A 114,582-nucleotide genomic window follows, 5' to 3' on the forward strand; every position below is an offset into this window, starting at 1 on the left:
ACGATATCGTTCGAAGCGACTCCCTACTGGAAGCCGATCCGGCTGCCGCGACGACCCGTCGGGTCCGGGCCGCTCGTCCCGCCCTGGAACTCCTCTTCGATCCGTTCGTAGTAGTCGAGGATGTCGTCGGTGATCGTCGGCCGGACGTTCTCCATGGCCTTGCGGAAGTGGCGCATCTCGACGACGTCGGCGTCGTGGTCCTCGCGCAGGGCCTCGATGGCCGCCTCGCGGGCGATCGACTCGAGGTCGCTGCCGACGTAGCCGTCGGTGATCTCGGCGATCTCGGTCAGGTTGACGTCGGCCGCCAGCGGCGTCTCCTCGGTGTGGATGTCGAGGATGCGTTCCCGACCGTCCATGTCCGGTTCCCCGATCATGACGAGGCGATCGAACCGGCCCGAGCGCAGGAGCGCTGGGTCGATCATGTCCGGGCGGTTCGTCGCGCCGATGACCATCACGTTCTCCATCTCCTCTAAGCCGTCGAGTTCCGTCAGCAACTGGTTGACGACCCGCTCGGAGACGTTCGATCCGGTGTCACCGCCGCGGCCGGGCGCGAGCGCGTCGAGTTCGTCGAAGAAGATCACCGTCGGGGAGACCTGCCGCGCCTTGCGGAAGGTCTGACGGATCGCTTTCTCCGACTCGCCGACCCACTTCGAGAGCAGTTGCGGGCCGCGGACCGAGATGAAGTTGGCGTTGGTCTCGTTGGCGACCGCCTTGGCCATCAGGGTCTTCCCGGTCCCCGGCGGCCCGTACAGCAGGACGCCCGCCGGCGGATCGATCCCGAGCCGATCGAACCGCTCGGGGTTGTTCAGCGGCCACTCGACCGACTCCTTGACCTTGTCCTTGGCCGTGTGGAGGCCGCCGACGTCGTCCCAGGAGATCTTGGGCAACTCGACCAGGACCTCCCGCATCGCGGAGGGTTCGACCTCGTTCAGCGCGCCGCGGAAGTCCTCCCGCTTGACGATCATCCGATCGATCAGGCTCGGCGGGATGTCCTCCTCGTCCAGGTCGATCTCCGGCAGGTAGCGCCGGAGGGCCTTCATCGCCGCTTCCTTGGTCAGGCTCTCGATGTCAGCCCCGACGAAGCCGTGGGTCTCGTCGGCGAGGTGGCCGAGGTCGACGTCGTCCGAGAGGGGCATGCCGCGGGTGTGGATCTGGAGGATCTCCTCGCGACCGACCTCGTCCGGGACGCCGATCTCGATCTCGCGATCGAACCGGCCCGGGCGACGCAGTGCGGGGTCGACGCTGTCGACGCGGTTCGTCGCCGCGATGACGATCACCTGGCCGCGGGCCTCGAGGCCGTCCATCATGGTGAGCAACTGGGCGACGACGCGGCGCTCGACCTCCCCGGTGACGTCCTCCCGTTTGGGGGCGATCGAGTCGAGTTCGTCGATGAAGATGATCGACGGCGACTCCTCGCTCGCGTCCTCGAAGATCTCCCTGAGTTGCTGTTCGGACTCGCCGTAGTACTTCGAGATGATCTCCGGGCCCGCGATGGAGAAGAAACTCGCGGAGGTCTCGTTGGCGACCGCCTTCGCGAGCAGGGTCTTCCCGGTCCCCGGCGGGCCGTGGAGCAGGACGCCCTGTGGCGGCTCGATCCCCAGTTTCTTGAAGATCTGCGGGTGTTTCATCGGGAGCTCGACCATCTCCCGGACCCGTTGGATCTCGCCCTGGAGGCCGCCGATGTCCTCGTAGGTGATCCCGCCGCCGGTCTTCTCGAAGCCGGAGATCGGCTCCTCGCGGAGTTCGACGTCTGTATCCTCGGTGATGAGGACGACGCCCTCCGGTTCCGTCTCGACGGCGATCAGCGGGATGGCCTGCCCCGGCGATCGCATGAACGGGTGGTTCGTCGAACTCATGACGGGGACGATGTCTCGCCCCACGACCGGTCGTTTGAGGATCTGTCGTTTGACCATGCCGGCGGCGTCGGAGCCGAACTGGACCGACGCCTCCTCCGGCGGTGCGAGGGTCAGCTTGTTGGCTTTCGTCGCCTCCGCCTTGCGGATCGTCACCCGCTCACCGATGCCGACGTCGGCGTTCTGCCGGGTGAAGCCGTCGATGCGAACGGTGTCGGTGTTCCAGTCTTGCCGATCCGCGCGCCACACTTTGGCGGCGGTGGTGTCTGCACCTTCGATCTCGATGATGTCGCCCGGACTCAGCTTCAGATGCAACAGCGTGTCCGGGTCGAGTCGGGCGATACCACGACCCGAGTCGTTCGGGTATGCCTTCGCTACCTCCAGTTGGACTTCGTTCATGATTCGGGATGGACGGCGATGTCAATGACTCCGATTCGGTGGCGGATAGGTTTTTTGCTACCACAGGATATTCCCGTGTTACTTGCTACCACGTCAAACTCCGAGAGGAGGATACATAGATGTACCGGCCTCGGTTGGTTTTGATGATTCTCTACGTTACGAGGGGATGGGTTTTTCACTTCACCCGTCCGCCTGCTATTTATGAGAACGATCGCGTTCGACGGGCGGATGGGGGCGAGCGGCGATATGATCCTCGCGGCGCTGGTGGACGCCGGCGCGGATCCGGACGTGCTGGAGTCCGTGACCAACGTGCTCGACCTCGAGTACCGAACCAGCGAGACGGAAAAGAGCGGGATCGCCGCGACCGCAGTCGACGTCGTCCTGACGGACGTCGATCGGGCAGGCCACGATCACGACGGTGACGGCTCCGATCACGGTCACCAGCACGACGATCACGGCCACGAGAGCGACCATCATCACGGCGACCACGGTCACGCGCACGACCACGGCGGCCACGACCACACGCACGACCACGGACATTCGCACGCGGAACACGATCACGAACACGCTGACGGTCACGAACACGCTGATGATCACGAACACGCTGACGGTCACGATCACTCCAAAGGCCACGACGAAGCCCACGTCCACGCCGAGGGCCACGGCCCCCACCGGAGCTACCTCGAGGTCTGCGGGATCGTCGAGGACATGGGCCTCTCCACGGCGGTGGAACGGGACGCGCTCGCGATCTTCGAACTGCTCGGCGAGGCCGAAGCGGGCGTCCACGGCGAGTCCCTCGAAGAGATTCACTTCCACGAGGTGGGTGCCGACGACGCGATCGCCGACGTCGTCGGGGCCGCCCTGCTGATCGACGATCTCGACCCCGATCGGATCGTCACGACGCCGATCGCGACCGGCGGCGGGACGGTCTCGATGAGCCACGGCGAGTACCCCGTTCCCTCGCCCGCGGTGGTCGAGATCGCGACCCGATCGGACTGGTCGCTCCGCGGCGGCCCCGTCGACGCGGAGTTACTTACACCGACGGGGGCCGCGATTCTAGGCCACTACGCCGACGAGGTCGATTCGTTGCCCGCGATCGATCTCGAGTCGTCCGGGTACGGCGCCGGCGGGTACGATCTCGATCCTCACCCGAACGTGCTGCGGGTACTGGTAGGCGATGGCGGCAGTGAACTCGTCAAAGACGACATCGCCGTGCTCGAGACCAACCTCGACGACGCGACCCCGGAGGTGCTCGGTGGACTGCAAGAGACGCTGTCAGACGTCGGTGCGAGGGACGTCTCGATCGTGCCCGTGACGATGAAGAAGTCACGCCCAGGTCACCTCGTGAAGGTCGTCTGCAAACCCGAAGATCGGGAGCGGGTGGCCCGGCGGCTGGCCGAGGAGACCGGGACGCTGGGTGTTCGTGATGCGGGCGTTACGCATCGGTGGATCGCAAATCGGGAGTTCGAAACGGCCGAGATCGCGATCGACGGCGAAACGTACGAGGTGACGGTGAAGATCGCCAGCGATGCAGGGGGAAACGTCTACGACGTGAGCGCAGAATACGACGACGCGGCGGCGATCGCGGCCGAAACAGGTGTTCCCGTCAGAGAGGTACTTCGGCGGACTGAGGCCGCGTACACCGACGAGTAGCGGTGGATCTAGACGTGGCGCCCTGGAATCGGCGGCTACCCAGACCGCCATTTGTTCCGTTTGTACTCGCGCTTTTCGCTCTCGTACGTTCGTTCTTTTCGTGCGTCTTCTCGTCGACGTGCCCTTTCTCATACCTCGGCTGGAATGCCGATGAACGACGTAAACGGCGAGTTTGCCAGTGCGGCCTCGATTCGCGTCACCAATCCGACGTTCAGCCAGCGCTCCGCCGATAGCATCCTTCACCTCTCTGCGCTCGCGAGTACGGGCCTCGTTCACCAGGAGTTCGCCTGCCGCAGGCCCGATTATTGGCTTCCACCGTAGCCGGTAGCGCCGTATCCGGCTTCGCCGTAGCCATTCGAACTCGAGGCCCGCACTTCGCGGGCGGCCAGCGGGAAACTAGCCGCGCCGAACAATCCGATCATCGACCGACGACTGAGGTGTCCATCTTCGTCCGTCGTCTTCGGTTCGGACGATCGATCCGTCGAACCGCTGTCCGTCTGATAGTTTCGTTCGGAAGTCACGGCACTCACGTATCACTCACTCTCTCGGGCGGAACCGTAGGTGACCGGCTGTATTTAACGCCATTTGATAAGGGGCCGCGATTCGACTTGACCCAGCGATATCACGCGACAAAGCTATGATCGATACGGCAGTCCGATTTCTGTGACCCGAAACAGGATCCTCGTTACAGGAGGCGCGGGCTTTATTGGCTCGCACCTCGCCGAGCGGCTACTCGACCGGGAGAACGACGTCGTGGTCGTCGACGACTGCACGAACGGGCACGAGGAGTGGATTCCGGATGGTGCGACGTTCGTCGAGGCCGACCTCACGAACAGCGACGCGCTCGAGGGCGTACTCACCGCGAACGTCGACCGTGTGTTCCATCTCGCAGCGTCGAAGGCGGTCGACGTCGAGAATCCGCACAGACAGTTCCGAGAGAACACCCAGATGACGCTCAATGTGTTGGATGCCATGCGAGCTAGTGACGTGACCGAGTTGGCGTATACGTCTTCGTCGACCGTCTTTGGAGAGGCGCCACGACCGACGCCCGAGGATTACGCGCCGCTCGAACCGATCAGCGTCTACGGGACCAGCAAACTGGCCGACGAAGGGTTGCTGTCCACGTACGCCCACTCGAACGGGTTGACCGTGTGGAATTTCCGGTTCGCAAACATCGCCGGACCACGGTTGCGCGACGCCGTCATCCCCGATTTCGTCGAGAAGTTACGAGCGGGGCCAGAATCGCTGACGATCCTCGGAAACGGGCGACAGGAGAAATCGTTCATGCATATCTCCGACTGTATCGACGCGATGCTGACCGTGACGAATCGGACGGATCGACCGATGAACACGTACAACCTCGGGACGCGAACGACGACGTCGGTGACCCGAATCGCCGATATCGTCTCGGCGGAACTCGGCTTAAACCCCGACTACGAGTACACCGGCAACGACCGAGGGTGGGTCGGCAACGTCCCCAAGATGCGATTATCGATCGAAAAACTCGACGCGCTGGGCTGGGAACCGGAGTACGAGAGCGACGCCGCGGTCCGAACCGCGACTCGCGAGATCGCCGGGGAGTTAGGGATAGCCACTTCGGTGGTGGAGTAAGCAGGAGATCGTATGGTCCCGATCACCGTTCATTTCCGAAAGGCGTGCTCGACCGAGCAGCACCGCCCACCCGTCTTTCTTAAAAACCAGATCAGTATCCCTCTTCTCAAAGTCATTATATCGGTTCATTTCCAGACCTATCGGGATTTCCATCTCGAATTTCCTCGCGAAACCACCGCTCCGTTTTCTACCCGCTTCGGTAGGTATTGTTTTCCGACGATGGTACCGATCCGACGCCCCAGCCGCGTCTCGCTTTGCTCCAGTGGAGTCGCATCTGTATCGAAATCCGGCATCATACCGTCCGATTCGCGAGGACGCCGGATCCGGTACGCGACCGATTCTGTGTTCATAGACGATTGTAACGCTGCCAGCGCAGACGACCGGAGCCCGTTGTGCAGTCACAGGAACGTTCTAGGCCGTTCTGATCGCGTAGTTGACTTCGCCGGGGCAACTAATTGATGATCGTCGAACTCTGGATCGTCGTCCGGTGGTTCGCTGTCCTGCTCGTCCTCTTTGGACTCGGGTTGCCGATCGCGAGCGCGCTGTTCGCGTCGGTTCCCGGCCGCGGTGCCGGCTTCGCGCTCTCGGTGTCCCTGACCGTCATCGGGTTTCTGTCGTTTTGGCTCGGCCATCTTCGGTTCGACATCTGGATGATTCTACTCGCCGTTGTGCTTCTTGCCTCGGTGACGACGGTCGTTTCATATCGTGGTGTCCGGATCGATTTCGGAGCGGCTTTGGAGACGCTACTCGTGTTTACCGCTGCGTTCACCTTTTTAACCGGACTGCTTTCGCTGAATCCACATATTATGCCGATCCACGAGCACTTTCTCGACTACGCGATCCTCCAGTCCCTTCTCGAAGGGGGGACACTGCCACCGGAAGATCCGTGGTTCGCCGGCGAGTCGGTTCGCTACCACTACGGCGGCCAACTCTTGGCGACGTCACTGATAGAACTAACCAGAACTCCCCCGAATTACGGCTATAATCTCGCCGTCGCCACGTTCTACGCACTCCTCGTGGTTTGCTCGTACGAGCTCGCTGGCTCGCTGGCAGCCACGCTCGGACGATCGCGCCGATACGGCGGCCTCCTCGGGGCGTTCTTTGTCGGATTCGCGAGTAACCTTTTTTTACCGATCGCCCTGGCCACGACCCGTCTTCCGGACCGCATTGCGTCGCCTCTCATCGACGTGTTCGCTCCGGAAATGACGGACGAACGAGCCAAAATCCTGATTGACGGTTTCTCACAATTCCGGTACGACGATCCGGTCTTCATCTTAAAGGAGGGGTTGACGTCCTTTCCGTTTCTCGCAGCGGTTCATAGCGAACTCCACGCCCACCTAGTGAGCGCTCCGTTTCTCGTATTCGCGATCGGCCTATTGTACGCCTACCACGCGACACCTGCGACCGATCGATATCGGCGCATTCTGCTGCTCTTCGTCGCTACTCCGCTCGTCGTTGGAACAACTGCGTTTATCGACATCTGGACGCTCCCGACCTTGATCGGATTCGTCTGGCTCACTGTCACCTTCACTCCCGCTGCAGATACGTTCGCGAGTCCCGTTCATCGCAGGACGGAACTCGTCACGACGGATTGGGTGGCGACCGAGTTTTCCACGATTCTGCGCGGGACGGTTCTCGCAGGCATCGTCGGTCTCCTGTCTGTGGTCGCCGTTACGCCGTTTTTCACTTCGATAGGGGGCGGAAACGAAGCCGTTTCACTGGTCAGTGCCGAGCAACGGACTACCGGGCCACAACTCGTGATCCTCTACGGCACGTTCGCATCGCTCACGATCGGTTATTTCCTCCTGAGCACGGTTTCGGATCGCCTCTCGATTGAGGAGACGCCGCCAGGAAATACCGGTGGGAAGAGACAGGTTACTGAACGAGGGGGCGTTCGTTCGACTTTGCATAGACGCGTAGGTCGATGGCACCTCGGGCTCGTCGGAACGATCGCGTTTGCCATTGTGCTCTGGGTTGCCGCCGATCTTACAGCAGCGATTCTATTCGGACCGTTACTGTACGTCGCCTGGAAGCGGGCCAGAGTGACCGGTGAGTTTTCGTTCGTACTCCTCGTTGGTGTTCTGGGCCTCCTATTAATTATCGAGTTAGTTCATCTAGATGATATGGAGACGGTTCTCGTCGGACGGACAAACACGGTGTTTCGGACGTATTTCCAGACGTGGGCGATCTGGGGCGTCGTCGGGGGGGTGCTGTCACTGCGCCTACTCCCTCGGGGAAATCTCTTCTCACGCGATGCTCGACAGTACGTAGGCACCGTACTCATCGGAATACTGATCGTTACGACGTCGCTCTACGGCGTAATCGTCATCGGTCAGTTTATTGATGGAGCGAGAGGTCCACCAGATACGACAGGATATTATCACACTGACCACCCGGGCTTGGCGGTTAGCGACGGCCAAGAGCCAAAAACGTACGTCAGTACCGATTTTAACGCTCTGAACGATACCGTCGTCGATGACGGAGAAGTGATCGCTTCCGGCGAGGAAGGATTGGTCTGGACTGGACCGTACTCCTGGCTGTATCCGGGCGTTTACGAAGTGCAAGCCGTCGTGAACGCAACTGGAGACGACGATCAAGTCGGAACGATCACGATCGAGGGGCAGGACCAGCAGGAACACGAATACGAGATGATAAATAGCTCAGCGATCGGTGAGACAGACGGCTACGAGACAGTGACGATGACCGTGCGAATCGAGCGAACTAAAGATAACGTCGTATTCCGCGGCTATCTCGAGGAAGGGGACGCGACGATGCGTCTCGAGTCGGTGACGGTCACGCACCTCGAAACGCTCGACGGCCGTTCGAACGTTGACGTCGACGACGAGCATCCGACGCTCGATGGCCACCTCTACGCGGATGCGATACATCCGAGCGAGAGCGACGCGATCTCTTGGATGGACGAACACGTCGACGGTCGACCGACGATGGTCTCTGCCCCAGGCGGTCGATGGCGGTGGGATAGCGCCGCCTCGACTTTTACAGGAATTCCCACCGTCGTCGGCTGGGAACACCAAGAACTGTATCGTGACTCGGACAAATACCACCAACGCGTTCACGATGTCGACGCACTCTATCAAGGTACTCCCGCCGAACGTCTCGATATCATCCAAAAATATGATATCAAGTACATATATACAGGTCCGCTTGAGCGGGATCGATACGGAGTGATCCGCTCGATGGAAGAACTCGATGGAGTCTCTTCCGTCTACGAAAACGACGCCGTTGCGATCTACGAGGTGGATCACGACGAACTCGAATACACCGGCACCTACGACGTCGAAACGGCCCGCCACTACCATCCAGAAGACGTGTGGTTACACGAATCGACCGCCGAAGTCGAGAATGATAGTCTGGTCGCGACTGGCGAGCGCGACTTCGGGTGGTATGGGCCGGAAGAGCGCTTCCATCCGGGCACCTACGAGGTGACGTACTACCTCAACGTTACCGGAGAGGAGGGTGACGAGGGTCCGGCGGTTGCGGTCGATACGGTCGTCGGAATGCGCGAGACACAGACCGAACAGCAGATTCTCGCAAACGAAACGGTCGCGGAAACCAACGGAACGGTGGCCGTGACCCAGGAGTTCGAACTCGAGCAGACCCGCGGCGACGTCGAGTTCCGTGGCCACCTGCTCGATCCGAACGCCACCGTCGAACTGGCGGGCATCGACGTCGTTCGTCAGAACCGCCTCGAAGAGGACGGACCGTGGCAGTACGGTCACGATTCGTTCATCCACAACGGCGAGGTTGCAGAGAACACTGGCGACGAAATCGTCGCCGAGGGCAACGAGTCGAGTCATGAACCGGAACTCGCCTGGTCCGGCCCGTACGAGGCGTTTGGACCAGGGACGTACGAGGCGACGTTCGAAATCGAAACAGACGCTGACGGCGTCAGGCCGCTCGGCCAGGTCGAAGTCGCTGCAGGGTGGAAGACGCCGACGTCGGACTTCGAGAGGCTCGAGACAGCCGAGGTCGAATCGGAGGACGGTGCCCAGAACGTCACCGTCGAATTCGAGTTGGACGAAACGACGAAGGACGTCGAGTTCAAGGGGTACGTCGGCCCTGAAGAGGGAACGATCGCGCTCGAGTCGGTCGCCGTCGAGCGCACCGGACCGCCGTCGAACTCGACGTCCCAGACGGAAAACGAGTCGACTCGAGTCCGCGATCCCGAAGTGGCGACCCAACGGACGAAGGAAACGACGCCGGTACCTAGCAGAGTTGGTCCGCGGTGATCGGCGAACTCTGGATTGTCGCCCGGTGGTTCGTCGTCCTGCTCGTTCTTTTCGGGCTCGGGTTGCCGATCGCGAGCGTGCTGTTCGCCTCGCTTCCCGGGCGCGGTGCCGGGTTCGCGCTGCCGGCGTCGCTGACCGTCGTTGGTTTCGTCGTCTTCTGGATCGGCCAGGTGCGGTTCGGCTACGTGACCCTGCTGATCGCCGTCGCGATACTCGCGATCGCATCGGTTTCTCTCGGATATAAAGACATTCCGATCGACCGTCGCGCAACATCGGAGGCGCTGGTCGTGTTCACGGTGGCGTTCGTCTTCGTCGTCAGTCTCCTTTCGTTGAACCCGAGCATCGCGCCCCAGCACGAACACTTTCTGAATCACTCGATACTGCAGTCGATCCTCAGAGGGGGATCGCTCCCGCCGAAAGACCCGTGGTTCGCCGGTGAAACGCTCCGGTACCACTACGGTGGACAGCTCCTCACTGCGATCGTAGTCAAACTGTCCGGCGTCGCTCCACGCTACGGGCATAACCTCGCCGTCACCACGTTCTTCGCGCTGCTTGTCACCGGGACGTACGAACTCGCGGGGTCGATCGCGACTGCCAGAGGTCGATCGCGTCGGCTGGGGGGACTCCTCGGAGCGTTCTTCGTCGGGTTCGCGAGCAACCTCTACGTTCCGCTCGTCCTGGTGACGACTCGTTTCCCGGACTGGATCGCAGAACCGCTGATCGTCACGTTCGGTCCTCATCTGACGTGGGTCAGAACCCAACTGCTCCGGGACGGCTTTTCGCAGTTTCGGTACGACGATCCGAAGTTTCTGATCGAAGAGGGTCTGACCCCTTTCCCGCTACTTGAGGCGCTACACAGCGAACTCCACGCCCACATGATGGGTGCTCCGTTTTTCGTATTTACGGTCGGTCTCTTGTACGCCTATTACACGACGCCCCTTGAGGATCGACGACGCCGATGGCTGCTCCTCATCGCGATCCCGATCACCATCGGAACGATGTCCCTCGTCGACGCGTGGACGCTCCCGATGGCGATCGGATTGTGCTGGCTTACCGTTACGTTCGCGCCCTCCACAACCGATGTTGATATCGCCGCCCGAATCCGCCGCGCAGGTCGTTCGCGGACGGAAGATCAACTGGTGGCCGAACTGTCGTCGGTCTTCCACGGAGCCGTCGTCGTGGTCGCCGTCTCTACCCTGACTGTGCTCAGCGTGGCCCCGTTTTTCGCCACCATTGTCGGCGGGACGGGAACGGTGTCAGTAGCCAGCGCCGACCAGCGCACCTCCAGTCCACAACTGGTTCTTCTCTACGGTGCGTTCGCAGCTGTGACAATCGGCTACTTTCTTGCGTCAACCCGGGTACTTCCCGCTCTCGACGGGACTCTACCGACGGATGGTGGAACGGAACCTATTCGGATCGACGAAGGGAACGTCACGATTCCGGTTTTCGAACGGGAGACGAGTCCGCTGTGGATCGGACTGGTGACGGTTTTCGTACTCGCCGTACTCCTGTGGATAACGATCGATCTCGTAGCTGCAGTTCTGTTCGGACCGCTCCTCTATCTCGCCTGGTGGCGGGCCCGATCGAGTACCGACTTCGGGATGGTACTTCTCGTCGGCATCTGTGGAATCTTGATGCTGATAGAGTTCGTCTATCTGGACGACACGGACCCCCTCGTATTCGGGCGAACGAACACCGTTTTCAGGACATACTTCCAGACGTGGGTTCTCTGGGGCGTTGTCGCGGGTGTTCTATCACTTCGGCTACTCCCTCGCGATCGACTTCTGGCGCGGGAATCGTGGCGAAACGCGGGCGTCGCCTTCGTCGCGGTACTGGTCGTCACGACGTCGCTCTACGGCGTAATCGCAGTCGGGCAGTTCGCCCAGGGGGCGACGTCCCCTCCCGACGATACCGGCTACTACACGCACGAGCCACCCGGACTGGGGGTAAGCGGTGTCCACGACAGTAGAACCTACAGTGGTACAGACTTCGATACCACGGCCAGGGGAACTGTTATCGACAGCGAGATCACCGCTGCTGGCAGTGAGGGAAAGGTGTGGTCCGGCCCGTACACGTGGCTCTATCCGGGCGTCTACAAAGTAAGCGCAGTCGTGAATGCGACCGGCGGGAACGGTCAACTCGGCGCGATCAATATCGAAGGGCAGAACAGACATGAACACGAATTTGAGCGGTTTGGGACTGTTCCCATCAACGAAACAGATGGTTACGAAACTGTTTCGTTCACCGTCCGGATCGATCGCACGCAGGAGAACGTCGTCTTCGACGGGTACCTCGACGACGAGAACGCCACACTGCGACTTAATTCGGTGACCGTCCACCATCTCGAGACGCTCGACGGCCGATCGAACGTCGATGTCGACGACGACCGACCGACGCTGAACGGTCACCTCTACGCTGAGGCGCTGCACCCGGCAGAGATGGACGCCGTCACCTGGATGGACGAGAACATAGACGACCAGCCGACGATGGTCTCGGCACCCGGCGGACGGTGGCGGTGGGACAGTGCCGTCTCGAGTCTGACCGGCATTCCGACCGTCGTCGGCTGGGAACACCAGGTAGTGTATCGCGACCTGAACGACTACCACGAGCGCGTCCACGACGTCGATGCACTCTACCAGGGGACGCCCGCCGAGCGGATCGACGTCCTCGAAAAGTACGACGTCCGATACGTCTACGACGGCCCACTCGAACGGGATAGATACGGCGACGTTCGCTCGTTCGATGAACTCGATGGCGTCGCACCCGTCTACGAGAACGACGCCGTCACCGTCTACGAGGTCGATCACGACAAACTCTCGTACAACGATACCTACGAAATTGACGAGCAGTATCGCATCGAACCAGCGGAGTTACAGCCGCAGCCTCCCTCCGCCGAACTCGAGAACGGCAGTCTCGTTGCGACCGGCCATCGGGACTTCGCGTGGTACGGGCCAGGGGACCGGCTTCACCCTGGGAGGTACGAGGTAACGTACCATCTCAATGTCACCGATGCCAACGAGAGTCCAGCCGTCGCCGTCGATACCATCGTCGGAATGATACAGGGACAGAACGAGGGGAGGGTCCTCGCCAACGAGACGGTTACCGAAACCAACGGGACGGCTGCGGTAACCCAGGAGTTCGAACTCGAACAGACTCGCGGTGACGTCGAGTTCCGCGGCCACCTGCTCGATCCGAACGCCACGGTTGAACTGGAACGAATCGAGGTCGTCCGCGAGAGTGAACCGGACAACGAATCCAGTTCGACCAATCGGATCGCCGGGATGCCGTGAGACGACTGGAGTGCGAACATCTCCCCGCATTTCTATCTTTTCGGCAGCAAGATCGATCCGCTATCGACGTTTCCTCATCGAATGCTGAGGGCTGGTCACGTCCGGATGCGGAGAGGTTGTCACGGCAACCCTGATTATCACTTCCATCATAATTAGATGTATTGAACGGAATGATTGTACAGTGCTCGCCGGGGTAAGTTAAAGTCGCAAGCCATCCAGCCGGGCATCCATGCTGTTCGTGTCGAAACGGAAGGTCGTGCCCACCTTCACTGACAACCACGGCTTTCAACTGTTCGACGACGGCGAACCGTGGGAGCACCGGACCGACTTCGAAAAACTCGATCGAGTCCTCAAGGGCTTCGACGAGGATGGGAATAGACTCGAACTCGAGTCCCTCGTCGTCGATAACGATCATCCGACTCTGGGGAGCAAGGTCGTACACGCGACCCGGTTTGGCGGTGACATCGGGGGTGAGCAGATTCAGAACGCGCTCGACGATGCGGCAAACGCAACGGGTGGTACCGTCGTTGTCGTTCCCGGATCGGGACCCGACGATCTCGAGGATTACGAGAACGCCACGCGAGATAGTGGCTGGTTACTCGACGAATCGGTCCGGATTCCATCACGGACCACGTTGCTACTCGACGGCGCCTATCTGTTTCTCGACGATGGTGCCTACGAGACGATGCTCGTGAACGAACACGCGGCCGACGGGACGGACGATCGCGACGAGCACATTACCGTCGTCGGACGGGCAGGTGCGCAACTCGACGGGAATCCGACGGGACAGTATCCGTTCACGCGCGACGATGCAGACGAGCCCGACGCGCTGGAAAACTACGGGATCGTCTTCCACAAGGTCGACCACGCGTCGGTGCGTAACCTGACGATCGGACCGACGAGCGGGTGGGGTGGACTGATTCAGGACTTTACGTACGTGTTCGCCCACAATCTCGACTTCGTTCAGGATGCGACCACGTCCCACCAGGACGGCTTCTCGTTCGGCGGTCCGGGGCGTTTCGGCGTCATGGACGGGCTACGGGGAACCGTCGGCGACGACTGTATGACAGTCTACGCAGGACAGGCGAACCTACCACACACCCTCGTCGACGGTGACGGTGGAGACGTTCGTGATATCGTTCTCTCGAACGCTTCTTTCGAAACGCCCTTTTCCTCGGGTCCGGGTCAGGCGTCGGCGTCGATTCGTCTCTACACAGCGGGCAACGCGATTTCAGGAGTCAACATCTCGAACGTCTCGATGCGTGCGGGAAACCTTCGCCTTCAGGAGTCCTCGTACGAGGACGACGGGTTTGGTGACCTTCGGAACGTCAATATTACGAACGTCGTCGCGGAGAATCCCGATGCGTTCCTCCATATCTGGGGGTGGGTCGAGAACGTAAACGTTGCCAACGTCACGGTCCACGACGCTCACGGCGACTTCCTGTACTTTGCCGACGACCACGAGGGGGTCTCCCCGAACCTGCGGAATCTTACCGTCCAGAACGTTGACGTTCGATCCGGTCACAAACTCCTGTACGCCGGTCCCGAGGGGGGGCGACTGGAGAACGTCACGTTTCAGAACGTTAATTACCGCTCCCCAGGAGACGAAGTCAGCGGGGCGAAGATACACCTCGCAACAGATGATGAGGTTCGGGACGTAACCTTCGACAAGTTGCGGATCGAAGGCGATGGCCAGTACGACGCCGTCTGGATCGACGGAGGTGTCGATCTTGGTCACATATCGTTCCGGGACGTCCACGTCGCGGATTTCGAAGAAGGTATCAACGTCGCCGGGACGACAGGGGACACCGCGCCGCCCGTCGAATTTTGGAACGTGACGTTCGACCGCGTCGACAGACGATGGTGGATCGATCGCGACTGCGTAACTCGAAACGGTATTGGGGTGGCCTCGGGTACCGCCGAGCGACCGGCGACCGACGATTGGCAACCGGGCCAGATCGTCCAGTACACAGATACCGACGACGGTTCGGCTGACGGGATCTACATGCGATTACCGGACAGAAACTGGTGCAGTCTCACTACGGACCTCGACAGATAGAATAGTCGGATGGCGACGGGTAGAACAGTTACGTCTCTCGACGGATATCTGGAGCCCGACGATCCGCCAGTTCGCCCCTATCGATCCTGTCTGCACAGGCGTAACCTGCCTTGATACCGCCGTTTAGGCTCCGTTCCGGATACTGTGCGCGGCTCGCCATACCGGCGTAATAGACTCCATCAGCAACCTCGTCGGAGAGGTCGTACGGGACGACCATGTCGAGATATCCTTGTTCGTATATCGGTGCAGTTCTCGGATTGCGAGCGACCGACATCCAGTTGACGGTGCTCGGATCGAAGTACGGAAACAGGTCGCTGACTCCTTCGAGCCAGTAGTCCCGTACCTCGTCGTTAGTCATCTGCCAGAGCGGTTCGCCAGGGTCCTGCACGTAGCTCGCGAGGTAGAGGAGGTGTTCGCCGTCGTACCGTTCTTCGGGAACGAAATTTGTATGCTCGATGAGGACACCGAACGGCGCATCGTCGACGAGATTGAGCCAGTACGTGTCGGTCAACTGCTCGGGGACGCTCACGACGGCACAGACCGTCCCCTGGAAGTCTATCTGACAGTCGTACTCGGTCAGCGTTTCCAGCACGTTCGGCATCGTCGCGATCACCGCGGCGTCGACGTCGTGTGTTTCCGTGCCGCCGTCCGTCTCAACGGACAGCGACGTGATCGTATCACTGGCGTACTGCAGGCCGGATACGCGCGCACCGGCGACGATATTTTCTCGCCCGACAGCGTCGACGAGGGCGTTCACGAGACGAGCGAAACTCCCCTCGAAGTATCCGAGTTGCTCGCCACGGAGCAGGTCGCGCTCGCCCCGGAACTTGATCCGGCCGAGGAGCCACGCTGCGCTGACGTCCCCCTTTCGAGACCCGAACTTCGCGTCGAGCAACGGCTCCCAGAATGTTTCGTAGACGTTCTCCGTCGTGTGTTCGAGCAGAAAATCCGTAACGGGAACGTCTTCGAAATCTGTAAAATCATCGTACGTGTCAAACGATGGGGTCCCGTTACGGACGTCGACCTCCATCGTCAACATTCCTAGACGGAACTTGTCGTAGAAGGAGAGGTGTGGAAACGTGGCGATCTCCCAGATCGTATCCATCGGGTAGACGGTTCCGTCGACATAGAACGCGTCGGATTTGTACCGCCACTCGACGGCATCTTCAAGACCTAGTTCTTCGGCCAGCTCGATGATCGTCTCCTCCGACTGCGAGAGGTGGTGGTAGAATTTCTCGATCGGATCCCCTCTCGTCTCGTACGTCGCCGCGAGGCCACCGAGATCTTCCGATGCTTCGAAAACCAGGACGTCGTTCCCGTTACGCTGGAGACGATACGCGGCCGAGAGGCCTGCGATACCGCCACCGACGATTCCGATCATGCATCGGAGTCACGATGAAACTCGGTTTATAACCCAATATATGTAAGCGGATACATAAGTATTCGCGATATATTACTCGAACATTACTCTTGGGCACAACTAGTGGCTACCAAACCGATTCCGGTATGAAAATTAATTCTGGCTCAATCCTGAGGGGATAAGCGTGATTATTTCATCGTTCCAGTGTATAACTCTCTCTTGGGAGAATTGACTAACTGGTTCGCTTATTAAATACCCAGTTCGGGACCCGCTATGGGTTCTGCCCCGAAAAACGAATTACGGACGCCAGCGGGTACTGAATCGTCGCTCCGAACAGCGTCGGGACCGCCGGAAGTGAGCGTCGTCCTCCCGGCGTACAACGAAGCGGAGACGATCGGGCAGACGATCTCGACAACTAGAGAGACGCTCGCATCGTTTTTGCCCGAGAACGCCTTCGAGATCATCGTCGCGGAGGACGGGTGTGACGACCGGACACCTGAAATCGCAACCCAGATCGCAAACAAGGATCGTCGCGTCCGTCACTTCCACAGCGACGAACGGCTGGGACGTGGTGGTGCGCTCAAACGAGCGTTCCAAGAGAGCAACGGAGATGTCCTCGTCTACTTCGACACGGACCTCGCGACAGATATGTGCCACCTCGAGGAACTGATAGAAAGCGTTCGAACGGGCGAGTACGACGTCGCGACAGGGTCCCGGCTATTGCCGAAGAACGTAGCGGACCGTCCACTGAAGCGTCGGTTCTTCTCGGAAAGCTTCAACGGACTCGTCCGCCTGTTCCTCCGATCGAATGTCCGTGACCACCAGTGCGGGTTCAAAGCTTTCGATAGGGAGGTGTTGTTGACGTTACTAGGCGACGTCGAAGACGAACACTGGTTCTGGGACACCGAGGTCCTCGTAAGGGCCCAGCAGCACGGATACGATGTGACGGAGTTCGCTGTCGACTGGGAACCGAAAGGCGATTCGAAGGTCAATATCGTTCGTGACGTGTTCGGAATGGGAAGCCAGATACTCAGGATGTGGTGGGAAGTTTCGGTCGCACCACGGATTACTCGTCGAAACAAGTCGGCCGCTGGAGGGGTCGTCGCGGTCACCATCTTCACGTTGATCGCCACGTATTTCGATCCGACCGAGATAATTGACGCAACGCGATCTGCGAATTCCAAACTCGTCGTTCTCGGGACAGGGATCTACTTTTTGTCGTGGCCGATCCGTGGTTGGCGCTATCGTGACATCCTCGCCGAACTTGGATTCCACGAACGTGCTGGATTTCTTACCGGTGCAATATTCATAAGTCAGACGGGGAACCTCGCGTTCCCGGCACGGGCTGGCGACGGCGTGCGCGCGTACATGATCAACGCGCGTCGAAACGTTCCGTATCCATCGGGCTTTGCTTCGCTCGCAGTCGAACGCGTATTCGACCTCCTCGTAATCACGGTGATGGCGGGCGTGATGTTCCTCTTTCTTGTACTGGCTGGTGTGGACGTATCGGTGTTCTGGACTGGAACGTCGGTGACCGGCACCGAAGGAGAAGGCGGTCGAACGGCGATTCTCGCAGCTACGACAGTCGGACTCGGGACAGTCGCCGCCGTCGTCGGCCTCTTCGCCACTGCACACTCCGATCGCAACTACGTCCGTCGGTGGATCGGACAGATAAGTGATGGGGCGTACTTCGTCGCAGTGATCGGTGCGATCGAACAGTTCGTGAGCGATATCCAGTTGATCGCGCGAAACAAGCGTGCGTTCGCGAGTATCGGATTTACGAGTACCGTGATCTGGGGAATTGATATCGTGACGGCGTTGCTCGTGTTCGCTGCGTTCGGAGTGAATCTCCCGCTCTGGCTGCTTCTTGCTGCTGGATTTTTCGCGGTATCCGTCGGGAATCTCGCGAAAGTATTGCCGTTAACGCCCGGGGGAATCGGCCTTTACGAGGGCGCGTTCGCATTCGTTATTGTCGCACTGACGCCGATCGGATGGGAAGTCGCACTCGCTGCTGCGATCGTCGATCACGCGGTGAAAAATCTCGTTACTCTCGCCGGTGGCATCGGGTCGACGGTTTTGTTCAACGTCTCGCTTGTGACTGCAGTCAAGGAAGGGCGACAACTCGGTCCTATCGAAACGGACGGCGGACAGACGGATAGCGACGAAGTGAAATCGACTACGTCTGGAGAATAACGTTCGAATCGCTACGGTCACGGGATCGAAGCGTCTAGAACAGCCCGTCTATCCGATTCATTGAATCGAAACGATGTTCCGTCGTTGATTACCCAACGAAACCGTCCGGCCCTTTTGTTTGCGTGATCCCGTTTCCATGTTCAGAGCCTCGGCTTACTGGTGATTCCCTCATGAAACGAGAACTACTTACGATCGCGGTATCCGTGCTCGTCCTCGGAACACTCTTCGCATTCGCACAACCCGCATCAGCGGTCACCGTCACAGTAGACGGTCCATCGAAAGTGACGGAATCCGATCTCGCTTCGTTCGACGCGACCGTGGATCTGGAAGACGATACGGTCGACATCGATAGTTTGAACCTCGTCATTACGACCGAAGACGGGGAATCAATGACGGTCATCTTCGCACGTGACGGATCTGTCCTTGACATCCAGACCACTGAGGGAGTCGAAAACTCCATCGACGTAGACGAGTTCGAGAAGTCGCTCGAAATCGTCCCTGACTCGGAAGGTGACGACGTCGGATACGGCGCTCCTGGTGAAGGGGAGCTCAAGTACACCATTCAGTTTGACTCGTCGGCACTCGTGGACGGAGAATACGATCTGTCGGTCGGCATCAATACGCCGGAAGAACGCAACCAGTTCTCGTCAGAAGAGACGCAGTTCACGGTAACTTCGTCAGCGAATGATGCCAAATAGCACCGATCGCCTGCGTACACGCGTATCCGTCGCGAACCTCACGACAGTCGATCGGCAAGTCGGTCGGTGGTTGATCGGTGGAAGTAGCACTGCTATCCGCGCTGAGGCGTCCAGTACGCGGGAGTCGGCGCTCGGACGACGAGACGTGGACGAAATCGAACGATACGAGCGCGTCCGATCGCCCGGAAACGCCGACGCCCTCTCGGATTCGATCGGTGGATCCGGACGCCGCATACATTTCGAGACGGCTTCGAACATCGACCGATAGTTCCTATTTTTGCACCGAATGCGAATCAAAACCGCAGGTACCCCGGCCGGTCGATTCGCCACAGTGGTCCTTGCTGTGGTAATCATTTCGGCTTCAGCGCCGTTTCTCCGGGGGAAATACGTCTTTGCGCTAGATTTCGTCGTCGGCCCGGCGTGGGATCCCCTCGGCACCCAGCCGTACGGTTTCCCGATTCACGCGTACGTCGGCGGGTTTCACACACCGGAGTACGGTGGATCACTTCCGCTATTATTCCTCCTGGACGCTCTCACGTCACTGACCAACCCCGCCGTCGTACAGAAGGTCCTGCTGATAGCGATCCTGTGTCTGGTGGCGACGGCTGGATACACTGCGATCCCGGGCTCGCGAATGGGGCGACTCTACGCCGCGATACTGTTACTCGTAAATCCTTTCGTGTATGCTCGGCTCTTAGCCGGCCAGTGGGCCGTCGTCTGGGGCCTGGCGATGCTTCCGATCGTCGTCTGGGCATACACAGCGTTCCTCGAGTCTGGGGGCTACCGAAAATTGTTACTCGCGGTGGGTTCGATTACGCTTCTCGGGTTCAACGCACATCTCCTCTACGCGGCACTCGTCTTGTATGGGTTTCTAACACTGTTCACGGCGATTGATCGGGACGGGTTCACCACCGTTCGTCGCGCATTGACGATCGGTCTCGTCGCTGTTCCGGTCAACGCCTACTGGCTTGGGCCCGTATTATTTTCACAGAGGCGGTCGTTCGACCCAGTCGACGGTTCGGACGTGTTTACGTACGCTCCTCCAGGAGAGACGTACGACGTCCTCTATTCGACCGCGACGATGCACGGCTTCTGGCGAGAGGGATACGTATATCCGAAAGACATCATTCCAGAAGTACAGGCACTGTACGCCGTGATCCTTCTGTTATCTGTTTACGGCTTTGTGACCAGTTTCGACGACGATACGCGGGGTCACGTCGTGAAAGCGATTGGAACGACTGGCTTCGTCGGATTTCTCCTCGCCACCGGAGCGAGTGGTCCTATCGCTCCAGGTTTCGTCTGGGCGTTCGAGAACATCCCCTACTTCGACGGAATGCGAGACTCGAACAAGTTCGTCGCGCTTCTCGTAGTATCGTACGCGTACCTCGGTTCGCTCGGCGTCTCGGAGGCACTCACGACGGTTCGTAATATGGAGCGAGCGCAACTGGTGTCGATCTTGCTTGTCGGACTCGTCCTGTTCACCCCGCTCGCGTACACGTTTCCGATGGTGACGGGATACCACGGGCAGGTCCAGACTGGAGAGTATCCCGAAGAGTGGTACGAGGTCGATCGGCACCTCGAGTCGGACCCTGCCGACGGGAACGTACTGTTCCTCCCGTGGCATCGATACATGGATTACTCGTGGCTCGACGAGGGGACCCAGCGGATCGAGACACCTGCCCGCCATGTATACTCGAAGCCCGTGATTCAAGGGGACAACGACGAGGTCGGGCCTGTTTACTCGGCATCCAGGAACCCTGTTTCCGACTACGTCGAGTTTCTGTTCGGTCTCGGGCCGGAAACCGATCGGCCCGGAATGGTCGATCCACCAGCGAACATTACCAACATGGGCGAACTCCTCACCCACGCGAACGTAGAGTACGTTCTTGTTACGAAAGAGGCGGATTGGCACGACTACGACGACGTACTGGCTGTACAGCAGGACGTCAGCCTCGTTCTCGAGAACGACCACTTTCGACTCTACCAGAACGATCACGCGACTGCCCAGAGCTACGCCGTTTCTCAGGTCCGGTACGTCGAGGATCGTTCCGAGTTCGTTACACGAAGCCAGAAAGAAAACACGACAGCGGCGGTGTACGCCATCGATCCGGATCGAGCCGGGCAAGTAGAATCGATCAGCCACGCGGATCGCGAGCGGCTCGTGACGTCCGAATCGTCGCCCGCGGTCTCTCGGATCGAGGGGACGACTCGGCCGCTAACCGTACACACACAGCAGCAACAGGCCACGGGAGAGGAATGGCGGTACGACGGCATTACGCCGACGCATCTCCATCTCGGCTTTCAGCCTGTGTTCGATTCCTCTCCCGAGGGTGGAGCCGTCGAATACGCCCCGTACACCGCGACGGTCGTCCCCAGCTATCTCGTTTCCGCGGTCACTGTCGCGATTTTGCTCGGCTACGGAATACTGATTCGTCGCCGTTCACGTTCGCTACGCGAACTACTGAGACGGTACCGCAATGGCGTCAGCGAACTCGCTCGCTCGAACCGGGACGATTGATCGGCCGCCATCGGTCATGAGCGTCCGGACGGAACCGTCGCTGAATCGAAATCCCGCCTGGGACGCAATCCATGTTCTCTCCAAAGCGGTTGAAACCGACAGGCGATCGATCAATCGTCCCCATCACCACCCCGGATCTCGACCACGGTATCGGTGAAGACGTTCGTCGACTGAGAGACGTTCGACTACGATACGCTCACGTTCGACTCAAGAACACCTTGGCTCTCCCGCCTGGCCAGCACCGCCCGCTTCGTCCGGTTCGCCGTCCTCGCCCGCAGAGGTAACGATCGTCGACTCGTTTTTCACACGGCAACTCCTGGAGACGGCGTCACCATGAGACAGTACCGCACTGAAGAGGCTCCGAATGCACCGAAGACGACGGATAGTCAGTCGCCCGTCTCCGACTCCTCTCGATCCTCGCTCTCGCCGCGGTGTTCGGCCAGCGCCTCCTCAATCGTCAACTCTCCCGCTGCGACCCGCCGCGCGAGCAGTTCGTCGATCGCCCGGTTCGTCTCGCTCTGCTCGCGTGATCGGTCCCTGATGACCTGGAGTTCGCCCTCGGTAGGTTCGATCGATCGGACGTCGACGACCTCGCCCTCGAGTCGCGCGATGTTGACTGCCGCGAGGACGTCGCCCATTCCCCGGGATCCGGTGCCGAGATAGGGCGTGGTTCCGGTTTCGTCGACGAGTTCGACCCGGACGTCCTCGAGGTCGTTGACCAGCCGCGCTCCCTCGAGCCGGGAGCCGTCGCCGACCCGGACGATCGGAGAGGGTGCGTCGCTCGCCTCCCGCTGGATGACGTCGACCGCGTCCGACAGCGGGACCTGGAACGCGGCGACGACCATTTCGCCCGCCAGCACGGCGATGCCGGGTTTTCGACCGGGATCGACGCCGATGATCGTCCGCCCGCCGTCGCCTCGCACCGCGGTCAGGGCCTGGTCGACCGCCCGGCGGGGCGCGTCCGGATCGGCGACGATCGTCGTCACGTCCGCGAAGTCGTCGGCGTGGGCCGCACCGGTCACGACGACCGACGTCTCCGCCGGGAGCCCCTCGTCGGGTTCGACGGTCGTAAACGCGGTCCCGCGGTCGCGGAGTTCGTTGACCACGCCGTGGTACACTTCGAAGTCCTCGGTGGCGACGACGATCACGACTGGCTCTTCGAGACCGGATCGAATAAACGTACACGACCCGCCGCGGACCGTCCGGTGCGGTGATCGATTCGAGGCCCCTTCCGTTCTCGGCGGGCCGATCGCACCGCTCGCGATCCGCTTCCGGGGCCTTTTTGCACGCCACCCACCAACTCGAACCGTGACCGACGAGGCGATCCAGACCGGCTGTCGTCCGGTCGACGAGTTGCTGGGCGGGGGGTTCGAACGCGGGACCGTCACGCAGTTGTACGGCCCGCCAGCGGCGGGAAAGACGAACATCGCGCTCTCGGCCGCAGTCGAGACCGCCGCCGACGGCGGCACCGCCGTCTTCATCGACACCGAGGGAGTCTCGGTCGATCGCTTCGAGCAATTGCTCTCGGGCCGCGTCGGCGACGACGCGCCAGCCGATCCGATCGGTGGACGCGACGCGACCGGCGACGAGGGCACGGGAGAGGACGTCGAGGCGGTCGCCTCCCGCATCGTCATCGAGGAGGCGCTCGACTTCGAGGAACAGGCCGAGGCCGTCCGGGACGCCGAGGAGTTCGCCGATCGCGCCGACCTGATCGTTCTCGACAGCGCAACCGGCTTCTACCGCCTCGAACGTACCGGTGGGGGCGACGACGGCGAGGCCCTCCGTCGCGTCGCGCGGCAGGTGACCCACCTCCTCTCGCTCGCGCGCAAACACGACCTCGCGGTCGTAGTGACGAACCAGGTGTTTTCGGATCCCGACGCCGATCGGACCCGCCCGCTCGGCGGGAACACGCTCGAACACTGGACCGGGGCCGTGGTCCGCGTCGAGCGCTTCCGCGGCGGGAACCGGCGGGCGACGCTCGAGAAGCACCGATCGAAGGCGGCCGGCGAGTCGGCCCAGTTCCGGATCACCGAGTCCGGGATCGAAGGCAACGAGGACGGTACGCGTCTGTAGTCGAACGACGATCGAAAAATCCGCTATCCCCTCGGTCGGGCGACCGCGACTAGAGTTCGTTGAGTTTCCGCAGGAGTTGGCCGCGGTACTCCTCGTCGCTCGTGACGCCTTTCACTTCGAGGACGTTCCGCTCGAGTTTGTCGAGCGCCACCCGGAACGAGTTCTCCGCGCCGTAGCCTTCGCCGGTGCCGGCGACCTGGCCCTTGTTGGTCCGCAGGCGAATCTGGCAGTAGATCAGCGGCGTGCCGCGGAGTTTCTCCTGGTGTTCCTTGAACCGGACGTGTGCGTGCATCACCTGCATGTCCTGGTACTTGTCGGCGACGTCCTGGATGCTCTCGACGATCGACTCGCGGGTGATCGTATCGAGCAGCGAGATGTTCGTGATCTGGACGTCCATGTGATCCTCCTCGGTGTAGGTCAGGGCTCGCAGAACGTCCGTCTTGGTGAGGACGCCGATGACAATCCGATCGTCGTCCTGCGGGGTGACCATCAGCCCGGCGAAATCCTGCTTGAGCATCGTCTCGACGGCCGCCTTCACGCTGGTGCCGAGCGTGGTCGTCTCGACGGGGCTGTTCATGATGTCGTAGACGGGCACGTCGAGCAGTCGCTGGGAGTCACCGACGCGATCGCCGGTCGTCGTCGAGTGGTTCTCGCGGATGACGAAGTCGGCGATGTCGTGGGTCGTCACGACGCCGGTGAGGTAGCCGTTCTCGTTCAGCACCGGGAGTCGGGAGATGCCGTGTTCCCGGAGGTGGTTGATCGCCTTCCCGACCCCGTCGTCCTCCTGGAGGGTCACCGGATCGTCGGTGTAGATGTCTTCGACGTCGAGCGTGTCCAAGTTGTCGAGTACCGCCTCGAGAATCGCGTCGTCGGTGATGACGCCCCAGAGGTCGCCGTGTTCGAACACCGGCGCGACCTTCGCGTTGGACTCGATCAGGACCCGCGCCGTCTCCCTGACGTCTTCCTGTCGATCGACCTTGGGGGCCGGCGAGTTCCGACTGGGTTTGATCAGCGCCGCCACCTTGGCGTCGTCCTCGACGTGAGACTGGAGGACCTCTCGTTCGCTGATGACGCCCTCGTACTCCCCATCGTCGGTGACGATGATTCCTTTGGGGTTGCCGTTCTCGAAGGTCGAACGGACCTTCCCCATGCGCGTTCCGACGTCGACTTCGATGTAATCCTGGGTGGCGATATCAGCGATATTCATCCTTCTGTCGGGATGTTTGCCCGCGGAGGTATTTAACCTTGGCAAGCACGGGCCGCCAGCGCGTGCCCACCTGAACGCACCGCGCCGGGGACGGTCCCACGGGCCCGGCGGTGAACGCCCCCAGTGAACGCAGCCGCAACCGTGGCCCCACGGACCGACGGCGCGTCGTCCGTTGAATCGATCGCGACCGACGGAGCGCTTTTGCATCGTGTCACCGTACCGGACGTATGGCACCGGACATCAGCGTTCTCGGCCGGTACACGTACCTCGCTACCGAACTGTTCTGGGGCGCCGTCGCCGCCCTCCTGCTGTGGCGCGCCGACGCCCTCCGAAAGGCGGCCGTCACGATCGCCGCGCTGTACCCGATCGCCTACGTCTGGGACCGGTACACGCTCGCCGTCGGCGTGTTCGATATCAAGCTTCGGACTGGGATCGACGTCGCCGGCATTCCGCTGGAGGAACACCTCTTCATGGCCGTCGTCCCCGGACTCGTCATCGGCATCCACGAGACGATCTTCGGATCCGATCCGGCGTAATTGCGATCGGTCGAACGTTCACAGGAACGCGTCATTTCAGCGCCGACGGCTGTGTCAGCGCCTGCGAGCCAACGCGGCACCCTTATTCGATCACCCCGAAACGGTAGCACGATGGCTGGCCGTGACACCGCTCCGTCCGACGGCGACGATCGCGACCGTGCCCTCCTGGGATCGGTGGTCCGGTTTCTCGTCGCGGTCCTGCTCCTGTGTGCGATCGTCCTCGGATCGCTCCTGATCGCCCCCCAGTTCGTCGACGACGTCGAGATCGGTGACGTCGAGATCGACTCCCGATCGACTCCCAGTTCGGAGCCACCGCCGGCCGGCGAGCGCAACCCCGACGTCACGGATCCCGGTGATCCCGGCGTCTCCACGTACGAGACCGACGTTGAAACCGTCTCCTCGGACACCGTCGAGGACTTCGTCCACGCCGAAGTGAACGAGCGTCGCGCCGAACACGGCCTTGACCCCCTCGCGTGGGACGGCACCGTCGCCTCCGTCTCGCGCGCCCACAGCGGCGACATGGCCGAGCGCGAGTACTTCTCGCACACGAACTCGGACGGGGAGGGGCCCTACGATCGGTTCACCGCCGTCGACGACTACTGCCAGGGCTACGGCGAGAACATCGCCCTGACGTGGCTCGATCGGCCCGTCGAACGACCCGGCGACGAAGACGACGTCACGGAGTACCAGACCGCGGAAGCCGTGGCGACCGGACTGGTCAACCAGTGGATGAACTCCACGGACCACCGGGCGGCGATCCTCGAAGAACACGACTCTTACGGCTGGGATCGCGCCGGCGTCGGGGTCTACGTCGCGGACGACGGGGCCGTCTACGCGAGCCAGAACTTCTGTCACGAGTGGTAGCCTTGCCCGGCGACCGACACTGCGACGCTCGTGGCGTCGCCGTTCCCACGCGGTGCGACGATGTTTCAGGTTCTTGGCGATGGAGGCCGTAGCGTACCCATGGAGGTTCCGGAGACGCTCACCGCGATTTACAGGACGGCGAGCGATCGCGACGTGACGTTCCTGGCGGCCGGGTTCGCCTACTACGCGTTCGTCTCGTTGATCCCGATGGTGCTCCTCGCGCTCGTCGTCGGCTCTCTGCTCGGCGGCGAAGCGGCCGCCGAACGACTCGTCGTGGTCGCCGGCGACTTCCTCCCGCCGGCAGGGCAAGAACTCGTCACCGACGCGCTCACGACGGAATCCGGGCGCACCGAGGCGACCGTCGTCGCACTGCTCGTCGCCTCGTGGGGTGCGCTGAAGGTCTTTCGCGGGCTCAGCCTCGCGTTCGACAAGGTCTACGACGAAGTCGCCGAGGATTCGCTGGTCGACGAGATCCGCGACGGACTCGCGGTCATCGTCGCGGGTGCCGGCGCGCTCGTGCTGATGGTCGTCCTCGGCACGATCATCGGCTTCGCCGCCGACACGATTCCCTTCGCGGGTGCGCTGAGCTGGCTCACGCTGCTCGTCGGCCTCGTGCTCGTTTTTCTGCCGATCTACTACGTGCTCCCGCCGATCCCGGTCGCGGTGAGCGAGATCGTCCCCGGTGCGGTCTTCGCCGCCGTCGGCTGGACGATCCTCCAGGCCGGATTCCAGCTCTACGCGGCCAACGCAGGCCAGTACGCGGCCTACGGGGCCGTCGGCGTCGTCCTCCTCTTCGTCACCTGGCTCTACTTCGCCGGCATCCTCATCCTCCTCGGCGCGGTGATCAACGTCGTCCTCTCGCGGCCCGGACTCGCCGAGGAACGGACCGCAGACTCCGTCGCTGGCGATTGATCGCCACCTCGCAGGGATCGTCCCTGTCGACCCCGGTCCGCCGCCGATCGCTGGATCCCGCGACTGTCTCTCGGACGGTCCCGCCTGCTCGCGATCGGGCCGGGCCGTATCACATTCGGTAATTGAACTGACTCCGCAGGGGAAACGTTATGATCACGCGGTCGACACACCACGACAATGAGCGACGGACGATCATCCGCGCCCGATTCCGGATCCGAGTCGGAGTCCTCGGCTGACGAGGGGGACAGTCCAGAACCGGGCGGGGGACCGCAGCGCGTGGTCTCCGAGAAGAGCGTCGACGACATCCTCGACTCGCTGAACGAGACCGAAGCGGCGACCGCGGAAGACCCCACCGAGAGCGACGATGCGCCCACCAGGACGCGACTGGAGGGCGACTACGTCGAGTCCGCGCTCGAAGACGCCACTGCCGCCGAGGACGACGCGGCAGAGACGGGCGACGCGAGTGACGACCGGACCGACGCTCCGATCGACGAAGCCGACGACCCGGCCGCAGACGCCGCCGAGGACCCGCTAGCAGACCTCGCCGATCGAGTCGAGCGCGGGACCGTCACCGGGGCGGACGTCCGCGCCGCCGAGGCGGGCGAGGGTCGCGAGTCGACGCCGGCGATCGGCGACGTGGAACTCACGATGGACGACCTCGAGCAGACGGCGATCGGGTCCGGCGGTGGGGCCGACCACGGAGGCGACGCCGGCCCGCTCGCGGGATCGATCGATCCCGGCGGCGATTCGGACGCGCCCGACGCGGCCGCCGACGACCCGTCCGGCGAGGACGAGTCTTCCGGGTTCCTGAGCCGACTCCTCGGCCTCTTCTCGCGGTAGGTCGCCGGATCCGGGCGGTTCGACCGGTCGCGATCACGGTCGTCGTTCGCCGACGGGAGAGTCACGAACGTCGGCCTCGTCGCCGCGCTCGCCCGTCGACTCCGATTCGACTGCGGGCAACGTAAACGAGAAGGTCGCCCCATCGCCGGGGTCGGAGTCGACCCAGATCTCCCCGCCGTGGCGTTCGACGATCCGTTCACAGAGTGCGAGCCCGATGCCGGTGCCGGCGTGGGTCTCGCGACTGTGGAGTCGCTGGAACACCTCGAAGATGCGCTCCTGGTCGGCCGGGTCGATGCCGATCCCCTCGTCGGCGACGGAGACGGCCCACTCCGTCCCGTTTCGTTCGGCGCCGACGTGTATTCGCGGCCGCTCCGGACCGCTGTACTCGATCGCGTTGGACAGGAGGTTCTGGAGCACCTGCTGTAGCTGTCCCTGGTCGCCCTCGACCCGCGGGAGCGACTCGGCCGTGATCTCGGCGTCAGTCCGACCGATTTTCACCTGGAGGTTCTCGCGAACGGCTTCGAGGACGGCGTCCAGGTCGACGGCCTCGAATTCGTCGCCTCGGGTCTCGACGCGCGAGTACTGGAGCAACCCCTCGATCATCTCGCGCATGCGATCGGCCCCGTCGACGGCGAACCCGAGGAACTCCTCGCCCTCGTCGTCGAGGTCGTCACCGTACCGGCGTTCGATCAGTTGGAGGTAGGTCGACACCATTCGAAGCGGCTCCTGCAGGTCGTGCGAGGCCGCGTAGGCGAACTGCTCCAAGCGCTCGTTGGACACCTCGAGGTCGGTAATCAGTTCCTCGAGTTCCGTCCGGTACTGCTGGCGCTCGATCGCCTCGGCGAGGACGTTGGCGACGCTCTGGACGAACGTGACGTCCTCGTCGGTGAACGATCGGCGATCGGTGTCATGCACACCCAGGATTCCCCACGGCTCGTCGAACGGGCCGATGATGGTACTGATACCGCTGCAGACGTCGTGATTCGTCAGCAGTTCGGGACCGCTGAACCGCGTCTCTGTCTCGAGGTCCTCGACCACGATCGGATGGTCGTTCGCCAGGGTGTAGGCGGCCTGGGAGTCGGCTTCGACGGCGGACACCGTCTCCGTCCCGACGAGCCCGTCCTGCCACCCGACACCCTGGCGAAGCAGGAGGGCGTCGCCGTCGTCGTCGAGGTCGAGCACCTTGCAGTAGTCGGTGCCGAGAACGGCCGCCACCTGCCGCGTCGCTTCGCGCATGAGTTCGTCGATGTCGTCGGTCTCGAGGGCGAACTGCCCGAGGTCGGCGACGACCTGTTGCTGGCTGGCCCGGTGTTCGAGCACCCGTTCGCGCTCCTTTCGATCGGAGATGTCGCGGCCGACGCCCGCCAGCACCCGATCGCCGTCGGGTGTCTCGAGCGTCGACGCGGCGAACTCGTAGGGAACGCGGTCGCCCTCCTTCGTGAGCAGGGACGCCTCGACCTGGACGCTCCCGGTTTCGAACCCCGCCGCGATCGCGTTCGCGATCGTGTCCCGATCGCCCTCTGCGATGAATTCAACCGCGTTCATCGTCGCCACGTCCGCGTCCGAGTAACCGGTCACCTCGCAGAGACTCCGGTTCCACCGCTCGAGGGAGCCGTCCGCGTCGAGCACGTAGAAGACGTCGTGGATGGCATCGAGCACGTGATCGGTGTACTGGCGGTAGCGATCGAGGCGTTCGTTCGACTCCCCGAGCATGGTGTTGGCCTCCTCGAGTCGCTGGACCGTCTCTTCGAGTTCCATCCGGGTTCGTTCGAGCTGTCGGTTTCGGCGTTCGAGTTCCCCCGTTCGAGTTTTGGCCCGGGCGTCGTAGACCCCCACGGCGAAGCCTGCGGCGGTGCTGAGCGCGGTCAGGATCGGCGGTGCCGTCCCCGGGTTTGTCACGCTGCCGTCCGGTTGCAGGTGATAGAGGAGGAGGATCCCGGCCATCGCGCCGAACCCGGCAAGACACCAGCGAACGATGTCCGGATAAAATTCGGCGTCGATATCGGACCGCGATACCCAGTAGCCGCCGTAGACGAGCACGAACCCGGGGCCGGCGATCAGGAGCGTGACGATGAGCACGTTCCCGATCGGAACGCCCTGATCGAGCCGTACGAGCGCTCGAGCGGCGGCTATCACGACGTACAGCCAACCGAGCGCTTCGATGCCCCGCCTCGCGCCGTTCGCGGACAGGTGGCGGTTCTCGCGCACTATACACTGGTATGGCGAGTCGAACTAATGGGAGTTACGTTGCATCCTCCTCGATCGTTTTCGCGACGGCTGGACGATCGATCGCGTCCGGTGACAGTCGGACTCCGACGCATCGGTGCGAGACGCGAAGCGATCGGGATGCGGAACCGATCGTTGGGTTGGGGCGGATTTGAACTACGCCGAGACATGCTCGCTTCGCTGCGCGTGACTCGTCTGGTTCAAATCTCCCATAACAATTTCTGACGAACGCACTCCTCACTGCGTTCGTCGTATTAGTTCGTCAGAAATGGGTTGGGGCAGATTTGAACTGCCGGCCTCCTCCATGTCAAGGAGGTGTCATAACCAGACTAGACCACCAACCCGCCTGGTTTCGCTTCCGTGGCGTTCGTCGCCACCTTGCCTGCACTCGTTCGTTGCCCGCCGCCGTAATTGAAGGTTTCGAATCGATCGCCGTGCGCGAGTAGGACCCACGACCCTCCGACAGGCTTAAGATGATGTACTGATTTGGACATTGTAAGACAACTACGTACATTGGTGTTCACTATGCAGGAGTACGTCAAACGGGTGACCGACGGCGAGGATCTCTCACAGGCAGACGCTCGCGCGGCCTCGAGGGCCGTCTTCGAGGACGCGACGGAGGCACAGATCGGCGCGCTGCTGGCAGGGCTGCGTACGAAAGGCGAAACCGAGGCCGAGATCGCCGGCTTCGCGGAGGGCATGCGAGCGGCCGCCCGGACGATCGATCCCGATCGGACCCCGCTGGTCGACACCTGCGGCACGGGCGGCGACGACTACGACACGATCAACGTCTCGACGACCAGCGCGATGGTGGCCGCCGGCGCGGGGGTGCCGGTCGCCAAACACGGCAACTACTCGGTCTCGTCGTCGTCGGGGAGTTCCGACGTGCTCGAGGAACTCGGCGTCACGCTGGACGTCGAGCCGTCGGCCGTCGAGGCCTCGATCGAGGAGCGGGGAATCGGCTACATGCACGCGCCCGCGTTCCACCCCGCGATGAAGGCCGTCATCGGCCCCCGTCGCGAACTGGAGATGCGGACGATCTTCAACGTGCTCGGCCCCCTGACGAACCCCGCGGGGGCGAACGCACAGGTCATCGGGGTCTACGATCCCGACCTCGCCCCCGTCCTCGCGAACGCGCTCGCGCGAATGGACGTCGATCGCGCGCTGGTCGTCCACGGGTCCGGAACCGACGAGATCGCGATCCACGGCGAGACCGTCGTGGCCGAAGTCGACGGCGAGGACGTCGAGGAGTACGCGATCGAACCGGCGGATCTCGGACTGACGGAACAAGACATCGCGGACATCGCGGGCGGGTCGCCAGCGGAGAACGCGGCCGACCTCCGCGGGATCGTCGAGGGGGACGTGACCGGCGCGAAACGCGACGTCATCCTCGCGAACGCCGGCGCAGCGGTCTACGTCGCGGGCGAGGCCGACTCGCTCGAGGCCGGTGCCGACGCCGCTCGGGCGGCGATCGACTCCGGCGACGCGGCGCGGACGCTCGAGACCCTCCGGACGGGTCAGGAACCGACGGTGGCTGACGTGGACGGCCGATGACGCGCGTGAAGATCTGCGGACTGACGACGACCGGCGACCTCGAGACGGCGATCGACGCCGGCGCCGACGCCGTCGGAGTCATCTGTGACGTGCCGGTCGACACGCCGCGGGAGGTCTCGCGGGAGCGGGCCGCGGCCCTCGCGGCGGCCGTCCCGCCGTTCGTCACGAGCGTGCTGGTGACGATGCCGGAGACGCCCGCGGAGGCGATCGACCTCGTCGAGGCGGTCGCTCCCGACGCGATCCAGATCCACGGCGGGCTGTCGGTCGAGGAACTCGCCACGGTCCGTGCGGCCGTCGACGCGGAGATCCTCGTGGCGATCGACGCCGACGAGGCCGAGACCGCCGCGCGGTACGACGACGTCGTCGACGCCCTCCTGGTCGACTCGACGAGCGACGACGGCGGCGGCGGAACCGGCGACACGCACGACTGGGAGCGGACCCGGGCCGTCGCGGCCGATCTCGAGTCGCCGCTGGTACTCGCTGGCGGCCTCACCCCCGACAACGTCGCGGCGGCCGTCCGGACCGTCGATCCCTTCGGCGTCGACGTCGCGAGCGGCGTCGAGGCCGAGGGTGGCGTCAAGGACGACGACGCCGTGCGATCGTTCGTCGACCGGGCGACGACCGCCGACCGTTCGGTACACACTTCCTCACCATGACCGAATCCGACACCCCCACGCTGGACGTCGATCGAGACGAATTTATCGAGCACGCGGGCGGACGTGAGGAGCGCCCGGTGGTCGTCCGCGCCGTCGCGAATTTCGATCTCGATACGTCACCCCTGGCGGCGTACGCCGCGCTAACTGGCCGATCCAACGGGAGCGACCGCGACCGATCGTCGTACGCGTTCCTGCTCGAGAGCGCCGAGAAGACGGCTTCGAGCGATCCGGACGGCGCGTTCCGGCCGAGTTCCGCCGAGGCCGAGCGCCACGCCCGATTCTCCTACGTCGGCTACGATCCCGAGGCCGTGGTGACGGTCGGACCCGAGGCAACGACCGTCGAGGCCCTCTCCGCGGACGCGCCGATCGACCTGATCGACCCCGACGTCGAGGGCGACACGATCGACGCGCTCCGGGGCGCGCTCCCCGACGTCCGCCTCGCGAACCTGCCGGAACACGATCGCCAGCACCTGGAGGGCGGTCTCGTCGGCTTCCTCGCCTACGACGCCGTCTACGACCTCTGGCTCGAGGAAGTCGGTCTCGAACGACCCGAATCGCGGTTCCCGGACGCCCAGTTCGTCCTGACCACGAAGACCCTCGCGTTCGACGAACTCGAGGGAACGGTCTCGCTCGTCTTCACGCCGGTACTGGGAGCCGACGACGACCCGGACGCGGTCTACGACGAACTCCGATCGGAGGCCGCCGCGGTCGAAGCGACCCTCCGCGAGGCCGAGCCCCCGGAAACGGGCGGGTTCGTCCGCGACTCGGAAGTCGCCGGGCCGAAAGCCGAGTACGAGGAGAGCGTCCGGCGGGCGAAAGAGCACGTCCTCGACGGCGACATCTACCAGGGCGTCGTCTCGCGGACGCGGGAGCTGTACGGCGAGATCGATCCGATCGGCTTCTACGAGGCCATGCGCGACGTGAACCCGTCGCCGTACATGTACCTCCTCGAGCACGACGACCTCACCGTCGTCGGCGCGAGTCCCGAGACGCTGGTCTCGGTGCGCGGGCGCGAGGTCATGGCGAACCCGATCGCCGGCACCTGTGACCGGGGAGCGAGTCCCGTCGAGGATCGCCGACTCGCGGGCGAGATGCTGGCCGACGAGAAGGAACGCGCCGAGCACACGATGCTCGTCGATCTCGCCCGAAACGACGTGCGCCGCGTCGCCGAACCCGGGTCCGTCCGGGTCGACGAGTTCATGAACGTCCTCAAGTACAGCCACGTCCAGCACATCGAGTCGACCGTGACGGGCGAACTGGCGGCCGACGCGGACGCGTTCGACGCGACCCGCGCCTCGTTCCCCGCCGGAACCCTCTCGGGCGCGCCGAAGATCCGGGCCATGGAGATCATCGACGATCTAGAAGCCACCCCCCGCGGACTCTACGGCGGCGGCGTCGGCTACTACTCCTGGACCGGCGACGCCGACTTCGCGATCGTGATCCGGACGGCCACGGTGGAAGCAGGCGCGGCGCCACACGCCGCGGACGAGCGGGAGGGAGAGCCGCGACCCGAGGCCGATCGGATCACGGTCCAGGCTGGCGCAGGACTCGTCGCCGACAGCGATCCCGAAGCCGAGTACGAGGAGACCGAGAAGAAGATGGGCGGCGTGCTCGCGGCGATCGAGGCGATCGAACGCGACGGGACCGAGACGGGCACCGCGGGGGAAGCCCCGACTGAGAACCTCGAGAGGACCCCGGAGGTGGGCCGATGAGCGCGACGGGCGAAGAGTCAGCCGTCGATTCGGCCGCGGAGACGGACCCGCTCACTGTGTTGTTCGTCGACAACTACGACTCGTTCACCTACAACCTCGTCGAGTACGTCAGCCAGCAGGACGGCACCGAAACCGAGGTCGTGAAGAACACGGCGTCGCTCGACGATGTCCGGGCAGTCGATCCCGACGCGATCGTCATCAGTCCCGGACCCGGCCACCCGAAGAACGACCGCGACGTCGGGGTCTCGATGGACGTCCTCCGCGAGGTCAGCCCCGAGGTGCCGACGTTCGGGGTCTGTCTCGGCCTCGAGGCCGCCGTCTACGAGTACGGCGGCTCGATCGGCAGGGCACCGGACCCGATCCACGGCAAGGCCTCGGCGGTCGACCACGACGAGCGGGGCGCCTTCGACGGCCTCGAACAGGGCTTTCGCGCGGGCCGGTATCACTCGCTCGTCGCGACCGACGTGCCGGACTGTTTCGAGGTGACGGCGACGGCCGACCACGGGACCGAGACGCTCGTCATGGGCGTCCGCCACCGCGAGTACCCGATCGAGTGCGTGCAGTTTCACCCCGAGAGCGTGCTCACGGCCGTCGGACACGACGTGATCGAGAACTTCCTCGCGTCGGTCTGAGACGGGCCAGTGCTGGGCGCTCGCGTGAACGGTCGCCGTTCCGAAGGCGACGGTGTGAGAACAGTCCCGACGATACTCGGGAGAACGGGGCATACGAACCGCTGTTCGTCAGTTTCGGCACACCCCTGTCCGTCAGTTCCGGCTCCCCGCGACCTACTGCGGGTGTGCCGGTATCTCGGGACAGCGGTTCGTAACCAGTACCTTCAGCACAGCTCGGAGCGGCCGTTAGACGCCAGGGAGGACCTCGAGCGACCCGGTCGCGTAGAGCGCCGCGAGGACGATCGCGGCGACGATGCCGACGCGGACGGCCAGTTTGATCGCGATTCGAATCGCGACGATGGCGACGGCGATGGCAGCGAGGGCTGCCAGCGCGAGGAGTATCGCCGAGCCCGATGTCAGGGGTTCGAACATATCCCCATCCCCGCACCGAAAGGACGTAATCTTTCTGGATACTGTGACACACTGTCGACGACGAGTGTGTCGATCGCCGACCAGTCGGGTCGAGTCGTCTGGCGACGGCGTGACGAGTGACTGGCGCCGACGTGCCGTTCGATCGAACCCCCACGAGAGGACCGAACGGGACCGGCCTGAAAGAGAAAACCACGCGAAGGAACGGCGAATACTCTCGATCGAGGCCACTTTCAGGTCGCTCTGAAAATCGTTAAGGCCGTCGGCCACGTAGTGTCTGATAGCACAGGAGACGCCCGTTTCGCCGGTCGTCCTCCGCATCGACCACGACAGAAAACAGAGACATCTATACAACCAGAATTGGACTATTACAAGCAAAGTAGGATGGGATCACACATTTTAAGGTGCATGCATGAATACCAGACCTTCGTCACGAATGATGCAAGACAGGACCCGGCCCCACGCCAGAATCGGTACGCGGCAGCGGGATAGCGACCAGGTGACTCGCGCATGAGCGAGTCGGAACTCTCCGCGGAAGAACTCACCCTTCCCATCAAGCGCACCGACGGCGACACGCTCGAGGAGCGGCTGACGGACAACGCCTATCACAACATCCTCCCGGCGCGCTACCTGCGCAAGGACGCGGACGGCGACCTCGTCGAGGAACAGGAGGACCTCTTCGACCGGGTCAGCAAGAACATCGCGCTCGCGGAGGCCGTCTTCGAGGCCGAACGGCGAGACGTCGAGATCACGGTCACGCCGGACCAGCTCAAGCCCGACCACCCGCGGCGTGACGAACTCGCCGAGGAGGTATTCGGTGCCGGAACCACTCCAGATGACGACGCTGAGACGGCGCTGTCTATTTATAACGTCAACAAGTTCGCCTACGAGACCGTCGTCCCCGAACTCCCCGACGACATCCGCGAACACGTCGAGGACGTCGCCGACGAGTTCCAGGGAATGATGGAGAACCTCGACTTCATGCCGAACTCGCCGACCCTGATGAACGCCGGCGACGAGCTCCAGCAGCTCTCGGCGTGTTTCGTCGACTCTCCGGAGGACGACATCGACGATATCCATCAGACCGCCAAGGAAGCCGCACAGGTCTTCCAGAGCGGTGGCGGCATGGGCTATGCCTTCTGGCGGCTCCGTCCCTACGGCGACGCGGTCGGCTCGACCGGCGGCATCGCATCCGGCCCGATCACGTTCATGCGCACGTACGACCAGATGTGCGAGACGATCGCCCAGGGCGGCGCTCGCCGCGGCGCGCAGATGGGCGTTATGCGCGTCTCCCACCCGGACGTCATCCAGTTCATCCACGCCAAGAACAAGGACGTCTCGCTGGCCGAAACGCTGCGCCTAAACGACCCCGACGACTTCACGCACAACTCCTTCCAGGCCGCCCTGGAGGAGGCTCGCGAACTCATCGACGACGAGGGCCGGGTCCCCGAGCATCTCCGAAACGCCGTCGAAGGGCACCTCTCGAACTTCAACATCTCGGTCGGGATCACGGACGATTTCATGGAGGCCGTCCAGAACGGCGAGGAGTTCACGTTCACCAACCCCCGGACGGGCGAGCCACACATCGCGACCGAAGAGACGAAAGAGCTCTACGAGATGTTCGGCCTCGGCGAGCACGTCGAGGTCGGCGAGGAGCTGTCGATCCCGGCCGAAGAGCTCTGGAACGACATCGTCGAGGGCGCCCACGAAAACGGCGAACCTGGCGTCATCTACCTCGAGCGAGTGAACAAGGAACACTCCTTCGACGTCGAGAAACACCCCGACCACCGCATCCTCGCGACGAATCCCTGTGGCGAACAGCCGCTCGAGGAGTACGAGGCCTGTAACCTCGGCCACATCAACCTCTCGACGCTCGCGGACCTCGAGGCACCCGACTGGCGCGTCTGGTACGACGAGCACGGCGACGAGTACGACTCGCTCGAGGACGCCGTCGACGCCTTCCTCGCAGAGGCCGTCGACTTCGAGGAGTTCGACCGGCGCATCGAGATGGGCACGCGGTTCCTCGAGAACGTCGTCACGATGAGCGACTTCCCGGTCGAGAAGATCGAACAGAAGGTCCGGGAGATGCGCAAGATCGGGCTGGGCATCATGGGCCTGGCGCAGCTGTACATCCAGCTGGGTATGGAGTACGGCAGCGAGGTCTCCAACGAGGTCGCGCGTCAGCTGATGACCCACATCAATCACGAGTCGAAGTGGACCTCCCACGAACTCGCCACGGAGCGCGGGAGTTTCGACGAGTGGGACAAGTCCAAGTACGCGAACCCGACCGAGTACCGCGAGTGGTTCGAGCACCAGACCGGCCTCGACGCCGACGACTGGGAGGACGGGTTCCCGATCCGGAACCACAACACGACGACCATCGCCCCGACCGGCACGACCTCGATGGTCGGCAACACCACGGGCGGCTGCGAACCGATCTACAACGTCGCCTACTACAAGAACGTCTCCGACGACGTCCAGGGCGACGAGATGCTCGTCGAGTTCGACGACTACTTCCTCCGGGTGCTGGAGGACAACGACATCGACGTCGAAGCGGTGAAAGAGGAGGCTCAAGAGCAGATGGCGACCAACCAGTTCAACGGCGTCGAGGGGCTCTCGTCGGTGCCGGACGCCATCGGCGAACTGTTCGTCACGACCGGCGACCTCTCGGCGAAAGAGCACGCCGGCGTGCAGGTCGCCTGTCAGGAAGGGGTCGACTCCGCAATTTCGAAGACCGTCAACGCGCCCAACGACTCGACGGTCGAGGACGCCAAGGACGTCTTCGAGTACATCTACGAGCACGGCGGCAAGGGAGTTACGTATTACCGCGACGGCACCCGCAGCAAGCAGGTGTTGACGACGCGTGCGAAAAACACCGACTTCGCCGACGAGACCGAGGCCGCCGAGGCGCTGGTCGAACAGATCGACGAGATCTTCGGCGGCCTCGAGGCGTTCCTCGAGAGCGAGGAGGTTCAGGACGTCCTCGAGGCAGAACTCGACTCGCTGGTCGGCGACGCCGACGACGACGAACCGGTCCACGTCGACTTCACCGAGAAGCGCGAGCGGCCCGACGCGCTCCAGGGCGTCAGCCAGCGCATCGACACCGGCTACGGGAAGGTCTACGTGACAATCAACGAGGACCCCGAGACGGGTCAGCCGTTCGAACTGTTCGCGAACATCGGCCACTCGGGTGGCTTCACGAACTCCTTCACCGAGGCGCTGGCGAAGGTCATCTCGACCTCGCTGCGCTCGGGCGTCGACCCCGAGGAGATCGTCGACGAACTCTGTGGCACCCGCTCGCCGAAAGTCGCCTGGGACAAGGGCGAACAGATCCAGTCGATTCCCGACGCGATCGGCACCGCGATGCGCCGGTACCTGGAGGACGAGATCGACAAGCCGTACCCGACCCAGCAGACCTTAGAGGAATCGGCCGACGCCGGGGCGGTCGACCCCGACGGCCCCAAGACCGACGGCGGCGCGGCGGCCGCGAGCGACTCCGACGACGCCACGCAGGACCTCATCGACGCCGGTGAATCGCCGGAGTGTCCCGACTGTGGCTCGCTGTCGCTGTACTACTCCGAAGGCTGCAAGACCTGCGAGTCCTGTGGCTGGAGCGAGTGCTGATACGGATCGCTGTACCGATGTACCGGCGCAACCGCCGCCCGGATCGCGGTTGCGCCGGAACTGACTTACAGTAAACCGTATGAGCCCCCGTTGTACCGTTTCTGACGGGCGCTGACGGCGCCCGTCTCCGACGAACGTCGGTGCAAAACCGCGATCGCGCCGAACCGATTTTCGACGATCGCAGTTCCGAGTCCTTACTACCCCGAGGCCAGTAGCTAGCTGCGATGACGGACGAGGAAGACGATGGACGTGGCGGGCGACCCTGTCCCCGGTGTGACCAGCCCCTGTTCAGGCGCCACTGCAAGTACGTCTGTCCACAACACGGGGTCGTCTACGACTGCTCGGACCCGTTCTGGCAGTCCTGACGCCGACGATCGAACGACTCGGCGCGTGAGTTCGACGCATCTGATACGAGACGGCGGTCTCTCCTCTCGACCGAACCTTCTCCACGGCCACGCAACCGACGGTTCTCGTCGGCGGGTGGTGTCCGCTCATACGGACTCCTGTCCGTCGTTTCCGGCGCAACCGCGACCCTCTGCGATTGCACCGGTACATCGGTACAGCAATCCGTATCAGCCGTCAGCTCCGTGTCCCGACTCGGTCGATCCCCGCCGTGTTCGGGCCACGCGATAGATCGGTCCCGTGAGCAAGACGCCTGCGGCGATGGCACAGCCGACCGTGAGCGGAACCCCGACGTCACCGAGACCGGCGGTCGTCACCGTCGCGGCCGACGCACCGACGACGACCGCGGCGATCGTCCACGGCAGTTCGCCGATCGCCGTTCCGACCACCAGGTGCCGGAGTCGAACGTCGCTGACCGCCGCCGTCGCCGTCGCCACGTCCGACGGGATCGGAGCCAGCCGTGACGCGACGACGCCGCGGAGCGGCCCGGCAACGCCGTAGTACCGATCGATCGCCGTGCCGGCCCGGTCGAAAAGTCGCCCAGCCACGCCGCCGAGAGCCACTGTCGGGGGTGCCGGTCCGGACCCGGCCGTCGGATCGACCCTGCCAGCGGTGCCGGCGTCCCGACGGGCAGCCGCTCCGGTCCCGGTGAACCGACGAACGGCGACGAAGACGGGAATCACGGTGGTGACGACGCCGGCCAGGGCGATCGGCACGCCGAGGCTCACGCCGTAGCCGTAGCCGACGACGACCGCGAGCGGCGTCGTCGGCCAGGCGAACAGCGGGCGCACGAGATAGAGCCCCGCGACGACGAGTGCGAACTGATAGGGGTCCGACGCGAGGCTCGCGACGGTCTCGATCGTCCGCGACGGAGAGACCAGCATTCCCACGGCGACCAGGCCGCTGACGAGGAGGAGACCAGCGATCGCCCGACCGGTCGGCGACGACATCGGTCGCAGTTTCGTCTCGAGTACCGAAGCCTTTGTGCCTCGTCTCGGGGTGCGCGACGCAACGTTTATTCGATCGGCGGAAACAGGAGACAACGATGGCTGACGACCCCGAGGACGCCGCCGACGGCGATCGAGGGACCGGTGGAACCGCCACCGACGACGTGACCGACGATCGCGTCGCACTCGGCCTCGCACTGCTGGAACGGCTGGAACACGAGTCGCTCCCGCTTCCCGCGGTCGTCGATCGCATCGAGACGGTGACGACCGATCCGACGGTGACCCGGACAATCCTCGATCGCGCCGAGTTGCGGGGCATCATCGATCGCGAGGACGGCGTCGTCCGCCCGAAGAGCCGCCAGTACGTCCGCTTCGGGCAGGACGTGATCACCAAAGAGGGGGACTTCTCCTGCAAGCGCTGTGGCTCGGGGCTGTCGACGGGGTACTTCATCGACCTCGAGGCCGGGGAACTCGGCCCCTTCGGCTCCTCGTGCATTCGAAAGGTGACCGGTCGCGAGTGAATCCTCGGCCCGGCGACGATCGCACCTACCGACCCTGGCGCAGTTCCGCGATCAACTGTTCGATCGTCTGTTGCTGTTTCTCGATGCGATCGCTCTGGCGTTCGACGGCCGCTTCGAGGTCTTCGAGGCGGTCGAGCAGTTCGGGATCGGGACCGCTGCTGGGTTCGGCCGTCGGTTCCGTCGCGACGTCCGACGAACTCTCGGCCGCCGCCAGCAGGTCGTCCGTATCGATCTCGGTCGATTCGCCGGTCGTCGCGGGGGTATCCTGCCCGGCCGATCGATCAGCCGCTCCATCGGGCCGATCGCGATCCCGGATGGCGTCGACGGCGTCCGGCATCGCACTGTCGCTCGCGAGCGGGTCGGTCGGCTGGGACTGAGACGGAGGTTGGGACCGCGAATCCGGCTGGTCGACTCCGGTCGTGACCGTCTGCTCGCCGTCGCCAGCGTAGTCGTCCGGTTCCGGCGGATCCGCGTCGAGCGGATCGACGCCGTCGCCGAAGTCGACGGTTCCGGTGGATCGATCGGTCATCGGCTCCTCGTCCTCGCCCAGGACCTCGTTGAATTCCGCCAGCGACTCGACGTCGTGGTACTCGAACAGAGCGCGTTTGAGCCGTTCACGCAGGTCGTTGGCGTCCTCGTTCGGGGCCTTGATCCGCTGGGGCCGGCCGTCGACGGTGAGGACGATCTGCGTGGCGACGCTCCCGTCCTCGAACGCGAGGTTCGTCACGTCGTCGTAGTGGTACTCCTCGTAGTCCTCGTCCCAGACGGCCTCCCCGATGTGCTTGACGAGTCGATCGCTGGTGACGATCAGCGTGAGTTCGCTGAATCGGTAGGTCTTGGCGACCGTCTCGCCGGCGTCCGTGATACCGTTGCCGTTCAACACGCCCGCGAGGACGGGGTGGAGCACGGCGTCGGTCTTGCTCGACGGGACCGTGAAGTTCATGGACCCCTCGAGGGCGTACTCGAGGGTGAACTTGGTCTTGCGCCGCCCCTCAGAGAGGGTGAGGCGATCGGCGTCGTGGGGGAATTTGTCGACCGATTCGTCGCTCAGGAGTCCATCGGCGCGATAAATGATAGTGTTCGTGGGGGTGATGAAGAGTTCGTCTTCCCCGCCGAGAGAAACTCGCGCCGAAATCTCCTCGCCATCGAGGGTAGACTGGACGATGCCGGGAACGCTCATGCACCGCAGTTCGTATGGCCCTGTCATAAATCCGTGGGTAACTGTGACTCCGCCTCCCACGACGGTCACGAATGAGAAGGTTAAAGAACAGCACCGCACTACGGAAGAACGAGCCCGGGTGGCTTAGCTGGACATAGCGCCGCACTCATAGGGTTCAGAGATTCGGTGCGGTACGCCTTGGAAGCCTCCGTGTCCCGTAGAGGACTGCCGAGCCTCGGACCTGGGACATGCGGAGATCGAGGGTTCGGAGCCCTCCCCGGGCACTGGCTTTCTATGCGACGTCACGAACGAAGTGAGTGATGAGTCTATAAGTCAGTGCCCCGATCGAGCCGGCCGAGAGTGGTCACCGGGCCAGTCTCAAGCGTCCCGGAAGGATGGCCGTTCTGGACCGTTCGGCAGCGACGATTGGACGCGATATCGAACGGATCGGAACAGGGAGAAGACGAACTCGAAGGGCGATCGGTACCTCGATCGATTGTCCGTGAATCGGCCCCGGGCGGTCACTCGGAGTGAGATTCGTCGCCCCGGTGCCACACGTTGGTAACGGAGACCCCGGTCGGCGGCGTGTGGCTGACGTCTTTCATCGTCTGCGTGCGTCGGTCTGTCATGGTTGACACTCGTACACGATCGCCCTATAAATCGATTGTGGGTGGTGGATAATTACAATATAATGTGTTTATACATCACCTGGTAACCGGACCACACAGCGAGAAATGACAGCAAAATCCGCGTCTTACGCGTGCGCAACTCTAATTTCGCCGTCAGAATCGACAGTGACCAGACAATCGTTGTATTCGAAGGTTACGGACCCCCCAGATCGAAGTCCGTTCGCCCGCGGCTCGAAGAGTCGTTCGAGAGCGTCGGCGTTGATCGCGTAGTGAAGCGGGTCGAGTTCGGTGACGTCGACGTTGCAGAACGCCGCGACGGCGTCCGCGACGGCGACACTGAGCGGTTCGTCGTCGAGGCGATCGTACTGGACAGCGTACTGTTCTTCCGTCGATACCGACGGCGATCGTGAAGTCATTTCGGTCATTGGATAGGTACCCCCATACGCTGGAAGACAATCGAACTGTTTGGGACTCGGTGCAAAGAGGTTGATCGTTAACTGTGTAAGCCGAGTTTCGAGCAGAGGTTAAGTCTTTAACCCTCTGGGACACCGCTCGTGCTATCGAACAGCGCCGCGAGGAGTTTTTCCTCGACGGTCCGGACGTGTTTGTGAAACGCCGGCGGCGAAATGTCGAGCGACTCGGCGATCTCCTCGCCGGTCGTCTCCCGGGGCCACTCGAAGAACCCGCCGTGGTAGGCGGTCTGGACGACTTCACGCTGGCGATCGGTGAGCGTCTCGAGCAGGGCGTTCCGACTCCGTGCGTCGAGCGTCGTCTCCTCGACTGTCGGCTGTTCGCGACGGGCGACCATCGACACCGGAAGGCCGTGGCGTTCGATGTCCGACAGCACCTCGCGGATCTCGATCGCGTCCGGCACGTCGACGATCGCGCGAGCGGTCGTCCCGTCGGTCGTGAACGATCGTAACGTGGCACCGTGTGCGTCGACGATCGACCCGAGGAACGATTCGGTGAACTGGAGTTGCACCAGCGTCTGGTCCGCCGTCTCGGCGATGATCGAGGCGTACTCGACGCCGTCGACCCCCGCGATCGCGTCGTCGAGATCGGTGTCGTCGATCGATCGGTCGGCCGCGACGAACACGATCGCCGACCCGTCCGCTCGCGACGTGGCCCCCTCGAAGGTCAGGTGCGTGTCGAGTCGGGCCGCGAGCCGACACAGTATCGACTCGTCCTCGAGTTCCAGTTCGACCTCCGTCCGCTCGTCGTCCAGCAACGCGTTCTTGCGCTTGACCGCGTCGATCGCGTACGCGATAGTTTCCCCGAGTTCCGAAAGCGTCGACCGGAACGTCTCGTCGAAGACGTCCCGGTCCTCGCCGTATATCGTGAGCACGCCGTAGAGGAAGTCGTCGTAGACGAGCGGAACGGCGTACACCGACTGGAAGTTCCGGGAGAGGGCGTCGGCGCGCCAGGCACCGTCACGGACCGCGTCGGCGACGTTTTCGACGTAGGTCGGCGTTCGGGTCCGTGCGGTCCGACCGGCGGGTTCGGCGGCCGAGTCGTCGACGGTCGTCACCGTAACCGAGTCGAGATAGCCCCGATCGAGTCCCGCGACGGCCCGCGAACGGATCCGGTTCCCGCTCGGATCGGGTTCGCCGATCCAGACCATCGAACAGGAATCGAGATCGGCCAGTCGGTCGCAGATACCCGCCTCGATCTCGCTCCGGGAATCGGCCATCAGGAGGAGCTGTTCGATATCCTGGCGGACCTGGTTGGCGTGGTTCAGTCGCTCGAGGTGGATGTTCTGCTGCTTGAGTTCGCGCTCGTGGTCGTGGAGCCGTCTGGTCCGGCCGATCCGATCGAGGGCGGCCTCGGCCGTCGTCGCGAACAGGTCCGCGAGTTCGACGGTCTCCTCGTCGTAGGCGTTCGAATCGGGCGAGAGTGCCACGAGCACGCCGTGTTCGCCCAGCGGGACGTAGAGCGCGCTCCGAACGGACGCCGCGTCGAACCACCGGTCGGCGCCGTCGACGTCGTCGACGACGCGCGGGTGTCCCTCGACGAACGTCTGCCACGCCAGTCCCTCGTCGGGGCCGAGGCGACGCGGTGACCCGATCGTCGTCTCGAACGCGGACGAGTACGCCGCCGGAACGAGTTCGTTGTGCTGCTCGTCGAACCGGTAGACGACGCTGTCGATGTCGAGGACCTCGGTCGCGACGTCGACGATGTACTCGCACGCGGCCTGTTTGGATTCGACGGTGAGCAGGTGACTCGTCGCCTCGTGGAGGGCGTTCAGCGTCTCGTGGTACTGGACCCGCTCGGTGACGTCGACCGCGACGCCGATGACCCGATCGACCGTCCCGTCCGCGGTGATCGGCCGGTACCAGCTTTCGAAGACGCGATCGCGGACCCGTCGCTGGCAGTGGACCGACTCGCCCCCGAGGGCGCGTCTCGCGTCGTCCCTGATGTCCGGATAGTCCTCGAACACCTCGAAGATCGTGTCGCCGACCACCTCGGACGGTTCGATGCCGACGTTATCGAGCCCCCGCCCCTCCGAGAGCGTGAACGTGCCGTCCTCGTCGAGGACGTAGAGAATGATCGGGGCGTTCTCGACGAGGGTCTGGAGCCGTTCGGTCCGCTCCGTGAGTTCACGCTCGCGTTCGACCCGGTCCGTGATGTCACGGAAGTAGACCGAGATGCCCGATCGGGAGGGGTAGATCCGCGCCTCGACCCACATGTCGTAGGGGTCGTAGTACCGTTCGAGCGTGCGGGGCTCCTGTTCGGTCATCGCCTCGAGCGACCGCTCCTCGAACGCCGTCCCTCGCATGCCGGGAAACACGTCGAGGAACTCCCGACCGAGCAGGTCCTCGGGCTCGAACTCGAGCAGTTCCCCCGCCCGATCGTTGACGTACGTAAAGCGGAACTCGGTGTCGAGCGCGAAGAACGCGTCCGTCACCCGCTCGAACGACTCGCCGAGTTCCTGCCGGACCCGGTGGAACTGCGTCACGTCGCGAATCGAAGCGATCACGCCGCCGACGACCGGATCGTCGAGCCTGTTCGTCAGCACGGCCTCGTAGACGCCCCACGTGTCGTCGTCGTCCCGGTACCGGAACTCGACGGTCCGCGTCGCGCCGAGGTCGTCCTCGCAGACGGCCTCGAACGTCTGGACGACGTCGATCCGGTCGTCGGGATGGACGGCGTCGATCACGTGATTCCCGAGCAGATCGGTCGGTTCGGCGCCGACGACCCGCTCTACCGACGGGCTGACGTACGTCACCCGCCCCGACTCCGAGAGAACGGCGAGCAGGTCCGACGATCGTTCGATGAGCGCGCGAAACCACTCCTCGCGACGCTCGACGGCCGCTCGTGTCGAGTGAAACTCGATCGTCTGCCGGAGTCGGTTTGCGAGCAGCGACGGGTCCTCGAGTGTCGGCGTCGCGACGACGTCGGTGGCGTCGTCGAAGAGATCGTCGTCGCGGTCGGCGCCGGGGTCGACGACGAAGAGCACCGGTTTCGAGTCCACGGCCGAGAGGACGGCTCGATCGTCCGTGAGGACGCAATCCGCCGCGGCGAGGTCGGCGTCGTCGACGTCCGCGATGGGACCGCTGATCGTGATCTCGTCGTCCTCGAACGCCGACGAGACGGGGCGGGTCCAGTCCCCCGAACCGACGACGAGCACGCACACCGGGATCGGCTCCGGACTCGCGAGACCGCTGTTCATATCCTCGCTGAGAGGGGTGCACGTAAAAACCTCGCGTCGATTGTCATCATTCCTGACTGGTCGTCGATCCGATCAGTAGCCGATCGGGATGCCGTCCTTCCGGGGTTCGGTCGCACCGGCGAGGGTCTCCCCCTGCCGACGGACCAGCTGGGCGCCGCCGAACATGACCGGGGGGAGGACGGAGACGTCGTGGCCCTTGCGGGCCAGTTTCGCCGCGTTCGGGAGCCGCTCCTCGACGGCGAGCGTCCCGTCCTCGCGGTACCGCCAGCGAGGTGCGTCGAGCGCCGCCTGCGGATCCATCCCGTAGTCGACGATGTTCGAGAGCACCTGGACGTGGCCCTGCGGTTGCATGTATCCGCCCATGACGCCGAAGGCCATCCAGTCGTCCGCGTCCAGTTTCGCGATCGCGGGCACCAGCGTGTGGAACGGTCGTTTCCCCGGCTCGAGGCTGTTTGGGTGGGACGGGTCGAGCGAGAACGAGGCCCCGCGGTTCTGGAGCGCGATCCCCGTCTCGCCGGCGACGAGGCCGCTCCCGAAGCCGGCGAAGCGGGAGTTGATGTAGGAGACGAGGTTCCCCGCCTCGTCGCCGACGGTGAGCAAGACGGTGTCCGTGTCCTCCGCGTGCGCGTTCGGCACGCCGACCGCGGGATCCTGGATCGGCGTCTCGCCGATCGCTCGTGCCCGCTCGCGCGCATACGACTCGTCGGCGAGCGGAGGAACGTCCTCGAACTCGGGGTCCGTAACGTAGTGGTGGCCGTCGACGAACGCGAGTTTCGTCGCCTCCGCGAAGGCGTGGACCCGATCGGGCGAGTCGTACTCGTACTCGCCCGCGCCGATCTTCTCGGCGATGTTCAGCGCCTCGAGCGCGATCAGTCCCTGGTTGTTCGGCGGCAGTTCGAACACCTCGGCCCCGTTGTAGGTGGTGCTGACGGGATCGACGAACTCCGGTTGGAAGTCGGCGAGATCGTCGTGGGTCATGAACCCGCCCGCGGACTGGATCTCCTCGACGATCGCGTCCGCGATCGGTCCCTCGTAGAACGCGTCCGCGCCCTCCTCGGCGATCCGTTGCATGGACTCGCCGAGTCGAGGCAGGGTCACCGTCTGACCCGGATCGGGGCTCTCGTCGTCGAAGAGGTACGCCTCGCGGGCGTGTCCGTCCCGGAAGAGATCCTCGGCTCCCTGCCAGTAGTGCGCGATCACCGGCGAGACGGGATACCCCTCGATCGCGTACTCGATCGCGGGCTGGAGCACCTCGCCGAGCGTCTTCCGACCGAGTTCACGGACCGTCGCCTCCCAGCCGCGGGCGGTCCCGGGAACCGTCACCGCGTGGGGGCCGAGAAACGGCATCTCGAGGTCGTCGCCGCTCGCGTCGCCGTCGACGGCGTACCCCCGCGACGCCGGATAGTATCGATCGAGTGTGTCTGCATCCGCCGCGTCGAGCGCGCCCCGCACGTTCTCGATCGTCGCCTCGGCCGGCGCAGGCCCACACGATCGCATCGCCCCCACCTCGCCGTCGGCGGTCCGGTAGAGCGCGAAGACGTCCCCGCCCAGACCGGTCGAGGTCGGTTCGACGACGTTGAGCGCCGCCGCCGTCGCCACCGCGGCGTCGAAGGCGTTCCCACCGTTCCGGAGGATCGACACGCCCGCCTCCGCGGCGAGGGGCTGGCTCGTCGCGACCATCCCGCGATTCGCGTAGACGGTCGATCGGCGCGAGTCGAAGCGATCGAGATCGACGTTCATGCACACGATCCTGTGAGCCGTGGAGCATAATCCTGTGGGTTCCGGCGGCCCCGTCCGTCGGCCGGGGAGGCTCACCCGATCGACAGCGGTTCGTGGCCGGCCCGGTAGCCCCCCTCGATCGACTCGACCGACGACACCTCGCGGAAGCGAATCCCCCGCTCCATCTTCGTGACGACGACGGTGTCGTAGTGGTCGGCCTCGTAGGCGGGGTCCTTGCCTTCCGCGCGGCGTTCAGCGACGAACTCCCGGTGGCGATCGAGTCGCGCCCGGCCGATCGATCGCGAGAGGTCCGGCACCGCCGCGACTCGGTCGTCGAACACCTCGCGGAACGCCGGTTCGAGTTCGTAGCCGATCGAGTGTCGCCCGGCGCACATCGCGGCCAGCGACGTCGTGCCGGTCCCCCAGAACGGGTCAAGGACGGTATCGCCGTAGGCCGAGTACATACAGCACAGGCGGTAGGGAATCTCGAGCGGGTAGGCCGCCGATCGATCCCGGAGGTCGTCGTCGACCGCGTCGCCCGAGAGGTCCTGCAGTTCGCCGCGCACGTCCGTCCAGACGTCCGAGAACCAGCGGTTGCGCTCCTCCCAGAAGAAGGCCGCCTCGTACCGGCGATCGGCCCGCGGTTCGAACTCGCGGTTGTCGCCGCCGTTCCGGAAGACGAGCACGTACTCGTGTTCCAGCGTGACGTAGGCGTTGGGCGGGAGCGTGCCGCTTCCCATGAACTTCGCGGCGCTGTTTGCCGGCTTGCGCCAGAGGACGTCCGGCAGGGGGTCGAACCCCCGCGACTCGAACGCCTCGAGGATCCGGGCGTGGTTCGGATACACCCGGAAACTCCCGTCGACGGACCGGGTGGCGTCCCCGACGTTGATACAGGCGATTCCGCCGTCGACGAGCACCCGCTCGAGTTCGTCCCAGACCCGATCGAGCTGGGCGTGCATCGCCTCGAACGCCTCCCGGCCCTCCCCCGACTCGAGTGCGTCGCCGATGGCGGGATCGAGGTCGGTAAAGAGGTCGTCCCACATCTCGATCATCGGGTACGGCGGCGACGTGACGACGAGTTCGACGGCGTCGTCGTCGACTGCCGACAGGTCCCGGGCGTCACCGACGTACACGCGATGAGTCGTCTCCATTGACACACAGTGGCGGCGTGGCCCTCTTAGTAGTCGTGGTGTCGGCCACGGCCCGATCGGTCCGGAACGACGGTCGCGTCAGAAAATCGAGAGTCGGCGAGGCGTGCGCGCGAGTCGTCTACGGCCGACTTACTCCTCTTCTTCGTCCTCTTCTTCGGCGGTCTCCGCCTCTTCGCCCGCCTCGGCCGTTTCTTCCTCCTCATCCATCCCGGCGCTGGTCGCCGGTTCGAACTCCTCGATCGGCTCCCACTCCTCTTCCTCGCCGCCCCCGAGGCGACGCCGGAGGAGGACGGCACCGGCGATCACGCCGAGCGTGATGATGATCCGGGGAAGCCGCGAGGGCGACTCCTCGCTCCCGGTTTCGGCCTCGGCGGCCTCCTCCCCTTCGGACTCGCCCGCGACGTCTTCGACGACGTCCTCGATGATCTCCGGTTCCTGAACGTCATCCAGCGACGTCTCCTCGAGTTCTGTCGACTGTCGTCCCGCGAGGAAGCCCACGGCCGCCCCCAGGCCGAACAGTGCCCCCGCGAGCGGCAGTCCTGGCCCGCCCGACGGCCCGCCACCGCCGGATTCTTCGACGCCCTCGAGAATCGAGTCCCGGAGCGGCGTGTCCATCCCTTTCTCGACCGCTTCCTTTACCACGAGTTCGTACAACGTCCTGTCCTGTCCTTTCGTCTCGGGCATAATTCGCCCCGACCACACCGCCGTACATAGTTCTGTCCACCGTTTCGATCGATCGACCCAGCAGGCCGAACGTTACACGTCGGCTACCAGTTCCGTAAATCGCCGGTTGTGCCGCCGCCGTCTGCCGGTTCGGCGGATCCGTTCACGGAACTGGGGGCTCGCTCCGGACACCGATCGCTGAAACGGGACCGATCGAATTCCAGGGGGTTTTGTCGACGTCGGACGGGCGGTGATCGCGAACGGTCGCCTCGGAGCCGCTACCGGCGGATCTCCCCCCTCCCCCTTTCGAGTAAATCCGCGATTTCGCCCGGGAAAACTCCCGGCAGAGAGCCGTTTCCGACGTCTTCCGGCCCGCCGTATGGGAAAGCGTCGCATAACGAAACCGGTAGCTCCGGAGTGTGCAGGTATGAGCGTCATTCGTCAGCCGGAGGTGCTTGGCCGCACGACTCGACGGCGGGTCGTCGGCGTGACCGCGGCGCTCTCGGCGACGGCGGTCGAGACCCTCGCCGTCGGGCTCTGGTTCGGCCTGGTCGTCGGCCCCCGGACGACCTCGACAGCGCTCGCGGGCCTCGGCATTCTCTTCTGTGGCTCGTTGCTCAGGGCCGGCGTCTTCGGGATGACGGTCAGCGACAACGGCGATCTGATCCAGCCACGACGGCTGGGAGCGGCGCTGTTGCTGACGACTGGCTGGGTCGTCTGGCTCTGGGTGGCGGAACTGATCGACGGGGTCCCCGGCCTCGTCGTCGCCACGGTCGTCCTCGTCTGGATCCTGGTCGCCCAGTTCAGCGTCGAGCGCCGCGTCTTCCGGTGTCGGACCACACGGATCGCCAACGAACCGATCGGACCCGCGCTGTTACTGGCAGCTGGCGCGGCGACGCTGCTGGTCTCGGCGTGGTTCGTCGAGTGGACGGCGACGTCGCCGGCGCTCTCGCTCGGCGTCACCTCCTTCGTCGTCTGGATCGACGCGCTCCACCTGGGCGTGTTCGTCTTCGTCCTGTTCTCGTTTCTGGCCCACCAGCATCGGTTTCAGCGACTGCTGAACCCCTGAGTTCCCCGTTTCACTTGCCTTCCGCACCCACGTTCTGGTCGCCCTCGAACGATCCCGGGTCCGGTTCGATGGTCGCGTACTGGACCGCACGCCGACCGAGCGTCGCGACCCGTTCTTCAAGTTTCGGGTCGACGAACTCGCCGTCCTCGAAGGCCGCGCTCCCGTTCGGGATCGCCGCCTCGTGGGGGATCACCCACGCGTTGAGCGCCCGACAGACCGATCGCATGTGGTCTAAGGCCGTCACGGGGAACGCGCCGCCGGAGACCGCCAGCAGGCCGACGGTCTTGTCCTCGAACTCGTCGAACCCGCAGTAATCGAGGGCGGTCTTCAGCGGCGAGGAGTAGGAGCCGTGGTACATCGGCGTCCCGAGCACGATCGCGTCCGCCTCCCGGACCCGTCCGGCGAGATCCTCCGCGTCGCCGGCGTCAGCCCTGTCGACGTCCGCGTCGAACAGCGGCAACTCGAACTCGCGGAGGTCGAGCAGTTCCGTACTGGCACCGGCCCGCTCGGCCGCGGTGAGCATCCGTTCGAGGCCCCGCCTGGTGTAACTCGCGTCGCGCAGACTCCCGCTGAGAGCGACGACGTGGATGTCGGTCATGGCTGGTGTAACGAACGGGATCGGGAAATAGGTACCCGATCTCGATTCGGCGTGCACAGCCGTCACGTCGCCGTTCGCCGGCGACGACCGGCGATCGGTCGCCGTCGACGTGATTGCCCGATCCGACGCCCCTTTGCTGTCGGCGTTCGAAGCGGGCGGTGTGCCGTCGATCGTCTCGATCCTGCTATCGGAGGCGCTCCCGCGGATCGTCACCATCACGCTCCTGATCGGCGCCGGCGTCGGACTCGCGAATCTCGCCGTCGCCTACGGGATCGTCGACGTCGTCGCTCGCGCGGGCCGATACCTCACCGAACCCGCGAACCTCCCCGAGGAGGTCGGCGCGGCGGTCATCACCAACACCGTCTCGGTCACCGCGGGGTACGGCATGCTCGCCGAATTTCGCGAGTCGGGCCTGCTGGACGATCGCGCGACGCTGATCGCCGTCGTCGTCAACACGTTCTTCGGCTTCCTCCAGCACATCGTCACCTACTACGGCCCCGTCCTCGTCCCCATTCTCGGCCTCCAGGTCGGACTCATGTACGTCGGTGCGCGCGCCGGCATCTCGCTCGCGATCACGATCGTCGGCCTGCTCGCCGGGGCCGTCCTCCTGCGTGGCTACGAGTACGACAGCGGTGCGATCGATCCCGACGCTCCGGACGGAGACGGCGACGACGGCCCCCGCACCCACCGCGAAAAGCTTCGCCACGCCACCGGCAAGACCGGCGACCGCCTCCGATCGATCGTCCCGCGGCTGGCGATCGTCTACTCGCTGGTCTTCGTCGGCCTCGAGTACGTCGACCTCGAGGCCATGACCGGGATCGCCGAACCGCTCACCGCGCTGATCGGCCTTCCAGGTGCCGCAGTACCCGTCATCCTCGTCTCGACCGTCGACCCGACCAGCGGGGCGATCGCGATCGCTCCCATGATCGGCGACGTCTTCACCCCCGAGGAGGCGGTCGTCACGCTGCTCGTCGGGAGTCTGGTCTCGCTGACGATCGGCACGGTCAAGCGATCGATCCCGTTCCAGTACGGCATCTGGGGCGCGGAGTTCGGGACGAAGGTGATCGCCGTCAACGTCGGCCTGAAAGCCGTCTTCATCGCCGTCTCGATCGTCGGCTTCCTGCTCCTGTAGGGGCCGATAGACCGACGCGATCAGTCGTCGATTCGTTCGTGGGCGATCGCTCTGTGCTCTTGGAACACGACGGCAACGACCGTCGCCCCGCGATCGCGTTCGGTCTCCTCGATGGTGACCGTCGTCCGATCGCCCTCCGTGACCGTCTCGTGGTCCTCCCAGCCGGACGGCTCGGAATGGACCGGTTCGACGACCACCCCAAGATTCTCGGCAGCGATGTCGTCGCCGCCAACGTGTTCGACCACGACCGTTCCGTCGTCCGGCCGGTGGTCGAAGTCGAACTCGGCCTCGGGGAGGACGACGTGATCGGTCACTTCCCGTGGCTCGTCGGGGACGGTCCACTCGATGGTGAGTTCGGTGCCAACATCGTACTCACCGAGGGGGACCTCGTCGCCCGCCGACAGCGTCTCGTGTCGATCCGACGGCTGCACGTCGGCGGGGTCGCCGTCGACGAATACCTCGAAGTGCTCGGCATCACGATCGGTCCGCTCGCGATAGACGGCGACGAGTCCGTCCTCCCGCTCGTCGATGCTGAAGGCCCATTTCGGCTCGGGAGTAAACCGGAATATCGAGCTGTGAGAGGCGTGATTCTCCCCGTTCTGGACCAGCATGACGGTGATCCGGTCCTCCGGAGCGACGTCCTCGAGGGCGATCCCGTCGCCCTGGGTGAGGGTCTCGTACTCCTGTGCGAACAGCGCTTCCCCGTCCGCCGTGGACCCGTCAGTGGTGTGATCGACCCGTAGCCCGTCCGGTTCCGCCGGCTGTTCGCCCGTGTAGACGAGTTCGACCTCGGCCGCGTCGGGATCGTACCTGGCCTCGAGCGACTCCCGGCCGGCGATGGCGCGACCGAGACCGTGCTCGACGTCCTCGCCGCCGTTCCAGACGAGTTCGATCGACGTGAACGGCTGCACGTCGGACGCGAGTTCGTCGCCCGGTTCGAACGTCTCGTACTCGTCGGCTGGCTGGTCGTCGGCCGGTTGTCCGTCGAACCAAAGTTCGAGGTCGTCGGCTGCGATCGCGTCGCCGTCCACGTGCTCGGCGGTGACCGTCCCTTCGGCGTCGTCGTAGGCGAGTTGGATGTGGACGGAGGGGCGTACGATAGTTTCTGCGACGACGACGGGATCGTCCGGTTCGAGCCACGTCACGGCGACGCTGGTGCCGTGTGCGAAGTCACCGAGTTCGATCTCGTCGCCCTCCGAGAGGGTGTCTGTGACGTCTTCGAACTGGACGTCGCCCGGGTCGTCTTCGACCAGCACGCGGAACTCCCCGGCGTCGCGGTCCTGGCGATCGTAGTATCGCGCGACGACGCCCTCGTCGTGTCTGCGCAGGCGCATTCGGGGCGGTCGGACGTGGTAGCGAGCGAGCGGCCGCTGTCCGCGGTTCGGGTTGGCCGGTGTCGCCAGCTGGAGGGAGACGCGATCGCCGAGCGTGACGTCTTCGACCGTGATCGTTTCGCCGGCCGTGAGCGATCCCGACACGTCGTCGATCTCCGTCCGTTCGGGGGCGGACGGACCGTCGTCAGTCCGGTGATCCAGCTCGAGGCGATCCGAGTCGACCTCGAGGTTACCGACGTAGGTGATCTCGACCTTGTCGTCGCCGTCGTAGCTCACTTCGAACGAGTCGCCGCCGACGAGGGCCGTATCGTAGTAGTAGTAGACGTCCTCGGCCTCGTCGAACCAGCGCAGTCCGACGTCGGCGATCGGCCCCGTCTCGAGTTCGAAGGTATCCCCCTCCGCGAAGGCGTCGTACTCGTCGGCGAGTTGCGCGTCCGCGAGTTCGCCGTCGAGCCACACCTCGAGTTCGTCGGTGTCGATCGACTCGCCATCGAGGTGTTCGAACGTCACGATACCCTCGTCGGCCACTGGGTGGGCGCGAACCCGCGCGTCGGGTGCGGCGTCGCGGTCCCGCTCAGGCGGCAGGTCGACGACGGCCTCGACGTGGACGAAGCCGTCGGTTCGATCGATCGACGTCTCGGCGAACTCGCCCTGTTCGACCCGTTCGAGGCGCTCTACGATCGCAGTTCGTCGCCGACGGCGGCCTCGGCCCCGTTGAGCGACGTCAACACGACGATCGTCAGGGGCACCTGCATCAAGGAGACGACGCCGAGGACGACGCTCGCGATCGCCGTCACCGCGCCGTCGAACGTCGCCGCCACGAGCGGCAGACCGAGATAGCCCAGGTTCGAGTGGTACGACTGGACGATCGCGACGCTCCGACGACCGTTCGATCCCCGGCCCCGGTGGACGACCCAGGCCAGCCCCGCAGTCCCGAACAGCACGACGAGGAGTCCCCCGAGCAGCGCCGGCGAGAGGAGGTCACCGATCGCCCGGTCGTACGTCGAGACAACGATCAGCGCCGGGAGGGCGACGGCTTTGAGCCGCGCCGTCCGACCGGCGTCCAGGACGCCGATCGCCCGCAGTCCCGTACCGAGCAACAGCACGACCAGCAAGGCGACCAGTCGAACGAGCACCGCCATACGCTACGCGAGTCGACTGACGGGTTTGACGGTTCGGATTCGAGTCGAGAATGGACAGTGAGGTCGAGTCGCGGAGAAAAAAGCGGCGCGCGTCAGTCCCGGACGTCCGACTCCGGGCCGGATCGCAGGCCGCCGTTCAGGTCACCGAGTCGCTCGATGGCCGCGTCGACGTCCTCTCGCTTCTCGCCGACCGTCGCACCGACCAGCGCGCCGATCGCCGCGCCCGTGCTGGCACCGTTTCGACTGATCAATCCACCGACGAAGGCCCCGATCGCCGCCCCGGTCGCCGCGTAGCGGGCGCGGTTCAGCGCGTGTGTTACACGTTCGAACATATGTTACTCTTCGTGACAGCCGCTGATAAAGATGCGTCATTCGATCCGGCCGACGGCGCTCCCGGATCAGCGCTGGAGCCTGGCGATCGGTTCGTCGCCCGACCGATCGAGGTCGACGAGCCCGTCCGCCGCGAGGTCCTCGAGCAGGCCGTGGAGCCACTCCCGACCGTACTCGCCGTCTGGGGCGTAGTCGACCCGGATGCGGTGGCCGAGGGTGTCGATCGCGAGTTCGTCGTACTCACGCAAGGTGCCGATCACGCGGCCGCGGAACTGGCGACGGCTCCCCTCGAAACTGGGCTGGGTGGGGACGTCGGGGGCGGTGAAGTCGCCGCTCTGGTACGCGTGACACCACTCGCGCCACGGACAGCCGACCTCGTCGCAACGCGGCGTCTGCGTGCAGGCCACGCCTCCGAGTTCCATGATCGCGTTGTTCCAGACGCGCGACTCGCCCGCGGGCATGAGTTCGTTCGCGGCCGCCTCGAAGGCCGCGTCGTCGTCCGGCACGTCGAAGGCCCGGTACGTGACCCGCTTGACGTTCGTGTCGACGACCGCGTCGCCAGCGTTGAACGCGAAACTCGCCACGGCGTTCGCGGTGTAGGGACCGACGCCCATCAGGTCCTGAAGCCCCTCTGGATCGGTCGGAAACGCGCCATCGTGCTCCGTTTCGACCTGAGTGGCGGCCTCGTGGAGGTACTTTGCCCGGTTGTTGTAGCCGAGGCTGTGGTCAGTCCAGAAGCCGACGACGTCTGCCCGATCGGCCGCCGCCAGGGCCGCGGTCGTCGGCCAGCGATCGAGAAACGCTTCCCAGGCCTCGACGACCCGATCGAGCTGGGTCTGCTGGCTCATCACCTCGCTGACGAGGATCTCGTAGGGGTCGTCGGTCTCGCGCCACGGGAACGCGCGGTGGTCGGCCTCGTACCACTCGATCAGCGCCTTCCGGACCGCGGCGAGGTCGTCGGGAAGCGACCACTCCGGTCCCTCCTCGCCGGCGTCGGCGTCTTCCGCTGACTCGACGTCGCTCATCGATCGTGCTAGCGAGTGGCCCGTCTTACGTCTACTGATCGCGAACGTGAGCGCGGCCTCGATTGACCCCCGCCAGCCGCGCACACGCTCCGCGGGTCGAGCCGGCGATAACGTACACGTACTGTGACATACATACCTGTGTGGGTGTACGGTTATCTCGGATCGTATGGTATCTCATCCACCGGAAATCACATGAAGACGATTGACAGGACAACAGGTGAGAGCGGCCCACCGTTCGCGGACGATCCGGACCCGAGTATTCGAGTGATCGGAGCCGTCGCGGACGCGCTGGGCATCGATCCGATCGAGTGCCCGCCCCTCTACGAAGTCACCGATCCGTCGGCACTGAACGAACTGTTCCGGGACAAGGAGGACGCGAACGGGAGGGTTCGCTTCGAGTACGCCGGATACGTGGTCCTGGTGAACGGCGACGGGAGCGTCACGCTCCTCGAACTGGACGATTCCGACGAGTTCGAACCGGATACGGGCGGGTGAGATCACGGCCCGAAGCGGACGTGTCCTGACTGCACGCCGTCGCCGGTCCCGGGATCGATCGAGTCGTCCTCCCGAACGCGCGACCCGCCGCGACCACGAAAAGGCTATCCGATCGGCTCGATTCCGCTTCCGTATGAGCCTCGACGATCTCACCGAGGACGTAGAGCAGCGATACGCCGGCATCGACGCGGAGCAGACCGTCAGCCTCGATCGGGAGACGCGCAACGAACTCGCCCTCCTCGAGGCCGCGCTCGACCCCGAGGACACCGACGAACTCGTCCGCCGGGCGATCCACCTGCTGTTCCAGACGACCGTCGACAGCGGCAAACTCGACTTCCAGCTCCGATCGACCTACGACGTCACCTACGACGAGTACCTCTCCGGGATGACCTTCGAGGAGATGACCGGTGCGGACCAGTACCCGACGATGGACGACGAGCGACGTTACCAGTTCTAGCGGCGACGATCCTGCCGGTTCGGGAGCCGCGCCGTCGAGACCCAGAACGTCGTGATCCGATCCAGCACGTCGGCGAGCGCATCGCGATCGGTCGGCACCGGGACGTACGCGTTCGCGTGGCGATCGTAGTACCGGCCCACGTCAGGTCCCGCCCCCGCCGGTTCCGCGTCCGCGTCCGGGCGATCCGCCGGTAACTCGCCGAGGACGAGCACCGGAATCCGCGCGAGGGACGGGTCGTCGACGACCGCCTCGAGAAATTCGATCCCGTCGATCCCGTCTCTGACGTCGAGCAGAACGAGACTCGCGAGCGAGGCGTCGGCGGACGGCTCACGGCGATCGAGAACCGCGAGGGCCTCGTCGACGTCCGCGACGACGCGGAGGTCGATCTGAGGCCCGTCCGCGAGATTCTCCTGGGTCCACTGGACCAGGTCCGCCGACTCCGAGACGAGGACGACGGTCGCGGGTTCGATACTGTCGCGTCGATCGGTTGGTGTCATCTGTGCTGTCGTCGGGGTCCGTCGGCCGCGACGCGGTCGTCCCGTCCCGGACCGTCGATCCGGGGGCCGTGAGACGACGCTTTGCGGGCGGAGCGCGATCGACCCGTGCCGATCAGTCGTCGATCGGGGCCGCACTCGAGAGTTCCTCGTCGATCTCCGCGTCCTCCATCTTTTCGACGAGCGCCTCGATCACGTCCTCGCGTTTGCCCTTGACGAACTTGATCGAGCCGACGACGAGGTGGCCGCCGCCGGAGACGCCCCCGCCCGGAACTTCCTCCTCGAGTTCCGAGACCATCTGCGGGATGTCGAGTCGGACGCCGTCACTGCGCAGGACGGCGAAGTCCGGGCCGTAGCCGACCGTAATCACGGGATCGCCGGTTTCCTCGATCTTGCGATCGTGGATCTCGCCGGTGGTCTTGCCCGGCGCGGGATAGGTAAAGCGGTGCGCGTAGTTCTCGACGTCGATGCGGTAGAGGTGCGCGCCGTTGTCGAGATCCTCGTGTTCGAGGTGGGCCATCGCGGCGTCTAGCTGGTCGTCGACCTCCTCGCGAGCGCGATCGGCGAAGAAGGAGACGAGTTCCCGGTGGCGTTTCTCGTCGCCGGTGTCGATCTGGAGCAGGTCCTCGATCAACTGGTCGCCGGAGTTGTAGCGCAGCCAGAACGCGGCGTAGTCGAGCGCCTCGCTGACGTCTTTCAGTCGCTCCTCGTCGAACCCCTCCTCGGCGGCGAGGTCGAGGTAGTCGTCCATCGCGTCGGCCTTCGATCGGTCCGCGAGGCCGGCGACGGCGGGGACGTGGCGGAGTTCGTCGGTCAGGTCGGGGTAGATCATCCGCGCGAGTTCGACGCAGAGCATCCCCGTCGTGATCCGGTAGTCCTCGTCGTGGAGGTACGGGTTGACGTGGGCGTCGAGCAGGTCGCCGACCGCGTCGGGATCGGGATGGTGGTGGTCGACGACGGCGATCGGGATGTCGTAGTGGGCCAGCGTCTCGTAGGCCGGGACGTCCTCGGCGGTCGAGCCGTTGTCCAGCATGAGCAAGAGCGGGAGTTGCTGGCCGTGCTTCTCGCGGTCCTCGAGCGCGAAGTTGAGATCCCGCGTCGCGTCCTCCATCTCGTAGAACGGCGCCTTCGCGGGCAGGCGCTTGATGAGGTGTCGCGGCGCGTCGTCGTCCTCGTGGACGTCGGCGATGAACCGCTGGAGGGCGATCTGGACCGGGACGGCGGCACACATGCCGTCGCCGTCGGCGTGGTGGCGCACGCGGATCGGGCGGCCTTCGAGCACCGTCCGCCGGAGCAGTTTCGCGACCTCGCGGAGGTCGGGACGGAGCTTTTCGAACGCCGGCCAGTCGATCAGCGGTTCGACGTCGTGGGGTTCGGCGCGGGATTCGAGGGCCGTCTCGAGCCGTTCGCGGGCCTCGTCGGCGTCCTCGCCGTCGAGTTTCGAGAGGCCGTCGACCTCGACCTGCAGGGAGTTCTCGCGGTGTTCCGGGGTACCGGTGACGCGGACGACGTCACCGACCTCGATTTTCGGGTAGGCACGGACGCCCGCCTCCTCGAACGCGGCACAGGGGACGACGCCGTACTCGTCGGCGACGTGGAAGATCGTCGGGCCGCCGGTCTGTTTGACCTGGACGACCTCACCTTCGAGGTGGATCTGATCGCCGACGTTGGCCCCGAGCCGATCGGTCCCGGTCAGGGAGTAGTCGTGGGCGACGGTCTGGAGCGTGTACTCCTCGACGCCGGCCGGCTGGAACGCCATGTCGCCGTTGTCGCGAACGCTCTCGAGTTCGACGACGAGTTCGTCGCCGACGGCGAAGGTACCTTCGAGAACGGACTCGTGGACGAGTCCGGAGACGGATTCGGAGAGATCGACGAAGACGCCGTAGTCGACGATACCGTTGATTTCGGCGAGGTAGGGCGTGTCCCCTTCGACGTCCTCTGCGGTACACTCTGCGGCGAGATCGTAGACGACGGAATCCCCGTCGTCTGTGCCGGCATTGCCGGCGGGCGTGGGTGTCATCTTGGCCCGTAATTTGAGACGGTCGCGTATAACCCTTGTCAAGAAGCGACGAGCGATCGATCGAGCCGGATTTCCGGGCGGGCGGAATCGCGATCGAATCTCGGCGGGACGGCAGTCGGTCGGGCGTGACCCGGCAGGGCGAGGGATCGTGCGTTCGTCCACGTCAGTTACAAGATCGATCGACGAAACGTGTCCTACATGTCCATCTCGCACCCACCGGCGGAAGGCGACGAGTACACCTACGAGCGGACCTTCGATCGCGAGGACGTTCGGGACTTCGGCGAACTCTCCGGCGATCAGCAGGCCATTCATACGGAGCCAGACGAGGACGGACAGGTGATCGTCCAGGGGTTGCTGACGGCGACCATTCCGACCAAGATCGGCGGCGACATGAGCTACATCGCCCGCAACATGGACCTCGAGTTTCGCAGACCGGTCCGGACGGGCGAGACGATCACCTGTCGGATGGTCGTCGATCGAGTCATCGAAACCGATCGCCACTACGAACTCAAGTGCTCCGCCGTCTGCACCAACGAGGACGACGAGGACGTACTGTACGGCACGTTCGACGGGATCGTTCGGAAGGACGGCGAGGGGGCCTGAGCCGATCGATCGGCCCGACCGATCGACGGGTCCCCTTTCGGAACGTTTAGCAACGGCAAGCCCACAGGTACGGACATGGGGCTGCTCGACGCGCTGTTTCGCTCGAACGAGATCCTCGGCATCGCCGAGGAGACCCTCGAGTTCGCCCTCGAGTCCTCGGAGGCTACCCATCCCAACGAGTACATGGGGTTTCTCCGGGGGACCGAGGCAGACAGACTGGGACTCGATCGGGACGGCCTCGTCATCACGGACATTCTCGTGGTGCCGGGGACCGAGACGAACAGCGTGAGCGCGACCGTCAAGACGAGCCAGATTCCGAACGACGTGAAGGCGCTCGGGAGCATCCACTCGCACCCGAACGGGGTCATCCGACCGAGCAGCGCGGACCTCGAAACGTTCGGCCGGGGCAGCGTCCACGTCATCATCGGCGCGCCCTACCGCCGGAGCGACTGGAAGGCCTTCGACTCGCAGGGTCAGCCGACGACCCTGAACGTCCTCGACGTCGACCTCCCGGACACCGAGGAGTTCTTCGATTTTACCCAGGCGGACATCGACGAGGAACTGCGACGATGACGGCGAGAACCGACGGCCCGAACGGCCACGAGACGCCGAGGTGGACGACGCCATGACGCGGACGGTGATCGCCCAGGGGACCTTCGACATCCTCCACCCCGGCCACGTCCACTACCTCGAAGAGGCCGCGGCGATGGGCGACGAACTGATCGTCATCGTCGCCCGGAAGGCGAACGTCGACCACAAGGAAGCGCCGATCTGCCCGGCGACGCAGCGCCGGGACGTCGTCGACGCGCTCGAAGCCGTCGACGAGGCCATCCTCGGCCACGAGGAGGACATCTTCGTCCCGATCGAGGAGATCGATCCCGACGTGATCGCGCTGGGCCACGACCAGCACCACGACGCCGACGCGATCGAAGCGGAACTCGATCGCCGCGGCATCGACTGTACGGTCGAGCGCGCGAGCGGCCGCGAACCGGGCGGCGAGGACGAACTGCTGTCGACGCGGCTGATCGTCGATCGGATTCTCGAACGGCGCGGATAGAGCGGTCGATCGGCGTAGCCGTTCCGCGAATGGAAAAAACACCTCGCGAGCGGCGGCTTCAGTCCCGCCGGAGCGCCGCGATCCCGGCGAGCACGGCGAGTGCCACGAGGGCGGCGACGACGCCGAGGCCGGGGATCGAATCGCTGCCGCCGTCGTCGGTCGATGCCTCGTAATCGGGGGTTCGCTCCGGCGGCGAGGCGTCGACGACGTCGCCGTCGGCCGTGACGGAGACGCTCCCGTTGTGGGTGAACGCGGTCTGGGGCCAGTCGGTGGTCAACTCGGTCTCGACGTCCGTCACGTTCACCGGGGACCGCGCACCGTCGGCGTCCTCCGCGACGGTGAACGTGACCGTCGCCGCGCGATCGTTGCCCGCCGCGCCGCCGGCGACCGGGTCGCGGTACTGCTCGACGAAGGCGTAGCCGGCCGCCTCGTCGACGTCGACCTCGGTGACGATCTCCGTCTCGTTGCCCTGTTCGAGCCAGGGGCCGCGAGTGATCGAGTCGATCGTCAGGACGTCGCTATCGTACTCGATCCCGAACGCGACGCGTTCGACGCCGACTCCGCCGTAGCCGCCGTCGTTGTACAGTCGGATCGCGACGTGGATCGTCTCGCCCGGTGGTGCCCGGGCCGTCTCCGGTTCGACCTCCAGGATCGTCGCGCTGTCGCTTGCGCCTCCCATCCCGGCGAACCCGACAGTCGTGACGCTCGTGACGGCGACGAGAACGAGGACGATCGCGAGCGCGCGCGCCGTGCGTCGCACGGCTACGGCACCTCCTCGAGTTCGATCGACAGGTCGCCCGTCGACCGGAAGGCGGTTTCGTACCCCTGGTGGCGGGCGACCTGCGGCGGCGCGTCCACCGAGACGACGAGGTCGTCCCCTGCCCGCGGCTCCGCGATCGGGACTCCGTAGTGAAACCCCAGTTCGTCGTCGAGGGTCGCCGTAAGGGAGGGTGCCTCCTCGATCGTCTCCCCGTCCCGTTCGAGCCGCATCGAGAGGGACTGCTGGGGCAAGACACACTGGTTGTACGGCGTCCGGGGCGAGACGACGAGGTAGCGCTCGTCGCCGTCGACGAACCGCGAGCCCGCGGGCAGTAGCGTCGTCACGTAGACGCCGTCGTCGTGGGTCGGCTCGCCGAGGAGGGTCCCCGGCAGGTCGTCGGCCGGCGGCAGCGACGAGTACGGCATCGCGTGGCCGTCCCCGTCCCCCATCGGCGGCACGGCCTCCCGGTCGCCCCAGCGATCCTCGTCGAAGTACGCGCTCCGGTCGACGAGTTCCTGCCTGCGCTCGTCGTCGATCTCGAACTCGAACGTCGCCGTGGCCCGCTCGTCGAACCGGTCCTCGAACGCGCCGGTCAGGCGGACGTCCGCGATCGGCCCGATCGAGACGGTCGCCGTGTACGTCCCGTTGCCGTCGATCCGGTAGTTGTCGCCGAGGTGGTACCCCATCCCCTGCGAGAGCATCGTCCACGGGCGCTGATCCGAGACGACCGCCCCGTCTTTCGAGACCTCGATCGATACGCTGGCGTCGACCGGGAGCACGGTCCCGGTGTCGGGATCCCGGACGGACACCATCAGGTGGACGGCGTCGCTCGGCGGGGGATCGACCCGTTCCGGCCCCGGCCAGGTCCAGAAGGAGTGGGGGATCGACAGCATCGGCGCGACGGCGACGTCGCCGGCCCGCACCGTCTCCAGACCGATCATTCCGTCGCGGTGGGAGGGCAGGTAGACCGCGTCCGGCGGGTCCTCGACGCGGGCCATCGTCGCGAAGCCGCGATCGTCGTCCTCGCCGCGCTCGCCGCCGGGGTCGTTCTCCGCACCGGATTCTTCCTCGTCGCCGTCGAAACACCCGGCCAGACAGGTGGAGACGCCGATCGCCGCGCCGGTGGACAGCACTCGTCGACGGTTCATTCGTCGTCCGCGTACGTACGGACCGCGAGCCATTATACCCCGTGATCGCCGTCTGATCTCCCGCACCCATCGCGGCCGCGTGTCCCCCGGTCACCGCGGTTGCGAAGGTGTTTTGATCGCCCGGCGGCCACCGATCGGACGTGACCGGACGACTGCCCCGACGGCGCGTTCTGCAGGCCACGGGCGGAGCGATCGCGCTCGCCGGCTGTCTGGGCGGTGACGAGCGCGACGAGAGCGACGACGCCCGCAACGACGACGCGGCCGCCGAGGACGGTGACCCGGGCAGGATGGGGTTCGACAGCGTCGGCCCGATCAGTCACGACTACGTCCAGGGCGGCCGGTACGCCTACGTGACGCTCGGTCCGGGCTACGGCGACGCCGGCGTGCTGGTGATCGACGTCGAGACCGGAGCGATCGAGACCGGGTTTCCGGACGTCCCCGCGAACTACGGGGCGATCGCCCACCCCGAGGAGCCCAAACTGTACCTCAACGGCGGCGTCGCCGACACCGCCGAAACCGACCCGGCGGGCGAGTGGTGGGTGTACGACACGGAGCGCCACGAACGGCTCGCGAGCGGTGACAGCGCCGGCGCGGACGCCCACGGCGTCGCGTTCACGCCGGACGCCGAGGAACTGTGGATGGTCAACCGCGACACCGAAGACGCGATCGTGATCGACACCGAGACCGACGAGGTCGTCGCGGAGATCGACGCCGTCGCTTCCTCGCCCGACACCGTGACGATCGCGCCGGACGGCGCGTACGCGTACGTGACGACCCGCGGCCCGAACCCGCAATCCGCGACGCACGCCATCGCGGGCGACGAACCCGGCGTCGCGGTCGTCGACGTCGCGGAACGGGACCCGCTCGAAACGGTCCAGCCGGACGCGGGCAACGACGCCAGCGACTTCCACGGAATCGGGCTCGTCCCCGGTGACGAAAACGACGACTACGAGGTGTGGGCGATCGACCAGGGCACGGCGACCCTGTACGTCCTCGAGCCGGCGGGCGAAAGCGATCTCGCGGTCGCGGCCGAACGCTCGCTCGGCGACAGCGAGGTGGACACTCCGCACACGGTCGCGTTCGACTCCGAGTTCCGATACGCCGTGGTTCCGAACACCAGCGGCGGCACGACCAGGATCGTGTCCGTCGACGATCGCGAGACCGTCGCGGAACTCGATACGGGCCCCGGCTCGCACTTCGCCGGCGTCACCCCGGACGACGAGACGATCCACGTCGACGTGATCGGCGGCGAAACGATCGTCGCGATCGACGCCGACTTCGAGACCGGGACGTTCGAGATCGGTGGAGAATTCGACCTCGCCGGACTCTCCGGCGACGCGTGATCGCCGCCGTCCCGACGGGCGGCGGACCGCGCTGGCGGCACGATCGTTAGTTCTCCAGGATCGTCGGCGGCGGAAGCCGTAGCGAGTCGACCGTGTGCCCCGTCTCGACGAAGTGGTCGATCGCTTTCTTCGACACCTCCCGTTCCGTGTACCCTTCCTCAGAACTGACCTGCCAGTCACACTCGAGACAGTATTTGTACATAGATCTGGTTCCCGTGGTACTCCGTGACCAGCCACGGAAAGGTTCCTGCAAGACAGCGAAAGGTTTGGGCAACGTGGAATTTTTGCTCTGGATTACTGACGGGGGCGCTGTGGTAGCAACTGAAACGATTTACACGCAGATCGCAACGCCGTCCTGCGATCAGGTGTGCGTTGACTCTCGGTTGCTACTATAGCAGTCGACGGCTCCGACTCGCCGATCGCAAGACGACGTCGCTCACAGTGCTCTGACGAACCGGCCGAATGTGTTCGGAGGCGGCCTGAAGTAGGCGGTCACGGCTTCCGGGGCTTTTAAGCGCAGAGGTTCCATCCCTCCGGGTATGAGCCAACGGCCCACGGAGCGATCGCCCGCGGAGGGCAAACCCGAGGAACTGCCGAGCAACGAGGTCACGGAGGGGGTCGAACGAGCGCCCCACCGTGCCATGTTCCGCGCGATGGGGTACGACGACGAGGACCTGTCCTCGCCGATGATCGGCGTCGCCAACCCCGCCGCCGACATCACGCCCTGTAACGTGCACCTGGACGACGTGGCCCAGTCCGCCTACGACGGCATCGACGAGGCCGGCGGGATGCCGATCGAGTTCGGCACCATCACCATCTCCGACGCGATTTCGATGGGGACCGAGGGGATGAAGGCCTCGCTGATCTCGCGCGAGGTCATCGCCGACTCCGTCGAACTCGTCGCGTTCGGCGAGCGCATGGACGGCCTCGTGACTATCGGCGGCTGCGACAAGAACATGCCCGGGATGATGATGGCCGCGATCCGGACGGACCTGCCGAGCGTCTTCCTCTACGGCGGGTCGATCATGCCCGGCGAGCACGGGGGTCGCGAGATCACCATCCAGAACGTCTTCGAGGGCGTCGGCGCGGTCGCCGACGGCGAGATGTCCGAGGACGAACTCGACGAGATGGAGCGCAACGCCTGTCCGGGTGCCGGCTCCTGCGGCGGCATGTTCACCGCGAACACGATGGCCTCGATCTCCGAGACGATCGGGTTCGCGCCGCTCGGTTCGTCCTCCCCGCCCGCGGAGGACGAGGACCGCTACGAGGTCGCCCGCGAGAGCGGCGAACTCGCCGTCCAGGCCGTCCAGGATCAGCGCAGCCCCTCGGATTTCCTCTCGCGGAAGTCCTTCGAGAACGCCATCTCCCTGCAGGTCGCGGTCGGCGGATCGACCAACGCCGTCCTCCACCTGCTCGCGATGGCCGCCGAGGCCGGCGTCGACCTCGACATCCAGGACTTCAACGAGATCAGTCGGTCCACGCCGAAGATCGCCGACCTCCAGCCGGGCGGCGAGCGCGTGATGAACGACCTCCACGAGGTCGGCGGCGTCCCGGTCGTCCTTCGCGAACTCCTCGAGGCCGACCTCCTGCACGGCGACGCGCTGACCGTCACCGGCGAGACGATGGCCGAGGCGATCGAGCGCGTCGACCCGCCGCGGATCGACGACCTGGACGCGGATTTCCTCGAGACCGTCGACGAACCGATCCACGAGCGGGGTGCCATCCGCATCCTGACGGGCAACCTCGCGCCCGAGGGCGCGGTCATCAAGATCACCGGCGAGGACCACCTCCATCACGAGGGCCCCGTCCGGGTCTTCGAGGAGGAGGAGAAGGCCATGGAGTACGTCCAGGAGGGCCACGTCGAATCCGGCGACGTCATCGCCATCCGTAACGAGGGGCCGCAGGGCGGGCCCGGCATGCGCGAGATGCTCGGCGTCACGAGCGCCGTCGCGGGGCAGGGCCACGCCGAGGACGTCGCGCTGTTCACCGACGGGCGGTTCTCCGGCGCCACGCGCGGGTTCTCGATCGGCCACGTCGCCCCGGAAGCCGCCGTCGGCGGCCCGATCGCCGCGCTCCGGGACGGCGATACCGTCACGATCGACATCGACGCGCTCGAACTCTCCGTCGACCTCTCCGACGAGGAGATCGAACGCCGGATCGAGGAGCGCGACGATCCCGAACCCGCCTACACGAGCGGCGTGCTGGCGAAGTACGGGCAGACGTTCGACTCCGCGGCCAACGGTGCCGTGACGAACCCCGGCGCGAAGCAAGACTGAACGTTCCGCCGTTCGGCGTCGAATCGCCGTCCTCGATCGACGACCGCTCGCTACTCCTCGAACTGCCGTTCGGCGTCCGCGAGCGCCTCGCGGGTGTCGATGCTCTCGAAGGTGGCCGGGTCGATCGCGTCGAGGTCGTCCTCGGGCACGGTGACGACGTCGACCCGATCGAGTGCGGCCAGAATGCGGGTGTCCTCGGAATCGAGTGCCGCCTCGCAGGCGTCCGCAACCGTGTCAGCGCGGTAGACCGCCTGCGTCGGCTGGTACCAGCCGTCCTCGAGCTGGACGACCGCGCCGTCGTGACCGTCGGCCCGATCGGCGAGCAACGCGAGCAGGTCGGGGTCAAGGAACGGCACGTCACAGGCCACGACCGCCGCGTACTCCCGGTCGACGGCGTCGAGACCGGTCCCGATTCCGGCGAGCGGGCCTCGATCGGGGACGGGGTCCGTCGCGAATCGAGTCGACGAGTCACAGCCGGACAGTGCGTCCCGGATCGGCCCGACCTGCTCGTCCCGGCAGTTGACGACGACGTCGTCCGCGACCGTTGCGAGTCGATCGACGACCCGGCGGATCATCGGTTCGCCGGCGAGGTCGGCGACGGCCTTGTCGGTCTCACCGAAACGGGTCGAGTAGCCGCCCGCCAGGACGACGCCCCCGAGTGACCCGCGACCGGTACTGGTGGGTCCCATACCCGTCGCTAGGCGGACCGGTCGTATAAGAACCCGGCTCGCACCCGCTCCGGTCCCGGTTTCGTCCGTAATCAATCTCGAACCTCGACCAGCGGCTCGTCGGCGATCATGCTCGTCAGGACGACCCGCTCGACGCGACCGGCCGCCTCGTCGCTCCGATCGAGGATCAGTCGACTGATCTCGCGGGCGACGGCCAGGTCCACCTCGTCGTCGACCATGTTCAGGAGCGGGACGTAGGTGGCGTCGTCGGGGACGTCCTTCAGGCCGCCGTCGGGACTCGTCAGGATCGTCGCGACGTCCGCGGGTTCGATCAGTTCGCCCGGCGTTCGATCGGTGACCGCGGCGACGCGATCGGGCCGGTGGACGACCCCCTCGTCGAGCGGTTCACCGACGGCGTGGACGCTGGCAACGGCGAGGACCGTCTCGGTCGTGGCAGGCAGTTGCGGTTCGTGGTCGCCGGGTGCCTTCAGGAACCGCGTTCGCGCCCCGTCGGCCTTGACGAGGACGTGCTCCGGGGCGTCCGCCGCTGCGATTTCGTCGACGATCGCCGGGTCGTAACCGACGTATCTGTCGCCCTCCCGATCGGCGACCAGTCCGAGCGGCCACCCCTGCTCCGCGTCGTCGCGGCGGGCGGCTAGCGCACCCGCCGGATCGTCCGTCACCCGTACGTTCGCGACCTGCCGATCGAAGATCGGAATGCGGACGGTCGCCGTGAGGACCGCCCGATCGAGTCGATCGGCGAGCGCGTACAGCGTCGACTTCTTGCCCCCCGCGCCGACGACGCAGGTCAGTTCGGCGTCCGCGGCGAGGGCTCGCGTGAGATCCATACCTACACCATTCGCGTGACGATCCGTCAGTGTACGTGGTCGGATCGCTGTCGCCCTCGATCGATCAACACGATAAGTACGGAAATTGTTAGCAACGGTCCGTGTGAGGTTCACAAGAAGGTTTACGGTACCGATCGTGGTGTGACCCAGTGGTGCGATAACTAATGTCAATGAACGCAGTCGTATACAAGGGGCCGCACGACGTGGCAGTCGAAGAAGTGGACGAACCCGAAATCGAGCACCCGAACGACGTCCTCGTCGACATCACGACGACGGCGATCTGTGGCTCGGACCTCCACATGTACGAGGGCCGAACCGCCGCGGACCCGGGCATCGTCTTCGGACACGAGAACATGGGAATCGTCAGCGAGGTCGGTGACGCGGTCACCACGCTCGAGGAGGGCGATCGCGTCGTCATGCCGTTCAACGTCGCCTGTGGCTTCTGCCAGAACTGTGAGGACGGCTATACGGGGTTCTGTACCAACGTCAACCCCGGTTTCGCCGGCGGCGCGTACGGCTACGTCGCGATGGGGCCGTACAAGGGCGGTCAGGCCGAGAAGCTTCGCGTCCCCTACGCCGACTTCAACGCGCTCAAACTCCCCGAAGGCGACGAACACGAGGACGCGTTCTCGCTGCTCGCAGACATCTTCCCGACGGGGTGGCACGGGACGCGGCTGGCGAACCTCAACCCCGGCGAGTCGATCGCGATCTACGGGGGCGGACCGGTCGGGCTGATGGCCGCCTACAGCGCGAAGATACAGGGTGCCTCGGAGATCTACGTCGTCGATCGGGTCCCGAGCAGACTCGAACTCGCGGAGGATCACTGTGACGCGCACGCGATCAACTTCGAGGAGGGCGACCCGGTCGAACAGATCGTCGAGGAACACGGCGACGAGGTCGACAAGGGCGTCGACGCCGTCGGCTACCAGGCGATCGATCCCGAGACGGATCCGGGCGACGACGCGTACGATCCCGCTCGGGAGAACCCGGCCGTCGTACTGAACCAGTTGATCCAGACGGTTCGGCCGACCGGCGAGATCGGCGTTCCGGGGCTGTACGTCCCGTCCGACCCGGGCGCCCCCGACGATATGGCGGCCCAGGGCCGACTCGGTATCGACTTCGGGAAGCTCTTCGAGAAGGGCCACAAGTTCGGCACCGGCCAGTGTAACGTCAAGCAGTACAACCGCCAGCTGCGGGACATGATCATCGAGGGGCGCGCCGACCCGAGCTGGGTCGTCTCACACCGCGTCGACCTCGAGGAGGCGCCCGAGATGTACCAGAAGTTCGACGATCGCGAGGAAGGCGTCACCAAGGTCCTGCTCGAACCCTGATCCGCGACAGGATCGCTTTTTTCCGCGTCGTCGATCGCCGTCCACAGCGCGGAGAGCCGGTGCGTCGAGTAGCGAACCCGCAACGATCGATAACAACTTGCGGAAGAACCGACAGGTGTGAGACGACCCTCCATCGTCCTCTGGTTTCTCGCCGTCGGTATCGGCGTTCTCCTCTCCCTGCGTCACCCGCCTCTCCTGCTCGTACCCGGTTTCCTCGCGCTCGTGGGCTGGTCTTTCACGTTCTCGTCGCGGACCTCTGGTTCTCGTGAGAAATGCGAGACACCCGTTCCGACCGCTATCGGCGAAGCCAGACTCGCGGGTGGTCTGCTCGAAGGTGGTTCTGGTACCGCTTGATCAGGGCGGGATAGCTATCGTCGACTGCGTGCCAGTCGCAGTGGTCACAGGATCGTTCGACGACGTCTGTCGCACTGCCAACGTACGCGCCGTTTCGCTTCGTATTCATTGGTCGTTCTCCCGGCGGAAGCCGTCAGATAGCGCCCCTCGATGGCACACGGATATGAGTCTGTTGGATCGCCCGTCGAATCGGCACCCACGATCGATCGTCTCCGGTTCGGGCGGACGGGTTCGGAGGCGAGGACGGAAAAGCGTATGTCGGCGACGGTGCTATCCCGCGCCATGTGCCAGTACTGTAACTACTCGTTCACCGACGGATGGGGGCAGCTGCTCGAGTACGACGACGTCTACCAGAACGCGATCGCGGAAGCGACGACCCAGTCGACCCACGGCTTTCACGAGTCCTGGGACGAACTGAGCGACGAACTCGAGTCATAGCGGGAACGGCTCCGTCCACTCCTCGTCCTCGATCCCCTCCGCGTCGACGACCATCGCCTCGAGTTCTTCTCGGATCCGATCTTCGTCCATCCCGCTGCCGATGAACACCAGCTGGGTCCGCCGATCGTCGTCGGGACGCCACTCGCCGATCGGCCCCGCCTGCACCGCCGGACCGGCCTGGCTGAGCCCGATCACCTCGTCGTGACCGGCGACGTGACAGACGCCTTTCGCCCGGACGATCGAGCCGTCCCACTCTTCGAGCCAGTCGGCCAGTTCGTTGGGTCGAAACGGCGCGTCGGCGCGAAAGACGAACGACGAGACGCCGTGGCGATCGGCGGCGCGCTGCTCGTGAGCGTGACCGTCGTGGCCTGCGGCGTCCGTCTCGCCGTCTTCGTGTCCGGCAGCGTCTGCCTCGCCGTGGTCGTGACCGTGCCCCTCACCGCGAAGTTCGCGTTTCCACCCCTGCGATCGTTTCGCCTCCTCGAAGTCGAAGCGGCCGGTCCCCAGCACGAGGTCCGGGTCGACCTCGCAGTAACTCGTGCGGACCCGCTCGGCCCGGGGCTGGAGCCGATCGACGACGGTCTCGATTTCGTCGACGACGTCGTCGGGAACCATGTCGGTCTTGTTCATCAGGAGCACGTCACAGAACTCGATCCCCTCAACGAGTACCTCGCTCAGCGGTCGCCGCTCGTCGGGCTGGGCGTGCTCCGGGAGCGTTTCGCCGGCGTCGAACTCCTTCCAGAACCCGTACGTGTCGAGGACGGTCACCATGGTATCCAGCCGGAAGCGTTCCGTCGGGTCGATGTCGCTCGCGTCGGTTCCCTCGGTGAACACCTGGGCCACGGGGATCGGTTCGCTGATCCCGGAGGATTCGACGAGCAGGTACTCGAACTCCCGTTCCTGCGCGAGCCGTCTGGCTTCCTCGAGTAGATCCCCCTGAAGCCGACAGCAGATACAGCCGTTCGAGAGATCGACGATGCCGTCGTCCTCGTTTTCGCGGGCGATCAGGTCCGCGTCGACGTTCACTTCGCCCATGTCGTTGACGATGACGGCGATCTCGCGCCCGCCCGGATTCGACAGGACGTGATTGACGAGCGTCGTCTTGCCGGCGCCGAGATACCCGCTGAGCACGGTGACCGGGATTCGATCGGTGTTTTGTGCCATTTGGTACCAGCCCTGACCACCGCAGTGATAGTAAACGATGGGGTCGGCCAGTCACCCACCGAGGCGCTCGTGGCGAATGAGGTCATCGCGCCGATCGGTGGGTTCGCCACGCCAGCCGGTCGTTGCCACCGCGTCCGGAAGCCCGCTCCCGCCAGCGATTGCCAGCGTCGAAACCCCCTTCCGGGGGGCACACCTACCCGTCGACAGAATATGAGGACGGTCACGGTGAGCGCGGGAGCGCGCCTCCACGTCGGCTTCCAGAACCTCTCGCTCGCGCGCGAGCGCCTCTACGGCGGGATCGGGCTCGGCCTCGCGGAGCCGCGGGTGACCGTCACCGCCGAACCCGCGTCCGGCGTCGAGACCGACGACCCGCTGGTTCGGGAATACGCGGAGCGAGCAGCGGCCGTGCTCGACGTTCCCGGCGTCGCGATCGAACTCGAGGAGCGCCTGCCCCGTCACGTCGGACTGGGAAGCGGCACCCAGCTCGCCCTGTCGATCCTGGCGGCGACCGCCCGGGCCCACGGTCGCGACCCGCGGGTTCGCGAGCGCGCGCCGGCGATGGGACGCGGCGGCCGGAGCGGCATCGGCGTCGCGACCTTCGAGGACGGCGGCTTCGTCGTCGACGCCGGCCACCCGACGAGCCGGTTCACCACCGACCCGCCCGCGGAGGGCGACTGGACGGTCCCACCCGTCGTCGCCCGCCACGACCTGCCCCCGGAGTGGCGATTCCTCGTCGTCGTCCCCGACGCCGACCCCGGTCGCAACGGCGAGGAAGAGGACGCCAGCATGCGCGCCGTCGTCGAGCGCGCCGATCCGGCGATCGCGGACGAGATCGCCGGCGTCGTCACCCGGACGCTGCTTCCGGCCGCCGCCGAGGGCCGCCTCGAGGCGTTCGGCGAGGCGATCGCCGAGATCGGCCGCAAGAACGGCGCGTGGTACGCGGACGCCCAGGGGGGCGTCTTCCGGCCGCCGGCGGGCGAACTCGTCGAGGCGCTCGAGGCCTGTCCGGTCCTCACCGGCGTCGGTCAGTCCTCGTGGGGGCCGGTCGTCTACGGCGTCACCGACGCCGCACACGCCGACGAGGCTGCGGGCGCGGCCCGGGACGCGATCGCCGACCGAGGACTCGACGGGGACGTGATTCTCGCACGCGCTGCGACGGACGGTGCGCAGATCGGCGGTAGCGACCCGGTATCAGAATAGCGACGGTGGTCGCGATCCTGGCAGCAGTCGAGAACACGATTTCGCTATTCGGAACAGTGACTGAAACCGCGCCGCTCGATCCAGGAAGTCCGACTGCGAACTGAGCGTCGGAGTTTGTATCAGGTTCAGATGATGTTCAGTACGCCGTGCTGAACATATAGCGCATTTGGACCAGTTATGTCCTGAGTTTTACGATGCTGATTCGATGATCACACTAGCATTTTTTGATCGTGCTGTGCAATATTGCAACTATGGGAACACACCGTACAACGAATTCAACATCGATGTTCACCCGTCCGTCCAACCCGATCGGGTATCTCGCGATACTCATGGCACTCATAACGGGCGTTCTACATGTATTGGCATCTACGAACGCTATCGAGTTTAGTATGCTACTTGCTGTTCTTTTCGTCCTCAACGGACTCGGCTTTGTAGGAGGGGCAATTCTGTATCTATCCCGGTTTTGGCGACGGTGGTTGTTTCTTGCCGCGGCGCTCTACTCGATCGTAACGATTCTCGCGCTCTTCGCGGTACAGGGATGGGGTGTAGAAGCGTTCTACGTGGAAGGAACCGTCAATCCGATCGCAGTAATTACAAAAGCTGCTGAAGCGATACTTGCTGTCTGTGCGATCTATTTGTATGTGACCTCCTCCTCGCCGTAAACGGAGAGGGATCGAAGATCCCTCAGGCAGTCGGGCTACGCCCGACGACGGCGAGGTCGTCCGAGAGAGCGAAGCTCTCTCGTGATCACGAAAGATCTCCGATCTTTCGAACGACTTCCCACGGCACCGCACCGCTGGGTTGGGATATTTGCTGGTTTGTAACCCGATCAGCAGGACGGGGCTACTGGCAGGGCCACACCGCCGTTACTCCTATCCCCGGTACGGGGACTCGGAGTTATCTTGTTGGCCGAGACACCACAGCGGTTCGAGATAGGTGTCTCGAACGTTCTGGGCCTCGGAGTCCCCGATATTGTCCGATTAGGTGGGCGGGCGTGCCGCCTCGGTGTACGTCATGCTACACCTCAATTGCACTTAAATATCAGCATTGCTACCAAACGTGGGCTGTATAGGCGTTGTCGGATTCACGCCCGCCGTAAAACGGCGGGATTCTTTCCTTGAAGAAAGATAGACAGTGGCAACTATAGTAGCCACTGAAAGTCAATGCACACCTGATCGCAGGACGGCTTTGCGATCAGTGTGTGAATCGTTTCAGTTGTTACTATAGTGCAAGGTCTGCGACCAACCGCACTCGACTTCGCTGCTGTACTCACCCTCTCTATGCAGCACGCCGCTCTTGACAGTGATTCATACGGTTTACTGTAAGTCATTTCCGGCGCAACCGCCGCCGGATCGCGGTTGCGCCGGTAAATCGTTACAGCAATCCGTATCAGTGGTTCGATCGAGGTCTGCTGAATAGATAGCGCGAATGCAGCATGATCCACCCGATTTGTGAAGGGAGACGATCGCTAAGTATCGGTGAAGGCGTTCCTGTGAAACTGCACAGATTATACGAGATACTGATACTGGCGCGCGTTGAATACCTAGATTCGCTTCACCCTCTCGGTTCGCATTGGAACGACGGGATTCGTTACGGTTCAGCGACGCAAATCTCGTATCGTGGTGTCAACGCGAACCTGGAATGCACGTCGATACTACTGAGCACACAGTTCGGAACCGCGTGTCGTGAGGGGCTAGTCACGGTTCGGATCAGAGAGTACGTCGACGACCCCTAGATTCACCATCATCGGGAGGTGAACGTGTTGAAGCGTTATCGCGACACGTTCGACGCGGGCTTTATCCACGGAGTTCGCTCCGTATTCTCGCTCGGCCACCGTTGTCGCCAACTTACCGATGCTCAGTGGGGCGGTCGCTTCCACGAGGACATCGTGCAACGTTCTTCGGCGGTCTGCCGAGAGCAACCGATGAAACTCACTTTCGGCCAGATGTTCCGTCCCAGCGTATCTGTACGTTCTTTCGTTGTGTGTTAATCGACGCATGGTGATACCGTTCTCGTAGCAGTTCTTGACCAGCGGCTTTGACTCGGACTTGGTTACGCTAATCGTCACAGCCAGGGTGATTAGGGTGTTTGCAGAAAACGGCCGAACCACCGGTGTGTTGCTTCGGTTTCGATGAAGTACAGTATAGTTGGATATATTTATTGTGTTTTTATTTGAGTGAAAATATGCCTTCCAACGCGGGAGGCTAATATCGACGGCACCGATAAAGCGTGTAATGAGTTCTCACTCGTTGAGCGAGGTACTTCGAGAAACCCTCAGAATTTTCGACGGAGATGGAACTCCACGAACGACATCCGAAGTAGCAGAAGACCTCGACCTCGGGCGTCGCAGTACCTACGAACGTCTGGCGCGCCTCGTCGACCACGACCGCCTCGAAACCAAGAAGGTCGGTGCGAACGGCCGCATCTGGTGGCAGCCAGTACGGGATCGAACGGACGACCGGTCTTCACCACCCCGAGACTGCACAGGCACTGAAACGTCACTGCTGAAGAACGTGCTCGACAGCGCCGAAATCGGCGCATTTCTCCTCGACGAGAACTTCGAGGTGGCGTGGATCAACGATACGACCGAACAGTTTTTCGGGATCGACAGCCACGCCGTCGTCGGTCGGGACAAACGACGGCTCGTTTCGGAGTGTATCTCCGTTCGTATCGACGAGGGAGAGCGCTTCAAAGAGACGGCGCTGGCGACCTACGACGACAATACGTACACTGAGCAGTTCGAGTGCCGTGTGACGGCCGGGGAGAACCGCGAAGAGCGCTGGCTCCAACACCGTAGCACGCCGATCGAGTTGGGTCCGTACGCAGGAGGGCGGATCGAACTCTACTTCGACGTCACCGAGCGTTGGCGCGCTCAAAAAGATCTCGCCCGGAGTGAACGAAAGTTCCGTGCCGTCTTCGAGGAGGCGTTCGATGCGATGCTGATCGCCGACGACGACGCGGCATACGTCGACGTCAACCCGGCCGCCGCCGAACTATTCGATCTTCCGCGGGCGGAGTTGCTCGGCCGATCGATCGACGAATTTGCCGCCGAGGACTACGACTTTGAGCGGGCCTGGCACGAGTTCCAAGAGTCGGACCAGGATCGCGGTCTGTTCCCGCTCGTCCGGTCCGACGGGGAACGACGCACCGTGGAATTCGCGGCGACACCGAACGTTCTCCCCGGCCGTCACCTCTCGGTTATCCGTGACGTCACGGAGCGCGAGGAGCGAGAGCGCGAACTCCGGGCGACGAAGGAACACCTCGAAGCGGTCATCGAAGCGACGCCGAACGGGATCGTCGTGTTAGACGAAAACGGTATCGTCGAGGGGTGGAATCCGGGTGCGGAACGGATCTTCGGCTGGACCGAAGACGAGGTACTCGGGGATCCCATCCCGGTGGTCCCGGAAGCGAAGCGATCCGCGTTCGAAGAGCGGCTGGAGGCGGTGAACGAGGGGGAGACGTTCCACGAACTCGAAGTACAGCGACGGACGAAAGCGGGGGATTCGGTCGACGTAAGCATCTCGACGGCCCCGATTCACGACACCGACAGGAGAAGCGTCGGCACGGTCGCGGTCATTCACGACATCACCGAACGCAAGGAGCGCGAACGCCGCTATGACGCCATCTTCAACCAGACCTATCAGTTCACCGGTCTTCTAGAACCAGATGGCACGCTCGTCGAGGCCAACGTGTCTGCCCTGGACTTCGGCGGGGTCGACCGAGCGGCGGTCGTGGGGAAGAAGCTGTGGAACGCGTACTGGTTCCAGCACGGCGAGGCAGCCGAACGCGCCCGTAAGGCAGTCGAACGCGCCCGCGACGGCGAGTTCGTCCGCCAAGAGATCGAAGTACGGGGCGCCAATCGTACCGCTGTTATCGATTTCTCTGTCCGTCCGGTGACCGACAGTCACGGAGAGATCACGCACCTCGTCCCGGAAGGACGCAACATCACCGACCGCGTAGAGGCCGAACGGGAACTGGAACGTAACCGGGAGCAATTGGCCGCACTCAATGACATCAACAACATCGTCCACGACATCACGGCCGCGGTCATTAACCAATCTACACGCGAGGAGATCGAGCAGACCGTCTGCGAGGCCCTCGCCGACTTGCCCTCCTACGAACTCGCGTGGATCGGCGACGTCGGCGCCGATTCGCGGACGATAAACGTCAGAACGCTGTCCGGCGAGGATTGCAACCTCGACGAGCGTACTTTCTCGATCGATTCAGAGGACGGTAAAGGGGCGACGAGCGCCGCTTTCCGAACGCGGTCGACGCAGATCGTGAACCGTATCGACACCGATTCGGAACCCAAACCGAGGTGTAGCCACGACGAAACTCTCGACGTCCGTTCAGCGGCCGCGATCCCGCTCGTACACGACGGAACGATGTACGGTGTGTTGAACGTGTGCGCAGCCCGGCCGTCCGCGTTCGAGGGAGAGATCTCGACTGTGATCGGTCAGCTTGGACCGCTCGTCGGTCACGCTATCGCCGCCACCAAACGCAAACGAGCACTGATAAGCGATGAGATCGTCGAACTAGAGTTTTGGATCCCGAATATCCTCACATCGATAGGGGTTACTGCGGCAGGCGACGGACGGATCTCCATCAATAACGTCGTTGCGACCAGCGACGGGGCGTACCTCGTTTACGGCAACGCGACACCGGACGCCCGTGAAACGCTTGATGCTCTTATCGACCAGCACTCGGACTGGGACTCACTGACCGTTTTCGCCGAGGAACGTTCCGTCGCCAGTTTCGAGGCAAGAGTCACCGAACTCCCGCTACATTCCGCAGTGGCCGCACAGAGCGGCTCGATCGAGGAGATACTGTTCGAAGATGGCAACCTCCGTCTGCGACTCCACCTCACACCGCACGTAAACGCACGATCTATCACCGAGACGGTCCGCAGCGCGTATCCGACCGCCCAGCTGCTCGCCAAGCGGCAGTTCCCCCGTCCCCAACGATCGGCGACCGACGTTCACCGGACACTCGCCGAAAAACTCACCGATCGCCAGGAGGCAGTCCTCGAAGTCGCCTATCATCGGGGTTACTTCGAGTGGCCGCGGGCCGCGTCCGGCGAGGACCTCGCCGCCTCTCTGGATATCGCGCCAGCGACGTTCTCTCAGCACATTCGGAATGCCGAAAACAAGGTGTTCGAATCGATCTTCTCAACCCCTACTCCAACCTAACGGTCGCCAGGAGACAGCGGGATACGTCTTACCAAGTGTTTTCTTGGGACTGGCTCTCGTTGATACATTACCGCGAGGCAGAGCAAACTCGGTCAGTCGGATGGTTCAGTCGACTAGGATGTTGTGTTATATAATTGAATTGATGGGAGTTATGCGTTCAATGGTCAGGTCGACTGATCGGCTGGTTCATCAGCTACGGCGCCAAACAACCGAAGCAATCGTGCTACACTCATCCTCTATACGGGTGTCGGCCAGTTATTCCGGAGAGTCCATCCGATCCGTTCGTCGACGGGGAAGAACGACCCTGATCGTCCCGGCACTAGTAGTTCACGGCGGCCGTATACCAGCATATGGCAACACGCATTCCACTCACCGACTGGGAAACGGTGCGTGACGAACTGCGCCGGTTCGGCGAGACCGGCGACGTGACCGCCGAAGACGATCGGATTCTGCTCGACTTCGGATCCGCACGCGTCGAGGTGACGCGAAACGGACGCGTTAGCACGGGGATGCCGCTCCACGAGTTCGAGCAGGACGAGGCGGTCGACCTCGTGGTGGACCACGACGCGGGAGCGCTCACGATCGACGCCGACGACGTGACCTACACGTTCAGACGACCTGGCGGGTAACGGCACCGAAGCGGTCGTGTCGATCCTTACGTGACAACACGACTACAGGAACGTTGAATAGACAGGGGATGGTCGGCATACGGTATCGTATGTCATTCACACGCGAAGAATCGCTGACGCGGCTACGCGAGACCGTATCGAGCGGAGAGCCGATCGTCGGCGCCGGTGCGGGGACGGGAATGTCGGCGAAGTTCGCCGAGCGCGGCGGCGTCGACCTGCTGATCATCTACAATTCGGGACGCTACCGAATGAACGGCCGGGGCTCGCTGGCCGGCCTGCTCCCGTACGGCGACGCAAACGAGATCGTCCTCGACATGGGCCGGCAGGTGTTGCCGGTCGTGGAGGACACGCCCGTTCTCGCGGGCGTCAACGGAACCGATCCGTTCCGCCAGATGGACGTCTTCATCGAGGACCTCAAACGACGCGGATTCTCGGGCGTCCAGAACTTCCCGACGGTCGGACTCATCGACGAGGACAGTCAGTTCCGGCAGAACATCGAGGAGACGGGCATGGGCTACGACAAGGAGGTCGACATGATCCGGGAGGCGTCCGAACAGGGTATGCTCACGTGCCCGTACGTCTTCAGCGAGGATCAGGCCCGCGAGATGGCCGACGCCGGGGCCGACATGATCGTGTCGCACATGGGGCTGACGACCTCGGGGGACATCGGTGCCGAAACCGCGCTCGATCTGGAGACGGCCGCCGAACGGGTGCAGGCTCATCACGACGCGGCCACGGACGTCGACGACGACGTCCTGGTCATCTGTCACGGCGGTCCGATCGCGTGGCCGGACGACGCCGAGTACGTCCTGAACAACACGGAGGGCGTCGTGGGCTTCTTCGGCGCGTCCAGCCTCGAACGACTGCCGACCGAGGAGGCGATCGAGAACCAGGCCCGCGAATTCAAATCGATCGAGTTCTGACCATGTCGGAGACACCGTACTTCGTCGAACCGGACGACGTCGAGAGCCAGGTGTTCGACTGGGGCGTCCTCAAGTGGCTGAGCACGCCCGAGGTCACCGGTGGCGATCGCTTCAGCGCGGGGGTCGTGAAACTCGAACCGGGCAAAGGCCACGAACGACACACCCACCCCGAGAGCGACGAGATTCTCTACGTCCTCCGGGGAACGGGCGAGCAGGAGGTCGCGGACGAGACGCGCGAGATCACGGCGGGCGAGATGGTGTTCGTCCCGGAAGGGGTCGAACACGGCACCGTCAACACCGGCTGGGAACCGTTGCTCCTCCTGGCCGTGTACGCGCCGCCCGGGCCGGAAAACGTGCTGGCCGACCTTCCGGAGTGTGAGATCGTCCCGGCAGGGGAGTTGCCGACAGCAGAATACGTCGGGGAGGGGGAGTCCGATCCATGAGCGTCGTCATCGTCGGCACGCTGGACACGAAAGCCGAGGAGATCGGCTTCGCCAGGGACGTCGTCGAAGCCCAGGGCGTGGACGTCCACGTCGTCGACACCGGCGTCGTGGGCGAACCGGGGTTCGAGCCGGAGACGTCCGCGAGCGACGTTGCCGAGGCGGCCGGGACGACGCTCGAGGACCTGCGAGACGAGGCCGATCGCGGCGAAGCGATGGAAGCGATGGGCAACGGGGCAGCCGAAATCGCCCAGCGGTTACACGACCAGGGAGTCCTCGACGGCGTCCTCGGACTCGGCGGGTCGGGCAACACCTCGATCGCGACGACGGCGATGCGGGCGCTGCCGATCGGCGTTCCGAAGCTCATGGTGTCGACGATGGCGTCCGGCGATACGGAGCCCTACGTCGGCTCCCGGGACGTCATGATGCTGTACTCGGTCGCGGATATCGAGGGATTGAATCAGCTCTCGCGGCAGGTCATCGCCAACGCCGCCCTCGCGATGGTCGGGATGGTCGCGAACGAACCCGACGTCGAGGTCGACGACCGACCGACGATCGGCATCACGATGTTCGGCGTCACGACGCCCTGCGTGCAGACGGCCCGCGAGAGACTCGAGGAGATGGGCTACGAGACGATCGTCTTCCACGCGACCGGCACGGGCGGTCACGCGATGGAGTCGCTCGTCGAGGAGGGCGTCATCGACGGCGTGCTGGACGTCACGACGACCGAGTGGGCCGACGAACTGGTCGGCGGCGTGCTCAACGCCGGCCCGGACCGCCTCAACGCGGCCGGGAGGGAAGGCGTCCCGCAGGTCGTCTCGACGGGCGCGCTCGACATGGTCAACTTCGGACCGCGCGAGTCGGTGCCCGAGGAGTTCGAGGGACGGCAGTTCCACGTTCACAACCCGCAGGTGACGCTCATGCGGACGACGCCCGAAGAGAACGCCGAACTCGGGGAGATCATCGCGGGAAAACTCAACGCAGCGACCGGTCCGACCGCGCTCGTACTCCCGCTCGGAGGCGTCTCGGCGATCGACGTCGAGGGCGAAGCGTTCCACGATCCCGACGCGGACGCTGCGCTGTTCGATGCGCTGCGGTCGTCGCTCGACGACGACGTCGAACTCGTCCAGTCGGAGACCGACATCAACGACGAGGCGTTCGCAGAGACGCTCGCGGAAACGCTCGACGAGTACATGCGGGACGCCGGGCGGGGCCCCGCGAGTGACCGCCGGTAGCCGTCGATATCGAACCAGGTCGTCGTCGATCGCATAGCCGTCGTGCGATCGGTGGACGCCGACTGTCGGTGCCCGTCCAGTGGAGTCTTTTTGCAGGACGAGGACGTACCCCCGGGCATGCAGTTCTGCGACGACTGCGGATCCATGATGAAAGCGGAGGGCGATCGCATGGTCTGTACGAACTGCGGCGCGTCGACGCCGCGGGACCGCGATCGCGAGGACGAGTTCGTCTCGACGGAGTCTCAGACCGACGACGACGTGATCGAGTCCTCGGAGGACGCGAACTTCGAGGGGAAACCGAAAGCGACGGACGTGATCTGTGACGAGTGTGGGACCCAGGAGGCGTGGTACACCCTCAAGCAGACGGCGTCCGCCGACGAACCGCCGACGCGCTTTTTCAAGTGTACCGAGTGTGGCCACCGCTGGCGCGGCTACAACTGACGCCCGTCCGGTCGTTCCCGAGCGGCGCGTCGATCGCGGGGGCGCAACGTTCACAACGATTCGGCCGAACCGATCGGACAACGAATGGGCGACGGGCCGCGACTGCCGGGCGTCGAGGCGGACGACGACGAGGAGCGGATCGTCTGTCACGTCGATGCGGACTGTTTCTACGCGGCCTGCGAGCGGCTTCGCGAGCCCGAACTGCGGGACGAACCGGTCGTCGTCGGCATGGGGTACGAACCCGGGGAGACGATCGGAGCGGTCGCGACCGCGAGCTACGAGGCCCGCGAGTTCGGCGTCGAGAGCGCGCAGGCCATCTCGACGGCGCTGGAGCGCCTGCCCCGGCGTGCTGCCCTGGATCCCGACGCCGAGGACCACGACCCCGACCTCACCCGCGAGGAGACCGGCTACTACCGGCCCGTCGACATGGACTACTACGAGTCGATCGCGACGGCGGTACAGGACATCCTCCACGACTGTGCCGACGTGGTTCGGGAGGTAAGCATCGACGAGGCCTACCTCGACGTCACCGAGCGGACGGCGTGGGAGGTCGCGGACGGGTTCGCCCGCCACGTCAAAGACCGGATCCGCCGGGAGGTCGGCGTCGTCGTCAGCGTCGGCGTCGCACCCACGATGAGCGCGGCCAAGATCGCCAGCGACTTCGACAAGCCGGACGGCCTCACGGTCGTCGAACCCGGCGAACTCCGCGAGTTCCTCGCGCCCCTCGAGGTCGACCTGCTCCACGGCGTCGGCCCCGTCACGGCCCGCGAACTGCGGGAGATGGGCCTCGAGACGGCTGGCGACGTCGCGGCCGCCGATCCCGACCCGCTCGTCGATCGGTTCGGGGAGCGGGGCCGGGAACTCTACGATCGGGCCCGCGGCGAGGACGACCGGCGGGTCGAACCGAAGGGCGATCCGAAGAGTTTCTCGCGGGAGTCGGCCTTCGCCGAACCGGTCTCGGAACCCGAGCCGAAGTACGACCTGATAGAGACGCTCGCGGCGGCCGTCGCCGATCGAGCCCGACGTGAGGGCGCGCTCTACCGAACGATCGGCGTCAAGGCGGTCACGCCGCCGTACGACGTCAACACGCGCGAGCGATCGCTTCCCGGCCCGGTCGACGAACCGGCCCTCGTCGATCGGATCGCGCGGGACCTCTTCGCGGAGTTCGAGGACGAACCGGTCCGCAAACTGGGCGTTCGGGTGGCGAACCTCGAGTTCACCGGTTCCGACCAGGCCCGTCTCGACGGCTGGGACGGGGCCGCGGCCGACGGGATCGACGAGAGGGGTGGAGACGACCCGACCGAATCCGGCTTGGAGGCGGACGACAGGCCGGGAACGGATGATGGAGCGGAGATGAACGACGGATCGGGAACGGACGGCTCCGATGGAACCAGGAACCTGCCTGCTGGACAGTCGTCGCTGACTGACTTTTCGTGAGGCCATGTGGTGTCCGCGCCGCTACAGGTCGCGGATCGATCGGCCGCCGACGGCCGAAATACCCAATTACCTCCGGCACGCAGTTCAACCGAATCGAAATCCAGCGGACATATAACCCCGCGTGAAGAACGTACGATACGACACCCGCCCCCGACTCTCACATGACTGAGGACTTCTACGACCTTCTCGAGATCCCCTCCGACGCCTCCCAGAACGAGATCAAGGAGGCCTACCGCGAGAAAGTTCGCGCCTATCATCCGGACCTGAACGACGACGACCGCGCGCAGGCACAGTTCACGGCGGTCAAGAAGGCCTACGACATCCTCGGCGATCCGGTCGAGCGACAGGCCTACGATCGACTCGGCCACGAGGACTACGTCGCGAAGCGAACGAGCGGCCTGCCCTCGCCCAACGTCTGGCGGAGCGAGACCGACGCGTCCGGGACGTCGTCGACCGGCGCTACAGAGGCGACTGCGACGACGGGTTCCTCGACCGAAACGACGGGATCGAATCGCACCCGGTCGCGGACTGCGAGCGGTGCGAGCGCCAGTACTGCCACGGGTTCCGCGACCGGCAGTGCCGGGGCGTCGGCGACCGGGTCACCCGGCGACGCATCCACGTCGGGAGCCACCGGGGGTGCGACGGGGAACGCGACCGCGACGAACGGCGGGACGGCGACCGGAGGTCGCGGTGTGGGATCGACCCACGGAACCGCCGGCGAAACCGGGTCGAACGCCGGCCGCTTCGCCGACAACGCACTCGTCCGGTGGTGGCACCGCCAGAACTTCGCCTGGCCCCTGATCTGGCTCTCCGTGCTCACCTACGTCGTCGGTCTCGGTCACTACGGGCGTGAGAACGCCGACCCGCTGCGCCTGCTGTGGGCCGACCTGACGGCGATCGGTGCCGACCCGGCCGCCCTCTGGGACGCGGTCACGACCCAGCGGTACGGGATCCAGCCACCGATCGAGTTCGTCACGGGGGTCGAACTCGTGACGCCGCCGCTGCCCCCGACCCAGTGGTACGGGGTGCTCGCCGGCGTTGTCGTCGCCGCGCTCGCGATCGTCGGACTGTCCCGGGCGGTCTGGCGACGGGATACGTGGGGGCCGGTCACGATCGACGAGACGATCGTCGTCGCGGTCGCAATCGGCGCGTCGACGACGCTGCTCGGCGGCCCCTTACTCGCTGGCGCGACGCTCATGCCGGTGCTGTTCGGCGTGATCGTCTACCGGACCCGACAGCTCCCCGGCTGGTCGCCGTCGTACGGCTACGTGCTGGCAGTCCTGGCACCGGCGATCGGGTTCGCCCTGGGAAGGGGCGAGATCCAGTCGCTGCCGGCGGAGTTCGCCGCGTTCGTGCTCGTCCCGCTGATCGGTGCGCTGGGACTGACGCTCCGGGCATCGATCAGGAAACGGTTCGGCCGCTGATCGTCTAACCGACCATCGTCGCGACGCCTTTCGTCTGTCTGTAATCCCGTCCGAGGATCGCCTCGAGTCGCGAGACGAGGCGATCCCGATCGCTGTTCACCCAATCCGTCGGCTCCATGATCGGGACGACCATGAACCCGCGGCCGCGGATCTCGGTGCCGTGTAGCGAAGCCATGTCCAGTTCCAGTCGCCCGCGTTGCGTGGTGTACTCCCGGAGCACGTGATCGGTCGCCTGCTCGCCGACGGAGAGGAGGACGTGCGCGTTGATCGCCCGCAGTTCGGCGTCGAAGTACGGTTCGCAGTCGGCGTACTCCGTCTCGGTCGGCCGACGGCCGTCCGGCAGGCAACACATGTGAATGTAACTCCAGAAGCAGTTCTCCAGTTCGGGGCGCGAAGACGGACCGCTCGCGAAACCCACCTCGCGACAGACGTCCTGGACGGCCCATCCCGACTCGTTCGCCGTGAACGGCACGCCGGTCAACGCGCCGCCGTGGACCCCCGGGTGATCGCCGATCACGTGGAAGTCCGCGTTGGCGTCACCGTAGCCGAAGACCGCGGTTCGATCGCCGGGGTCGCTCCGATCGAACGGTGGTCGCATGCCGAACGGATTGCTGATCCTGTCGGTGACGTTTTGCACGGTCGTGGGAAAGTTGTCGCGACCTATAACCGCCGCGGTCGCGGTCAGCGGGCGGTCACGGTCGCCGTCAGCGGGGACGGTCACGGCCGAAGTTGGCGGGCCGCTACGTCACGGTCACCGGTGGCAGTTACTCCTCGCCGGCGTCCGGATCGGGACCGATGTGGGCGACGTCGCGCGGGGACGGTTCCGGATCGACCCGCAACGTGGATTCGACGAGCGTGGCGAGGCCACGACGCAGTCGTTGCGAAACCGCGGAATCGGAGATGTCGAACCGATCGGCGAGTTCGACGAGCGTCGTCTTCCGCGGGACCTCGAAGTAGCCCGCCTCGTACGCGCCGAGGACGAGTTCGCGCTGTGGGGCAGTGAGTCCGAACCGGCGGTTGCCGTCCGGACTGACCGACTCGTGTAACTGGATCAGCTCGATCGAGATGCCCTGATCGAGACACCGCGAGTAGAACGCGGAGAGTTCCTCGGCGGATGGAAATCGGAGACGGAAGGTCCAGCTATCGACGGTGCCGGCGGCACTGGTCACGAGCGCGTTGCTCTCCCGGATCGACTGGAGCACGCCGTTGACCCTGTCCGTCCACGTCACTTTCACGAGGACGTGCGCGTCGGTCTCGTCGACGACCACCGCGTCGGCGACGTTCGGATCGCTCTCGAGCGCCTCGACGAGCGACTCCGTGGCGCCGACCGGGACCCAGAAGTAGGGGACGGCGACATCGCTCGCGGGCACCGTCGTCTCCACCGTCACCGTCGCGTCGCTCGCCACGTCGAACAGCGACCTGAGTGGGAACTCGTCGGACGGCACCTCGATCGTCGCGATAACGCTCATTGCCGATTCTCCCTCTCGATTCCGTTCCCGCGCGGCTGCACAGCCGTTGCGATCGGTACGGCACCCGACGGCCGTCGGACTGGGCCACGTCGCACACGACGAAACATTGGAGGCTAGCGAACTATTCCGTCGTACTTACAAGAATCGGGCGGTTGGATATCGAAGCCATTTATGAACGACGGGCGACCCGGCGAGCCTGCCTCTTGTGCCGGCCTCCCCGCCGTTCGACAGGGGCGCCGGTCGGCCGAAACCCCCGGTTGACCCCCCGGGTCGGCCGGCAACGGGACGGTAGTTTTATACGTCGGTACCCGGTTTCGCGTCACGTATGTATCAGGTCGGTCACTACGGTGCTGCCCTGTTCGCCTACGCGCCCGTGGGTGCCGCCGTCGCCGTCGCCGGCTACGAACCGGCCGCGATCGTCGGCGCCCTGGTCTGTGTCTCCCTGTCGACGGTTCCCGACCTGGATCACCGGATCCCGCTGATCGACCATCGTGGTCCCACGCACACGGTGCTGTTCGCCGTGCTCGTCGGGTTCGGACTGGCCGCCGCGACGTCGGTACTGGTGGCGTCGTCGTCACCGATCGTCGACGCCGGATTCGTCGGCTTCGCGTTCCTCGTCGGCGTTCTCTCGATCGGTTCGCACATCCTCGCCGACGCGCTGACGCCGATGGGAGTCCGACCGTTCTGGCCGGTCTCGCGCCGCCGGTACTCCTTCGACGTGGTGCGGGCCGGGAACCCGATCGCGAACTACGCACTGTTCGGACTCGGCGTCGGGGCCGTGCTCGTCGCGGCGACGGTCATCAGTCTCGCCGGCTGAGCGCGGCGAAACGGACGGGTCGATCGGCGTCGGTGCTACGGCGACAGGGCGGTCGGCGATCGATCCCCGACGGCCCGACTTCGCCAGATGCCGACGACGAAGACCACGGCGAGGGAGAACACGGTGACGAGGTAGAGCCCGTCGAGCGCGGGGCTGAACGTCATCACGGATCGGCGTCCGAGGTAGGCGATCACGTACGCCAGGACGATCGAACCGCTCAAGAGACCGATCAGCCGACCGTCCTCGAGTCGCCACCGGCCGACCATCGTGGCGACGATGACCGACGCGAGCAACGTGAGGGTCACGCCGTACTGTACCAGCTGGATCGTCGGCGTGTACTCCGTCACCAGGCCGAGATCGATCGGGCTGAGCGCGACGTGGAGGGGTAACGCGACGAGTCCGAGCCCGAGCGCACCGGTGACGTGCGTTGCGGTCAGCGACGATTTCCAGACGAGGACGGTCGCGACGACGTACGTCGAGAAGATCAGGACGGCCGTCCAGAAGTGCAACGACAGGATCTCCATCTGGTACTGGAGGACGGTCTCGCGGCCGAGGTACACCTGGATCGGCGTCAGCATCATCCCGAGGACGACCAGCGACGCGACGCGACGGTCGACGGTCGGCGAGCGCCACGCGGCGAGGGCCGAGCCGATGATCGCGAAGCCGGCGAACATTGCGACGAAGCGGTGGATCCACTCGTAGAAACTCGGGATCGTGGCTGGGAGCAGGTTGAACGGGCCGCCGTCACACTGGGGCCAGTTCGCCTCACAGGCCAGTCCCGACCCGGTCGCCTTCGCCGCGATTCCGAGGAGGATCGTCGCCGCGACCAGCACGAGCGTCGTCGCGAGCAGATGGGGAAAGCCGAACCGGGCGATCAGCGATCGAACCGTGGGACGAGAGGTACGATTGTCGGTCGACACGGGCGTTCTGGCGTGGGATTAGGGCCTGCCGTACTTAGGTTCCCCGAGTCGTTCTTACCGCGCAGGAATTGGCAGCTGGACCACGCGGAACGGACAGTCACCGCGGGCGACGACTCGGTGTTCGTCGGATTCAAGGGTCGGCCACGCCAGCATCCCGCATGAGCAAACGCGAGCGACTCGCGGCGTATCTCGACAGCCAGGATCTCGACTCGGTCTGGTTCGCGCGGCCGAACTCGTTTGCGTGGCTGACGGGCGGGAGCAACGTCGTCGATCGGGAGACCGACGCCGGCGTCGCGGCCGTCGGCTACGACGGCGAGGACCTTCGCGTCGTGACGAACAACATCGAGGCCGATCGGATCGCAGCCGAGGAACTGCCGGACCTCGACGATCCCACGGTCGAACGGTTCTCGTGGCACGCCTCGTCGCTCGGCGAGGCGATCGCCGCGCGCGTCGGGGCCGACGAGCGGGCGGCGGCGGACGTCGACGTTCCCGGACTCGATCGGGTCGATCCGTCGACGCTGCGCCAGCCGCTGACGGAGCGCGATCGGGACCGGTACCGCGACCTCGGGCAGGAGACGGCCGCCGCCGTCGAGTCGGTCTGCCGGGAACTGCGCGCCGAGGACACCGAACACGAGGTCGCGTCGGCCCTGCGGGTCGCGCTCTCGGCCCGGGGCATCGAGGCCCCCGTTGTGCTCGTCGGCGGTGAGGAACGTGCCCAGCAGTACCGCCACTACACGCCGACCGACGCCGAACTGGGCGGCTACTGTCTCGTCTCCGTCACCGCCGAACGCGCCGGCCTGCACGCCAGTTGCACCCGGACCGTCGCGTTCGATCCGCCGTCGTGGCTGGAGGATCGACACGCGACCGCCGCCCGGGTCGAGACGACGGCGCTCGCGGCGACCAGGGACGTCGCAGCGGCCGGCGGCACCGCCGGTGACGTCTTCGAGGCGATCCAGAACGCCTACGATGCACTCGGCTACGCGGGCGAGTGGGAGAACCACCACCAGGGCGGGGCCGCCGGCTTCGCCGGCCGAGAGTGGATCGCGACACCGGGCCACGACGCCGCGGTCGAGACGCCGATGGCGTACGCCTGGAACCCGACGGTCGAGGGTGCGAAAAGCGAGGATACCGCGCTCGTGACCGCCGACGGGATCGACGTGCTGACGACGACGGGTAACTGGCCCACCACGACGGCCCGCGCCGTCGATCGGGACGTCGAACTCGAACGGCCTGCAGTGCTCGGACTGGACGACTAGGAAGTCGGAGTATCAGTTATCGCTATCGGCGTCGGGTTCGTCGGCGGCCGACTCCCCGGAGTCGATGGTCTCCATCTCCTCGGAGTCCTCGTCGCCGTCGTACTCGACCGTCTCGACGCCCGCGTCCGACGCGCGGTCGCGATCGCTCCCGTCGTCCTCGTCGCCACTATCGATCGTCGGTGCCGTGTCGTCGACCGTGATCGTCACCGGTTCGACCGACTCCTCGATCGGCGGTTCGGCGTCCTCGTCGCGGTCGATGACCCGATCGAGCGTGAAGATGGTGTTCAGTTCCTGCTGGACCTGGTCGACGACGCCGCCGACGAGGTCGCTGGGCTGGATCGCCCTGTACTCGTAGGGGTTGTTCCCCGCGCCCTCGCTCGCCCGCTTCTCGCGGCGGACCCGTTCCTCGTCGTGCAGTTCCGCGAGCGCTTCGCGGACGGTACTCGGGTAGAGACCCGTCCCCTTGGCCACCTCCTCGGACGTACTGCCGGGATTTGCCAGCAGGTGGACGTAGATCTTGGCCCGCGTCTCGGTGTCCAGGATCCACGACAGCAGGTCGACGATCCGTTGATCGACCTCCTCGATCGCCTGGGTCCGGACGCCCTCGCCCTCCTCACCGGACTCGTCCGCGTCGATCCCCGCGGCGGACCGATCGTCGAGACCGTCCCCGTCCCCCTCGTCCAGTCGGTCCTCGTCGGTATCGTCTGGAACCATGTGACCTCTCGTGAGGGACAAAGTTTCGTGCGGAGTTAAACCTTTGCGGGGCGTACTCACGACGACCGCAAGAACAGCGATTCGCACAGCGCGTCGGGGCCCTCGTCGGCGAGCAGGCGGCGCTGTCGACTCGCCCCGCTCTCGCGCTCGTAGACGCGTTTGATCCCGTCGATCCCCAGCCGTTCGCACTCGCGATCGACGAGTTCGCCCAGGTCGACGGTCCCCTCGAGGTCCCGATCGATGAACGACGCGTCGTGGCCGTAGCGGATCGCGCGCCACTTGTTCTCCTCGAGCAGTTCCCGTCGGTGGCGGTGGCCGCTCGTGCCGTCCTCGTAGGCTTCGGCCAGCGCCTCCACGAGCGCGTGGGCGTACTCGACGAACGCCAGCACGACGTTCGGGTCTGCCTGTCCGTCCGGCGTCCGCAACTCGACCGTTCCGTGGGCCGTGTGCGGGCGGACGTCGTACCAGAGTTCGCCCCGGTCCTCGATCGCGCCGGATTCCAGCATTCGGCGCTCGAACCGATCGAAGGCGTCGAAGTCCTCGAAGTGCGTCGGCATCCCGGTGTTGGGCAGTCCCTCGAAGATCTTCGCGCGGGCCGACTGGAGGCCGGTGTCGAATCCGTTCCAGTACGGCGAGTTCGCCGAGAGGGCGAGCATGATCGGGACGTACCAGCGCAGTTCGTTGGCGATCCAGACCGCCTTGTCCGCGTCGTCGACGCCGACGTGAACGTGGACGCCCGCGGTGGTGTTTCGGTGCTGTGGATACTGGATCCGATCGAGTTGCGATCGGTAACGGGGCTTCTCGGCGTGCTCGAGTTGCCGCCACTTCGCGAGCGGGTGGAGGCCGGCGGCGGCGATCCGGTAGCCGTGGGCCTCGGCGTGATCGAGCAGCGCTTCGCGGATCTCGCGGAGCGACTCGCGGGCGTCGCCGGGGTCCTCGATCAGGGGGGTCTGGGTCTCGATGACGAACTTGAAGAGTTCGTGATCGAGTCTCCCGTCCAGAATTTCGGGCGGGTCGTGCTCGTAGACGAGGTCGTCGGTCCCGCTCGTGGGGCGACCGCGCTCGTCGACGACGAAACACTCCTCTTCGATCCCCAGCGTGCCCATCCGCGTGAACGAATCCCGCGAGCCGCGTTCCATCGTGGGGGGCTTTCGGCCCCGACAGTAAATACGGTTTGGAGTCGGATCGATCGGCCGCGATCGGTGCCCAGGGCGGGTAACGGCTCCACCGACCGAGTCTCGGGAGCCGGTATCGTCGCGTGGCCCGGTCGTGGTACCACGACCCTCGCAAGGGTTATCCGTGGAACGTCCGTACATTTGTTCGTAATGGCAAACGGTAACGTTGATTTCTTCAACGACACAGGCGGCTACGGTTTCATTTCGACGGACGACGCGGACGAAGACGTGTTCTTCCACATGGAGGACGTCGGCGGACCGGACCTCGAAGAAGGCACCGAGATCGAATTCGACATCGAACAGGCCCCCAAGGGTCCACGCGCGACGAACGTCGTCCGCAACTAATATCTACTGCTGACCGTCGCCGCGCGGCGACGCCGTACGTTAGATCCCATTTTTGAGAACGTCACCCACCGAGCCACTGGCACCGACGCCGGGCGTTCCGAGAGGCTCCGCGCCGAAGATCGAGGTACACCAGCCCCGAGTATCGATCAGGACGTGATCGACTCGGCCTCGGGATCGACGGCCGCCTCGTCCTCGCGGAGTTTGAACTTCTGTATCTTACCGCTGGGGTTCTTCGGCAGGTCGTCGACGAAGTAGTACCGCCGCGGGCGCTTGAAGTCTGCCAGGTCGTCGCTCTCGATCGCGAACGCGTCCAGTTCGCCCGCGGAGACGTCCTCGTCGGCGACGACGTACGCGACGACGGCCTCGCCCCACTTCTCGTCCGGTTCGCCGAGAACCGCGGCCTCTTCGACGCCGTCGTGGGAGAACAGCACGTCCTCGACCTCCGCCGGGTAGACGTTCTCGCCCCCGGAGACGATCATGTCGTCCTTCCGATCGACGACGTAGAGGTAGCCGTCCGCGTCGCGGTAGCCCAGGTCGCCGGTGTAGTACCACGTCTTGCCGTCTGCCTCCCGGAGCGATCGATCGGTCGCCTCCGGTCGGTTCCAGTACTCGCGCATCGTACACGGGCCGGCGATCAGGATCTCGCCGATCTCGCCCCGTTCGACCTCCCGGTCTGGGTCCGCGTCGGATTCGACGACCCGGACGGCGTGGTTGAGCGCGGGGAGGCCCGCACAGCCCTGCTTCGAGAGCTGATCCTCCGGGCGCTGGAAGACGCCGGCGGGCCCGATCTCGGTCATGCCGTAGGCCTGGAGGTAGTCCTCACAGAGGTGCTTCCGGCAGTTCTCGAGCACCTGTGCCGGCATCGGGGCCGCGCCGTACAGCCCCAGCCGGAGCGAGGAGACGTCGACGTCCATCTCGGCGGCGGTCAGCGACAGTCCGTTCCAGGCCGTCGGCGCGGCGAACAGGAGCGTCACGTCGTGGGTTTCGATCGCCTCGAGGGCGGCCTGCGGATCGAACTCGTGGTGGATGACGGTCGTCGCGCCGCGGTGAACCCGCGGAAACAGACAGCAGTGCAGTTCAGCGCAGTGGTACAGCGGCATGACCGAGAGGCCGACGTCGTCCCGCGTGACGTTCATCTCGGCGATACACAGCAGGTTGTGGTCCACCATGTCCCGGTGTTCGTGGACCACGCCCTTCGGGCGCCCCGTAGTTCCCGAGGTGTAGATGAACGCGTAGACGTCGTCCTCGTCGACGACCACCGGCGGCGACTCCGGGCGCCCCGACTCGAGGAGGTCGTCGAACGCGAGCGCGTACTCGGGCGGGTCGTCGAGCGAAACGTACGTCTCGACGGTCTCGAGGGCCGGACGGGCACCCTCGACCGCCTCGCGCGTCTCCGGTTCGAAGATCAGCATCTCGGCCTCGGCATCGTTGACGATGTACTCGATCTCGCCGGCCGGAAGCCGGAAGTTGAGCGGCGTGAACACGGCGCCGATCTTCGCACACGCGTACACCGAGAGCGCCATCTCAGAGCCGTTGTGCAGGACGGTCGCGACCCGATCGCCCTTCTCGATGCCCGCATCTAGCATCGCGTTCGCCAGCCGATTTACCCGTTCGTCGAACTCCGCGTAGGTCCAGCGCTGATCCTTTCGCGGGTAGACGATCGCGTCCCGGTCGGGATACCGATCGACCGTCTGTTCCAGCGTGTCCCCCAGAGTGGCATACGTTGACATGCGTCGAAGAAATTCGACGAAGACCTACATATCGTTACTCGATAGTTACAGCCCGATCGATAGTGAAATGTGCTTGCAGCGGGGACCCAGATCGTCGACAGTTATCACGATCGCCCGTGTAACGACGGACGTGAACCGCGATCGGCACAACCCGGCCCGGCAGACGGAGCCCGCATACAGTGCCACGCGCCGAACCTGGTACGGGTACGGCAGCCTCGCGCGCGTCGAGAAGAGCGGATTCGGACGCGTGCTCCACGACTGCAGTACCGTGTTCGGCGACGTGTCGATCCCGTCGCTCCCGGTTCTGTTCGCGATCGTGGTCGCCCCCGGAACCGGCGCCTACGACGCCACCGCTGCCGGCGTCGTCGCGTGGACGACGATGGTCGCCGTCGGGACGGCGATCCGCGGCGGCTGGATCCGGCCCCTCGCGACGGACACGCTGGGCTGGGTGGCGATCACGCCGTCGTTGATCCTCCTGCGACTCGTCTACTACAACCTCGTGCTGACCGTCGCCGTCTTCGGCGGCGTGGCCGTCGCAAACGCGGTCGGGATCGCCCCGCTCTCGCTCGTCGTCGCGTTCGTCGTCGCGGTCGGGTCGATGCTTTCGTTCCCGCGGCTCGCGGAGTGGTTCTACGGCGCCGCCCGGCGACGATTCTGAGTAGCCAGTCGATCGTTACTCGACGGTGTCGGGATCGAGATGGCCGAACGACGCCTCTGTCATCACCGCGGCCGAGCGACGACGCCGAGGTGATCGGTGTGGTAGTCGTCGAGTCGCCGGTCCTCGAGCAGTTCGTAGCCGTCCGCGAGTTCCGCACGGACGTCGTCGAAGACGGCTTCCGGGTCGCGGGTGACGTCCTCGCTTCGGGCCTTCACCGCGAGGAGCAGACGGCCGTCGTCCGCGAGGAATCGCGCGTTTTCGAGAGCCACGCGGGCCTGTCCCCGGGTTGCGACGTCCTGGACGACGACGTCGACGTCCGCCTCGACGACGTGGGCGTACGCCTCCGGTTTCCGGGCGTCCTTGAGCAACGGGAACAGCCGCGGACGGCTCTCTGCGGCCTCGAGCAGATCCCGTGCGGGCCGCGCGGCGAACTCGACGGCGTACGTCGGGCCGGCGAAGTCGGCGACGTGGCTCACCGTCGTCCCGCTGGCCGCGCCGAGGTACAGCACCGTCTCGCCGCCCGCGAGGCCGGTGTCCATGCCGAGTTCGAGCATCGCCCCGAGTTTCGATCGGTGCGGGTTCCACGCCCGCCACTCGCCATCCGTCGGTTCGCCGTAGACCGGCTTGCCGCGGGTCGCGAGTCGGGTCGTCCCGTCGAACTCGTGACGGTCGACGCCGGCCGGGAGCGTCGGTTCAGTCATCGTCCTCCCCCGTCGTCCGGGCCTGGATCGTCTCGATCCGATCGGCCAGTTCGGCCTCGAGTTCGGGCTTCACCTCGCCCGAGTAGTGGTCGATCCGGGCCGCGATCGCGAGTTTGCCGGCGAGCGCGCGGGCGGCCGAGCCCCGGTTCTCCGGGTGGGTGCCACGAACCGCGTCGTGGGTGTAGATGATCCCGTGTTTGGGGGAGGGGGCGTGACCACGGAGGTGGGCAAACAGCGCGTCCTCGGCACCCAGGATCTGGACCGTGCCGCTGGGCTTCTTCGCCAGATCCTCGAGGCCGCCGGCGAGCGAGATCAGCCGGGCCGCGAGCACCGGCCCCGCGAGCGCGGCGAGGTTCGGCGCGACGGTCGGCGTCCGGCGTTCGACGAACTCCCGCAGGTCGTCGGCCTCGTCGGCGAGGCCCGCGACGCGCTCGGCCAGCGATCTAACCTGGCCGGGATCTCCCTCCAGGTCGGCTTTCCGAGCAGCCAGTTCGCGGGCGTACTCGATCCCGGTGCCTGCGTCGGGATCGATCGTGCCGGCCCACTCGGCGAGTCGCTCGGCGAGTTCGTTCGCCGTGCGCGTACAGTCGTCCATCGCCCGCACGGCGTGGACGAGTTGCCGATCGTCGGCCCGCTCGTCGGCTTCGACGGCCGATCGGGTCGCGGCCATCGTCGCCTCGTGGAGCCGATCGTAGTAGTCGGCCTCGTCCTCGGCGAATCCCGCCTCGACGGCCAGTCTCGGCCACGCCTGCGGTTCTCGAGCCGCTCCCTCCGCGATCGCATCGCGGGCGGCGTCGAGATCGTCCGCCGCGAGCCCCGCGAACCAGCCCTCGGCTGCGGGTGCGTTGTCAGTCATGTCTCCTCCTTGTATCTCGCACGGGTATATACTGTCGGACACGGGGATCGATCGGCGCGACGACCTAGACCCCGAACGTCGCCCGGAGCATGTCGCGGGTTCCCGGACCGAGGCCGACCGCGACGACGATGACCATGAACAGGTAGGCGTAGCGGGGACTCTCCTCGAAGAACTCCTCGTTGAACAGCCAGACGACGAGGACTGCGGCGGCGAGTTTTACCAGCAAGAACGGCCACGCCGCGCCCGCGGTGTCGACGATCGCCGCGTTGATCGGGTGTTTCGGCACCAGGTTCGCCGGGAGGCCGAAGTAGGTCGCGTAGTCCAGTCCGATGACGTTCGCGACCCCGTCGACCGCGTGGGCCCAGATGACGACGATCCCCATGTAGCGCGTGCCCCGGTTCAGTTCGGGTGCGAACCGCTGGATCGCGGCCCAGGTGATCGCCGTTGCAACGGTCGCCCCGCCGAGCGTCGCGAGCGGGAGCAGCGGATAGAACGTTACGTACCCGGTCGTCGCCGCACGGTACCCCAGGAACCCGAGCGTCACGGCGAGGAGTCCGGTACCGATCGCAAAGAGCGGGTACTCGTAGCCCGAGACGGCGTCCTTCCGATCGAGCCAGACGGAGACGATCGCCGCGAGCACCGTAATCGCGAAGACGGTGAAGTAGATAAGTGGGCTGATCAGGAACCCGTTCCACGGGAGATCGATCGGGAGTTGGCCGGTCGCACGGTAGGCGGCCACGTTCGCGTCCTCGACGACTCGTAATGCGCCGCCGAACAGGAAGAACGGGAACAGCCCGTAGAAGCCCGCACGGTAGCGTTCGATCTCGAAGCGCTGGGTCAGGAGGACGACGCCGATCGACATGAGAATCAGCGTCGGAATGTAGCCCGCGTAGGAGACGAACGTGTAGCCGGGTGCGGCGGTCGGCCCGGTCGTCTCCGGACCGCACTCGACCGGTGTGCCGCCGTTCCACGCGACGCAACTCCAGCCGTGCGCGTCGGCGACGACCGGCCCCCAGTAGTACTGCCAGATGAGATCGACGTAAACGCGCTGGGGGAACACTGTCGCGGCGAGTGCCACCCCGGCGGCGAGGAGTACGACGGTCGCGGCCCAGATTCGCTCGGCCCCGTACCGTTCGATATACTCGTCCATGGACGATATCCCGAACGGGGCCCGCTTACCGTTTCCGATTTCTGACGCGCTGGAGGCGGTCGGGTGGCCGCGGCGACGCCGTTCCCGAGCGCACCGAGCCGTCCGGCCGACCCGCGGTTGGCCCGGTCGGGTTACTCGATGGCCGCGGCCTCGCGGGCGACCGCCAGCACCTCGTCGTGGATCTCGCCGTTCGAGGCCACGAGACCCGTGCTATCGTGTCGCCAGCGATCGCCCGCGAGGTCGGTGACGGTGCCACCCGCCTCGCGGATCATCTGGACGCCGGCGACGGAATCCCACGGGTTCATCGCGAGGTTCGTGACGGCTCCGTCCAGCGCACCGGCGGCGACCATCGCGAGTTCGAGTTGTGCACAGCCGAACCGGCGGAGGTCCGCGAACCGCTCGACGATCCCCCGCGTCGCGGCGGCGTACTGACCGCGCTCGTCGTAGTCCCACCAGAACGTCGGACAGACGGTGGCGGTCTCGGGATCCGTCCGGTCGGTGACCGACAGCGGGTCGTCGTTGCGGAACGCGCCGTCCGGCCCGACGCGGTACGTGTCCCCGAGTTCGGGGAAGACGGACGCTCCGGCGATCGGGTCGCCGTCGACGACCGTCGCGACCGCGGTTCCGAACGCCCGGATGCCGTCGACGTAGTTGTTCGTCCCGTCGATCGGATCGACGATCCACGCCGGTCCCGTCTCGGGCACCGCTTTCAGCGTGTCCGCCTCTTCGCCGACGATCGGGTCGTCCGGATACGCCTCCCGGAGGACCTCGACGACGGTCGCCTGGGCGTCCCGATCGGCCTGCGTGACGACGTCGGTCTTCCCGTCTTTCGTCTCGACGGCGATCCCCGATCGGAAGGCGTCCGAAGCGACCTCTGCACCAGCCCTAGCTGCGCGGACGGCGACTTCGGCCCGCCGGCGCGCGTCGTCAGCATCGCTCATTGTACACGGTGTGTTGACCAGTGAAAAGGATGTGACGGTTCGAACTCCGTCGGAGGTGCTTCGCAGCCGATCGGACGGGGTGAGCCGAATCGACACCGGTCGGACTGGTCACTCGTCGTCTCGATCAGGGTCCGTCAGAAGTTGCGAGGGAAGATCGCTCCGTGTTGATCTTCCGCATCTTGGTCGGCGCGTCTTTGCGCCGCGTGCGATGCGAGGGGAGGGAATCGAACCACCTCCGAGAACCTGCGCCTGTGACGCAGAACCTCGGCGTAGTTCGAGACCTCCTGCATCTCACTCAGCGCGTCTTTGCGCTTCGCTGCGATGCGAGGGGAGGGAATCGAACCCACGAACGTCTACACGAGCGGATCTTGAGTCCGCCGCCGTTGACCGCTTGGCTACCCTCGCACGCGGCCGATAGTAAGGTAGTGCCGTATGAATACGCTGCGATTTCCGCGACGATCGATGGGAGACGGGACGCGGTACCGAGGCCGGGGTTCTGTCAGGCCGTCGCTATGTCGAATTCGTCCTCCGGATACCGCTGCTGGCAGTTGTGACACTGGTAACCGCCGTCGACGTGCGTGTAGAGTCGCTCCCCGCAGTTCTGGCAGTTCCCGTACGGGTACTTCATCTAGTCGGAGCGTAGCACTGGATCAGGATAAGCCTACGGGCCGACGGCGTCGCTTCTGACCCGCGTGGCGAACGGGTCGGACACGATCGGACCAACGGAGTTACCTGTCGACTGGCTCAAGGAGTACCATGGATGACCACACCCGCGACCCGACCGTCGGCGCGCCGGCCGGGAACCCGACCGGCTGGGACGCCGACGAGGGCCGCTGGGAGCACGGGACCCTCAGGCGGGCAGTGGTCCACGGCGTTCGACTGTTCAATTCCGGCGCGTACCACGAATCACACGACTGTTTCGAGGACGAGTGGTACAACTACGGCCGCGGAACTACCGAGAGCGCCTTCGCTCACGGAATGGTACAGGTCGCCGCGGGAACGTACAAACGGGTCGACTTCGAGGACGACGACGGGATGCGATCCCTGTTCCGGACCGCCCTGCAGTACTTCCAGGGCGTCCCGAACGACTACTACGGTGTCGACGTCCTCGAGGTTCGGACGACGATGACGAACGCCCTCGAGAATCCCTCACGGATCGACGGGTGGCGGATTTCGCTCGACGGCGAGCGACCGACCGCGCGACCGATCGATCGCGAGTACGCTCGGGCGCTCGAGGAGTGATCAGTACGCGTCGTCGACGACCGTTACGTCGGCGTGGAGCTCGTCGCGTAGTGTTGTATGAATATGGCAATACTGCTCGCCGATCGCGGCGAGTTCGTCGGGGTCCTCGAGCGCGGCCTCGACGTACAGCACGAACCGGATCGCTTCGAGGTTGTCGTGGTCGTCGAGGTCCGCTTCGGCGTCGATCTCCATCTTGCCGAGGTTGTCGATCCCGTTCTTGCGGGCACCCAATCGAACCGCAGGAAGGAAACACGACGCGTAGTCAGCGACGAGTAGTTCGTTAGGGTTCGGCCCCGTTTCGTTCATGGGGTCGACGGTGACCGTGAAATCACCGATGGCGCTGCTCGTATCGAACCCGTCCTCGTTGGTGGTCGTGAGGTCGATGTCTGTCATTCTGTATTGTATACTTTCCACTATTCTATGAAATACCTTGTGACTCGCCGATCCGGAAATAGGGGGGTCGAATGGCGGGTAGCAGACGGGAAACGGAGCGATCGATATCGTCGTTTCATGACGAGTGAGGACTCGTCGTTTCAGAGTCGGCACGATGCCCGTACCGCAAGTGAATCGCTCCGTCGAAGGGGTCGGGGGCAGCCTCCACGACTGCACGGTGTGAGTCGAACGTGTGTGATCCGTCTCGGCGAGCGTCGAGGCCGCCGCAATCGCGTCCTCGTAGTTCGCTCTGTGAGCCAGTATCGGCTCGGCGACGACGATCGTGCCGTCCTCGACTGCGTCTCCGCTCCCGACCTGGTGGCTGACCAGCGGTCCGCCGCCGACGCCGTTCTCGAGTTCCGAAATCGCAAATTCGGACGTCATCACCCGAAATATTGGGCCATAGTATTTCTAATATCATACAATACAATTTCCCTGTCCCCAGTCGTTGCTGAACGACTGTGCAGGTACAAGAGGTTCACTTTCTGGTTATATATTCCGATCCACGGGTCTCACTCGTTCGGAACTACCCACCCCGATACCGGATATAGGCCCCTCATATGCCGGTTCTGACGAAATAGTTCGATCGGAAAACAGGATTCAGATTATCCATTCGACTGTTATTTTCCGAACCCGTCTCCTGTCCCGACGGCTGACTCGCGCATCCCGGTGTCGGAAGTATTTTGTAGTATAGTGGTATCCATACAATACATGGTGGTGCCTACGAGGGGAGAGTCGATCACCGGATCGACCCCCGAACCGCACGGCCGAACCGGCACGTCGACGAACGCGCGATCGCAGGTCGCACGGACGGTGGACGCATGATCAGGCGTGCACTCATGGGGATCAAGCAAAACCTCCTCTACGTGGTCGTCGCGTCGCTCGCGCTCGGACTCCTCGCCGGACAGGTGCTCGACGCGGGGACCAAACGCCTTCTGCAGGGGGCGATCACCCCGGTGCTGTTCCTCATGGTCTATCCGATGATGATCAACATCGATCTCAAAGAGGTGCTCAACGTTCGCGACCACCTCGCGCCGGTCGCGCTCAGTCTGGCGATCAACTTCGCGGTGGCGCCCGCGATCGCCGTCGCCCTGGCGCGGCTGTTTTTCGCCGGCAACCCGGCCTACGCCGTCGGTCTCTATCTCATTGCCCTCATCCCGACGTCCGGGATGACGGCCGCCTGGACGGGACTGGCCGACGGCGACCTGGAGGTCGCACTGGTGGCGATGGCCGCGAATCTGCTCACCGCGGTCGTCGTTCTCCCGGCGTACCTCTCCCTGCTCGTGGGCGACGGCGTCGCCTTCGAACCCGGCGCGCTCTATCGACAGATGGCCCTGTTCGTCGTCGTCCCGATGGTCGCGGGTAACGTCACGCGGCGACTTATTTTGCGGACGCAGGGACCGAGCGGCTTCAAGCGGCTGAAACCGCTGTTCGGCGGCGCGAGTTCTCTCGGCGTGATGGCGATCGTCTTCATCGCCATGACGATGCGAAGCGAGGCGATCCTCTCGGATCCGATCGGGTCGGCGATCACGATCGTTCCGCTCGTCCTCTTCTATGCCGTCTTGCTCGTCATCGGGGTGGCCGTCGGCCGGACGCTGGTGGCGCCCGCACAGGGAATCGCGCTGATCTACGCGACGAGCATGCGCAACCTCTCGATCGCCGTCGCCATCGCCGTGGCGTCGGAGACGCTCCCGACCGAGGCGATCCTGCCAATCGCGCTCGCGTACCTGCTCCAGCCGCCGCTTGGAGCCGTCTACATGCACTACCGCCGCGACGTGGTCGCCGAGGGGCGCGCCGTCGGCGAGGTCGTGCGGTCGCTGGTGTGACCGTCGAGCGCGCCACTCCGACGCCGGATTCGGTGAGAAACGCGTCTCCGTCCTCGTTCTCGCCCTCGAACCCGGTCCCGGTCCTGCGCCGTCGAGTCCGAACCGTGTCACATTTGGGCTCCCGGACCGTCTCGTATACTGATGAGAGTCGCCCAGCTTGGGTCGGGGACGCCTGAACTCGCAGTCGTCGCGGGCGTGCACGGGGACGAGCCCTGCGGCGTCCGCGCCGTCGAGCGACTGCTGGACGAGCGCCCGACCGTCGAACGGCCGGTCAAACTCGTCGTCGCCAACGAGGCGGCGCTCGAGCGACGGGTTCGCTTCGTCGACGAGGACCTGAACCGCGCATTCCCCGGCGATCCGGACGCGAAGACCCACGAGGGACGGCTCGCCGACCGGCTGGTCGAGGAACTCGAGGACTGTCTCACCTTCTCGATGCACTCGACGCAGAGCCACGCCGAGCCGTTCGCGATCGTCAACGAGATCAGCGAGACGGCGACGGAGATCTGTCCCCAGTTACCGGTCACCGCGATGGTCGAGACGAGCAACTTCGCGGAGGGGCGACTCTTCTCCGAGATCGACACGGTCGAGGTCGAGTGCGGGCTCCAAGGGTCGGAGACGGCCGCCGAGAACGCCGATCGGCTGACGCGTGCGTTCCTGACCGCCGTCGACGCGTTGCCCGGTGACACCGTCTCCCGCGACCTCCCGGTGTTCCGACTCACGGACGTCATCCGCAAGGACCAGGCGGACACCTACGAGGTGTTCGTCGATAACTTTACGCAGGTCGAACCGGGGAACCCGTTCGCGGCCGCCGACGGCGAGACGCAGGTCGCCGAGGAGTCGTTCTACCCAGTGCTCATGTCCCCCAACGGCTACCAGGACGTCTTCGGGTACGCGGCCGAGAAGGTCGACGTCCTGCAGACGCGGACCGCGGCAGACTGAACCGGCCGATCGGTCTCGCCACCGTTCCCGTCCTCGAGTGGTCGTACGGCTCCCGTCCTCGAGTGGTCGTGCCGTCCCCTCCGCGGGAGGCCGTCGTCCTGGCGCATAACGTCGAGATCCTGCCAGCGGAGTCGACGTTATCCCTCGACGCACTGTCAGATTGCTTTACATTGCAACCCAAGCGCGAACGGGGACCGGGATTGGAGTTCCGGTGATGTCGTCGACATCATCCAGCAAACGGTGGCTGGTCACGGGAGTCGCCGTCACGATCCCGCTCGCCGTCACGATCCCGCTCGCCGTCACGCTCGTCGTCCTCAGCGTCGCGCTGAACTTCGTCCTGATCGTCCTCTCGCCGATCGTAGTCGGAGTCCTCTACGTCTGACCGACCGACCCGAACGACGCGGTGTCGCCGCGGGATCGAGGTGCTCAGGCAGTGAACACGGGGACGTCGAGCGAGCCGACCACCCGGTTCGTGATCGAGCCGATGAGCGGCTTGTCAGGGTCGGACCGTCCCCGTTTCCCCATCACCACGAGATCGATGTCGTTCTCCTCGACGTACTTGCGGATGGCCTCGACGGGCGTATTCGACACGACCGACGTGACGCAGGGCACGTCGGCGTCCGTGGCGAGGGCTTCGATCTCGTCGACGAAGGTCTGACCTTTCTTCTCGAGGCGGTTCCGGGTCTGTGCGATATCGCTCGGAACGGCGACGTAGTCCGCGTCGCCCATATCCATCGCGTACAGCACGTGCAGGGTCGCCCCGTTGCGCTTTGCGAACCTGATGGCCTGTTTCCCCCCCTCCCGTGCGGATTTGCTGCCGTCGGTCGGAACGAGGATGTCGTCGAAGTCGGTTTCGTCGTCCATGCAGTCTACCACCACCCCGAAGGGGATAATTCTCGCCCAGAATCCGCTCACGTGAGACTGTCGTCGGATCCAGGTCGATGTGCACGACGCTGCCGATCGACTCTCTCAGGAGCCTTGTTGAACCCTCGACCCGTAGGCCCGAGTATGCCATCGCCACCCCGCCGGCAGTACCTCCTCGCGATCGGGGCGAGCGTCGCGACCGCTGGCTGTCTCGGCCGACTCCTGGACGACGACCTCGAACTGGCGACGCCCGAGAGCGTTCCCGCGGACGACTGGGAACGACCCGACTGGGAACCGCCGCGGGAGGTCCCGGTCGAAGGGGACGTCTCGGCGACGACCGTCGTCTCCGACCTCGAGATTCCGTGGGACCTCGCGTTCGCAGGGGACGACGCGTTCGTCACCGAACGCGACGGCGGTGTGACCCGGTTCGCGACCGACGCCCTGACCGGCGAGGCGGACCTCACGCCGGCCGACGGAGAGACGGTCCTCGACGGTGACGACCTCCCCGACCGGGCCGCAGCCGGTGAAGGCGGGACGCTCGGCGTCGCGGTACATCCCGATTATCCCGACCCGGCCGACCTGTTCGTCTACTACACTGCCGAGACCGGCAGCCTCTCGAATCGCGTCGTCCGCTACGATCTGGACGGCGACGCTCTCGAACCGATCGTCGAGGGGATTCCCGGCGCGACGATCCACAACGGCGGGCGGATCGCGTTCGGCCCCGAGGGAGACCTGTGGGTGCTCACGGGCGACGCGGAGGACCCTGCGGCGACACAGGATCCGGGGTCGCTCGCGGGTGCCGTGCTCCGGACGACGCCCGACGGGGAACCGGCGGCGGCGAACCCCGACTGGGGCTCGGACGGCGATTCACGGACGCACACGCTCGGTCACCGGAACCCACAGGGGATCGCCTTCACGCCGGAGGGAACGCCGTTCGTGGCCGAACACGGCCCGCAGGCTCGCGACGAGATTTCGGTCCTCCGTCCGGGCGGGAACTACGGCTGGGACGTCGTCCGCGGCGGTCCGGACGACCCCGAGTACGGCAACTACGACGAGTACGACGAGGCGTCTCCGCCGATCGTCAACACCGGCGAGACGACGTGGGCACCGTCGGGGCTCTCGTTCTACGCCGACGACGCGATCGCGAACTGGCAGTACAGACTCCTCGTCGCCGGCCTGGGGTCGAACGCGCTGTACGCCGTCTCGCTGTTCGCGGACGATCCCCCGACGATCGAGTCGGGAGTCACGTTCGACGCGTCGTGGCTCGACGATCGGTTCACGGCGATCGCACACTCGCTCTTCGACGGTGCGTACGGACGACTGCGCCACGTCGAACCGGGGCCCGACGGGTCGCTGTTCCTGCTCACCTCGAACCGGGACGGCCGGGCGAGCGGGACGTTTCCGCGCTCCGACGACGATCGGATAGTGAGACTGGATCCGGCCTGATCCGGACGCCCTTCGAGCGACTCCCAGCGCGGATGTGCGTCGTCGATCGTGGTGAATGACGCAAGGCCTATCCCGGTCACTCCCATACGAACGGGCATGGACTTCCCACCGAACCAGGGTCTCGATCAGGACGAAGTCGACGAATACGTCGAAGAAACGATCGCCAGCAACGAGGTCGTCCTCTTCATGAAGGGGACAAAACTCATGCCCCAGTGTGGGTACTCCCGTCGCGCGCTCGGACTGATCGACCAGTACCGCGACGAGTACGAGACGGTCGACGTCCTCGAGTCCCTCGACGAGTACCGCGCCGCGCTCGAGGCTCACAGCGGCTGGGAGACGATCCCACAGACGTTCGTCGACGGGGAATTCGTGGGCGGATCGGACGTCCTCGCCGAACTCGACGAACGCGGGGAACTGGCCGAAACGCTCGGCGCCGAGCAATAACACCTCAGGGACGGGAGTTAAATTTATCCAGACGTATCCCTGACGCATTTAATAGCAGATCATATAAGTCACCCGCCCGTACTAGTAACTCAGCGACTGTCGCCGCACACCTTCCCACTATGTCAACAGAGGAATCCAGACACGTATATCGGCTGCATTCGACCCTCGAACTGCCACTCGAAGACCTTCGCGAGCACGTCGAGGACGCCCAGTTCCCGGAGGGGATCGCCGACGTAGAGATCACGCGGCGAAACAACACGCTCATTCTCAAGGCCGTCGCGGAAGACGATTCCGTCAGCAAGTACACGCCGACGGCCCAGCTCAAGGCGAGCGTCACCGAAAACCGGGTTTACGAGGAAGACCCGGACGAGCGCCGCAACTCCTTCCGCTGGGACGAAGAAGAGGAGGAGGAGATCGAATCGGAACTGGTCGAGTTCGCCGCGTTCAAGGGCGATCGCGAAACCGTCCTGCAGAACTCCTTGCTCCAGTACGAGATGTTCCTCGTCCTCTGTGGGATCGCGGAGGCGGCCGAAAAAGGCACCCTGACGGCGATTTCGGAGCGCGGCGGCGACCTCGAGGCGACGCGGATCGTCGAGGGCGAACCCCGACCGGCGGACATCGAAGTCGTGGAAGGGCCACGAGACTCGGGGTCCGGGCAGGGCGGCGTCAACTGGCGGGACAACAAGTTCATCAGCGACTGAGAGTACACAGCGGCGTTTTATATTTTCCGCCGCCGGGAGCGACCGATGGAGCCGGTGAAGTTGGTTCGGCGCTCAGAGTGTTCAACGGAACGGAACAAACGGATTTCAATGGGTTAAGCTGGCCGCTATCAAGTCGATGCGTCCACTGCCAGAGCATGCCGTATACGGGTGGACCATAGTCCTTACTCGTCTTCGTCCGCTTCGACGAACCAAACGGGTTCGGTTTCGGACGGCTTCATCTCGTCGTCCGGCGCCTCGTTGCCGACGGTCTCACGGTTGGCGTCACCGCGTTCGTGCGGTCGAGTTTGCTCGGTTGAACGGTCATCGATCGACGGCCGGGATTCGCCGTCGGGTTCGAACTCGTTGACCGGGCCACTCTCGCCGAGTTCTGTGTTGGGGTCGTCGGCCGGCCGTCCGAGGTCCTCGTCGGCAGTGGCGGCGAGGTCAAGTTCCTCCGCGTCCGTAGTGGCCACCGCCGGAAGAGACCCGTCGCCGCCGATGCTATCGCCGGACGACAACGATGAAGGGCTGCTGTTCGCATCGGTCACGAAGGTGTCGAGTTCCGTAGCGAGCACCGACGCCTGTTGGCTGAGGTCCGTGATGGCTCGCGAGACCTCGGTGAGTGCGCTCGTCTGCTCTTCGGCGGCTGCGGCAACGTTTTCCGCTTCGGAAACCGTCTCCCGCGAGATCGTCGCCGCATCGTCGACCATGGCGACGACCTCCTGGGTCGAGGCGGCCTGTTGCTCGGTCGCCGCGGAAATCTCCTGGACGCCCTCGTTGGTCCGCTGGGCGTAGGTGGCAATATCATCGAGCGACTGTGCGGCGTTCTCGACCGCGCTCTTGTGTTCGGCGACCCGGTTGCTGGTCTCCTGGACCTCGGCGGCCGTCCTGCGGGTCTGGGACTTGATCTGCTCGATCGAGTCCTCGATGTCCGCTGCGGCCTCTTTGGTGTCGGCTGCGAGTTCTTTCACCTCCGTGGCGACGACGTCGAAGCCGCCGTCGTCTTCGGCGGTCGAGCGAGTGGCCTCGATGTTTGCGTTCAGCGCCAGCAGATTCGTTTGATCTGCGACCTCGGTGATGAACTCGACCAGTTCGTCGATCTGCTCGATCTCTGACCGGAGTGACTCGATTTCCTCGACGGCCCGATCGGACTCGGATTCGATCTCGTTCATCCCGTCGATCGCGGCCTGAGCGGCTTCGCGACCTTCCTCGCCCGTCTGAGCGGTTCGTTCTGCGAGGTCCGCCACCTGGTTTGACGAGGCGGCGATCTCCTCGATAGTCCTCGAGAGCCCACTCATCTCGGCGTCGACCGACTGGAGGCTCTCGTTCTGTCGCTTCGCACCGTCGGAGATGTCCTGGATCGACGAGGTAACCTGCTCGGAAGCCGAGCGGACCTCCTCAGAGCTAGCCGTTACTTCATCGGAGGCGATCGCGACGTCCTCAGCGAACTGTTTGAGGTACTCGGTGGTCGACTCGATTTCGGTGATCATCTCGTTGAATTCGATCGCGATCTCACGCATCGCTTCGTTCTCGCTCTCGGGATCCATCCGCCGTGTCAAGTCGCCAGCTGCACAGGCCTGCATCACGTCGGAATACTCGTCGGCCTTCTGCTCCAGATGCTGGTTGACCTCTTCCGCGTTCTCCCGGAGACGAACAGCCTCGCGACGGGCATTCTCCGCCTCCTCGATCTTGGTCTGGAGTGCCTCGCTCTTGTGCTGTAGTTCGTCGATGGTCACGAGTCCGGTATTGACTACCAGAAAGACGAACACTGCACCGAACAGGAAAACGAACCCTGTGAGTATCCGGAATATCTCCTCGAATCCACTGATCGTAACCCAGAGGGCAGCGACGTATCCGACCAGAAAAAACGCCATCAGTACGAGCAGTCCGCGCCACCGTCGCCGATAGGCGTTTTCATCGAGTCGCTGCAACAGTGTCCTCGTATAGATGGTCGAACTGAACATCACGACTGTCCCGAAGACGATGAGAAACGGAACTATTGTCGACACATTCATCGACGCACACCCCTAGCATATCTCCTCCCGAAACCGTCTGATGAACGCCCACTATTTATTACATAACTCATTCCCAACGAAGAATTCACGTGACGTAATACGGGCGTCCCCGGTGTCGTCTGGAGGTCGGGCATCGGATGTATGTCCGAAGCATCTCGTTCGAGCATCAGGTTGTATGCTGTCGCAATGTACAAACTCATAACGGTGATGTTACAGGTATTGTTTGAATCCACATGTTAGGAAAAATACGATTGCGTGAACTACAGCTTGGCTAACAGGAGACCAGTGTGCCGTCATCTTCCGATCACCCAAGACGTCTCGTTGTTGTTACGTGGTGGTACTGGCGAGGTTCGTTCCGGCTCTCTACCATCGCTCACCTCCTCCAATTGATTATCTACTGGTATGTTACGGGCTCAGGAACTCGGCTCTGTTTTCCGCTACGTGCTCTTGCCGCGTATTTTTGATCTTCGGGCACGACCAGAGTGGCCTGCTCGTTGCATACGACTTCGAGCCACCTATCGGAGTTGCGATCAGTCGACGCCGCGTGTAGTTCACGACCGGTCGAAGAGGCGTATTTCCGTCTCGGGATCGTCCGAACCCTATGGGATCACCGCAGGGCCGACGGCGATTTCTAACGATGGCGGCCGTCGGGACGATGACGGGGCTCGCGGGGTGTGCGTTGCGATCGTCCGCGGACGAATCCGGGACGAACGAAGCGCAGGACGCGCTCGACCGACTGCCTGAGGCGGTCGGTCTCGAGACGCTGATCGACGGACTGGCGTTTCCACTGGCCGTAGAATTCGTGCCCGGCGTCGATCGACGGTACGTCGCGGAGCGGGACGGCCGCGTCCTCGTCCACGAGTCGGACGGCCGTCTCGCCGAACCGATCCTCGATCTGCGCGAGACGGTCGAGACCGACGGTGAGCGAGGGTTGCTGGGCATGGCCCTTCATCCCGAGTTCGACGAGGACCGACGGCTGTTCGTCCACTACAGCGCCCCGCGCCGACCGGGGACGCCGGACGACTACGATCACACGGGCGTGGTCGCGAGCGTCGACGTAACCGACGGCGGCAGGCGAGTGACGCGTGACTCCGAACGGACCGTCCTCGAAATTCCGCAGCCACAGGACTTCCACAATGGTGGCGATATCGCGTTCGGACCGGACGGCTACCTCTACGTCACCGTCGGTGCAGGCGGCGGTGGCGGCGGCGGTGGACAGGACGTGACCGAAGACTTCCTAGGCAGTGTTCTGCGTCTCGACGTCGACGATCGGACGAGCAAACAGGAGTACACCGTACCAGACGACAACCCGCTGGTCGGTCGAGCGGGACTCGACGAGTACTACGCGTGGGGGTTCCGGAACCCGTGGCGGCTGTCGTTCGACGACGGCAACTGCTTCGTCGCCGACGTCGGCGAGAGCGACTACGAGGAAGTGAACCTCGTCGAGAAGGGAGGCAATTACGGCTGGAACATCAAGGAAGGGACCCACTGCTACAGGGACGAGGACTGTCCGGACGAGACGCCCGCGGACGTTCGGGGCGGCGAACCGCTTCTCGATCCGATCGTCGAGTATTCACATTCGGGGGACGAGACGGGCGTGAGCGGCGTGTCGGTCATTGGCGGATACGTCTACCGTGGCTCGACACTCCCCTCATTGACGGACGTCTACGTCTTCGGTGATCTCGTGTCGGACGGACGGATGTTCGCTGCCGTTCGACCGGACGACAGCGACGAACAGTGGTCGACCGACGTCATCGAGATCGACGACGAAGCGGCCCTCGAGCAAACTCTCTCGTTTGGCCGGGACACGAACGGTGAGGTGTACGTACTCGGAATCGGCGCTGACGGCGGCGGTCTCCATCGCATCGTACCAGCCGCGTGACCGATTCGATCGCGATCGACTGCCAAGAGTCGCGGTGTGGTCGTGCCGTCGGCATCGGCGTCGGGATACATACCATCGAAGGCAGCGCCGAGGCCGGGAACGCTGTAGCCGCCTCCAGATAGCTATAGTAGCCACTGGAACGATTTGCACACTGATCGAAAGCCATCCTGCGATCAGGTGTGCATTGACTTTCAGAGGCTACTATATCAACAGGCTAACCGGCGAGAGACATATCTGCGTCGGCAGACTACCGAACTCATGGACGACCCGGGGACCTACTCGATCGCGGGCCGGCTCGCCGTGGCCGGGTTCGTCATGATCGCACCGACGCTCCTCTTTCTGGGTCTGGTCCGCGGACTGGAGCGGCTCCGCGACGACGCGTTCCTCGCCGAGTGGGCGCACAAACAGGGCCGGGATCCCGCCGATATCGCGAACGACGACGTCCTGGCCGCGCTCGCACGCGGTACCGGAGTCGATGCGGACGAGTCGAACGCGGGCCGCTGTCCCGCCTGTGGCAGTTCGAATCGATCGGACGTAACCTACTGTGGGGAGTGTCTCACCCGCCTGTCGTGACCGGCGGTATGGCCCCTGATCGTCGCCCGCGGAGCACCAGCGATCCAGCGCGGTCACTCCGCCGGTGATTCGGGAACCGGGTGGCCGACGGCCGGTTCAGCGTCGCGATAGACGGCCGCGCTGAGCGTCCGGTCCACGTCGGTATCGGCCTCGACGGCGAGGTCGATGGTCCGGCCGTCGACGGTCGTGACGGTAAGGAGGGTCTCACGGTGGCGGCGGAGTCCGATGTCCTCGAGTTGGTCACGGTGACGTCGTCCGTACCGAACGAGTGCCAGTCCGGCGAGCGTCGCGACGACGAACAGCGGTGCGACGAGGACCGGCGAGAAGAGTCCGGCGCCGGCGAGGACGACGACGGAGAAGAGTCCGGTGCCGACGAACAGTTGTTCGCGTGGCGCGACGCCGCCGTCGCGCCGACGCACGTGACCGATCGCGCTCGTGATCGCGACGGTCGCGAGGGCGAACCCCACCGTCACCACGTCCCGAACGATCCCGCCGGCCGAAAGCCGGCCGAACCCGACGAGGAGGGCACCGATCACCAGTACGCCGCCGACGAGCCCCAGCGTGCGCTGTCCGTCGGGGCCGGTGGTGAAGCGGACCCTGGATCGCTTCCGGCTCTCGATCGAACTGACGTAGTCGTACCGGACGTCCGTGAACGTCCCGCTGTCCGAGACGCACAGTAACCGCCGATCGGTGAGGCCCACGACCAGTCGGTCTCCCGGCCTCTCGAGACGGTGCCCCGACGTGAGACGCTGCAGGGCTTCGTCCTCGACCAGGTGACTCAAGAGGCGATCTTCGGCGGACGTCATGATCGCTCGATACCGTTTCAGGACCCATAGTAAGCCACCCCTTTCGAACGGGACGTCCCGTCGGGCACACCGATCGGGACGCGGCCACCTGCGTCGGTGTACCAGGCGTTCGAACCGCCCTCCCGACCCCGGGGGGTTAGGTGTTGGGCCAAGCGTTATTCCGCTTCGGCCCGTTGATTTAGTAATGGTAACACTGGTCACAGCCCCCCTGCAAGTCGGCGATCCCACGCTGGCGGTCGGCGCGCTCGTGCTCGTCGTCGCAATCATCACCGTCTGGTCGATGGTCGAGATCGTCGACGCGTACAACAGGGGCGCGCTCACGGTCTTCGGGGAGTATCGGAAGCTGCTGGAGCCGGGACTCAACATCGTCCCGCCGTTCGTCTCGCGCGTGTACACGTTCGACATGCGAACACAGACGATCGACGTCCCGTCCCAGGAAGCGATCACGCGGGACAACTCGCCGGTCACCGCGGACGCGGTCGTCTACATCAGGGTCATGAATGCCAAGCGGGCCTTCCTGGAGGTCGACGACTACGAGCGCGCCGTGTCGAACCTCGCCCAGACGACCCTCCGGGCCGTGATCGGCGACATGGAACTCGACGATACGCTGAGCCGGCGCGAGATGATCAACGAACGCATCAGGACGGAACTCGACGAACCGACCGACGAGTGGGGGATCCGCGTCGAGTCGGTCGAGGTCCGCGAGGTGACGCCGTCCCGGGACGTCAAGGGGGCGATGGAACAGCAGACCTCCGCGGAACGGCGCCGCCGGGCGATGATCCTCGAAGCGCAGGGTGAACGCCGCAGCGCGATCGAGAAAGCAGAGGGTGACAAGCAGTCGAACATCATCCGCGCCCAGGGGGAGAAGCAAAGCGAGATCCTCGAGGCGCAGGGTGACGCCATCTCGACCGTCCTCAGGGCCCGATCGGCCGAGTCGATGGGCGAGCGGGCGGTCATCGACAAGGGGATGGACGCCCTGACCGAGATCGGCAGGAGCGAGTCGACGACGTTCGTTCTGCCGCAGGAACTCTCCTCGATGATCGGCCGCTACGGCAAGCACCTGTCGGGGAGCGACGTCGCCGAACAGGACGGCCAACTCGAGAGTCTCGAGTTCGACGAGGAGACCCGCGAACTGATCGGCCTGGACGACATCAGCGAGATCATCGGCGAGATCGAGGCGGAGTCGACCGTCGACGTCGAGGCGATGGAGCAGGAGGCCCAGGCGATCAAGGAGGGCGACGTCTCGAGCAAACCCGACGAGATCGAGAGCGTCTCGGAGACGTCGAGCGGCACCCGGGCCGATCGGGAGACTGACGGCGGGAGCGACGGCGACGGCGGATCGGACCGGCGCTGAGGGACGGCCGAGGGACAGGAGAGGACGTTTTTCCGCCGGATTCGGTCAGTCAGCGTGCGGGCAAATCCTACGACGGCAACGGACACAGACTGACGGTGAAGATCACCGTCTCGTCGGTCTCGTTCCGCGCGCCGTGGACGACTCCCCGTTCGTGGAGAACGACGCCGGGCGCAGCCACCTGGTCGCTGTCCCCATCCTGCACCACGGTGACCGTTCCCTCGAGCACGTGGAAGACGTTCGTGCTATCGGCGTGTTCGTGTGGATCGAGTTCGGCACCCGGACCGAGTGCGAACGCCTTCACGAGCACGTCGTCGGTGACGACCAGTTCGGCGGTCTCGACTGCGCCGTCGGCGGGATCGAGGTCCGCGACGACGTCGGGGTATCGATCGAGGGACATACGCGTTGGGTTCGACGGCCCGACTGAAATACTGTCGGCTCTCTCCGATCGGGTTAGGCGCGGACGAAACCGAGACGAGTGTCGAGTATCGAACTGGATACGGGAGTCACGACGATCGTAGAGTCCACGCTCGACCGTACGTTTTTGAAACGAGAATTTCAATCACGGGTATGGAACCGGATCACGCGGACCCCGAGCGGGCCGGCCAGCTTCACCACGTCGAACTGTACGCCTCCGATCTCGCTGCGTCGGTCGATTTCTGGAACTGGTTGCTCGGCGAACTCGGGTACGAACGCAAAAACGAGTGGGACGGCGGTCGGTCGTGGCGCAACGGGCCGACGTACGTCGTCCTCGTACGGGCCGACGACCCCGACGCCGGGTACGATCGACGAGCCGCCGGACTGAACCACCTCGCGTTCCACGCTGGCTCCCGTGAGCAGGTCGACGAACTCACCGCAGGGATCCGCGAACGCGAAGACGCGAGCGTTCTCTACGAGGATCGCCACCCCTTCGCCGGCGGGTACTACGCGCTGTACTGCGAAAGCCCCGAGGGGATGAAGGTCGAAGTCGTCGGCCCGGAGTGAGAAGGTCGGGTATCCTGGGGCACGGTCCGGGGACCGAAACTCGACTACGTCGGTTCGGACTCGTCCCGCCGCCGGCCGGGCAGCGCCTTGAACCCGGGCAATAGCCGGGCGAGTCGCGTCACGTAGCCGAACTTGAACAGGCCGACCTGCGAGAGGAGGCCGAGCGTGACGAGCGCGAGAAACAGCGGGGCGGTGACGTCGAACAGCAACGGCTCCGGATGGAGCGCCTCCCGCGCGGCGACGAACTGATCGACGGTGAGCGATCGGGAGGCGAACGCGGCCCCGACGAACGCCGTGATGGCTCCCAGCATCCACTTCGTCAGAAACGTTCCGAGGATGGCCGCGGCGACGCCGATCGCGAACGCGGCCCCCCACTCGAGGAACCACGGGCCGTCGACGAGGAGCGGCGCCAGCGCGGTCGCCCCGACGAAGGTTCCGACGACGAAACTCATCACGGCGACCGCGATCGACAGGAGCAGGTAGCCGGCGAGAGCGCCGCCGATGGCTCCGAGGATGACCGGAGCGACGGCGGCCGCGATACCGTCGGCGCCGAGGACCGCGGCCACCGACGGTCCGACGAGGTAGCCGCCGCTGCCGCCAAGGACCGCCCCGAGGAGGACGACGCCGTACACCGAGAGCGCGGCCCCGGCGAACAGGAGGACGATACCGCCGAGTACGAGTCCGATACTGGTGAGGTCGAGCATACGATCGACGTAGGTATCAGATCGGAATAAACAATTGGGTTCGAGATTGTCACGAACGTCAACGTCTCGTCGAGAGGACGGCCCGTCTTCGGCGCTGACGGGCGGTTTCGAGAGGTCGATTTCGACGCGCTCCCGTCACCGTCGCCCGGCGATCGGACTACAGTGACCGGCTACCGGAACCGTCAGTTCCTAACTACGATCGTGTATTTCGCTACTAACTATACCGAACCTGCTGGAAGGAGCGGCTACAAGGTGTTTCTGACCGAATGACAGGCCGACTCTCCAGCGCCCTCCCGACCACGTACCAACCCGCTGTAACGAAACTCGCGGCGGATACCGGCTGGAAGCGGCTCACTGGGGCCTCGAACAGTAGACGTCCAGTAACGACCGGCCACACCGCCGTGGTGGTACAGTGATGCAGGTCTGTTCGATCGTCGGCGCGCGCCCGCAGTTCGTCAAGGCTGCGGTCGTCTCGCGGAAGGTCCGAACGATCGGGGACGAGATCCTCGTCCACACCGGCCAGCACTACGACGAGGAGCTGTCGGACGTCTTCTTCGAGGAACTCGCCATTCCGGATCCGGACTACAATCTCGGCGTCAGGTCCGGCCCACACGGCGAACAGACGGCGAACATGATCGCGGCGATCGA

The 114,582-nt window shown here is 64.8% G+C and carries 102 protein-coding genes, 3 tRNA genes and 2 pseudogenes (1 of these 107 running past the window's edge); 59 read left to right on the top strand and 48 right to left on the bottom strand.

Annotated features, from left to right (window positions below):
• Positions 1-23: 23 nt before the first annotated feature.
• On the bottom strand, positions 24-2,252 hold the full coding sequence (locus AC6I6X_RS05010) for a CDC48 family AAA ATPase (RefSeq protein WP_497929396.1): 2,229 nt from the start codon (positions 2,250-2,252) through the stop codon (positions 24-26).
• Between the two features lie 201 nt (positions 2,253-2,453).
• Between AC6I6X_RS05010 and larC the strand changes: the two genes are divergently transcribed.
• The 6 genes from larC (at position 2,454) to AC6I6X_RS05040 (ending at position 15,115) form a co-directional block, all read left to right on the top strand.
• A complete protein-coding gene (gene larC, locus AC6I6X_RS05015; RefSeq protein WP_497929397.1) occupies positions 2,454-3,905 on the top strand; it encodes a nickel pincer cofactor biosynthesis protein LarC in 1,452 nt (483 codons plus the stop codon).
• A 150-nt stretch (positions 3,906-4,055) separates the two neighbouring features.
• The gene (locus AC6I6X_RS05020; RefSeq protein ID WP_497929398.1) at positions 4,056-4,226 is read left to right on the top strand and encodes a hypothetical protein; all 171 of its coding nucleotides are present in this window, start codon (positions 4,056-4,058) and stop codon (positions 4,224-4,226) included.
• A gap of 342 nt (positions 4,227-4,568) precedes the next feature.
• Positions 4,569-5,516, top strand: coding sequence for an NAD-dependent epimerase/dehydratase family protein (locus tag AC6I6X_RS05025; RefSeq protein WP_497929399.1), 948 nt, complete (start codon positions 4,569-4,571; stop codon positions 5,514-5,516).
• 458 nt (positions 5,517-5,974) lie between these two features.
• Positions 5,975-9,766, top strand: a complete 3,792-nt coding sequence (locus AC6I6X_RS05030) for a DUF2298 domain-containing protein (RefSeq protein ID WP_497929400.1) — start codon at positions 5,975-5,977, stop codon at positions 9,764-9,766.
• Positions 9,763-13,056 carry a DUF2298 domain-containing protein gene (locus AC6I6X_RS05035; protein ID WP_497929401.1) on the top strand — a complete coding sequence of 1,098 codons (3,294 nt, stop codon included), beginning with the start codon at positions 9,763-9,765 and terminating at the stop codon, positions 13,054-13,056. Before AC6I6X_RS05030 ends, AC6I6X_RS05035 begins: the two co-directional genes overlap by 4 nt.
• A 229-nt stretch (positions 13,057-13,285) precedes the next feature.
• Entirely contained in the window at positions 13,286-15,115 is a 1,830-nt protein-coding gene (locus AC6I6X_RS05040; protein ID WP_497929402.1) for a glycoside hydrolase family protein, read from the top strand.
• Between the two features lie 28 nt (positions 15,116-15,143).
• On the opposite strand, the gene AC6I6X_RS05045 is transcribed toward AC6I6X_RS05040, so the two are convergent.
• Entirely contained in the window at positions 15,144-16,496 is a 1,353-nt protein-coding gene (locus AC6I6X_RS05045; RefSeq protein WP_497929403.1) for an NAD(P)/FAD-dependent oxidoreductase, read from the bottom strand.
• 252 nt (positions 16,497-16,748) lie between these two features.
• Between AC6I6X_RS05045 and AC6I6X_RS05050 the strand changes: the two genes are divergently transcribed.
• The 3 genes from AC6I6X_RS05050 (at position 16,749) to AC6I6X_RS05060 (ending at position 21,884) form a co-directional block, all read left to right on the top strand.
• Positions 16,749-18,668 carry a lysylphosphatidylglycerol synthase domain-containing protein gene (locus tag AC6I6X_RS05050; RefSeq protein ID WP_497929404.1) on the top strand — a complete coding sequence of 640 codons (1,920 nt, stop codon included), beginning with the start codon at positions 16,749-16,751 and terminating at the stop codon, positions 18,666-18,668.
• Between the two features lie 170 nt (positions 18,669-18,838).
• Positions 18,839-19,366, top strand: a complete 528-nt coding sequence (locus AC6I6X_RS05055) for a hypothetical protein (protein WP_497929405.1) — start codon at positions 18,839-18,841, stop codon at positions 19,364-19,366.
• 1,219 nt (positions 19,367-20,585) lie between these two features.
• A complete protein-coding gene (locus AC6I6X_RS05060) occupies positions 20,586-21,884 on the top strand; it encodes a hypothetical protein (protein ID WP_497929406.1) in 1,299 nt (432 codons plus the stop codon).
• 386 nt (positions 21,885-22,270) lie between these two features.
• Here the strand turns inward: AC6I6X_RS05060 and AC6I6X_RS05065 are convergent, their stop codons facing one another.
• Positions 22,271-23,032, bottom strand: a complete 762-nt coding sequence (locus tag AC6I6X_RS05065; RefSeq protein WP_497929407.1) for a hypothetical protein — start codon at positions 23,030-23,032, stop codon at positions 22,271-22,273.
• Between the two features lie 160 nt (positions 23,033-23,192).
• On the opposite strand from AC6I6X_RS05065, the gene AC6I6X_RS05070 reads away from it, so the two are divergent.
• On the top strand, positions 23,193-23,957 hold the full coding sequence (locus tag AC6I6X_RS05070; protein WP_497929408.1) for an AAA family ATPase: 765 nt from the start codon (positions 23,193-23,195) through the stop codon (positions 23,955-23,957).
• 49 nt (positions 23,958-24,006) lie between these two features.
• Here AC6I6X_RS05070 and AC6I6X_RS05075 read toward each other — a convergent pair whose 3' ends face one another.
• Positions 24,007-25,164, bottom strand: a complete 1,158-nt coding sequence (locus tag AC6I6X_RS05075) for a CBS domain-containing protein (protein WP_497929409.1) — start codon at positions 25,162-25,164, stop codon at positions 24,007-24,009.
• A gap of 227 nt (positions 25,165-25,391) precedes the next feature.
• Between AC6I6X_RS05075 and AC6I6X_RS05080 the strand changes: the two genes are divergently transcribed.
• From AC6I6X_RS05080 to AC6I6X_RS05095, 4 genes are all read left to right on the top strand, one after another.
• The gene (locus AC6I6X_RS05080; protein WP_497929410.1) at positions 25,392-25,700 is read left to right on the top strand and encodes a lycopene cyclase domain-containing protein; all 309 of its coding nucleotides are present in this window, start codon (positions 25,392-25,394) and stop codon (positions 25,698-25,700) included.
• Between the two features lie 111 nt (positions 25,701-25,811).
• A complete protein-coding gene (locus AC6I6X_RS05085) occupies positions 25,812-26,564 on the top strand; it encodes a CAP domain-containing protein (protein WP_497929411.1) in 753 nt (250 codons plus the stop codon).
• A 99-nt stretch (positions 26,565-26,663) separates the two neighbouring features.
• On the top strand, positions 26,664-27,476 hold the full coding sequence (locus tag AC6I6X_RS05090) for a YihY/virulence factor BrkB family protein (RefSeq protein ID WP_497929412.1): 813 nt from the start codon (positions 26,664-26,666) through the stop codon (positions 27,474-27,476).
• Positions 27,477-27,653: 177 nt separating this feature from the next.
• On the top strand, positions 27,654-28,316 hold the full coding sequence (locus tag AC6I6X_RS05095; protein WP_497929413.1) for a hypothetical protein: 663 nt from the start codon (positions 27,654-27,656) through the stop codon (positions 28,314-28,316).
• 33 nt (positions 28,317-28,349) lie between these two features.
• On the opposite strand, the gene AC6I6X_RS05100 is transcribed toward AC6I6X_RS05095, so the two are convergent.
• Positions 28,350-30,524 carry an ATP-binding protein gene (locus AC6I6X_RS05100; protein ID WP_497929414.1) on the bottom strand — a complete coding sequence of 725 codons (2,175 nt, stop codon included), beginning with the start codon at positions 30,522-30,524 and terminating at the stop codon, positions 28,350-28,352.
• Between the two features lie 287 nt (positions 30,525-30,811).
• Positions 30,812-30,886: transfer RNA gene (locus tag AC6I6X_RS05105), tRNA-Val, on the bottom strand.
• Between the two features lie 181 nt (positions 30,887-31,067).
• On the opposite strand from AC6I6X_RS05105, the gene trpD reads away from it, so the two are divergent.
• Genes trpD through trpG form a run of 4 tightly spaced genes read left to right on the top strand, consistent with a single transcriptional unit; the run spans position 31,068 to position 35,096 of the window.
• Positions 31,068-32,096 carry an anthranilate phosphoribosyltransferase gene (gene trpD, locus AC6I6X_RS05110; protein WP_497929415.1) on the top strand — a complete coding sequence of 343 codons (1,029 nt, stop codon included), beginning with the start codon at positions 31,068-31,070 and terminating at the stop codon, positions 32,094-32,096.
• Positions 32,093-32,752 (top strand): phosphoribosylanthranilate isomerase, encoded by a 660-nt coding sequence (locus AC6I6X_RS05115; RefSeq protein ID WP_497929416.1) that lies wholly within the window; start codon positions 32,093-32,095, stop codon positions 32,750-32,752. Before trpD ends, AC6I6X_RS05115 begins: the two co-directional genes overlap by 4 nt.
• Positions 32,749-34,464: an anthranilate synthase component I gene (gene trpE / locus AC6I6X_RS05120; protein WP_497929417.1), complete on the top strand. Its 1,716-nt coding sequence runs from the start codon at positions 32,749-32,751 to the stop codon at positions 34,462-34,464. The genes AC6I6X_RS05115 and trpE overlap by 4 nt, the downstream gene beginning before the upstream one ends.
• Positions 34,461-35,096 carry an anthranilate synthase component II gene (gene trpG / locus AC6I6X_RS05125; protein WP_497929418.1) on the top strand — a complete coding sequence of 212 codons (636 nt, stop codon included), beginning with the start codon at positions 34,461-34,463 and terminating at the stop codon, positions 35,094-35,096. Before trpE ends, trpG begins: the two co-directional genes overlap by 4 nt.
• 225 nt (positions 35,097-35,321) lie before the next feature.
• Here trpG and AC6I6X_RS05130 read toward each other — a convergent pair whose 3' ends face one another.
• Positions 35,322-35,507, bottom strand: coding sequence for a DUF8029 family protein (locus AC6I6X_RS05130; protein WP_497929420.1), 186 nt, complete (start codon positions 35,505-35,507; stop codon positions 35,322-35,324).
• Between the two features lie 507 nt (positions 35,508-36,014).
• Here AC6I6X_RS05130 and AC6I6X_RS05135 point away from each other — a divergent pair.
• On the top strand, positions 36,015-39,128 hold the full coding sequence (locus AC6I6X_RS05135) for an adenosylcobalamin-dependent ribonucleoside-diphosphate reductase (protein WP_497929421.1): 3,114 nt from the start codon (positions 36,015-36,017) through the stop codon (positions 39,126-39,128).
• Positions 39,129-39,352: 224 nt separating this feature from the next.
• Positions 39,353-39,493 carry an HVO_2523 family zinc finger protein gene (locus AC6I6X_RS05140; RefSeq protein WP_497929422.1) on the top strand — a complete coding sequence of 47 codons (141 nt, stop codon included), beginning with the start codon at positions 39,353-39,355 and terminating at the stop codon, positions 39,491-39,493.
• Positions 39,494-39,700: 207 nt separating this feature from the next.
• Here AC6I6X_RS05140 and AC6I6X_RS05145 read toward each other — a convergent pair whose 3' ends face one another.
• Complete coding sequence (locus tag AC6I6X_RS05145) at positions 39,701-40,480, bottom strand: TVP38/TMEM64 family protein (RefSeq protein WP_497929423.1); 780 nt, start codon at positions 40,478-40,480, stop codon at positions 39,701-39,703.
• Between the two features lie 95 nt (positions 40,481-40,575).
• Here AC6I6X_RS05145 and AC6I6X_RS05150 point away from each other — a divergent pair, with 95 nt between their 5' ends.
• Entirely contained in the window at positions 40,576-40,998 is a 423-nt protein-coding gene (locus tag AC6I6X_RS05150; RefSeq protein ID WP_497929424.1) for a DUF5830 family protein, read from the top strand.
• Positions 40,999-41,023: 25 nt separating this feature from the next.
• Here AC6I6X_RS05150 and AC6I6X_RS05155 read toward each other — a convergent pair whose 3' ends face one another.
• On the bottom strand, positions 41,024-42,178 hold the full coding sequence (locus AC6I6X_RS05155; protein ID WP_497929425.1) for a DUF7115 domain-containing protein: 1,155 nt from the start codon (positions 42,176-42,178) through the stop codon (positions 41,024-41,026).
• 112 nt (positions 42,179-42,290) lie between these two features.
• Here AC6I6X_RS05155 and AC6I6X_RS05160 point away from each other — a divergent pair.
• Positions 42,291-42,441: transfer RNA gene (locus AC6I6X_RS05160), tRNA-Met, on the top strand.
• 237 nt (positions 42,442-42,678) lie between these two features.
• Here the strand turns inward: AC6I6X_RS05160 and AC6I6X_RS05165 are convergent.
• The 6 genes from AC6I6X_RS05165 to AC6I6X_RS05190 form a co-directional block, all read right to left on the bottom strand.
• Positions 42,679-42,786, bottom strand: coding sequence for a DUF7989 family protein (locus AC6I6X_RS05165; RefSeq protein WP_497929426.1), 108 nt, complete (start codon positions 42,784-42,786; stop codon positions 42,679-42,681).
• A gap of 125 nt (positions 42,787-42,911) precedes the next feature.
• Positions 42,912-43,211, bottom strand: coding sequence for a DdfA family disk-determining factor (gene ddfA / locus AC6I6X_RS05170; protein WP_497929427.1), 300 nt, complete (start codon positions 43,209-43,211; stop codon positions 42,912-42,914).
• A gap of 107 nt (positions 43,212-43,318) precedes the next feature.
• Positions 43,319-46,456 (bottom strand): PAS domain S-box protein, encoded by a 3,138-nt coding sequence (locus AC6I6X_RS05175; RefSeq protein WP_497929428.1) that lies wholly within the window; start codon positions 46,454-46,456, stop codon positions 43,319-43,321.
• Positions 46,457-46,528: 72 nt separating this feature from the next.
• Positions 46,529-48,196 carry a gamma-glutamyltransferase family protein gene (locus tag AC6I6X_RS05180; RefSeq protein WP_497929429.1) on the bottom strand — a complete coding sequence of 556 codons (1,668 nt, stop codon included), beginning with the start codon at positions 48,194-48,196 and terminating at the stop codon, positions 46,529-46,531.
• Positions 48,197-48,267: 71 nt separating this feature from the next.
• The gene (locus tag AC6I6X_RS05185) at positions 48,268-49,326 is read right to left on the bottom strand and encodes a DNA-methyltransferase (RefSeq protein WP_497929430.1); all 1,059 of its coding nucleotides are present in this window, start codon (positions 49,324-49,326) and stop codon (positions 48,268-48,270) included.
• Between the two features lie 129 nt (positions 49,327-49,455).
• The gene (locus AC6I6X_RS05190; RefSeq protein WP_497929431.1) at positions 49,456-50,010 is read right to left on the bottom strand and encodes a hypothetical protein; all 555 of its coding nucleotides are present in this window, start codon (positions 50,008-50,010) and stop codon (positions 49,456-49,458) included.
• 406 nt (positions 50,011-50,416) lie between these two features.
• Here AC6I6X_RS05190 and AC6I6X_RS05195 point away from each other — a divergent pair, with 406 nt between their 5' ends.
• Positions 50,417-51,058, top strand: coding sequence for a hypothetical protein (locus AC6I6X_RS05195; RefSeq protein WP_497929432.1), 642 nt, complete (start codon positions 50,417-50,419; stop codon positions 51,056-51,058).
• 10 nt (positions 51,059-51,068) lie between these two features.
• Here AC6I6X_RS05195 and AC6I6X_RS05200 read toward each other — a convergent pair whose 3' ends face one another.
• On the bottom strand, positions 51,069-51,656 hold the full coding sequence (locus AC6I6X_RS05200; RefSeq protein WP_497929433.1) for an NADPH-dependent FMN reductase: 588 nt from the start codon (positions 51,654-51,656) through the stop codon (positions 51,069-51,071).
• A 160-nt stretch (positions 51,657-51,816) separates the two neighbouring features.
• Between AC6I6X_RS05200 and AC6I6X_RS05205 the strand changes: the two genes are divergently transcribed.
• Positions 51,817-52,788: a nucleoside recognition protein gene (locus AC6I6X_RS05205; protein ID WP_497929434.1), complete on the top strand. Its 972-nt coding sequence runs from the start codon at positions 51,817-51,819 to the stop codon at positions 52,786-52,788.
• A 20-nt stretch (positions 52,789-52,808) separates the two neighbouring features.
• Here AC6I6X_RS05205 and AC6I6X_RS05210 read toward each other — a convergent pair whose 3' ends face one another.
• The 4 genes and pseudogenes from AC6I6X_RS05210 to AC6I6X_RS05225 all read right to left on the bottom strand — a co-directional run bounded on the left by AC6I6X_RS05210 (position 52,809) and on the right by AC6I6X_RS05225 (position 56,619).
• Positions 52,809-54,632, bottom strand: coding sequence for a hypothetical protein (locus AC6I6X_RS05210; RefSeq protein ID WP_497929435.1), 1,824 nt, complete (start codon positions 54,630-54,632; stop codon positions 52,809-52,811).
• Between the two features lie 170 nt (positions 54,633-54,802).
• Positions 54,803-55,264 (bottom strand): annotated as a pseudogene (locus AC6I6X_RS05215) (AEC family transporter); the annotation flags it as partial.
• A gap of 92 nt (positions 55,265-55,356) precedes the next feature.
• Positions 55,357-55,596 carry a YMGG-like glycine zipper-containing protein gene (locus AC6I6X_RS05220; RefSeq protein ID WP_497929436.1) on the bottom strand — a complete coding sequence of 80 codons (240 nt, stop codon included), beginning with the start codon at positions 55,594-55,596 and terminating at the stop codon, positions 55,357-55,359.
• A 66-nt stretch (positions 55,597-55,662) separates the two neighbouring features.
• Positions 55,663-56,619, bottom strand: a complete 957-nt coding sequence (locus tag AC6I6X_RS05225; protein ID WP_497929437.1) for an HhH-GPD family protein — start codon at positions 56,617-56,619, stop codon at positions 55,663-55,665.
• A 192-nt stretch (positions 56,620-56,811) separates the two neighbouring features.
• Here AC6I6X_RS05225 and AC6I6X_RS05230 point away from each other — a divergent pair, with 192 nt between their 5' ends.
• Both AC6I6X_RS05230 and AC6I6X_RS05235 read left to right on the top strand, forming a co-directional pair.
• A complete protein-coding gene (locus AC6I6X_RS05230) occupies positions 56,812-57,114 on the top strand; it encodes a HalOD1 output domain-containing protein (protein WP_497929438.1) in 303 nt (100 codons plus the stop codon).
• 133 nt (positions 57,115-57,247) lie between these two features.
• Positions 57,248-57,571 (top strand): ribbon-helix-helix protein, encoded by a 324-nt coding sequence (locus tag AC6I6X_RS05235; RefSeq protein WP_497929440.1) that lies wholly within the window; start codon positions 57,248-57,250, stop codon positions 57,569-57,571.
• Here AC6I6X_RS05235 and AC6I6X_RS05240 read toward each other — a convergent pair.
• Positions 57,568-58,068, bottom strand: a complete 501-nt coding sequence (locus tag AC6I6X_RS05240) for a response regulator (protein ID WP_497929441.1) — start codon at positions 58,066-58,068, stop codon at positions 57,568-57,570. The genes AC6I6X_RS05235 and AC6I6X_RS05240 overlap by 4 nt on opposite strands.
• Before the next feature lie 112 nt (positions 58,069-58,180).
• A complete protein-coding gene (han, locus tag AC6I6X_RS05245; RefSeq protein WP_497929442.1) occupies positions 58,181-60,085 on the bottom strand; it encodes a Hef-associated nuclease in 1,905 nt (634 codons plus the stop codon).
• Positions 60,086-60,283: 198 nt separating this feature from the next.
• On the opposite strand from han, the gene AC6I6X_RS05250 reads away from it, so the two are divergent.
• From AC6I6X_RS05250 to AC6I6X_RS05260, 3 genes are all read left to right on the top strand, one after another.
• On the top strand, positions 60,284-60,688 hold the full coding sequence (locus AC6I6X_RS05250; protein WP_497929443.1) for a MaoC/PaaZ C-terminal domain-containing protein: 405 nt from the start codon (positions 60,284-60,286) through the stop codon (positions 60,686-60,688).
• Positions 60,689-60,763: 75 nt separating this feature from the next.
• Positions 60,764-61,261: a Mov34/MPN/PAD-1 family protein gene (locus AC6I6X_RS05255; protein ID WP_497929444.1), complete on the top strand. Its 498-nt coding sequence runs from the start codon at positions 60,764-60,766 to the stop codon at positions 61,259-61,261.
• 52 nt (positions 61,262-61,313) lie between these two features.
• On the top strand, positions 61,314-61,745 hold the full coding sequence (locus AC6I6X_RS05260; RefSeq protein ID WP_497929647.1) for an FAD synthase family protein: 432 nt from the start codon (positions 61,314-61,316) through the stop codon (positions 61,743-61,745).
• Positions 61,746-61,803: 58 nt separating this feature from the next.
• Here the strand turns inward: AC6I6X_RS05260 and AC6I6X_RS05265 are convergent, their stop codons facing one another.
• Positions 61,804-62,505 (bottom strand): cohesin domain-containing protein, encoded by a 702-nt coding sequence (locus tag AC6I6X_RS05265; RefSeq protein ID WP_497929445.1) that lies wholly within the window; start codon positions 62,503-62,505, stop codon positions 61,804-61,806.
• Between the two features lie 2 nt (positions 62,506-62,507).
• A complete protein-coding gene (locus AC6I6X_RS05270; RefSeq protein WP_497929446.1) occupies positions 62,508-63,653 on the bottom strand; it encodes a DUF7350 domain-containing protein in 1,146 nt (381 codons plus the stop codon).
• A 140-nt stretch (positions 63,654-63,793) separates the two neighbouring features.
• Between AC6I6X_RS05270 and AC6I6X_RS05275 the strand changes: the two genes are divergently transcribed.
• Entirely contained in the window at positions 63,794-64,996 is a 1,203-nt protein-coding gene (locus AC6I6X_RS05275; protein ID WP_497929447.1) for a YncE family protein, read from the top strand.
• Between the two features lie 46 nt (positions 64,997-65,042).
• On the opposite strand, the gene AC6I6X_RS05280 is transcribed toward AC6I6X_RS05275, so the two are convergent.
• Positions 65,043-65,198, bottom strand: a complete 156-nt coding sequence (locus tag AC6I6X_RS05280) for a hypothetical protein (protein WP_497929449.1) — start codon at positions 65,196-65,198, stop codon at positions 65,043-65,045.
• Positions 65,199-65,535: 337 nt separating this feature from the next.
• Between AC6I6X_RS05280 and ilvD the strand changes: the two genes are divergently transcribed.
• Positions 65,536-67,272 (top strand): dihydroxy-acid dehydratase, encoded by a 1,737-nt coding sequence (gene ilvD / locus AC6I6X_RS05285; protein ID WP_497929450.1) that lies wholly within the window; start codon positions 65,536-65,538, stop codon positions 67,270-67,272.
• 50 nt (positions 67,273-67,322) lie between these two features.
• On the opposite strand, the gene mobA is transcribed toward ilvD, so the two are convergent.
• Together mobA and yqeC are read right to left on the bottom strand one after the other, a co-directional pair.
• Entirely contained in the window at positions 67,323-67,961 is a 639-nt protein-coding gene (mobA, locus tag AC6I6X_RS05290) for a molybdenum cofactor guanylyltransferase (protein WP_497929451.1), read from the bottom strand.
• Between the two features lie 71 nt (positions 67,962-68,032).
• Positions 68,033-68,788, bottom strand: a complete 756-nt coding sequence (gene yqeC, locus AC6I6X_RS05295) for a selenium cofactor biosynthesis protein YqeC (RefSeq protein WP_497929452.1) — start codon at positions 68,786-68,788, stop codon at positions 68,033-68,035.
• A gap of 170 nt (positions 68,789-68,958) precedes the next feature.
• Between yqeC and AC6I6X_RS05300 the strand changes: the two genes are divergently transcribed.
• Positions 68,959-70,119 carry a glutathione-independent formaldehyde dehydrogenase gene (locus AC6I6X_RS05300; protein WP_497929453.1) on the top strand — a complete coding sequence of 387 codons (1,161 nt, stop codon included), beginning with the start codon at positions 68,959-68,961 and terminating at the stop codon, positions 70,117-70,119.
• A 295-nt stretch (positions 70,120-70,414) separates the two neighbouring features.
• Here AC6I6X_RS05300 and AC6I6X_RS05305 read toward each other — a convergent pair whose 3' ends face one another.
• Positions 70,415-70,582 (bottom strand): hypothetical protein, encoded by a 168-nt coding sequence (locus AC6I6X_RS05305; protein WP_497929454.1) that lies wholly within the window; start codon positions 70,580-70,582, stop codon positions 70,415-70,417.
• Positions 70,583-70,755: 173 nt separating this feature from the next.
• On the opposite strand from AC6I6X_RS05305, the gene AC6I6X_RS05310 reads away from it, so the two are divergent.
• Entirely contained in the window at positions 70,756-70,911 is a 156-nt protein-coding gene (locus tag AC6I6X_RS05310; protein ID WP_250141564.1) for a hypothetical protein, read from the top strand.
• Here the strand turns inward: AC6I6X_RS05310 and AC6I6X_RS05315 are convergent.
• On the bottom strand, positions 70,906-72,075 hold the full coding sequence (locus AC6I6X_RS05315) for a CobW family GTP-binding protein (protein WP_497929455.1): 1,170 nt from the start codon (positions 72,073-72,075) through the stop codon (positions 70,906-70,908). The two genes, AC6I6X_RS05310 and AC6I6X_RS05315, sit on opposite strands and share 6 nt — an antisense overlap.
• Before the next feature lie 210 nt (positions 72,076-72,285).
• On the opposite strand from AC6I6X_RS05315, the gene AC6I6X_RS05320 reads away from it, so the two are divergent.
• On the top strand, positions 72,286-73,275 hold the full coding sequence (locus tag AC6I6X_RS05320; protein WP_497929456.1) for a beta-ribofuranosylaminobenzene 5'-phosphate synthase family protein: 990 nt from the start codon (positions 72,286-72,288) through the stop codon (positions 73,273-73,275).
• A gap of 251 nt (positions 73,276-73,526) precedes the next feature.
• Positions 73,527-73,937, top strand: coding sequence for a DUF7475 family protein (locus AC6I6X_RS05325; RefSeq protein ID WP_497929457.1), 411 nt, complete (start codon positions 73,527-73,529; stop codon positions 73,935-73,937).
• Positions 73,938-74,968: 1,031 nt separating this feature from the next.
• On the opposite strand, the gene AC6I6X_RS05330 is transcribed toward AC6I6X_RS05325, so the two are convergent.
• On the bottom strand, positions 74,969-75,274 hold the full coding sequence (locus AC6I6X_RS05330; protein ID WP_497929648.1) for a DUF7344 domain-containing protein: 306 nt from the start codon (positions 75,272-75,274) through the stop codon (positions 74,969-74,971).
• A 235-nt stretch (positions 75,275-75,509) separates the two neighbouring features.
• On the opposite strand from AC6I6X_RS05330, the gene AC6I6X_RS05335 reads away from it, so the two are divergent.
• From AC6I6X_RS05335 to AC6I6X_RS05370, 8 genes are all read left to right on the top strand, one after another.
• Positions 75,510-78,464: a PAS domain S-box protein gene (locus AC6I6X_RS05335; RefSeq protein ID WP_497929458.1), complete on the top strand. Its 2,955-nt coding sequence runs from the start codon at positions 75,510-75,512 to the stop codon at positions 78,462-78,464.
• 350 nt (positions 78,465-78,814) lie between these two features.
• Positions 78,815-79,093 carry a hypothetical protein gene (locus AC6I6X_RS05340; protein ID WP_497929459.1) on the top strand — a complete coding sequence of 93 codons (279 nt, stop codon included), beginning with the start codon at positions 78,815-78,817 and terminating at the stop codon, positions 79,091-79,093.
• 89 nt (positions 79,094-79,182) lie between these two features.
• Positions 79,183-80,016 (top strand): phosphoenolpyruvate hydrolase family protein, encoded by an 834-nt coding sequence (locus AC6I6X_RS05345; RefSeq protein ID WP_497929460.1) that lies wholly within the window; start codon positions 79,183-79,185, stop codon positions 80,014-80,016.
• 2 nt (positions 80,017-80,018) lie between these two features.
• Positions 80,019-80,459 (top strand): cupin domain-containing protein, encoded by a 441-nt coding sequence (locus AC6I6X_RS05350; protein ID WP_497929461.1) that lies wholly within the window; start codon positions 80,019-80,021, stop codon positions 80,457-80,459.
• The gene (locus AC6I6X_RS05355; RefSeq protein ID WP_497929462.1) at positions 80,456-81,691 is read left to right on the top strand and encodes a Tm-1-like ATP-binding domain-containing protein; all 1,236 of its coding nucleotides are present in this window, start codon (positions 80,456-80,458) and stop codon (positions 81,689-81,691) included. Before AC6I6X_RS05350 ends, AC6I6X_RS05355 begins: the two co-directional genes overlap by 4 nt.
• A gap of 117 nt (positions 81,692-81,808) precedes the next feature.
• Positions 81,809-82,132, top strand: coding sequence for a transcription factor S (locus AC6I6X_RS05360; RefSeq protein ID WP_497929463.1), 324 nt, complete (start codon positions 81,809-81,811; stop codon positions 82,130-82,132).
• Between the two features lie 84 nt (positions 82,133-82,216).
• On the top strand, positions 82,217-83,569 hold the full coding sequence (locus tag AC6I6X_RS05365) for a DNA polymerase Y family protein (protein WP_497929464.1): 1,353 nt from the start codon (positions 82,217-82,219) through the stop codon (positions 83,567-83,569).
• A 161-nt stretch (positions 83,570-83,730) separates the two neighbouring features.
• Positions 83,731-84,993 carry a J domain-containing protein gene (locus tag AC6I6X_RS05370; protein WP_497929465.1) on the top strand — a complete coding sequence of 421 codons (1,263 nt, stop codon included), beginning with the start codon at positions 83,731-83,733 and terminating at the stop codon, positions 84,991-84,993.
• Positions 84,994-84,997: 4 nt separating this feature from the next.
• On the opposite strand, the gene AC6I6X_RS05375 is transcribed toward AC6I6X_RS05370, so the two are convergent.
• Together AC6I6X_RS05375 and AC6I6X_RS05380 are read right to left on the bottom strand one after the other, a co-directional pair.
• Complete coding sequence (locus tag AC6I6X_RS05375; RefSeq protein WP_497929466.1) at positions 84,998-85,630, bottom strand: uracil-DNA glycosylase family protein; 633 nt, start codon at positions 85,628-85,630, stop codon at positions 84,998-85,000.
• Between the two features lie 127 nt (positions 85,631-85,757).
• Positions 85,758-86,462 (bottom strand): helix-turn-helix domain-containing protein, encoded by a 705-nt coding sequence (locus AC6I6X_RS05380; protein ID WP_497929467.1) that lies wholly within the window; start codon positions 86,460-86,462, stop codon positions 85,758-85,760.
• 325 nt (positions 86,463-86,787) lie between these two features.
• Here AC6I6X_RS05380 and AC6I6X_RS05385 point away from each other — a divergent pair, with 325 nt between their 5' ends.
• Positions 86,788-87,279 carry a metal-dependent hydrolase gene (locus AC6I6X_RS05385; RefSeq protein ID WP_497929468.1) on the top strand — a complete coding sequence of 164 codons (492 nt, stop codon included), beginning with the start codon at positions 86,788-86,790 and terminating at the stop codon, positions 87,277-87,279.
• A gap of 35 nt (positions 87,280-87,314) precedes the next feature.
• On the opposite strand, the gene AC6I6X_RS05390 is transcribed toward AC6I6X_RS05385, so the two are convergent.
• Positions 87,315-88,199 (bottom strand): COX15/CtaA family protein, encoded by an 885-nt coding sequence (locus AC6I6X_RS05390; RefSeq protein ID WP_497929469.1) that lies wholly within the window; start codon positions 88,197-88,199, stop codon positions 87,315-87,317.
• Positions 88,200-88,357: 158 nt separating this feature from the next.
• Between AC6I6X_RS05390 and AC6I6X_RS05395 the strand changes: the two genes are divergently transcribed.
• Positions 88,358-89,455 carry a M24 family metallopeptidase gene (locus tag AC6I6X_RS05395; RefSeq protein WP_497929470.1) on the top strand — a complete coding sequence of 366 codons (1,098 nt, stop codon included), beginning with the start codon at positions 88,358-88,360 and terminating at the stop codon, positions 89,453-89,455.
• A gap of 12 nt (positions 89,456-89,467) precedes the next feature.
• On the opposite strand, the gene AC6I6X_RS05400 is transcribed toward AC6I6X_RS05395, so the two are convergent.
• Together AC6I6X_RS05400 and AC6I6X_RS05405 are read right to left on the bottom strand one after the other, a co-directional pair.
• Complete coding sequence (locus AC6I6X_RS05400) at positions 89,468-90,169, bottom strand: helix-turn-helix domain-containing protein (RefSeq protein ID WP_497929471.1); 702 nt, start codon at positions 90,167-90,169, stop codon at positions 89,468-89,470.
• Positions 90,170-90,225: 56 nt separating this feature from the next.
• Positions 90,226-91,308 carry a glutamate--cysteine ligase gene (locus AC6I6X_RS05405; RefSeq protein ID WP_497929472.1) on the bottom strand — a complete coding sequence of 361 codons (1,083 nt, stop codon included), beginning with the start codon at positions 91,306-91,308 and terminating at the stop codon, positions 90,226-90,228.
• Between the two features lie 186 nt (positions 91,309-91,494).
• On the opposite strand from AC6I6X_RS05405, the gene AC6I6X_RS05410 reads away from it, so the two are divergent.
• Positions 91,495-91,689 (top strand): cold-shock protein, encoded by a 195-nt coding sequence (locus tag AC6I6X_RS05410; RefSeq protein ID WP_265111831.1) that lies wholly within the window; start codon positions 91,495-91,497, stop codon positions 91,687-91,689.
• 146 nt (positions 91,690-91,835) lie between these two features.
• Here the strand turns inward: AC6I6X_RS05410 and AC6I6X_RS05415 are convergent, their stop codons facing one another.
• Positions 91,836-93,419, bottom strand: a complete 1,584-nt coding sequence (locus tag AC6I6X_RS05415) for a fatty acid--CoA ligase (protein WP_497929473.1) — start codon at positions 93,417-93,419, stop codon at positions 91,836-91,838.
• 130 nt (positions 93,420-93,549) lie between these two features.
• Between AC6I6X_RS05415 and AC6I6X_RS05420 the strand changes: the two genes are divergently transcribed.
• Positions 93,550-94,077, top strand: a complete 528-nt coding sequence (locus AC6I6X_RS05420) for a DUF8215 family protein (protein WP_497929474.1) — start codon at positions 93,550-93,552, stop codon at positions 94,075-94,077.
• A 62-nt stretch (positions 94,078-94,139) separates the two neighbouring features.
• On the opposite strand, the gene AC6I6X_RS05425 is transcribed toward AC6I6X_RS05420, so the two are convergent.
• The 6 genes from AC6I6X_RS05425 to AC6I6X_RS05450 all read right to left on the bottom strand — a co-directional run bounded on the left by AC6I6X_RS05425 (position 94,140) and on the right by AC6I6X_RS05450 (position 98,353).
• A complete protein-coding gene (locus AC6I6X_RS05425) occupies positions 94,140-94,778 on the bottom strand; it encodes a fibrillarin-like rRNA/tRNA 2'-O-methyltransferase (protein ID WP_497929475.1) in 639 nt (212 codons plus the stop codon).
• Positions 94,771-95,634, bottom strand: coding sequence for an NOP5/NOP56 family protein (locus AC6I6X_RS05430; RefSeq protein ID WP_497929476.1), 864 nt, complete (start codon positions 95,632-95,634; stop codon positions 94,771-94,773). The genes AC6I6X_RS05425 and AC6I6X_RS05430 overlap by 8 nt, the downstream gene beginning before the upstream one ends.
• Positions 95,635-95,698: 64 nt before the next feature.
• The gene (locus tag AC6I6X_RS05435) at positions 95,699-96,784 is read right to left on the bottom strand and encodes a DUF63 family protein (RefSeq protein WP_497929477.1); all 1,086 of its coding nucleotides are present in this window, start codon (positions 96,782-96,784) and stop codon (positions 95,699-95,701) included.
• A gap of 131 nt (positions 96,785-96,915) precedes the next feature.
• Positions 96,916-97,725, bottom strand: coding sequence for an inositol monophosphatase family protein (locus AC6I6X_RS05440; protein WP_497929478.1), 810 nt, complete (start codon positions 97,723-97,725; stop codon positions 96,916-96,918).
• Positions 97,726-98,047: 322 nt separating this feature from the next.
• Positions 98,048-98,130, bottom strand: a tRNA-Leu gene (locus tag AC6I6X_RS05445).
• A gap of 94 nt (positions 98,131-98,224) precedes the next feature.
• Positions 98,225-98,353, bottom strand: coding sequence for a hypothetical protein (locus tag AC6I6X_RS05450; RefSeq protein WP_497929479.1), 129 nt, complete (start codon positions 98,351-98,353; stop codon positions 98,225-98,227).
• A 128-nt stretch (positions 98,354-98,481) separates the two neighbouring features.
• Here AC6I6X_RS05450 and AC6I6X_RS05455 point away from each other — a divergent pair, with 128 nt between their 5' ends.
• Complete coding sequence (locus AC6I6X_RS05455; protein ID WP_497929480.1) at positions 98,482-98,967, top strand: DUF309 domain-containing protein; 486 nt, start codon at positions 98,482-98,484, stop codon at positions 98,965-98,967.
• Here AC6I6X_RS05455 and AC6I6X_RS05460 read toward each other — a convergent pair whose 3' ends face one another.
• A complete protein-coding gene (locus tag AC6I6X_RS05460; protein WP_497929481.1) occupies positions 98,968-99,360 on the bottom strand; it encodes an OsmC family protein in 393 nt (130 codons plus the stop codon).
• An 860-nt stretch (positions 99,361-100,220) separates the two neighbouring features.
• On the opposite strand from AC6I6X_RS05460, the gene AC6I6X_RS05465 reads away from it, so the two are divergent.
• From AC6I6X_RS05465 to AC6I6X_RS05475, 3 genes are all read left to right on the top strand, one after another.
• Complete coding sequence (locus AC6I6X_RS05465; protein ID WP_497929482.1) at positions 100,221-101,225, top strand: arsenic resistance protein; 1,005 nt, start codon at positions 100,221-100,223, stop codon at positions 101,223-101,225.
• Between the two features lie 141 nt (positions 101,226-101,366).
• Positions 101,367-102,164, top strand: coding sequence for a M14 family metallopeptidase (locus tag AC6I6X_RS05470; protein ID WP_497929483.1), 798 nt, complete (start codon positions 101,367-101,369; stop codon positions 102,162-102,164).
• Between the two features lie 214 nt (positions 102,165-102,378).
• Positions 102,379-102,546 (top strand): hypothetical protein, encoded by a 168-nt coding sequence (locus AC6I6X_RS05475; protein WP_497929484.1) that lies wholly within the window; start codon positions 102,379-102,381, stop codon positions 102,544-102,546.
• Between the two features lie 44 nt (positions 102,547-102,590).
• On the opposite strand, the gene AC6I6X_RS05480 is transcribed toward AC6I6X_RS05475, so the two are convergent.
• Complete coding sequence (locus tag AC6I6X_RS05480) at positions 102,591-103,028, bottom strand: universal stress protein (RefSeq protein WP_497929485.1); 438 nt, start codon at positions 103,026-103,028, stop codon at positions 102,591-102,593.
• 144 nt (positions 103,029-103,172) lie between these two features.
• Between AC6I6X_RS05480 and AC6I6X_RS05485 the strand changes: the two genes are divergently transcribed.
• The 3 genes from AC6I6X_RS05485 to AC6I6X_RS05495 all read left to right on the top strand — a co-directional run bounded on the left by AC6I6X_RS05485 (position 103,173) and on the right by AC6I6X_RS05495 (position 105,619).
• Complete coding sequence (locus AC6I6X_RS05485) at positions 103,173-104,474, top strand: PQQ-dependent sugar dehydrogenase (protein WP_497929486.1); 1,302 nt, start codon at positions 103,173-103,175, stop codon at positions 104,472-104,474.
• A 96-nt stretch (positions 104,475-104,570) separates the two neighbouring features.
• Positions 104,571-104,918 carry a glutaredoxin family protein gene (locus tag AC6I6X_RS05490; RefSeq protein WP_497929487.1) on the top strand — a complete coding sequence of 116 codons (348 nt, stop codon included), beginning with the start codon at positions 104,571-104,573 and terminating at the stop codon, positions 104,916-104,918.
• A 119-nt stretch (positions 104,919-105,037) separates the two neighbouring features.
• Positions 105,038-105,619, top strand: a complete 582-nt coding sequence (locus tag AC6I6X_RS05495; protein ID WP_497929488.1) for a DUF7110 family protein — start codon at positions 105,038-105,040, stop codon at positions 105,617-105,619.
• Between the two features lie 521 nt (positions 105,620-106,140).
• Here the strand turns inward: AC6I6X_RS05495 and AC6I6X_RS05500 are convergent.
• Positions 106,141-107,322 (bottom strand): annotated as a pseudogene (locus AC6I6X_RS05500) (methyl-accepting chemotaxis protein); the annotation flags it as partial.
• Between the two features lie 913 nt (positions 107,323-108,235).
• On the opposite strand from AC6I6X_RS05500, the gene AC6I6X_RS05505 reads away from it, so the two are divergent.
• Complete coding sequence (locus AC6I6X_RS05505; RefSeq protein ID WP_497929489.1) at positions 108,236-109,516, top strand: PQQ-dependent sugar dehydrogenase; 1,281 nt, start codon at positions 108,236-108,238, stop codon at positions 109,514-109,516.
• Between the two features lie 258 nt (positions 109,517-109,774).
• A complete protein-coding gene (locus tag AC6I6X_RS05510; RefSeq protein ID WP_497929490.1) occupies positions 109,775-110,089 on the top strand; it encodes a DUF7577 domain-containing protein in 315 nt (104 codons plus the stop codon).
• A 53-nt stretch (positions 110,090-110,142) separates the two neighbouring features.
• On the opposite strand, the gene AC6I6X_RS05515 is transcribed toward AC6I6X_RS05510, so the two are convergent.
• Positions 110,143-110,895, bottom strand: a complete 753-nt coding sequence (locus AC6I6X_RS05515; RefSeq protein WP_497929491.1) for a hypothetical protein — start codon at positions 110,893-110,895, stop codon at positions 110,143-110,145.
• Positions 110,896-111,079: 184 nt separating this feature from the next.
• On the opposite strand from AC6I6X_RS05515, the gene AC6I6X_RS05520 reads away from it, so the two are divergent.
• Complete coding sequence (locus AC6I6X_RS05520) at positions 111,080-112,249, top strand: SPFH domain-containing protein (protein ID WP_497929492.1); 1,170 nt, start codon at positions 111,080-111,082, stop codon at positions 112,247-112,249.
• A gap of 67 nt (positions 112,250-112,316) precedes the next feature.
• Here the strand turns inward: AC6I6X_RS05520 and AC6I6X_RS05525 are convergent, their stop codons facing one another.
• A complete protein-coding gene (locus AC6I6X_RS05525; RefSeq protein ID WP_497929493.1) occupies positions 112,317-112,646 on the bottom strand; it encodes a cupin domain-containing protein in 330 nt (109 codons plus the stop codon).
• A 170-nt stretch (positions 112,647-112,816) separates the two neighbouring features.
• On the opposite strand from AC6I6X_RS05525, the gene AC6I6X_RS05530 reads away from it, so the two are divergent.
• On the top strand, positions 112,817-113,230 hold the full coding sequence (locus tag AC6I6X_RS05530) for a VOC family protein (protein WP_497929494.1): 414 nt from the start codon (positions 112,817-112,819) through the stop codon (positions 113,228-113,230).
• Positions 113,231-113,274: 44 nt separating this feature from the next.
• On the opposite strand, the gene AC6I6X_RS05535 is transcribed toward AC6I6X_RS05530, so the two are convergent.
• Positions 113,275-113,934 (bottom strand): phosphate ABC transporter permease, encoded by a 660-nt coding sequence (locus AC6I6X_RS05535; RefSeq protein ID WP_497929495.1) that lies wholly within the window; start codon positions 113,932-113,934, stop codon positions 113,275-113,277.
• A 415-nt stretch (positions 113,935-114,349) separates the two neighbouring features.
• Here AC6I6X_RS05535 and wecB point away from each other — a divergent pair, with 415 nt between their 5' ends.
• Positions 114,350-114,582, top strand: partial view of a non-hydrolyzing UDP-N-acetylglucosamine 2-epimerase gene (gene wecB, locus AC6I6X_RS05540; RefSeq protein WP_497929496.1) — the beginning only. 883 nt of this gene lie beyond the right edge of the window; the window shows 233 of its 1,116 coding nt (coding positions 1-233); it begins with the start codon at positions 114,350-114,352; the stop codon falls past the right edge of the window.

Source organism: Halosolutus sp. YCN4 (genome assembly GCF_059736495.1).

Bases quoted from the DNA above. Each gene is read 5' to 3' on its own strand.
- AC6I6X_RS05340 (WP_497929459.1), top strand. From the start codon at position 78,815: ATGGCAACACGCATTCCACTCACCGACTGGGAAACGGTGCGTGACGAA.
- AC6I6X_RS05055 (WP_497929405.1), top strand. From the start codon at position 18,839: ATGAAACGAGAACTACTTACGATCGCGGTATCCGTGCTCGTCCTCGGA.
- AC6I6X_RS05200 (WP_497929433.1), bottom strand. From the start codon at position 51,656: ATGACCGACATCCACGTCGTCGCTCTCAGCGGGAGTCTGCGCGACGCG.
- AC6I6X_RS05410 (WP_265111831.1), top strand. From the start codon at position 91,495: ATGGCAAACGGTAACGTTGATTTCTTCAACGACACAGGCGGCTACGGT.
- AC6I6X_RS05165 (WP_497929426.1), bottom strand. From the start codon at position 42,786: ATGACAGACCGACGCACGCAGACGATGAAAGACGTCAGCCACACGCCG.
- AC6I6X_RS05140 (WP_497929422.1), top strand. From the start codon at position 39,353: ATGACGGACGAGGAAGACGATGGACGTGGCGGGCGACCCTGTCCCCGG.
- AC6I6X_RS05185 (WP_497929430.1), bottom strand. From the start codon at position 49,326: ATGGAGACGACTCATCGCGTGTACGTCGGTGACGCCCGGGACCTGTCG.
- AC6I6X_RS05515 (WP_497929491.1), bottom strand. From the start codon at position 110,895: ATGACGTCCGCCGAAGATCGCCTCTTGAGTCACCTGGTCGAGGACGAA.
- AC6I6X_RS05135 (WP_497929421.1), top strand. From the start codon at position 36,015: ATGAGCGAGTCGGAACTCTCCGCGGAAGAACTCACCCTTCCCATCAAG.
- AC6I6X_RS05380 (WP_497929467.1), bottom strand. From the start codon at position 86,462: ATGAGCGTTATCGCGACGATCGAGGTGCCGTCCGACGAGTTCCCACTC.
- AC6I6X_RS05360 (WP_497929463.1), top strand. From the start codon at position 81,809: ATGCAGTTCTGCGACGACTGCGGATCCATGATGAAAGCGGAGGGCGAT.
- AC6I6X_RS05505 (WP_497929489.1), top strand. From the start codon at position 108,236: ATGGGATCACCGCAGGGCCGACGGCGATTTCTAACGATGGCGGCCGTC.
- AC6I6X_RS05335 (WP_497929458.1), top strand. From the start codon at position 75,510: ATGAGTTCTCACTCGTTGAGCGAGGTACTTCGAGAAACCCTCAGAATT.
- AC6I6X_RS05180 (WP_497929429.1), bottom strand. From the start codon at position 48,196: ATGAACGTCGATCTCGATCGCTTCGACTCGCGCCGATCGACCGTCTAC.
- AC6I6X_RS05260 (WP_497929647.1), top strand. From the start codon at position 61,314: ATGACGCGGACGGTGATCGCCCAGGGGACCTTCGACATCCTCCACCCC.
- ddfA (WP_497929427.1), bottom strand. From the start codon at position 43,211: ATGACCGAAATGACTTCACGATCGCCGTCGGTATCGACGGAAGAACAG.
- AC6I6X_RS05495 (WP_497929488.1), top strand. From the start codon at position 105,038: ATGTCAACAGAGGAATCCAGACACGTATATCGGCTGCATTCGACCCTC.
- AC6I6X_RS05465 (WP_497929482.1), top strand. From the start codon at position 100,221: ATGATCAGGCGTGCACTCATGGGGATCAAGCAAAACCTCCTCTACGTG.
- AC6I6X_RS05030 (WP_497929400.1), top strand. From the start codon at position 5,975: ATGATCGTCGAACTCTGGATCGTCGTCCGGTGGTTCGCTGTCCTGCTC.
- AC6I6X_RS05350 (WP_497929461.1), top strand. From the start codon at position 80,019: ATGTCGGAGACACCGTACTTCGTCGAACCGGACGACGTCGAGAGCCAG.
- ilvD (WP_497929450.1), top strand. From the start codon at position 65,536: ATGAGCCAACGGCCCACGGAGCGATCGCCCGCGGAGGGCAAACCCGAG.
- AC6I6X_RS05230 (WP_497929438.1), top strand. From the start codon at position 56,812: ATGAAGACGATTGACAGGACAACAGGTGAGAGCGGCCCACCGTTCGCG.
- AC6I6X_RS05300 (WP_497929453.1), top strand. From the start codon at position 68,959: ATGAACGCAGTCGTATACAAGGGGCCGCACGACGTGGCAGTCGAAGAA.
- AC6I6X_RS05480 (WP_497929485.1), bottom strand. From the start codon at position 103,028: ATGGACGACGAAACCGACTTCGACGACATCCTCGTTCCGACCGACGGC.
- AC6I6X_RS05305 (WP_497929454.1), bottom strand. From the start codon at position 70,582: ATGAATACGAAGCGAAACGGCGCGTACGTTGGCAGTGCGACAGACGTC.
- AC6I6X_RS05150 (WP_497929424.1), top strand. From the start codon at position 40,576: ATGGCTGACGACCCCGAGGACGCCGCCGACGGCGATCGAGGGACCGGT.
- AC6I6X_RS05330 (WP_497929648.1), bottom strand. From the start codon at position 75,274: ATGCGTCGATTAACACACAACGAAAGAACGTACAGATACGCTGGGACG.
- AC6I6X_RS05370 (WP_497929465.1), top strand. From the start codon at position 83,731: ATGACTGAGGACTTCTACGACCTTCTCGAGATCCCCTCCGACGCCTCC.
- AC6I6X_RS05430 (WP_497929476.1), bottom strand. From the start codon at position 95,634: ATGACTGACAACGCACCCGCAGCCGAGGGCTGGTTCGCGGGGCTCGCG.
- AC6I6X_RS05450 (WP_497929479.1), bottom strand. From the start codon at position 98,353: ATGAAGTACCCGTACGGGAACTGCCAGAACTGCGGGGAGCGACTCTAC.
- trpG (WP_497929418.1), top strand. From the start codon at position 34,461: ATGAGCGCGACGGGCGAAGAGTCAGCCGTCGATTCGGCCGCGGAGACG.
- AC6I6X_RS05225 (WP_497929437.1), bottom strand. From the start codon at position 56,619: ATGAGCGACGTCGAGTCAGCGGAAGACGCCGACGCCGGCGAGGAGGGA.
- AC6I6X_RS05470 (WP_497929483.1), top strand. From the start codon at position 101,367: ATGAGAGTCGCCCAGCTTGGGTCGGGGACGCCTGAACTCGCAGTCGTC.
- AC6I6X_RS05405 (WP_497929472.1), bottom strand. From the start codon at position 91,308: ATGGAACGCGGCTCGCGGGATTCGTTCACGCGGATGGGCACGCTGGGG.
- AC6I6X_RS05395 (WP_497929470.1), top strand. From the start codon at position 88,358: ATGAGCAAACGCGAGCGACTCGCGGCGTATCTCGACAGCCAGGATCTC.
- mobA (WP_497929451.1), bottom strand. From the start codon at position 67,961: ATGGGACCCACCAGTACCGGTCGCGGGTCACTCGGGGGCGTCGTCCTG.
- AC6I6X_RS05525 (WP_497929493.1), bottom strand. From the start codon at position 112,646: ATGTCCCTCGATCGATACCCCGACGTCGTCGCGGACCTCGATCCCGCC.
- trpE (WP_497929417.1), top strand. From the start codon at position 32,749: ATGACCGAATCCGACACCCCCACGCTGGACGTCGATCGAGACGAATTT.
- AC6I6X_RS05240 (WP_497929441.1), bottom strand. From the start codon at position 58,068: ATGACACCAACCGATCGACGCGACAGTATCGAACCCGCGACCGTCGTC.
- yqeC (WP_497929452.1), bottom strand. From the start codon at position 68,788: ATGGATCTCACGCGAGCCCTCGCCGCGGACGCCGAACTGACCTGCGTC.
- AC6I6X_RS05010 (WP_497929396.1), bottom strand. From the start codon at position 2,252: ATGAACGAAGTCCAACTGGAGGTAGCGAAGGCATACCCGAACGACTCG.
- AC6I6X_RS05220 (WP_497929436.1), bottom strand. From the start codon at position 55,596: ATGTTCGAACGTGTAACACACGCGCTGAACCGCGCCCGCTACGCGGCG.
- AC6I6X_RS05075 (WP_497929409.1), bottom strand. From the start codon at position 25,164: ATGAATATCGCTGATATCGCCACCCAGGATTACATCGAAGTCGACGTC.
- AC6I6X_RS05270 (WP_497929446.1), bottom strand. From the start codon at position 63,653: ATGAACCGTCGACGAGTGCTGTCCACCGGCGCGGCGATCGGCGTCTCC.
- AC6I6X_RS05510 (WP_497929490.1), top strand. From the start codon at position 109,775: ATGGACGACCCGGGGACCTACTCGATCGCGGGCCGGCTCGCCGTGGCC.
- AC6I6X_RS05040 (WP_497929402.1), top strand. From the start codon at position 13,286: ATGCTGTTCGTGTCGAAACGGAAGGTCGTGCCCACCTTCACTGACAAC.
- AC6I6X_RS05130 (WP_497929420.1), bottom strand. From the start codon at position 35,507: ATGTTCGAACCCCTGACATCGGGCTCGGCGATACTCCTCGCGCTGGCA.
- AC6I6X_RS05315 (WP_497929455.1), bottom strand. From the start codon at position 72,075: ATGGCACAAAACACCGATCGAATCCCGGTCACCGTGCTCAGCGGGTAT.
- AC6I6X_RS05255 (WP_497929444.1), top strand. From the start codon at position 60,764: ATGGGGCTGCTCGACGCGCTGTTTCGCTCGAACGAGATCCTCGGCATC.
- AC6I6X_RS05095 (WP_497929413.1), top strand. From the start codon at position 27,654: ATGAGCGACGGACGATCATCCGCGCCCGATTCCGGATCCGAGTCGGAG.
- AC6I6X_RS05490 (WP_497929487.1), top strand. From the start codon at position 104,571: ATGGACTTCCCACCGAACCAGGGTCTCGATCAGGACGAAGTCGACGAA.
- AC6I6X_RS05535 (WP_497929495.1), bottom strand. From the start codon at position 113,934: ATGCTCGACCTCACCAGTATCGGACTCGTACTCGGCGGTATCGTCCTC.
- AC6I6X_RS05090 (WP_497929412.1), top strand. From the start codon at position 26,664: ATGGAGGTTCCGGAGACGCTCACCGCGATTTACAGGACGGCGAGCGAT.
- AC6I6X_RS05145 (WP_497929423.1), bottom strand. From the start codon at position 40,480: ATGTCGTCGCCGACCGGTCGGGCGATCGCTGGTCTCCTCCTCGTCAGC.
- AC6I6X_RS05485 (WP_497929486.1), top strand. From the start codon at position 103,173: ATGCCATCGCCACCCCGCCGGCAGTACCTCCTCGCGATCGGGGCGAGC.
- AC6I6X_RS05085 (WP_497929411.1), top strand. From the start codon at position 25,812: ATGGCTGGCCGTGACACCGCTCCGTCCGACGGCGACGATCGCGACCGT.
- AC6I6X_RS05440 (WP_497929478.1), bottom strand. From the start codon at position 97,725: ATGAGCGATGCTGACGACGCGCGCCGGCGGGCCGAAGTCGCCGTCCGC.
- AC6I6X_RS05045 (WP_497929403.1), bottom strand. From the start codon at position 16,496: ATGATCGGAATCGTCGGTGGCGGTATCGCAGGCCTCTCGGCCGCGTAT.
- AC6I6X_RS05345 (WP_497929460.1), top strand. From the start codon at position 79,183: ATGTCATTCACACGCGAAGAATCGCTGACGCGGCTACGCGAGACCGTA.
- AC6I6X_RS05195 (WP_497929432.1), top strand. From the start codon at position 50,417: ATGAGCGTCATTCGTCAGCCGGAGGTGCTTGGCCGCACGACTCGACGG.
- AC6I6X_RS05325 (WP_497929457.1), top strand. From the start codon at position 73,527: ATGGGAACACACCGTACAACGAATTCAACATCGATGTTCACCCGTCCG.
- AC6I6X_RS05050 (WP_497929404.1), top strand. From the start codon at position 16,749: ATGGGTTCTGCCCCGAAAAACGAATTACGGACGCCAGCGGGTACTGAA.
- AC6I6X_RS05475 (WP_497929484.1), top strand. From the start codon at position 102,379: ATGTCGTCGACATCATCCAGCAAACGGTGGCTGGTCACGGGAGTCGCC.
- AC6I6X_RS05400 (WP_497929471.1), bottom strand. From the start codon at position 90,169: ATGGTTCCAGACGATACCGACGAGGACCGACTGGACGAGGGGGACGGG.
- AC6I6X_RS05415 (WP_497929473.1), bottom strand. From the start codon at position 93,419: ATGTCAACGTATGCCACTCTGGGGGACACGCTGGAACAGACGGTCGAT.
- AC6I6X_RS05310 (WP_250141564.1), top strand. From the start codon at position 70,756: ATGTGCCAGTACTGTAACTACTCGTTCACCGACGGATGGGGGCAGCTG.
- AC6I6X_RS05455 (WP_497929480.1), top strand. From the start codon at position 98,482: ATGGATGACCACACCCGCGACCCGACCGTCGGCGCGCCGGCCGGGAAC.
- AC6I6X_RS05250 (WP_497929443.1), top strand. From the start codon at position 60,284: ATGTCCATCTCGCACCCACCGGCGGAAGGCGACGAGTACACCTACGAG.
- AC6I6X_RS05385 (WP_497929468.1), top strand. From the start codon at position 86,788: ATGTATCAGGTCGGTCACTACGGTGCTGCCCTGTTCGCCTACGCGCCC.
- AC6I6X_RS05460 (WP_497929481.1), bottom strand. From the start codon at position 99,360: ATGACAGACATCGACCTCACGACCACCAACGAGGACGGGTTCGATACG.
- AC6I6X_RS05355 (WP_497929462.1), top strand. From the start codon at position 80,456: ATGAGCGTCGTCATCGTCGGCACGCTGGACACGAAAGCCGAGGAGATC.
- AC6I6X_RS05020 (WP_497929398.1), top strand. From the start codon at position 4,056: ATGAACGACGTAAACGGCGAGTTTGCCAGTGCGGCCTCGATTCGCGTC.
- AC6I6X_RS05155 (WP_497929425.1), bottom strand. From the start codon at position 42,178: ATGAGCGTTCCCGGCATCGTCCAGTCTACCCTCGATGGCGAGGAGATT.
- AC6I6X_RS05365 (WP_497929464.1), top strand. From the start codon at position 82,217: ATGGGCGACGGGCCGCGACTGCCGGGCGTCGAGGCGGACGACGACGAG.
- AC6I6X_RS05320 (WP_497929456.1), top strand. From the start codon at position 72,286: ATGAGGACGGTCACGGTGAGCGCGGGAGCGCGCCTCCACGTCGGCTTC.
- han (WP_497929442.1), bottom strand. From the start codon at position 60,085: ATGACACCCACGCCCGCCGGCAATGCCGGCACAGACGACGGGGATTCC.
- AC6I6X_RS05115 (WP_497929416.1), top strand. From the start codon at position 32,093: ATGACGCGCGTGAAGATCTGCGGACTGACGACGACCGGCGACCTCGAG.
- AC6I6X_RS05425 (WP_497929475.1), bottom strand. From the start codon at position 94,778: ATGACTGAACCGACGCTCCCGGCCGGCGTCGACCGTCACGAGTTCGAC.
- AC6I6X_RS05435 (WP_497929477.1), bottom strand. From the start codon at position 96,784: ATGGACGAGTATATCGAACGGTACGGGGCCGAGCGAATCTGGGCCGCG.
- AC6I6X_RS05235 (WP_497929440.1), top strand. From the start codon at position 57,248: ATGAGCCTCGACGATCTCACCGAGGACGTAGAGCAGCGATACGCCGGC.
- larC (WP_497929397.1), top strand. From the start codon at position 2,454: ATGAGAACGATCGCGTTCGACGGGCGGATGGGGGCGAGCGGCGATATG.
- AC6I6X_RS05520 (WP_497929492.1), top strand. From the start codon at position 111,080: ATGGTAACACTGGTCACAGCCCCCCTGCAAGTCGGCGATCCCACGCTG.
- trpD (WP_497929415.1), top strand. From the start codon at position 31,068: ATGCAGGAGTACGTCAAACGGGTGACCGACGGCGAGGATCTCTCACAG.
- AC6I6X_RS05080 (WP_497929410.1), top strand. From the start codon at position 25,392: ATGGCACCGGACATCAGCGTTCTCGGCCGGTACACGTACCTCGCTACC.
- AC6I6X_RS05175 (WP_497929428.1), bottom strand. From the start codon at position 46,456: ATGAACAGCGGTCTCGCGAGTCCGGAGCCGATCCCGGTGTGCGTGCTC.
- AC6I6X_RS05530 (WP_497929494.1), top strand. From the start codon at position 112,817: ATGGAACCGGATCACGCGGACCCCGAGCGGGCCGGCCAGCTTCACCAC.
- AC6I6X_RS05280 (WP_497929449.1), bottom strand. From the start codon at position 65,198: ATGTACAAATACTGTCTCGAGTGTGACTGGCAGGTCAGTTCTGAGGAA.
- AC6I6X_RS05190 (WP_497929431.1), bottom strand. From the start codon at position 50,010: ATGCCCGAGACGAAAGGACAGGACAGGACGTTGTACGAACTCGTGGTA.